Here is a 114027-nt window from a genome sequence, read left to right on the forward strand (position 1 = left end):
GTGCCCGCCGGCCTCGTGCCGTGCCCGCCGGCCTCGTGCCGTGCCCGCCGGCCTCGTGCCGTGCCCGCCGGGTCTTGTGCCGTGCCCGCCGGGTCTTGTGGCGTGCCGGCCGGGCCGGCGTGTCGTGCCCCTCGGCCTCGCCGTCTCCGCCTACCGGCTCGTACCGTCCCCGACGTCGCTGTCGGTGCGTGCGGACAACCAATCCGGCCAGGGGACCGGCGGGTTGGGGAGCGGGGTGATGTCGCGCTCGGCACACAGGCGTTCGAAGCCCGCGCGGTCGGCGGGGACGGCCCGGGGGTCGCCGCACATGATCTCGTACAGGGTCGCGCCCTCGGGGCCGGCGATCAGGGGGCCGAACGCGGCGCCCTGTTCGAGGGTGATGTGAGTGCCGGTGGGGCACGGCCGGTCGCCGATCAGGACCTCGCCGGCCACGACGAAGACGTAGTGCTCGGACATGTGGCCGTGCCGTTCGACCACGACACCCGCGTCGTAGCGGGCGTAGATGACCAACCGCTCGGGGGACCACTCCAGGAACTTCTCCCAGACCGACGTGCGCCGGCCGCCGTGCGACTGGGCCTTGACCTCGTGCCACGGGGCCTCGGAGATGTGGGTGATGCGCAGTTCGGGTTCTCGATCCGCCACGGGGTTGTCCTCCCAAGAAGTGACGATGCGTCAGATCGATCTTGACACAGAATCGCAGCTTGGGATTTGCCCGATATTTGGCGTATTTCTGGCTCTTGCGCACCAAATACTTACAGGGAATTTACCCCCGGTGCTCCGCCCGGCGGTGATCACGTGTTCCGGGGGCGCATAAAGTCGGTTGATACACCCAACCAAAAACCCTGTCGCGGCCCACCGTGTGTCTCCGTCGGTGGCCCGTATATGTAAGGAACCAGTCTTGAAGAGCGCGCAGCAGGCGCCGTCCGCCACTGTCCCGCCCGCCGCACCCGGAACCCCGATCACGACCGCGCCCGCAGGCGTGAGCCGGACCGGGTTCGTCCTGCTCGTCCTGATCATGGGTGCGCTGACCTACTCGTTGCTCCAGTCGATGCTGGCGCCGGCCCTCCCGCAGATCCAGACCGAGATCGGCGCGAGCGCCGACGCGACCTCGTGGCTGATGACCGGCTACCTGCTGTGCGCCTCGGTGACCACGCCCGTCCTCGGGCGGCTGGGCGACATGTACGGCAAGAAGCGCCTGTTCGTGTTCACCATCGGCATGCTCGCGGTCGGTTCGCTGGTCTGCGCGCTGGCCGACTCGGTCGGCCTGATGATCATCGGCCGGGTGATCCAGGGCTTCGGCGGCGCGGTCTTCCCGCTCTCCTTCGGCATCGTGCGCGACGAGTTCCCGCCGGAGCGCCGGGCCGGTGCGATCGGCCTGATGTCCGCGATCATGGGCATCGGCGGCGGCATAGGCATCGTGGTCACCGGCCCGATCATGGACCACCTGTCCTACCACTGGCTGTTCTGGATCCCGATGGTGACCTGCCTGGTCACCGCGATCGCGTCGTGGTTCCTGATCCCCGAATCGCCGGTCCGGGTCAAGGCACGGATCCACTGGCTCGGCGGCGCGCTGATGTCGCTCGGCCTGGTCGGCGTACTGCTCGCGCTGAGCAAGGGCGAGTCCTGGGGCTGGGGCTCGGTGAACACCGTCGGCCTGTTCGCGGTCGGCATCGTCTTCCTCGGCCTTTGGGTGCTCGCCGAATCGCGCGCGGACGAACCGCTCGTGGACATGCGGGTGATGCGGCTGCGCGGGGTGTGGGCGACCAACCTCGGCGGCCTGCTCGTCGGTTTCTCGATGATGGCGGGCATGCTGCTCGTGCCGCGCTTCCTCCAGATGCCGGAGAGCACCGGCTACGGCTTCGGCACCACGGTGACCGTGTCCGGTCTGTACGTGCTCCCGCAGGCCTTCGCGATGTTGCTGATCGGCCCGATGGCGGGCGTGATCGACAAGCGCTTCGGCTCGAAGATGGCGATGGTCGCCGGCTGCGTGCTGATGGCCGCCGGGTTCGCGTTCCTGGCCGTCCTGCACACCAGCGGCCGGCACATCCTGCTCGCGATGTTCGTCTTCGGCATCGGCATCGGGCTCGCCATGTCGGCGATGGCCAACCTCATCGTCGGCGCGGTCCCGGTCGAGCAGACCGGCATCGCCACCGGCATCAACACGATCGCCCGCACCGTCGGCATGTCCTGTGCGAGCGCGATCTCCACGACGCTGCTCACCGCCAACCCCGGCCCCGGCGGACTGCCCGCCGAACGCGGCTTCGTGCTGACCTTCATCTGCGCCGCCGCGGCCGCGCTCGTCGCACTCGGGGTCACCTTCGTGGTGCCCAGCCGGGCCAAGCCGGGCGCCCGCCCCGTCGCCTGAGCATGTCGGTGGTGGGGCGGGCCGCACCACCCGCGTCCCGACCCCCCGCCCGGGGGTGGGGTTGTCCCCACCCCCGATCCGCGTGGTCGCACCCTCGTGCCGAAGGGGCGCCGATCCGTAGCGTCGAACCTGTTGGTTTCGACAGGCGTTACGGGTCACAGGAGGCACCATGTTCGGGCGAGGCGGCCGCGGTACACGACAGGCGAAGCGGGATGCCGCGAACTCGCCGCGGTACGTGGCGCCCGCGTCGGTCGACTGCGCGGTCCGGCTGGACGCGGTGACCAAGGCGTACGGCAAGGGCGAGTCGGCCGTGCACGCGCTGCGCGGCATCGACATGGCGATTCCCCGGGGTACCTTCACCGCCGTGATGGGCCCGTCCGGGTCCGGCAAGAGCACCTTCCTGCACTGCGCCGCCGGTCTGGACCGGCCGGACGGCGGCCGGGTGCTCCTGGGCACCGACGACCTGACCGCGATGAAGGAGAACGAGCTCACCCGGCTGCGCCGGACCCGACTCGGCTTCGTCTTCCAGGCGTTCAACCTGCTGCCCTCGCTCACGGTCGAGAAGAACGTGCTGCTGCCGCTGCGGTTGGCGGGCGTACGCGCCGACCGGCGGCGGGCCGCCGAGGTGCTCGCCATGGTCGGCCTCGACCGGCACTCCGGCCGTCGGCCGGCGCAACTGTCCGGCGGCCAACAGCAGCGCGTGGCGATCGCCCGGGCCCTGGTCACCCGACCCGACGTGCTCTTCGCGGACGAACCCACCGGCGCGCTGGACACCACCACCGCCGCCGAGGTGCTCTCGCTGCTGCGCCGGGCCGTGGACGAGACCGGCGCCACCATCGTGATGGTCACCCACGACCCGGTCGCCGCCTCCTACGCGGACCGGGTGGTCTTCCTGGCCGAGGGCAACCTCGCGGGCGAGCTGTACCGGCCCACCCCGGAGGCGATCGCCGCCCGGATGGTCGACCTGTCCCAGGTGAACGCACGGCAGGGATGGGCCGCCTGATGTCGTTGTTTCGACCCAACGGTCTCGCACGCACCTCGGTGCGCTTTCGGCCCGCGTCCTTCGCGGGCTCGTTCGTGGCGCTGCTGTTCGCCGCGATGCTGGTCACGATGTGCGGCGTGTTCATGGAGAGCGGGATCCGCGCGCACGCCACCACCGAGCGCTATGCCGACACGCCGGTCCTGGTCAGCGGGCCCAACGACGTGAGCAAGCGGTTGGGCAAGGGGGAGGGTACATACACCGAGTCGGCCCCGCTGCCCGAGCGGACCCGGCTCGACGCCGGGCTCGCCGGGCGGATCGCGGCCGTGCCGGGGGTGGGCTCGGTGATCCCCGACCTGACCTTCCCGGCGCAGACCGAGCGGGCCGTGGTGGACGGGCACGGGTGGTCCTCGGCGCCGTTGGCCGGTACCCGCGAGGGCACCGCGCCGCGTGCCGGTGAGGTCGTGTTGACCACCGACGCCGCCGGTTCGGCCAAGGTCGGCGACAGCGTGCGGTTGACCACGCCCGGCGGTGAGGTCGCGCTGCGGGTGAGCGGCGTGCTGCCGGGTCGGGGTGCGCACCTGTACGTACCCGACGCGGACGCGCAGCGGTTGGCCGGGCATCCCGGCACGGTCACCGCGATCGGCGTGCTTCCGGCGGCCGGCGCGGACACCGGCAAGGTTGCCCAGGACGTGCGGGCCGCACTGACGGGCACCGGTGCCAAGGTGTCCACCGGGGACGACCGCGGGGCGGCCGAGTACACCGACTTCGGGAACACCAAGGAGATGTTCACCGCGATCGGCGGCACCCTGGGCGGCATCGTGCTCATGGTGGCGATCTTCGTGGTCGCGGGCGCCACCGCGCTGTCGGTGGGGCAGCGCCGGCGCGACATCGCGCTGCTGCGCGCGGTGGGCGCCACGCCGTGGCAGATCCGCCGGATGATCGCCACCGAGACCGGTCTGGTGTCCCTGGTGGCGGGCGTCGTCGGGGTGCTGCCCGGCACGCTGCTGGCCCGCTGGTGGTTCTCCGCCATGGACGACCGGGGCCTGGTCGCGCACGGCGTCACGCTGTCGGTGGGCTGGATCCCGATGGTCGTGGCCGTCGGGGCGGGGACGCTGACCGCGCTGGGCGCGGGACTGCTCGCGGCGCGGCGCAGTGCGAAGATCAAGCCGACCGAGGCCCTGGGCGACGCCGCTGTCGAGCGGGTCTTCGTCGGCTGGATCCGACTGGTGCTCGGTCTCGGTGCGCTCGGCGGCGGAATCGCGGTGACCCGGATCGCGCTGAACGCGACCGGTGACGACGCGATCGCCGCGGCCGGCGGCGTGATCATGCTGTTCATGCTCGCGATCGGACTGCTCGGCCCGATCCTGGCGCACGTGTGCGTCTCGGTGTTCGGGTGGGTCGGGAGCCTGTTCGGCACCACCGGACAACTCGCGTTCGACAACGCCCGGGCCAACTCGCGGCGACTCGCGTCGGCGATCACCCCGATCGCGCTGGCGGTCGCCTTCGCGGCCACGCTGAGCTTCATGTTCGCGGCCGAGGATCACCACGCGAGTGTGCAGTCCCGGGACGCGATCACCGCCGATCGGGTGCTGGCCGGGCCGGGCTTCATTCCGCAGACCACCGCCAAGGTGGCCGGCACACCCGGTGTCGCTTCGGTGACGTCGGTGCTGAACACCGCGGTCGTGGTGGTCCGGGACGGCGGCCTGCAGAAGCAGAGCGCGCAGGGCATCGGGGGCACCGCGCAGGATCTGGCGAGCACGCTGGATCTGGGTGTGCGCGAGGGCAGCACCGACGCGCTGCGACCCGGTGCGCCGCAACCGGCGGGCGGAGCGGTCGCGTTGGACCGCGAGGTGGCATCGGCGCTGCACGGCAAGGTCGGCGAGCCGGTCTCGATGTGGCTCGGGGACGGTACCGCGATCGACCCGATCGTGGTGGCGATCTACGATCGCGGCCTGGGCACCGCCGGCGTGACGCTGCCGCGGGCCGCGGTCGAGACACACGTGGAGACGGCGCTGGACAGCCGGCTGCTGGTGCGGTTCGCCCCCGGCGCGGACACGCGGGCCGCGGACGCGGCGCTGACCGGTCTGACGCAGCGTCACCCGGGAGCGTCGGTACAGGACCGCGCCGCCTACGCGACCCAGGTCGACAAGGACCGCGAGACCAACAAGTGGCTGAACTACATCATGCTGGTCATCCTCGCGGGCTTCGCGACGATCGCCGCGATCAACACGATGGCGGTCACCACGGCGGCCCGGAACCGGGAGTTGGGCCTGATGCGGATGATCGGCAGCACCCACGGCCAGGTTCGGGCGGTGCTGCGGCGCGAGGCGATCATGGTCGGTGCGATCGGACTGGGGCTGGGCATGTCGGTGGCGATGGCCACCCTGGTGCCGTTCAACAAGGGCTCGTTCGACACCTCGACCCCGTACGTCCCGCTGCCGCTGTGCCTGGCGATCAGTGCGGCCGCCCTCCTACTGGCCCCGCTGACGGTGGCCCCGGTGGCCCGCCGGCTGCTGCGGTTGGCTCCGATCGACGCGGTCGGCGCCAAGGAATAGCGCGGTCCGTGCACCGACGCGAGCGGCGGACGGGCCGGCCCGCCCGGCGCTCGCGTCGGTGCGGCGTCGATGCCCGTGTCGGGTGCCGGGGTTGGGGTCGGCGACTCGCGTCGGCCGGTCACGGGGAGGTGCGGCCCGGGGTGACCAGGCCGGTCTCGTAGGCGAAGACCACCAGTTGGGCCCGGTCGCGCACGGACAGCTTGGTCATCGCGCGGCTGACGTGGGTCTTCGCGGTGAGCGGACTGAGCACCAGGTGCTCGGCGATCTCGTCGTTGGACAGGCCGCGACCGACCAGCCCGACGATCTCCCGCTCGCGCTCGGTGAGCAGCGCCAGTTCGGCGGCCGGCGCGGCGGTCGGGCGCGAGGCGCCGGCCGCGTACTCCTCGATCAACCGGCGGGTCACGTTCGGCGACAACAAAGCGTCGCCCGCCGCGACCACCCTTACCCCGCGCAGGAGTTCGGCCGGTTCGGTGTCCTTGACCAGGAAGCCGCTCGCGCCGTTGCGCAGCGCCTCGAAGACGTACTCGTCCAGGTCGAACGTGGTCAGGATGATCACCCGGACGTCGGTCAGCGCCGGATCCGCCGCGATCACCCGGGCCGCCTCCAGACCGTCCATGCCCGGCATCCGGATGTCCATCAGCACGACGTCGGGGCGCAGTTCGCCGGTGAGTCGGACCGCCTCGCCGCCCTCGCCCGCCTCGCCCACGACCTCCATGTCCGGCTGCGCGGCCAGCAGGGCCCGAAAGCCCGCGCGCACCAGCGCCTGGTCGTCGGCCAGCACCAACCTGATCATGCGTCCCCCTCGATGGACTGCGCCGGACCGCCCGCGTTCGCCGCCGATCCGGTCGGCGGATGTCCACCGCCATCATGCCCGTCGGCGCGATCACCGTAGGGGAGGTGCGCCTGAACGCGGAAGCCGCGCCCGGGAACCGGCCCCGCGACACAACGGCCACCGAGCGCGGCGGCCCGCCGGCGCATGCCGTGCAGCCCGTTGCCGCCGGAGACCAGCGCATCGGCGGGAGCCGACCTCGACTCGGGCCGCACGCCTCGACCGTTGTCGCGGACCGACAGCTCCAACCCGCTCTCCCCATAGGTCACGCCCACCACGGCGTCGCTCGCCGCGGCGTGCCGCAGGGTGTTGGTCAACGCCTCCTGCACGATCCGATACGCCGCCAGGTCCACCGCCGAAGTCAACGGGCGCGCGGTGCCCGAGCGCTCGACCCGGACGGTCAGCCCGCCGGCGGACGTACGCGCGACCAGCTCGTCCAGCCGGTCCAGGCCCGCGGTGGGCGCGCGTGGGGCGCCGTCCGGACCCGAGCGGTCCACCGAGTCGCCCTTGAGGATGTCCAGCACCGAGCGCAGTTCGCCCAGCGCCTCGCGGCTCGCGTACTTGACCGCGGTCAGTGCCTCCCGGGCCTGCTCGGGCGACGAGTCCATCAACTCCAGGCCCACCGACGCCTGCACGTTCATCAGCGAGATGTGATGGGCGAGCACGTCGTGCAACTCGCGGGCGATCCGCAACCGTTCGTCGCCCGCCCGGCGCCGCTCGGCCTCGGCCAGGCCGAGCGACTGCACGCGGGCCCGCTGCGCCTCGGCGGCGTTGAAGGCGCGGCGCAGCCGAACCATCTCGCCGATGCCCGCGAGCACCAGCAGCCACGCGGCGATGCCCAGCGCGGGCGCGACGTCGGGCGTGGCCTCCGAGGTCAACAGCGGCGAGATCCACACGAAACCGGTGTAGCCCAGCACGAGGACCACATACGACAGGAGGCGTAGACCGGCGGCGAACGCGCTCCACAGCGCGATGATCATCGCCAGGAAGATCGGCCCGCGCGGATAGTCGAGCGACGTATAGAGCAGTGCCGAGCCGACCGCCACCAGGAGCACGCCCGCCGGGTGGCGGCGGCGCACGGCCAGGGCCAGCGGGCCGAGCGCGATCAGCAGCACGCCCCACACGTCAAGATCCCGCGGGGCGTCCGGCTGGCGGTGGGCCGCGAAGGCCGTCGCGGCCACTTGCACCACACACACCAGCAGCGCGAGCGCGACGTCGCGCACCACGCGGGGCACCGGACCGAGGAGGTGCTCGAGCCAGCGCGCGCCGGGGCGGGAAACCCGCGACCACGGTGATCCGGGCCGCGAGCCCGGGCGCCGGGTCGGGGGATTCGAGGGGCTCGTCATGTGATCAACGGTAGGGGGAGTGGGCGGCGTCGCGCGTCGGCTGCGCGTGGGCTTGTCGGCTGCTCCCGGGGGAGCAGACGAAGCGCTGTCGGCTGCTCCCCCGGGAGCAGGAAGACGCTGGTCGACGGGCCCTTCGACCTGCCCGGGCAGCAGGCCCGGTGCATCCCCGGGCCGGACGCCGGCCGGGGCGCGAATCGCGAGAGTTGACCTTGTCGACGAGGCCCCGGAACGAACCCGGTTTCCGCACCTCGCCGCCGCGGCCCGGGCCCTTCGCCCGACCTCGCGTCCGTGTCCCGCACCACTTCCAGGAGGTCACTGTGAACGCGTCCCCGACGACCGGGAACCGGCGCTTCCCGAGGTCCGTCCGCAGGGCGGTCAACTCCGGGCACGTCGTGTTCGCGGTCGGTCTCCTGGGTGTCGAGTGGGTCATGCTGCTGATCGGCATCGTGGCCCGGTCGACCGACGACCCGGCCCTGCGCCACGGCGCGTATCAACTCATGCGGATCTTCGCTTTGGCGGGCGGCATCCCGTTCGCCGTGTTGTCCCTGATCACCGGTGTGCTGCTGTGCCTGTACACGCCGTGGGGGCTGTGGCAACACCTGTGGATCAAGGTCAAGATCGTGCTGCTGGTCGCGGTGATCGTGACCGGCGCCGCCGTGGTGAGCCAGTTCGCGCACCGGCTGATCGCCGCCTCCGCGTCCGATGGGAACGCGGACGCGCTGCCGCCGCTGCAGACCTGGCACCTGGTCGTGGTGATCTTCCAGCTGGTCGCGCTGATCGTCTCGACGGCGCTGTCCGTGTTCAAGCCCTCGGGCGACCGCGGCCGAGGCCGGCCCCGGGCGCGCCGCCGCGCCGAGAACGCCCCGAGGGACCGCTCGACCGCGTCCGACCCGACCGGGGAGGTGGCCGGCGCTCGCGAATCCGTCGGCGTGGGCCGATCCACGCCTGGGCTCCGGTCCTCGGCGCCGGTTCGCAATCCGGTCGCATAGCACCGATCCGTACGGCCGCCCGGCTCCGGTTCGGAGCAACCGGCCCGGGGGCCGGTCCGACCGGTCCGCGATACCGGTCCGCGACAGCGGTTCGTAGTACCGATCCGCGGTCCCGGTCCACGGCACTCGTCCCGTCCCGCACGTCCGTTCTCTCTCCGACAAGGATCGTCATGACCACGAGCATCGACCCCAACTCCTACGCGGCGCGCGCCGAACGCGTCTCGCGGGTGCACGGCGACGGGGACACCACCGTGCGCGCCCTGGACGACGTCAGTATCGGCTTCCCACGCGGCCGGTTCACCGCCGTGATGGGTCCCTCCGGCTCCGGCAAGTCCACCCTGCTGCACTGCCTGGCCGGACTCGACGAGGTCAGCGACGGCGCCGTCTTCCTCGGTGACACCGAACTGGGTGCACTGACCGACCGGCAGCTCACCCGGCTGCGTCGGGACCGGATCGGGTTCGTCTTCCAGGCATTCAACCTGCTGCCCACGATGACCGCGCTGGAGAACATCGTGCTGCCCGCGTCGCTGGCCGGCCGCAAGGCGGACCAGGGCTGGCTGGACCGGGTGGTCGCGGCGGTCGAGTTGGACCGGCGACTGCACCACCGGCCCGGCGAGCTCTCCGGCGGGCAGCAGCAGCGGGTCGCGGTGGCCCGGGCACTGGTCGGCCGGCCGGAGATCGTGATGGCGGACGAGCCGACCGGCAACCTCGACTCGCGCTCGGGCGCCGAGGTGCTCACGCTGCTGCGCGACGCGGTGGACGAACTCGACCAGACCGTGCTGATGGTCACCCACGACCCGGTCGCCGCCGGCTACGCGGACAGCGTGGTCTTCCTGGCCGACGGCCGGATCGCGGACCACATGCAGGAGCCCACTCCGGATCGGGTGCTCGACCGGATGAAGGCGTTCGACCGCGTCGCCGCCGGTGCCGGCGCCCGAGGGGAGTGACCCGCGATGCTGATTCGTCTCTCGCTCGCCAACCTGTGGGCCCGCAAACGCCGGCTCGTGGGACTCGCCCTGGCGGTGCTGCTCGGCACGGCCTTCCTCTCCGGCGCGCTGGTGCTCGCCGACACGATGAACTCCTCCATCGGCGGGCTGATCCGGGACAGCGGCGCCGGTACCGACGTGGTGGTGCGCAACGCGACCTCGGTGACCGACGACCCGGGCACCCAGCGCGGCGGCATCGACGCGGCGCTGGTGGACCGGGTCCGGGCGGTGCCCGGCGTCGCGGGCGCCGAGCCGGTGATCCAGGGATACGGCCAGGTGGTCGGCAAGGACGGCAAGGCGCTCACCGGCAACGGTCCGCGGATGGCGGGCAACTGGGTGCCCGACCCGGCCCTGACGCCCTATCGTCTGGCCGCCGGCCGGGCGCCGGCGGCGCCCGACGAGGTGGTGATCGACCGGGCCACCGCCAAACAGGGGCACCTGGAGCCCGGCGACCGGGTCACCGTGCTGACCCCGGGACCGGTCCCGGTCACCATCGTGGGCGTCGCCACCTTCGGTGACCTGGACGCCTTCGGCGGCGGCTCCTACACGGCGTTCGACCTCGACGGCGCGCGGCAGCACGTGCTGCGCGATCCCGGCAAGGTCGGCACGATCGCGGTGCGCGCGGCGGCCGGCACCGACCAGAAGGAATTGGCCGCGCGGATCCAGCGGGCGCTGCCCGCCGACGTCCAGGCGGTGCCCGGCAGTGTGGCCACCGGCGAGGCGGTGTCCGCCGTGGAGGACGGCTTCCTGAGCGTCTTCCGTACCTTCCTGACCGTCTTCGCCGCGATCGCGCTGGTCGTCGCGGCCTTCTCGATCAATCACACGTTCTCCGTGGTCGCCGCGCAGCGCACCCGGGAGGTGGCGCTGATGCGGGCCCTGGGCGCGAGCCGCGGCCAGGTGTTGCGACAGGCGCTGATCGAGGCCGTCGTGATCGGTGTGGTGGCGTCCGCACTCGGCCTCGCGGCCGGGCTCGGGCTGGCCGCCGGACTCAAGGAGCTCTTCGCCGGGCTCGGCTTCGAACTGCCGGCCCGCGGGCTGACGTTCAAGGCGACCACCGCGTTGACGGTGTTGCCGGTGGGCATCGTGGTGACGGCGTTCGCGGCCCTGGTGCCGGCGGTGCGCGGCTCGCGGGTGGCGCCGGTGACCGCGCTGCGCGGAGCGGGCGCGGAGCGCGTCGAACTGCCTCGGCGCCGGTTGATCGCGGGCCTGGTGCTGCTGGCCGCCGGCCTCGGCGTGGGCATCGTCGGCGGCGGCCTGGTGGGTCTGGCGATCGCCGCCCCGGCGCTGCTCGCGGGTGTCCTGCTGGTTGCCCCGGCGGGCATTCGGGCGGCCGGTGGACCGCTCACCGCACTGCTGCCGCGACTGCGCGGCGCACCCGGTGCGTTGGCCCGGGGCAACCTGCTGCGCAGTCCGCGCCGGACCGCCGGCGCGGCCACCGCGATGTTGCTCGGGATCGCCATTGTCACGCTGTTCGCCGTATTCGCGGCCTCGCTCAAGGAGGGCGCCGGCGAGCAGACCCGGAAGGTGATCGCCGGCCAACTGGTGATCGGCGGATCCTCGCCGGGCGGTTGGGCCGGCGGCGGCCACAGTCCGGAACTCACCAGCAAGGCAGCCGAGTTGCCCGGAGTCGAGGCGGCGACCGGGATTCGCAACGCGGGCGCGCTCGTGGACGGGCACGGCCGGCAGTTGTTGGCCGTGGACTCGGCCCGGCTGGACCGGCTGTTCGATCTCGACGTGCGTGACGGTCGGGTGACCGGGCTCGGTGTGAACGGCATGGCGGTGTCCGAGGATGCCGCGAAGGACCGCGGTTGGCGGCTCGGTTCGACCGCGGAGGTCACCTTCCCGGACGGCGCGCGACAGACGTTCACGGTCACCGGGTTGTACGACCGCACGGCCGTGCTCGGCGACTACCTGATCGATCGTCTCGCCTGGGAGCCGCACGCGGACGCGGCGCTGGACGCGGCGACGGTGTTGCGGTTGGCGCCCGGTGCCTCGACCGACGCGGTCAAGGCCGAGGTGCGGCGGTTGGCGAAGGACTACGGCGCGCCGCCGGTGCGCGATCGTGAGGGGTTCGTGGCCGCGCGTGCCGCGATGTTGCAGACGCTGGTCGCGGTGGTCTACGTGCTGCTCGCGCTCGCGTTGGTGATCGCGCTCGGCGGGATCGCGAACACGCTGTCCCTCGCCGCCCACGAACGCACCCGTGAGCTCGGGTTGTTGCGGGCGATCGGAGCCGCGCGGGCGCAAGTGCGGTCGGCGCTGCGTTGGGAGTCCACGTTGGTTGCGGTGATCGGGGCGGTGGCCGGGCTCGTGGTGGGTCTGTTCCTGGGCTGGGTCGCGATTGGGGCGATCGGCGGGGCGAACACGGGGGCGGCGCTTCCCTTCTCGGTGCCCACGGTGCAATTGGCCGTGCTGGTGGGGGTTGGCACGATCGGTGGGTTGGCCGCCGGGGCGAGGCCCGCTGCGCGGGCTGCGCGGTTGCCGGTCTTGCGCTCGATTGCGACCGAGTAGGTTTCGCGTTTCGTCCTCGTCGGCGGTTGCTTGGTCGGCGCCTGGGGTTGGGTTGGCTGGGTTGGCCTCAAGCGCCGGCCGGGCTGGGTTGGCCTCAAGCGCCGGCCGGGCTGGGTTGGCCTCAAGCGCCGGCCGGGCTGGGATTGCTCGGGCGGCGTTTTGGGGTTGCCGTGCGTGGGAGTTGGCTCAGGTGGCCTCAAACGCCGGCCGGGCTGGGATGTTGCCCGGTCGGTGTTTTGGGGTTGCGGTGGGTGGGAGTTGGCTCTGGTGGCCTCAAACGCCGGCCGGGCTGGGTTGGCGTCGAGCGCCGGCCGGGCTGGGCTCGGGTGTGGGTTGGCCGTGGGTGGGTCAGGCTGCGTGTTGGGTTGTGCCGGTGAAGGCTGCCCATAGGGAGGCGTAGGGGCCTTGGCGGGTGAGGAGTTCGGTGTGGGTGCCGAGTTCCACCACTTGGCCTCGGTCGATGACGGCGATGCGGTCGGCGCGGGCGGCGGTGGTGAGGCGGTGGGCGACCACGAGCGTGGTGCGGCGGCCGGTGAGGGCCTCGGTGGCGCGGGTGACGGCGGCCTCGGTGGCCAGGTCGAGTGCGGCGGTAGCCTCGTCGAGCAGGAGGATGTCCGGGTCGACCAGGTAGGCCCGGGCCAGCGCGATCAACTGGCGCTGGCCCGCCGACAGGTTGCGGCCGCGCTCGCCGACGGCGTGGAGGTAGCCCCCGTTCAGCTCGGCGATGGCGGCGTGCGCGCCGACCGCGCGGGCGGCTGCCTCGACTTCGGCGTCGGTGGCCTGCGGGCGGCCGTACGCGATGGCGTCCCGCACGCTGCCGGGCGCCAGGTAGGCCTCCTGCGGGACGATGCCCAGGCGGTGCCGGTAGTCCGCGAGGTCGTAGTCGCGCACGTCCACCCCGTCCACCAGGACCGCGCCCGAGGTCACGTCGTAGAACCGGGCCACCAGCTTGACCAGGGTGGACTTGCCCGCGCCGGTCTCTCCGACCAGCGCGACCGTCTCGCCCGGCTCGATGTCCAGCGTGACGCCCGACAACACCTCGGGCGAACCCATCACCGCCGCCGCGCCCTCGCCCGACTCGTCGGTGTCCCCGAACGCGGGCGTGTTGTACGCGAACCGCACATCCCGGAAGCTGATCGCCCCCTTGAGCCCACTCGTGGGCACCGGAACCGGTACGGCCGGAGGCGGCGTCGTGGTGGGCGTGCGCAGCAGATCGCGAATCCGCCGCAGCCCCACCGCCGCCTGCTGGTAGCCGTCGAACACCTGCGAGAGTTGCTGGATCGGCGAGAAGAACATGTCGATGTAGAGCAGGTACGCGATCAACGCGCCCGCCGACAACGTCCCGCCGCCCACCCGATGCGCGCCGACGATCAGCGCGATGCCCGCCGCGAGGTTGGACAGGAACTGCCCGAACGGGAAGTACAGCGCGATGTAGCGCTGGGCCCGCAGCCGCGACGCGCGGTAGTCGTCGCTGCGTTCGGCGAACCGCTCCCGGTTGCGGCCCTCGCGGCGAAACGCCTGCGACACCCGCAACCCGGCGACGTTCTCCTGGAGATCGGCGTTGACCACGCTGACCTTCTCGCGCGCCTCCGTGTACGCCTTGGACGACTTGGACCGGAACACCACGGTGGCCGCGATCAGGATCGGCAGCACGCTCATCACGATCAGCCCGAGTTCCCAGTCCAGCACGAGCAGCGCGACCATGATCCCGAAGAAGGTCAGCACGCTGACCACCGCGCTGACCAGCCCGGTCTGCAGGAACGTGGACAGCGCGTCCACGTCGGTGGTCATCCGGGTCATGATCCGCCCGGACAACTCGCGTTCGTAGTAGTCCAGTCCCAGCCGTTGCAGGTGCGCGAAGGTCTTCACCCGCAGCGTGTACAACAACCGCTCGCCGGTGCGGCCCGCGATCAGGGCCTGGGCGACGTTGACGAACCAGTCGGCGATCACGATCACCACCGCGATCAGCGACACCGTCATGATCGCGCCGGTGGCCCCGTCGTCGATGCCCCGGTCGATCCCGTCCCGGATCAGCGCCGGCAGCGCGAGCTGGGCGCCGGTGTCCAGGATCACCAGGACCAGACCGAGCAACAGCACCCACCGGAACGGCCGCAGCAGCGAGCGCAGATCGAACGCCGAGTCCGAGCGGCGCGCCTGCGCGTCGTCCACACCGGGCCGATCGGTGGCGGGCGGGAGCTTGTCCACCTGGGCGAGCAACTCCGGCGTGGCCTGGAGCATCGCCGCCCACCCGCCCGGACCGCCGCGCGTCGCGCTCGCGGCGACCACGCCGGCCGGGTCCTCGGGCGCCGTGTCGGTCGTCGCCGAGCGGTCCCACAGCGCGGGCGTGACCCCGCTCGCGTCGGGCGGCGCGACCGACGCGGCGAGTGAGAGCGACTCGTGCGCGTCCACACCCTCGGCGTCCTCGCCCGGCCCGGACAGCAGCAGCCGGTACAGCGGGCAACGCGCGCTGAGTTCGTCGTGGCTGCCCACGTCCACCAGCCGGCCCCTGTCCAGGACGGCGATCCGGTCGGCCAGTTGTAGTGTCGAGCGGCGGTGCGCGACCAGGATCGTGGTGCGCCCGGCCATCACCCGGTGCAGCGTGGCGTGGATCTCCGCCTCGACCTTGGGGTCCACCGCCGACGTTGCGTCGTCCAGCAGCAGGATCCTCGGGTCGGTGAGCAACGCCCGTGCGAGCGATACCCGTTGCCGTTGCCCACCGGACAGGGTCAGCCCCTGTTCGCCGACCACCGTGTCGTAACCGGCCGGCAGTTCGCGGATGAACGCGTCGGCCTCGGCCGCCCGCGCCGCCGCGAGCACCTGCTCCTCGGTCGCGTCCGGCCGGCCGTACGCGATGTTGGCCCGCACGGTGTCCGAGAACAGGAAGCTGTCCTCCATCACCAGCCCGATCGCGGAACGCAGCGAGTCGAAGGTCAGGTCCCGGACGTCGTGCCCGTCCACCAGGATCGCGCCGGACTGCACGTCGTAGAACCGGGGCAACAACATCGACACGGTGGACTTGCCCGATCCGGACGTGCCCACCAGGGCCAGCGTCTCGCCCGGCTCCACCCGCAGCGACAGCCCGTCCAGGACCGGCCGCGAGGCGACATAGCCGAACCGCACGTCGGCCAACTCCACCGAGGCGGCCACCACCGGCAGCACCTCGGCGTCCGGTTTCTCGGTCACGATCGGCTGGGAGTCGATCACCTCGAAGATGCGCTCGACGCTGGCCCGCGCCTGTTGCCCGAAGGTCAACAGACTCGAGAGCATCCGCACCGGCCCGACCAACTGGCCCAGGTAGGTGGAGAAGGCGAGGAAGGTGCCCAGGGTGATCTCGCCCCGGACGGCCAACCAGCCGCCGAGCGCGAGTACGCCGACCTGGCCGAGTGCGGGGATCGCCGCAAGCGTCGGGGTGTACCGGCTGTTCAACCGGACCGAGCGCAACCGGGAGGCGAACAGCCTGCGTCCGGCCGTCTCCAGCCGATCCAGCTCCTGCTCCTCCTGCCCGAAGCCCTTGACCACGCGGACCCCGGTGACCGCGCTGTCCACGACGCCGGCCAGTGCGGCGGCGTCCTGCTGGGCCTGCCAGGTGGCCGGGAACAGTCGCTTCCGGGAGAGGTAGGCCACCGCGAACAATCCCGGCCCCACCGCCAGCGACACCAGCGTCAGCAACGGCGACAACCAGAACATCACGCCGAGCGAGATGACGAACAACAACACGTTGCCGGTCATCATCGGGATCATCGACAGGAAGCCTTGGACCATCGTCACATCGGAGATGCCCCGGCTGACGATCTGCCCGGTCTGCAGCTGGTCCTGTCGCGCGCCGTCCAGCCGGGACAGCGCGCCGAAGATGCGCGTGCGCAGGTCGTACTGCACGTCCAGGGACAACTTGCCGCCGACATAGCGCCGGGCGAACGCACAACCGAAGGTCACCGCGGCCGCGCCCAGCAGCAGCACCGACAGCGGCACCAGCCCGCCCAACTCGCCGGCGACCGCGTCGTCGACCACCTCGCGCTGCACCAGTGGGACCAGCGCGGTGACCGCCATGCCGACCAGGGAGGCGCCGAACGCGATCAGCACGCTGCTCCGATACCGCCACGAGGCGGCCATCAGTCGACGCAGCCAGCCGTGTTCGGGGCGGCCTGGCGCGGGTCCGGTTGTCATAGCCAACCATTGTAAATTGTTAACCGAGGAAACGATGTTCGGATGACCCGATCACACCCTGGACCGCGCGCACCGTCCGCGCCATCATGGGCCGCGATCCGACGCCCGACCGCAACCGCCCACCCGAGCCCCGGCGGACCGGCCCGCAGCGCCGGCGGACCGGCTCCGCAATGTCGGGCAGCCCTCGAACCCGCACACCCGACGACAACCCGACCGTGATCGCCGAGGGCGAGCCGGGCGCGCCGCTGCCGTTCTCGATGGTGGAGATCACCGGCGTGCCGCGTACCGCGTTCGACTGGCCGGTAGTGCCCGAATGATTGACCACGCTGCCGACCGGGCTCGGCGCGCTATGGCGACGCGTTGCCGCCGATCCGGATCACCGCGGAGGGGTGCTCGACCGCCGAGGGTCTCGACGACCCGGAACGCGTCGCGTTCCCGGATGGGCATATCGCCGCGGTGGGCGCGGCGGGCAAAGCCGGAATCGACATCCGCGGCTATTTCGTCGGGTCCCTGCCGGACGACTTCGAATGGGCCGAGGTCTATCACCAACGCTTCGGCTTGATCCATGTCGACTTCCCGACCGGGACCCGGACACCGTGAGCTTCCTATCACTGGTTGCGCGAGCGAATCGGTGTCGGGCGGCCCGGATAACGCCCGGCACCGGACATGGACACGCACGGGAGCGCGCAGGCGCACAATCCTCACCCTTCCGAGTGAAATTGCGTGTCCTGGGCCCTGGGCCAACCGATGACGTCACCCGGGAGGGCGAACGGCGTCTTTTCCTTTGCCGACAAAACCTTAGAGTTGCCGCGCCGCCATGAAATCCCCGGGCGGTGCGGCGGAGCCGTGTCCGGAATTCCGGTGCGCGGCGGGACGCCGACTCGTTTCCCCCGACGTCCCCGGTGAAGGGCAATTCCATGGTCAAGCACGGATTTCGCAAGGCGGCCGTGATCGTCACGGCGGTCATCTTCGGCTCGATGGCCTCGCTGTACATTCCCGCGGCGCGCGCCGCGCAGACGCCCCGCGAGCCGCTGACGCCGGACAGCTTCCTGCCCGCGCAGTTGCTGCTGCCCTTCCAGAGCGCGGTGTTCAACGTCCAGGGCGCGGTGGCCTTCGGCTGACCGCGCGCCGATCGCGCCGATCGCGCCGACCGCGCCGACCGCGTGTCGACCGCGCGCCGACCACCGCCGGGTTCGCGACCGGCCGATCCCGGAGCCGAGGGGCGACGGAGCGGCGCCTCGTCCCCTCGGCCCGGGGATCGACCCGGGTCCGCGATGTTCCCCGGCGGTCGGCCGCTCGAACGCTCGGTGGTTCGACGGCGGGCCCGCTCGAACACCAACGGCCCGAGCACCCAGGGCCCGAGCACCCAGGGCCTCGAACACCACCGCCTCGAACACCCACCGCCTCGAACACCCAGCGGCTCGACCGCTCGGCGGCCCGATCTCCGGGTCGCCCGACCGCTCGGCCGCGTCGGCTACTTCAGTTGACCGGCGATCGCCTTGAGGCCCTCGGCGGCGTACTTCTCGTCCAAGTCGCCGCCGGGAGCACCTGCCACCCCGATGCCCACGATCGGGGCGCCGTCCACGGCGACCGGCACCGCGCCGGCCAGGAACAGCGTGCCCGGGATGTCCCGCAGCGACGCGCCCGGCGCGGTGACCCGCTGGGCCAGCGTCGAGGTCGGGGCGTTCCAGGACACGGCGGTGTACGCCTTGCGCCGCGCCGACTCCTCCGACTGCGGGCCCGCGCCGTCGCCCTTGAGCACCACACGCGTGGAGCCGTCCCGGGCGACCACGACCACGGTGACCTTCTGGCCCTCCTTCTCGGCGGCGTCGAGCGCGGCCTGGGCCGCCTTGCTCGCGGCGTCCACGCCGAGCGTCTTGACCGACACCACGGCGGGCGCGGGGCGCTCGTCGTGCTTGGCCTCGGTCGTGCCGGGCACCTGGGCCGCCGCGACACCGGCGGTGACCGCGCCGACCGCCGCGAGCGAGAAGACCCCGGTCAGAACCCGACCACGCGTCGAGAAGTTGCTCATCGTCCGTACCTCTTTCACATTTCTGCGTCGTTCCCGGGCGGTTGCCCCGATGCCTCCACACTCCCGTCGATCCGCCCGTCCGCCATCGGCAAAGCCGCCGGTCCCGGCGCGCCGGTCGGGCGGTGCGAGGATCAACCGATCGGCTGATCCGGACCCGCGCGAGCGGGTCCACGGTGGAGGGGATCGTCGATGTGCGCGCGCCGCGCGTGATCGAGCCGAGCGGGACAGGGAACAGGTACGTCGTGCCCCGACAGCGAACAGAGCCATGGCCCGTGCGGCACGCCGGGCTGGTGATCCACGCGGGCTTCCTGCTGCTGCTGGCCGCGTCGATGGGGCGGTACACGGTCCGGCACGGCACCGACGGCCGCGCCCCGTGGGTGCTCGCCCTCGCGGTGCTGCTCGCCGTGCTCTACCTGGCCGGCCTGACCCTGCCCGAGGACCGTTCGCCCGCGCGGCCCGCCTGGCTGACCGCGGTCCTCGCCACCTGGCTGGCCCTGGTCACCGTCGCGCCGAGCTTCGCGTGGTGTGCGGTACCGCTGCTCTATACCGGCCTGCGGGTGTTGTCGACCAGAGCGGCGATCGGCACGGTGGTGCTGCTCACCACCGCCGTGGTGATCGCGCAGTATCGGCTCGCCGACACCATCGACCCCAGCCTTTTCCTCGGGCCGCCCGCGGTGGCCGCGATCGCCACCGCCGTGTTCACCCGGATGCGCAGCGACGAGCGACGGCTGCGCGAGACGGTCGCCGAACTGGCGGTCAGCGAGCGCCGGGCGGGGGTGCTGGCCGAGCGTGAGCGGTTGTCCCGGGAGATCCACGACACCATCGCGCAGGGCACTTCGAGCCTGCGGATGTTGCTCCAGGCCGCGGACCGCGGCTGGGACAACGATCCCGACGCGGCGCGGGCGCACGTGCGTCGGGCCGAGCGGGTGGCGGCGCTCGGCGTCGAGGAGATCCGCAGGTTCGTCCGCGACCTGGCCCCCGCCGAACTCGCCGACGATCCGGGCCTGCCCGGCGGTCTGGCCCGGGTGGTCGAGCGGTTTCGGAGCGAGGAGGGGCCGAGCGTCGCGCTCGCCGTGGACGGTCGGGTGCGCCCGCTGGCCGAGCCGGTGCAGGCCGCGCTCACCCGGACCGCGCAGGGCGCGCTGGCCAACGTGCGCGAACACGCCCGGGCCCGGGCCGTGCACGTAACTCTCACCTACCTGCCGGACCGGGTCGCGCTGGACATCCGCGACGACGGCGTCGGCTTCGACCCGGGCCTGACCCGGGCGGGTGACCTGCGCGGTTACGGCCTGCCCTCGCTCCGCCGCCGGCTCGCCGAGGTGGGTGGCGAACTCACCGTCGAGAGCGCCCCGGGTGAGGGCACCGCGCTGGCCGCGACCGTGCGGGACGCCTCTGGCGCGGCGGACCCCGAGCCGCCTCCGACGGCCGACCGGGACACGCCCTTCGAACCGGCACCGGGCACGACCCCGGCCGCCGGCACCGAGCCCACCTCCCGCCCGAGCCCAGGAGCCGCACCGTGAACCCGATCCGCCTGATCGTCTGCGACGACCACGCCGTCGTTCGGGCGGGTCTGCTCGCGCTGTTCGCCGGCGAGGACGGCATCGAGGTGGCGGGCGAGGCGGCGAGCGGCGAGGAGGCGGTCAGGCTGGCCGCCGCGCTGCGCCCGGACGTGGTGCTGATGGACCTGCAACTGGTCGGCGGGATCGACGGTGTCGAGGCCACCGAGCGACTGCTCGCGTTGCCCGAGCCGCCGCACGTGCTGGTGCTGACCATGTACGACACCGACGCCGACGTCTCGCGCGCGATCGAGGCGGGCGCGGCCGGCTATCTGCTCAAGGCGGGCAGCCCCGAGGACCTGTTCCGTGCGGTGCACGACGCCGCCGCGGGCCGCACCGTGCTGGCTCCGGAGGTGGCCGCGCGGCTGTTCAGTCGGATGCGCAGGCCGGACACCACGCTCACCACCCGCGAGGTGGAGATCCTGCACCTGCTCGCGCGTGGTGTGGGCAACGCGGAGATCGCCAGGGAACTGTTCATCTCGCAGGCCACGGTGAAGACCCACCTGGGCCACATCTACGCCAAGCTCGGCGTGGACACCCGCACCGCCGCGGTGAGCGTGGCCACCGAGCGGCGGCTGATCCGACTGACCTGACGATCCGTCACGCAAGCCGCGCCGCGGCCTTGCCATCCCGACACCCGCGCCCCATAGTGCTGAACACAGTCAAGCATCTACCCGGCGGAGTGTGCCATGCCATTCGGACCCGACAGCACCACCGACGAGGTTCTGGCCGACGTCGACCCGACCGGCCGCACGATCGTGATCACCGGCGGCACCTCCGGCCTGGGTCGGGAGAGCGCGCGGGCGCTCGCCGCGGCCGGCGCGCGCGTGGTGGTGACCGCCCGCGACGCGGACAAGGGCCGCGCGGCGGTCGCGGAGTTGCCGGGCCGGGTCGAGTACGCCGTCCTGGACCTGACCTCGCTCGCCTCGATCCGCGCGGGTGCCGCCGAACTGCGCGAGCGTTTCCCGTCGTTGGACGTGCTCGTCAACAACGCGGGAGTGATGGCGACCCCGTTCGGGCGTACCTCGGACGGCTTCGAGCTGCAGTTCGGCACCAATCACCTGGGCCACTTCCTGTGGACCACCCTGCTGGAGCCCGCGCTGGGCCCCGGCTCGCGGGTGGTCAACCTCAGCTCCGCCGGGCACGTGGCGTCAGGGATCCGCTGGGCGGACCCCAACTACGAGAAGGCGCCCGAGGAGTACCACCCCTGGCAGGCGTACGGCGCGTCCAAGACCGCGAACATCCTGTTCACCGTCGAGTTGGACCGCCGGCTGCGCGGACGCGGAGTGCGGGCCTACGCCGTGCACCCGGGCATGGTGGCGACCAATCTGGGGCGGTACATGACCCGCGACGCCGGGCGCGATCTGCAACGCAAGGTCACCGCCTCGAACATGCCGCCGATCAAGCAGGTCGCCAACGGCGCCGCGACCCAGGTCTGGGCCGCGACCGCGCCCGAACTCGCGGACGTCGGCGGTGTGTACCTCGCGGACTGCGCGATCACCGCCGAACACGCGGCGTGGGCACTGGACGAGGCGGACGCCGCGCGACTGTGGAGCCTGTCCGAGGAACTGGCCGGCGAAGAAACCACCCGATGAGGGTCTACACGGGGATGGACCCGCGGCTGCCGCTGCGCGAGGTGGCGGCGCACGCGCGCCGGGCCGAGGCGGCCGGGTTCGACGGCCTGCACGTGGCCGAGACGGTGCACGACGCGTTCGCCGCGGCGCTGCTCGCCCTCGAACACACCGAACGGCTCGTGGTGCGCACGTCGGTGACGCTTGCCTTCGTGCGCTCCCCGCTGCTCACCGCCTACGGCGCGTGGGACCTGGCGCGGTTCTCCGGCGGCCGGTTCCAACTCGGCCTGGGCAGTCAGGTGCGGCAGAACATCGAGGACCGGTACGGGATGCCGTGGTCGCCGCCGGTGGCCCGGATGCGCGACTACGTGGGCGCGGTCCGGGCCGCGTTCGAGGCGTTCCGGACCGGCGAGCCGCCCGCGTACGAGGGGTCGCACCACCGACTCACCCGGATGCAGCCGTACTTCAACCCCGGCCCGGACCCGGACACGGTCGCGCCTCGGATCCTGCTGGGCGGGGTCGGGCGGGCGATGTGCGCGCTCGCCGGCGAACTCGCGGACGGACTGGTCACCCATCCGACCAACTCCGGTCCGCGGTGGCTGGCGACGGTCGCCCGACCGGCGCTGGCCGAGGGCATCGCGCGCGCGGCGCATCCGCGCACGGTCGAACTCGTGGCCGGCACACAGGTGATCGCAGGTCCCGACCGGGCCGCGCTGGACGCGGAACGCGAGCGGCAGCGGCGGCTGTTCGCGTTCCTGTACTCGACGCCCGCGTATCGCGCCACGCTGGACCTGTATGGATGGGGCGAACTCCAGGACCGGTTGCGGGTGATGGTCCGCCGCGACGACTGGTCGCAGTTGGCCGGGCACGTCACCGACGAGGTGCTCGACACGCTGCTGCCGATGGCGGTGTACGAGGAACTGCCCGCGCTGATCACGGAGCGCTGGGGCGGGCTGGCGGACGCGGTCACGGTGCCGCTGCCGGTCGATCCGGCCGACGACGCGCGGATTCGCGACGTGGTGCTCGCGCTGCGCTGACGCGGGGTCCGACCGCCCCGATGCCGGGCCGGAGTGGGGCGACGGACCCGCGGGCGGGGGGAATGCCCGCGGGCCCGTCTTCCTCGGCGGCGCGCTGGGGGGAGGTGCACGCCGCCGGCCGCCCCGCCGGTACCGTCCCGGGCCCGGCGGGAGCCTGAGGCCACGATGCCGCCTCGGCACCCCTTCGCGCCGGAGGATCGCCATTTCCGATCCGCACCGTTCGCCGAACACAGTCCACCTCCCTGGAATTGGCCCTTTGTCGGCAGGCCAGTCGTGCCCAGAATGGAAACTGGCCTGGTCGATGTGCAGGCCGATTCCATTGCACCATCGGGAGTGTGCCGTGAACGCGTATGTCGCCTGGTCCCTGGTCCTGTTCCTCGTGGTGACCGCCGTGCTCGGCCCCCGATTCGGCGCCGACACGCGCGACGGCGCGGACTGGTCGCGGCCCCGGGGGCGGCCCGAGGTGTGGCCGGGCGGGCGTGTCGACGAGCCGGTGATCGAGGAGCCGGCACCGATCCGGGCGACGCCGGCGACCACAAAATCTGACGGATGGTCAGCTTTGCCGGGTCGCACCCGTACAGGCGGCCGGGACCAGCGAATTCCAACGGGTGATCTTCTCGCGGGGAGTACTCCCGGTCGCTCCCGGTGAGCGCTAGCATCCGCGCTGAGGAGCTGCCGGAAAAGCCGTGCGCGCGGAATCCGCCGACCCCGTGAACCGGGGATAGCGGTGGGCCGTCCGGTGCCGTCCGGTATCGAGAGCCGCAGCCCACCCGGGGGTCCATCTCCATGCACAGCGCCATCCGCCGTCGTATCCCGCGCCCTGGAGCACTCGGCGCGGGGCTGCTCGCGACGGTGTGCGCGCTCGCCGCGCTCGCGCCGGCGGCGGTCGCCGGCGCCGATCGCCCCGGCGCGGCTCGGACCCGGCCCGCCGCGCCGACCGCGCCGGGCGGCACGACCCAGGTGCAGACGGCGATCACCGGCACCGGCGACCACCGGGTGACCATCCCGGTCGGCGCGAGCGCGATGACCGCGACGGTGTACGGAAAGGCCGCCGGCGCCACCCAGGGCGGGTCGGTGGCCGGTTCGACCGCGGTCGCCGCGAACAGCCCGGCCCAGGCCGGCGCGACCCTGGTCGTGCGGATCGCCGACACCGGCACCACGCTGTTCTCCGCGACCGCCCCGCTGCCGTGGTTGTTCGCCCCGGCCGCCGGCGGTATCGGCCCGTACGCCGACCCGATCGTCTTCCCCGGCGCCCAGACCTCCGCGTCCGGCGGCGTCGGCGACGGCCACGCGCTGCTGTCCTTCACCGTGCCCGCCGCCCGGGTGGGCGAACTGCCGCCCACCGTCGACTTCGGCACGGCGCCGGTCGGCCGCAAGGCCACCCGCAATCTGCCGATCACCACCACCGGCGACGTGCCGTTCATGATCGCGTCCGCGACCGTCGAGGGACCGTTCGCGATCGACCCGGCCGGCACCACGTGCGCGACCGGCCCGGACACCAACGTGCCCGGCGGCTCCGCGTGCTCCTTCGCGGTCGTGTTCACCCCGACCAAGCGCGGAGCCGGCACCGGCAAACTCACCCTGACCGGCAATATCCCCGGCGGCAGCCGCACGGTCACCCTGTCCGGACTGGGCAACGGCAAGCCCGGCGCGCCCGGCGGCCTGGCCGCGACCGCGGGCCAGGGGCAGGCGGTGTTGTCCTGGATGCCGCCCGCGGACACCGGCGACAGCCCGATCACCGGCTACCTGATCCGCCGCTCCACCAACGGCGAACCCGGTTCGACCCCGCCCCTGGCCACCCTGGGCGCGGACATCCTCACCTACACCGACCAGGGCCTGGAGAACGGCACCACCTACTCGTACACGGTCGTCGCGACCAACGCGGTCGGCGAATCCGACCCGTCCGCACCCGTCGACGCGGTGCCCTCGGCCGCACTGGTGCTGCCCGCCGCCGCGCTGCCGCCCGCCGGCGTCGGGCAGCCCTACACCGCCAAACTCGCCGTCCAGGGCGGCACCGCCCCCTACCACTGGGTCGCCGACGACCCGCTGCCGGCGGGACTGGCCCTGGACCCGGACAGCGGTGTGATCACCGGCACCCCCACGGCCCCCGGCGAGACCGGATTCGGGATCACCGTCTCGGACAACGCGCCGACCCGGCACGAGGCCAAGGCCCGGTATGGGATCACCGTGGCGGCCCCGTCCGCACCACCCGGCGGCCCCGCGCAGGCCGCCCTGGCACCGGGCCGGACCGGCGGCGACGGCGGGTCGGACGGGACCGTGTGGCTATGGGCGATACTCGGCCTGGTGGGCCTGATCGGGGTGGTCGTCGCGCTGCGCCGACTGCGTGCCCGGCGCGCCTGAGCGGTCGCGCCGGCGGCGCTCGGGAGCGGGCGCCGGGCCCGCCGGGAGCGGACCCACCGGGCCCGGGCGTCGCGAAGACCGGCGCGGGTCCCGAATACTGTGTCCCTCGGGGGAGCACCCCCGACCCCAGCCGCAACCCCCGTGGGCGGATCGGCCCGCGGGGACGGCGCCGGCGACGCCATACGATCGTCGGCGCCTCGTCCACCGTGGGCGCAGACCTGTGTCACATCACAAGGAGCATCACTATGCCCGCGCCGGCAGGCGACCCCCAGGCCAAGGAACGCGAGCTCGCCGCGGAACAGGGCCATGTCGATCGCTCCTACACGCGCCTGGAACACATGCGCGACGAAGCCCAGGCGCTGCTCCAACAGGGCTACCGGCAGGCGCAGGTCGGCACGCGCGCGGCGCTGGTCGAGCGGGACGTCATGGTCTACCGCGCCGAACTGTGGGCCCGCTCCCTCGACGCCGCCGACGACGGACTCGTCTTCGGCCGCCTCGACCAGCTCGACGGCGAGATCCGGCACATCGGCCGGATCGGCATCCGCGACGAGGACAGCGAGGTGCTCGTCGTCGACTGGCGGGCGCCCGCCGCGGAGGCGTTCTACCGCGCCACCCCCGACGACCCGCGCGGTGTGGTCCGCCGCCGGGTGCTGCACTGCCGAGGCCGCTCGGTGGTCGACATCGAGGACGACCTGCTCGACCCGGACGCCGCCGACGACATGGTGATCGTCGGCGACGGCGCGTTCCTGGCCGCGCTCTCGCGCACCCGGGACGGCTCGATGCACGACATCGTGGCCACCATCCAGCGCGAGCAGGACGAGGCCATCCGGGCACCGATCGACGGTTCGGTGATCGTGCGCGGCGGCCCGGGCACCGGCAAGACCGCCGTCGCGCTGCACCGCGTCGCGTACCTGATGTTCCAATACCGCCGCCGCTTCGGTTCGCGCGGCGTGCTCGTGGTCGGCCCCAACCCGCGCTTCACCGCCTACATCGAACGTGTGCTGCCCTCGCTCGGCGAGGGCGGCGCGGTGCTGCGCTCGCTCGGCGACATGGTCGACGGCGTCGAGGCGGCCTACCACGACGACGCGGCGGCGGCGAAACTCAAGGGCGCCGCGGCGATGACACACCTGCTCCGCCGCGCGGTCGCCGACGTGCCGGCCGGCGCGCCGACCGAGTTCGCGATCTCGCACCGCGGCACCCGGATCGTGCTCGACCACAAGGCGCTGCGCCGGATCCGCCGCGAGGTGCTGGCCAAGACCCGCAACGGTCCCAACACCGCCCGGCTCCAGGTGGCCCGCCAACTGCTCACCGAGCTGTGGGGCCGACTGCTCTCGCGCGGCGCCGGCCGCGGCGAGAAGGACGCGTTCCACGAGGACGTGGCCGCGCGCGACGAGTTCGCCGCGTTCCTGCGCGCGTGGTGGCCGCTGCAGCGGCCGGTGGACGTGCTCGCCGGACTGGCCGACCCGGAGCGGCTGCGCCGCTACGAGCGCGACCTGACGCCCGCGCAGGTGTCCGTGCTGGCGAACTCGTGGGCGCGCACCGCGCGCACCGGCGAGGTCTCCTTCCACGACGTGGCGCTGATGGACGAGCTGACCGGCCTGCTCGGCCCGCTGCCGCGCAAGCGCACGGTCGCCTACGGCAACCCGGACGAGGACAACCCGTACGTGGTGGACGGCCGGGACATCTTCAGCGGCGAGACGGTGGGCCGCGACGTCCCGGACGAGATCACCGAGGTGACCACCTACGCGGACCGGATGGCCGGCGGGCGCGGCGCGCGCAGGCCGCGCGACGAGGACGAGGACGAGCCGGTCGAGTACGCGCACATCGTCATCGACGAGGCGCAGGACCTGACCCCGATGCAGTGGCGGATGCTCGGCCGACGCGGCATGCACGCCACCTGGACCATCGTCGAGGACCCCGCGCAGAGCGCCTGGGAGGACCCGGGCGCGTCGGCGACGGCGATGGCCGAGGCGCTGCGCGAGCGGCGTCGGTACGAGTTCGAGCTGACCACCAACTACCGCAACCCGGTGGAGGTGGCCGACGTGGCCGCGCGCGTGCTGGTGCGGGCCGTGCCCGGGGCCCGGCCGGCCCGGGCGGTGCGCAGCGGCGGCGAGCCGCCCAGGGTGCACGCCACGGCGGGCGAGCGGACCGGACCGGTGGTGCGCAAGCTGGTGCGCGAGCTGCTGGAGACGGTCGAGGGCACCATCGGCGTGGTCACCCCGGTCGGGGCCACCGAGGAACTGGCGGCCGAGTTGGAGGGCCTGGATCCGCGCGTGCAGCCGATGGACGCGCTGGACGCCAAGGGCCTGGAGTTCGACGTCGCGGTGATCGTCGACCCGCGCGGGATCGTCGAGCAGTCGCCCAACGGCATGCGCACGCTCTACGTCGCCCTGACCCGGGCCACCCGGTTGCTGGCCGTGGTCACGGCCGACCCGGACTGGACCGCGGAGTTGCTCGGGATCGAACCGAGCTGAGCGTCCCGGGGAACCGGGCGGGGGTCCGGCCCGAGCCGGACCCCCGCGCCGGCCCGGGCACGTCGGGCGGCCGAGACCCGCGGGGGAGGGTCAGCGGGCGATGCCGGCACACAGGTCGCGCAGCGGTTCGGTCACGCTGTCCGGGCGCTCGGTGAAGACCATGTGCCCGCAGTCGTGCTCCACCCGCAGGGTGGCGTCGGGGAGTTCGGCCGCGAGCGTCCGGCTGTGCGCGAGCGGGGTGAGCCGGTCGTGGGCGCCCACCACGATGTGCACCGGCACCCGCGCGAGCGCGGTCAGCGCGCCGGCCTTGTCGTGCGCGACCAGCGCCGGGAAGAACCCGCACACCGTGGCCATCGGCGTCGCGAACACCATCCGCGCGCAGTCGCGCACCACCGTCGGGTCGACCGCCGGGCCGAACAGGCCGCGCCGCACGATCCGCAGGTGACTCGGCCGGCCCGGGCCCGGCAGCAGGGTGCGCCCCCGGGTCACCAGCCGCGGGTACCGCCGTCCGAACGCGAAGAACCGGATCTGCGCGGCCGACCTGAACCGCACCGCGGCGGGCACGCCGCGTCCGGTGGGCACCAGGTCGCCCGCCGACGTGCCGACCAGGACCACGCCGGCCACCCGAGACCCGAACAACTCGGGCCGGGCCGCCGCCAGCGCCATGATCGTCATGCCGCCCATCGAGTGCCCGCACAACACCACCGGGCCGCTCGGCGCGACCGTGTCGAGCACGTCGGCGAGATCGTCGCCGAGCAGGTCGATCGTCCACGGCGCCGCGCGCCCCGCGGTGGATCGGCCGTGACCGCGATGGTCGTAGGTGATCGCCCGCACCCCGGCCTCCACCAGGGCCCCGACCTGGGTCCGCCAGACGTCGCCGTGCAGGGTCCAACCGTGCGCGAAGACCACCGTGACCGCCGCGTCCGGCGGCCCGGCCACGTTCACCCGCAGTTCCGCGCCGTCGCCGGTGCGTACCCTGAGGTCGTGTCCCACGAGTTCCGTGGTGCCCCTGGTGTCCGCCGTCATGCTCGCCTCCCGCTAGCGCTCTCCGTCTTTTCTACCCACCGGTAACGGGGTTCGAATACCCGTCCGGCGACAAAGTCGGGACCGGCTCGGGACCCTCCGTCCGCGCCGCGCGCGGGGCGGGCGCCAGGGTGGTGGGACCCGTGCGCTTGGACACCGCGCGCACGAGCGGCTCGAACACGGATCCCAGCAGGCGGGAGCCGACGTCGATCGCGGTCGCGTCCGCGCCGACGTACACCCGGGCCCGACCCCGCCGCACACCGCGCAGGATGAGCCGCGCGGCACGCTGGGCCGAGGTGCGCGACGCCGAGTCGTGCAGTGCCGTGACCTTGTCCCGGTCGTGCGCGCCCGAGGTCCGCGAGTTGCGCACGATGTTCGTCTTTATCCCGCCGGGATGCACGGTGGTCACCGCGACCCCGGAACCGGAGAGCCGCATCTCCTGGCGGACCGACTCGGTGAACCCCCGCACCGCGTACTTGGCCGCGCAGTACGCGCTCTGCGAGGGGACCCCGAAGAGCCCGAAGACCGAGGAGATGTTCACCAGATGCCCCTCGCGCGAGCGGCGCAGGTGCGGCAGGAAGGCCCTGGTGCCGTACGCGACGCCCCAGAAGTTGACGCCCATCAGCCATTCGAAGTCGTCCCAGGACATCTCCTCGACGTCCGCGGTCAGCGACACGCCGGCGTTGTTGACCACCAGGTCCACCCCGCCGAAACGCTCGGCGGTCGCGTCCGCCCAGGCCGAGACGGCCGCGCGGTCGGCGACGTCGAGGACCTCGGTGTGGATTTCGCGCGCGCCCAGTCGCGCCGCCCGCTCCCGGGTCTCGGCCAGTCCCGCCGCGTCGACGTCGGCCAGCGCGAGTCGCGCGCCGTGCGCCGCCAGCTCGTACGCGAGAGCGCGTCCGATGCCCGATCCCGCGCCGGTGACCACACACACCCGACCTGTGAATTCCCGGATCACACGCACTCCCTGTCCGTACCGCTCGAACCACCGGAACGTTCGCATCGCCCGAACCACCGGAACCACCGGCCCGGCCGACCCCGCCTGCCGGGGCCCGCCCCGCATCTCATCAGATTCCGGAGTCCGAATAAGTCTTACAATCCGATAACTGGCCTAAGCGATCCGATCCCACCGTCGGGCCCGATGACCCACCGGCGAGAATCGTCGGTTGATCCACCGGAACCGGGTCAGCGACCCCGGCCACAACGCGGTCACCCGGCCGCTGCGCTCGTCCATGTACCAGCTCGTGCAGCCACCGGTGGTCCACACCGTGCGGCGCATGCGCTCGTCGAGCCACGCGTTGTAGGCGTCCTGTGCCCGGGGGAGCACCTCGACGTCGGCGATGCCCTGGTCGTGCATGCGCCGGATCGCGTCCACCGCGTAGCGCACCTGCGCCTCGATCACCACGATCATCGACGAGTGGCCCAGCCCGGTGCCCGGCCCGATCACCAGGAACAGATTGGGGAAACCGGCCACCATCGCGCCCTGATGGGCCGCCATCCCGTCGCGCCACACCTCGGCGAGCGTGCGCCCGTCGCGCCCGGTCACCACGCGCGCGATCGGCGGCCGGGTGGCCTCGAACCCGGTGCCCAGGACGATCGTGTCGGCCTTGTGCTCGATCCCGTCGGCGGTGAGCAGCCCGCCGGGCCGTACCTCGGTGATCGGAGCGGTCACCAACTCGACGTTGGGTCGGGTCAGCGCCGGATAGTAGTCGTTCGACAACAACACCCGCTTGCACCCGAGCCGGTAGTCCGGGGTCAGCCGGGCGCGCAGCTCCGGATCCGGGACCTGCCGGCGCAGGTGTGCCAGCGCCTGCCTCGTGGCCAGCGCGGTGACCCGGTCGAGTGGTCCCAGGAAGGCGCCGAGTGTGGCCTCGCGCTGCCAGTACAGGCCCTGGCGAACCACCCGTTGCGCGGCCGGCAACCGCCGGTACAGGTACCGCTGCCAGTTCGGCAGCGGTCGGTCGTTGCGCGGCATGATCCACGGCGGGGTGCGCTGGTAGAGGTCCAGTCGGTGCACGAGCGGCTGGATTCGCGGGACGAACTGGATCGCGGAGGCGCCGGTGCCCACCACCGCGACGTGTTCGCCGCCCAGATCGTGCTCGTGGTCCCAGCGGGCGGAGTGGAACACGCGCCCGCCGAAGTCCGCCAGACCCGGCAGCGCGGGCATCGCCGGCTCGGTGAGCGGACCGGCTCCGGCGATCACCACGTCGGCGCTGTACGCGCCGCCGGAGGTGGTCAGCCGCCAGCACGCCCGGTCGTGGTCCCATCGCGCGGCGGTCACCTCGTGGCCGAACCGCAGATGCGGAACCAGCCCGAACTCGCGCGCACAGCGCCGCAGATACGCGTGGATCTCGTCGCCCGGCGAGAACGCGTGCGACCAGGTCGGGTTCGGCGCGAACGAGAAGCAGTACAGATTGGACGGCACGTCGCAGGCCGCGCCGGGATACGTGTTGTCCCGCCAGGTGCCACCGACGTCGTGCGCGCGCTCGAGGATGACGAAGTCCTCGATGCCGGCGTGTCGGCGAAGGCGATGGCCGGCGGCCAGGCCGGAGAAGCCCGCCCCGATCACGGCCACTCGAACGTGTGTGGTGTGCACTGCGGCCTCCGGTGCCGGATGGGGACGCTGTATCTGGAGGCTACTGACAAGTAGCCTCCAGGTGGAAGACCGGCGCGCCCCTTCCGCGTGCCGTCCTCGTCGGCGCCGCTTCCGCTGCCCGGGCACCGCTTCGCGGTGTATCCCGCCGCCGACGCGGCCTCGTCGGCGCGCGTGCCGGCTCGCGTGGTAGGGAAGGGGAGATCGATCGGGCTCGCGGAACACGTGACGCCCGCGGTGCTGCGACGAGGAGTACGACGATGGCCGGGATTCGCTACCAGGTGGTCCAGGACGGCGACGGGCGACCCACGGACGCGCCCTGTGCGCACCTGGACACGCTGCCGGAGACGGTGGCGCCGGGGTCGACGAAGGGATGCGAGGACTGCCTGCGGAACGGTACCCGGTGGGTGCACCTGCGGGAGTGCCTGACCTGCGGTCACATCGGCTGTTGCGACAGCTCGCCGAACCGGCACGCGACCGCGCACTGGCACGCCGCGGACCATCCGCTGGTGCGCTCGTTCGAGCCCGGCGAGGAGTGGGCGTGGTGCTACGCGGACGAGCTCGTCGCGGTTCCGGTGGACTGAGGCGCGGAGCACGTGCCCGTGTCGGTGCGGCTGCCTAGACTCCGATACGTGTCGAGACAGCCGGAAGCGGTGGGAGTACCCGATGAGTGATCTCGTGGCAACGGACGGCGCCGACGTCGTGGAGGTGCACTTCGAGCCGTTTCGGGTGGAGCTCACCGGCTACTGCTACCGGATGCTGGGCTCCGTCTTCGAGGCGGAGGACGCGGTCCAGGACACCATGGTGCGGGCCTGGAAGAGCTTCGAGCGGTTCGAGGGCCGCTCGTCGATCCGCTCCTGGCTGTACCGGATCGCCACCAACGTGTGTCTGGACAGCCTCAACGGGCGCGAGCGCCGGGCCCGGCCGATGGACCTGTCCTCGCCGGTGCCCGCCTCCTCGGCACTGACGCCGGCGCGGCCCGAGGCCACCTGGATCGAGCCGATCCCGGACGGCCGGGTCGTGCCGAGCGTGGCCGACCCGGCCGAGCTGGCGGTCGCGCGCGAGAGCGTACGGCTGGCCTTCGTGGCCGCGCTCCAGCACCTGCCGCCGCGCCAGCGCGCCGTGCTGATCCTGCGCGAGGTACTGGCCTGGAAGGCGAGCGAGGTGGCCGAACTGCTGGGCAGTTCGGTCGCGTCGGTCAACAGCGCGCTCCAGCGTGCCCGGGCCGCGCTCGCGGAGAACGAGGTCACCGCGACCGACCCGGTGCGGCCGATGGACGAGGAGCAGCAGTCGCTGCTCGCCCGCTACGTGGACGCGTTCGAGCGCTACGACCTGGACTCGCTCACCGCCCTGCTGCGCGAGGACGCGACCTTGTCGATGCCGCCGTTCGAGCTGTGGCTGCGCGGGCACGCGGACATCCGGGAGTGGTTCCTGGGCACCGGCAGCGGTTGCCGCGGTTCGCGGCTGGTGCCGATCGTGGCGAACGGCACCCCGGGCTTCGGCCAGTACCGTCCCAGCGGTCCCGGCGGCAGCTTCGAGCCGTGGGCGCTGCAGGTGATCGAGATGTCACAGGGGCAGATCATCGGCCTCAACGCGTTCCTCGACGTCCCGCACCTGTTCCCGCTGTTCGGCCTCCCGCCGACACTCGACGCCTAGGGGGCGCCCGCTGCCCGGACCGGTCGGGACGATGTCGTCCAGGCCGGTCAGGGTCAGCAGGTCGCGCAGCTCGCCGCTCGTGCCGTGCAGCCGGATCCGCCGGCCGACGCCGCGCGCGGTGAGCTGGAGCCGGGCCAGCGCCTCGATCGCGGCCAGGTCGGGGCGGGTGAGCGCGCTCACGTCGCACGGGAAGGGATCCGCCCGGTCCGCGTGCAGGAGGGCGAGCAGGCGTGCGCACAGGCCCGGGACGTCCGCGCGGGTGAGCGGCGCGTATACGGCCAGTACGGCCGGTGGCGGGGTGACTGTTTCGGACGGATCGACCATCGACGACCTCCTGTGACGACGCTGTACCCGGTTATGACCGTTCCGGCGGGCAAAACTCATCACCCGCGTTCACCCGGGGGTCGTCGAGGGTTTCCCGGTGGGTGCAAACCGTGGCAAGTCCCTTGTGGAACGGGCCGTTTGGCGTGCCGTAGGCTGACGCGGTACCGACTTCGAGGGGATGACACGTTGTCCGAGCAGGACTGGGCGCCCACCGGGATCGACGTCAGTCGTCCCCATCCCGCCCGGGTGTACGACTACCACATCGGCGGCAAGACCAACTACCCGGTCGATCGCGCCTTGGCGGAACGGTTCATCGCGGTCGCCCCGCAGACCTCGATCACCGCGCTGGACAACCGGGCCTTCCTCGCTCGCGCGGTGCGCTGGGCGGCGGAGCAGGGCATCGACCAGTTCCTCGACATCGGGACGGGGATCCCGGCGCCCGGCAACACCCACGAGGTCGCGCAGGAGGTCATCGCGTCGGCCCGGGTGGCCTACGTGGACAACGACCCGATCGTGCTCGCGCACGCCCGCGCGCTGATGCCCGCCACCGATCGGGGTCGGACCACCTTCACCATGGGCGACGTGCGCGAGCCGGAGAAGATCCTGGCCGCCCCCGAGGTGGGCGAGGTGATCGATTTCGATCGCCCGGTGGCGCTGCTGCTGGTGGCGATTCTGCACTACGTCGCGGACGCCGAGGACCCGGCGGGCATCGTGAACCGGCTGCTGGCGGCGGTGCCTTCGGGCAGTGTGCTGATCGCGTCGCACACCACGTCGGACTTCCTGCCGCCGGTCGCGGCGGAGCGGGTGTTGGAGATCAACGACGACGCCGAGTTCATGTTGCCGCGCCCGCACGCCGAGATCGCGTCCTTCCTGACCGGGGTGGAATTGGTCGAACCCGGCCTGGTCCAGGCGCCGTTGTGGCACCCGGGGGAGGACGCCGACCTGTCGCCGGAGCGGCTGGCACAGTCCTGGATCTATACCGCGGTCGGCCGGAAGGTCTGAGCGACGCCGCACGCGGCCGAGTCCGCGAGCACGACGCGAGCCCGGCGCCCGACCACCGATCCGGTGGCCGGGCCGGGCTCGACGGGTTTGATCACGGTGCGTGTTACGGAAGCGCGCTTTCGACGGCGGCGACCAACGCGCGCATCAGCGGCGTGTCGTCGATCCACGCGACCGCGTCGCCGCGCCGGCGCGGCTCGGCGTCGGCCCGGATCGCCGACGCGTTGCGCTGGAGCCAGGCGGCGGCGTTGGCGCAGTGGTAGGGGTGCATGTCGGCGATCTCCAGCACGTCGCCGCCTGCGGTGGTCCAGGTCAGTTCCTCGTGCAACAACCGCGCCCAGGCGCCCTTGCGGTGCGCGCCGCGCGCGATCAGCGCCTGCCGGCCGGCTCGGGTGATGCCCATGTTCCGCCCGCGCAGCGGTACTTCGGCGCCGAGTCGGACCAGTCGGCTGCGCTGGAGGGTGGCCAGCGTGCGCAGCGAGATGCCGGGCGCGCCGTCCCGCACGCCGTCCGGGTGGGTGCGCACGGTCTTGGTGTCGATCCGGGTCAGGGCCCGGCGCACGGTCGCGGGTTTCACGGGGGTCAGCCGGATCATGGTGTTGACAGTGGACATCGAGGGATCCTCCTCTGCGTCGAGCCGCGGCCGACCGACCGCGGTGGCGCTCAACCCATGCGTCAAGCATCCCATCCGGCACCGACACCGGGACCCGTGCGACCTGCGCCTTTGCCGATCAAGTCACCGTGTGGGTGCGGAAGTTGACGGTGGGTCGGATGGTTCGCCGGTGTCGGGTGGGGGAGTTCGCGCGGTGGGCCGGCGGGTGGGCCGGAGGGGTCAGGCGGTCCGCCACACCGGTTCGTCGGAGCCCCAGGGGGTCGGCGGACGGGTCCACGCGGCGGGCAGCCCGGGCAGCTCGAACGGCGGTGCCACGTGGGTGAGTCGGCCCAGGGCCGTGTCGGTCGTGGTCAGATACGGGGCCGGGTCGAACGGCGCGGCGACCTCCGGCTCTCCGGGCGCGTACGCGGCGGTCAGCCAGGTCGCGGTGCGGGCCAACGCGAGGTCGATCCTGCTGCCCCGGTGGTCGGCCAGGCGCAGCGTCAGGGCGCGCAGGACGGCCGCGGCGAGCAGGTATCCGGTGGCCCGGTCCAGTGCCTGGGTCGGCAGCGCGCCCGGTTCCACCCGACCGCCCGCCTCGATCCGGGCGATCCCGCAGGCGCCTTGGACCAGGCTGTCGAAGCCGCGTCGGTTCGCCCACGGCCCGGGGCCCCACGCGTTGAACGCGGCGGTGATCAGCCCGGGTCGGCGGGCGCCGAGCGTTTCGTGGTCCAGGCCCAGGGCGGCCATCGCGTCGCTGCGGTATCCGGTGATCAACACGTCGGCGTCGGCGAGCAGTTCCTCGAAGCGGGATCGGTCGGCCCGGTCGCGCAGGTCCAGCAGGGTGGAGCGTTTGCCGAACGCGTTGTCCCAGTACTCGCCCGGATTCTCCGGCAGGTGCGGGGAGTCCACGCGCAGGACGTCGGCGCCCAGGTGGGCGAGGGTGCGGGTGCCGGTGGGGCCGGCGAGCACCCGGGTCAGGTCCAGGATCCGCACACCGGCGGCGGGTGCGGGATCGGGTGCGGGGCACCACGGGTCGCCGGCGGCGGTGCGGGTGAGGTCGAGCGGCGGCAGGGCGGCGACACAGGCGCCCTGGGGGTGTGCGGCCCAGGCGTCGCCCTCGCGGACGGCGAAGCCCAACGCGCCGTGTGCGGCGAGCAGTTCCTCGATCTCGGTGCCGGTGAGCCGGGCCAGGGCCTCGATCGCGTCGTCCACCGTCTCGACGCGCAGTGCGGCGAACGCCGCGGCGCGGTGGTGCGGGTAGTTGCCGTGCAGGCGCACCCAGCCGTCGGCGCTGCGGTGGAAGCGGGAGAGCGGATGCATCGACACCAGCGGTTCGCCGGCCAGGCGCAGGTGCCGGTCGCTGCTCATCGCCATGGCCGCGGCCCGGCTGTCCAGCACCACCGGTGCCGGGACGGATCCCCCACGAGCGGCGCCGAGTTCGCGGGCGGCGAGCGCGACGGCGCCGATTGCGGCCTGGGCGATCGCGGTCACCGGGAGCGCGGAGGTCAGCGTGTGGTCGGGGCCGGTGAAGGCGATGTGCGCGCGGTCGGCGGGGTCGCCGCCGAGGGCGCGCCAGGCTTGGTCGAGGAGCCGCGCGGGGGTGGTACGCATCGAAGCCTCACAGTTCTCGGAACTCCGCAGCCGCCGGGATCACCTGTTCGAGATGGCCCGAGCGGAAAACTATCGGGTCGGCGGTCTCCCAGCGTGCCCGCGTCCGCACTGTGGGCGCCCGGGCAAACGATTGGTCACTCGTTTGTGTAGGGGTTGTGCGGTTTGCTCTGCCGGGCGCGATCGTGATCGAGACTGAGGCCATGAGGCGCATCTGGGGCGAGGACGGCGGGTCGGGGCTCGGACCCGACGACGCGCTCCTGAAGGACGCCCGGCTGAGTGTGCGGGCGCGCGGCCTCGCGGTGTATCTGCTGTTGTTGCCGGACGGTGCCCGGCCGGAGCCGCGGGCGCTGGGGTCGCGGCCGGGGGAGAGTCCGGAGTCGATCGCGGGCTACCTCGACGAGTTGGCGGCGGCGGGCTACCTGACTCGGGTCCAGGGGCGCGACGCGCACGGGAATCCGATCGAGGAGGTCCGGTTGGCGGCGAATCCGGGTGAGCACGCGGCCGAGGCGGGGCGGTTGTTCCGGTGGCCCGGGCCGGAGCCGATCGGCGGGTGAGCGCGGGGCGTTCACATGTCCCGCCAGGTGGGGGTTCGGCGTTCGCGGAAGGCGGCGGCGGCTTCGGCCATGTTGCCGGTGAAGGTGCCCAGTACCTGGGTGCGGTTCTCCAGTTCGATCTGCTGGCGCAGCGAGGTCGCGCCGATCCCGGACCACAGGCCCTTCTTGGTCATCCATACGCCGTATTCGCTGTTGGTGGCGATCGAGCGGGCCAGTTCCAGGGCGGCGGGCAGGTGTTCGCCGGCGGGTACGCGGGCGTTGAGCAGGCCCCAGGAGTACGCCTCGGCGGCGTCGAAGTGGCGTCCGGTGAGCATCAGTTCGGCCGCCCGGGTGGGGCCGACCAGGCGTGGGAGCAGGTAGCTGGTGCCCACGTCGGCGGAGGACAGGCCGACCTTGATGAACACCGAGCCGAAGCGCGCGCTCTCGTCCGCGACGCGCAGGTCGCAGGCCAGTGCGAGGGCCAGGCCGCCGCCGACGGCCGCGCCGTGCACGGCGGCGATCACCGGTTTCTCGCATTCGTGGACGGCCAGGATCAGTTCGGACAGGTGCTCCTGCGAGCGGTAGACGTGTCCGACCGGGCCGCGGCCCTCGGCGTCCGGCGCGTGGTCGGGGTCGCCGGAGAGGTCGGCGCCGGAGCAGAAGCCGCGTCCCTCGCCGGTCAGCACGATCGCCCGCAGGCCGCGCTCGCGGTGCAGCGTGGCGAAGGCGGCCTTGAGATCGCCCACCATGGTCGCGGAGAGCGCGTTGAGGCGGTCCGGCCGGTCCAGGCGGACGATCGCGACGTGGGGCTCGGGGCGCTCGATGCGCACGTATTTCATGTGACTCAGTCAAACAGATTCGCCGGGTGAAGGAAATGCCGGCGAGGTGGCGCCTCGAGGGAAGTTACCTGCCGGTAGCATCGCGGCCATGACTGAATCGACGACCGACTTCGACGCCGTCGCCGAGGGCCTGCGCGCCTCGGTGCCCTTCGTGCGCACGCTCGGCCTGGAGTTCGTGGAACTGGCCGCCGACCGCGCCGTGCTGCGCCTGCCGGACGAGCCCGCGCACCACAACCACATCGGTGGCCCGCACGCGGGCGCGATGTTCACGCTGGCCGAGTCCGCGTCCGGGGCGATCGTGATCGCCGCGTTCGGGGACCAACTCGCCCGCGCGACGCCGCTCGCGGTGGATGCCGCGATCCGCTACCGCAAGGTCGCCCTCGGCCCGGTGCTGGCCGAGGCCCGATTGACCCGTCCGGCCGTCGAGGTGGTCGCCGAACTCGACGCCGGCAAGCGCCCGGAATTCGTGGTCGAGATCACCATCCGTGACGAAGCGGGCACTACAACCGCGGAGATGACCGTCACCTGGACACTGCGCCCCAACCGCGCGTGATCGGCGCACACTGGCGCGGGTGACCGGCACACGTTTCCGGTCCCGGCTCCAGGGCAGGCAAGGGCCCGTGCCGGTCGGGAAGGTCCCGATCATGTTTTTGCTTCGGGTTGGTGATGATTTCCTATCCTGCTGGGATGACCGGGCAGATCGTGGTGGGCAAGGTCTCCCGCCGGCTCAAGGTACGCGCCGCGTGGCGGCGGTGGCGCCGCGTGGCACGGGCCCTGTTGACCGCGTTGGTGGCGTTGTCGATCACCGTGGTCACCGGGCTCGCGGTCGCGCGGGCCACCGTGCTCTCCGCCGACTGGTACGACGGCGTGCTGGAGCGCGAGCACGCCTACGACCGGCTCTACGACGAGGTACTGGTCGACCCCCGCATGGCGGGGGTCACCAACGACCTGCTGGGCCGGCTGCCGATACCGCCCAACCAGGTCACCGCCAACCTGCGCCTGGTGCTGCCGCCGTCCACCCTGCGCGGGATGGTGCGCGAGCAGATCGGGCACACCGTCGGCTACCTGCGCGGCGACGAGCGCGAACTGCGGCTGACCGTCGACCTCAAACCGGTGATCAACAACCTCGGCAAGGTCGCCGACGTCTTCGTCGGCGACCTCACCGGCGACGTGCCCCGGGTGACCGAGGACAACGCGCCCGCGCTGGTGGACGGCGTCTCCAAGGCCCTGGACGCGCTCGCCCAGGGCCGTCCGCCCGAGTCGCTGCCGGCGCTGAGCCTGGACCCGGCCGCGGCCCCGGAGGTGGCCGACCTGATCCTGGCCCGGCTGCCGGCGGAGTCCCGCGAGCCGATCCGCGGCCAGGTGGTCGCCTCGCTGCGCGCCGACGACCTCGGCGGGGTGCTGGTGGCGATCGTCCCGGTGATCTTCGGCGAGAAGGTCCGCCAGGCCCAGCTCGGACTGACCGGGCTCTCCGACGGCGGCACCTGGGACCTGACCCTGGACCTGCGGGCGAGCCAGGCCAACGAGAGCACCAAGCTGAAACTGGGCCAGCTCGAACAACTGCGCGCGATGACGGTGTTCGGCCTGGGCCGGCTGCTCGCGGTGGCGAGTGTGACCGCGCTGCTGGGTCTGGTGGTGCTGTGGCGCACCGGGTCCGCGCGCGGGGCGGCCCGGCTGCGACTGCCCGCGCTGGCCCTGGCGGGCGGCGGGCTGCTCGCGGGCGTGGGCTGCCTGGTCGCGTGGGGAGTGCTGCCGCACGTGGTCTCGGAGAACCGGGACGGCTGGGCGCCCTCGGTGGTCCGGCTCGCCGGCGACCTCCAGGAGGCCGCGGCGCGCGATGTGGTCGGGGTGTGGCTGGCCGCGTCCGCGGTGCCGCTGGTGTTCGGCGGGGTCACCTTCGGCGCGATCGTGCTGTGGGACAAGCACAAGCACCGACGGGCCGCGCCGGTGCGGCACACCACCCGTCAGGTGCTCACCTCCGGCGCCGCGGTGGTCGCCGCCGGGGCGATCGCGCTGACCATCTTCGTGCCGGTGCCCACCTCCGGCTCCGGCGCCGACGCCAAGCGCTGCAACGGGATGACCGAGCTGTGCAACCGGCGCTACGACCAGGTCGCCTACCTGGCCACGCACAACTCGATGTCCTCGACCGCGGCCCGCTTCCTCAGCCCGCTCCAGGACGCGGACATCGTCACCCAACTGGACGCGGGCGTGCGCGGCCTGCTGGTGGACTCGTACACGTGGGAGGCCCCCGAGGAGGTGGCCGGCCGGCTCGCCGAGTCGGACCTGGACCCCGAGTCGCGCAAGATCGTCGCCGGCGTGGTCAACGACGTCGCGCCGGCCCGGCCCGGGCTGTGGTTGTGCCACTCGGTGTGCCGGGGTGGCGCACTGCCGATGGTGGAGACGCTGCGCGCGGTGGGCCAGTGGATGGATCGCAACCCGCACGAGGTGGTCACCCTGATCGTGCAGGACGCGATCACCGCGCAGCAGACCGAGTGGGCGTTCCGCGAGGCCGGGCTGGAGCGACTGCTGTACACGCCCGCCGCCGACCCGGACGAGCCGTGGCCCACGCTCGGCACGATGATCGAGCACAACCGTCGCCTGGTGGTCTTCGCCGAGCGCGCCGACGGGCCCGTCCCGTGGTACCGCAACTTCTACAAGTACGGGATGGAGACGCCGTACGCGTACACGAGTCCGACCGAGATGAACTGCGCGCCCTATCGCGGCGACGTGGGCAAGCGGCTGTTCCTGTTGAACAACTTCATCACCTCCGCCGGCGGCAGTCGGCTCGACGCCGGAGTGGTCAACTCGCGGCCGTTCCTGCTGGATCGGGCCCGCCGCTGCGAACGCGAACGCGGTGCGCAGGTCAACTTCGTCGCGGTCGACTTCGCCACCATCGGCGACGCGAAGGGCGCCGTGGACGTGTTGAACATCACCCGGAAAACACACTGACAGTCCGTCAATTTATCGACAGCGAGGGTCAATAGGACAGTCCGTGGCCGGTTTCGAAGAGCGGCTCCGCGTCCGCGGGCAGGTCGCCGGCGAGCCGGCCGGCGGGTGCGTAGCGGCCGAACACGACGTCCAGCACACCCTCGTCGTCGGCGCCCCTGGTGCCCAGCAACGCGGCGCAATAGCCGACCAGATCGGCCACCGCGGCGGGCCGGTACAGGTCTATCACCGCGACCGTGGGCACCGACGCGGCGATGTCCACGATCCGGTCGAGTTCGGCGTCGCCGTGCTCCTCGGGCAGGCGCAGCAGGGCCACGTCGGCGTCGGCGAGGTCGCTCACCACGGTCGCGTACCGGGCCGCGACGTCGGTGTCGACGTGTTCGGTGTACACGCGCAGCGCGTCCCGCAGGGGTAGGGCCGGTCCGCCGCTCGTGCTGATGCGCGAGCTGATGCGGTTCGTGAGCAGCACGACGGCGTGCGGGTCCCGATCCGTCATGGGTGAGCCCTCCTCCTGGCCGCGGCAGGCGCCGCCCTGACCCCGGACCCTACGCGTCGGGGACGACGTCGCGGGCACCAGGTGGCCGGCGTATACCCCCGACTGCCGTGCTCAGCCCGGTGCGTCCAAGGCCGCGGCCGCGGTGCGGGCCAGTGCGATCAGCCGCTCGCGATCGACGGCCGGGATGATGATGTCGACGGAGGTGACCAGGTCGCCGCGCGCCCGGGCGAAGGCGAGGCCGTCGCCGCGCGCGGGATCGCGGTAGATCACCGCGGCGTCGGAGATGCCGGGTAGCGTCTCGCGCGGGCCCGGGCCGGTGGCGGTCGAACGTGCGGTGTCCAGCGGGCCGCCGACCATCGCCTGGGGCAACTGCCCAACGACGACGGTCAGTACCCGACGGTCGCCGGCGTCGAGGTACTCGCACGAGCGCCCGGCGTCCGCCGACCGGGTGTGCACGGGGCCGATCGCGAGCACCTCCTCGACCCGAGTGGTCGAGAGCAGTTCGCAACCGTCGGCCGGTGGTGCGTCGGCTGCGGGCGGGGAGGGGGTGGGTCGAGGCGGCGCGCCCGCCTTGTCGCCGGCCGCCGCGGTGGACACCGGCACGTGCCGCGGCGGTGTGTCCGGATCTTCGCAGCCGCCGAGCAGGCACGCCAGACCCACCACCCCCACCAGGGTGGCGGCGGGCCCGACGCGCCCGGTCACAGCCGGCCGATCATCGTCCGGGCGATGTTGGCGAGGACGTCGGGCGAGACGTCCTTGTCGCTGCGGTCGATGTAGATGTCCGCGTCCAGGTAGGTGTCTCCGACGAGCTTCGTCCAGACCACCCCGTTGGAGGTCGAGTCGTGGTAGGTGAAGGCCGCGTCGCCGACCCCGGGCAGCGCGGTGGGGTTGTCCCCCGAGTCGATGGTTCCCTTGGCGGCCTGCTCGGCGGTGCTGTACTTGGGATCGCTCTTGGACATCATCACCGTCATCATCGACAGGCCCCGGGCGTCCCGGTAGTCGCAGAACGAGCTGCTCGAACTCTTGAGCTTCTCGTCCACCTCAGCCTTGACCACCGGCAGACCGAGCAGCGTGGCCACCTCGGCCGCGGTGAAGAAGCGACAGGGATCGTTGATGTAGGCCGCGGTCGATCCGGTCGCGGGTGCCGAGGTACCGGTCGAGGAGGTGCTCGGCGAGGCGGTGGCCGACGCGGACGCCGACGTCCCGCCGGTGGGCGGCGCGGTGGTGCGGCGGGCCGGCGGGGTGGTGCCGGCCGAGCTCGTCGGTCGGCCGGTGGGCTCGCTCGTCGGCTTGTCCTTGCCGCTCTCCAAGGCGCGAACGGTGTCCAGCGGCGATCTGTCGTTGTTGCCGCAACCGGCGACCGCGGTGCCGACGGCCAACGCGACGAGTACCGCTGCCACGCCTGTGCGGACATTCGTGGTGCGCACTTTGCTGTTCCCCCCGGTGTTCGAAGTGCAGTCGTCCATGAGATGAACCTAGGGCCCAGCGCGTTCCCGAACGAGTGGTACCTCCCTTGGAAGTCGAGGGGGATCCGAGGGCGCGATAATGCGCCCATGACTTCCGCACCACATTCGACCACCCACTCGGGGGCTCGCGCGGTCACGCAGGCCGTGATCCTCGCCGGCGGGCAGGGTTCACGGCTGCGCCCCTACACCGACGATCGACCCAAGCCGATGGTGGAGATCCCCGGCACCGGCACCCCGATCATCGGACACCAACTGCGCTGGCTGGCCGCGGAGGGCGTGCGCGACGTCGTGGTCTCCTGCGGGCACCTCGCCGAGGTGCTCCAGGACTGGCTCAAGAGCGCCGATCTCCCGGTGCGCGTGGAGACCGTGGTGGAGACCGAACCGCTGGGCCGGGGCGGCGGGTTGAAGTTCGCCGCCGCCGCGCTGCCGCGCCCGGACGAGCCCTGGTACGCCACCAACGGCGACATCTGGACCCGGTTCTCGCTCACCGAGATGGCCGCCTTCCACCACGAGCGCACCGCGCTGGCCACGCTCGCGCTGGCGCGACCCCGGATTCCCTGGGGCGTGGTGGAGACCGACAAGTACGGCCACGTCCTGGACTTCATCGAGGCGCCGCCCTCGCCCTACCTGATCAATGCCGGCGTGTACGTGTTCGCGCCCGAGTTCACCGCGCTGCTGCCGGACGTCGGCGACCACGAGCGCACCACCTTCCCCGGGCTCGCCCGGGCCCAGCGGCTGGCCGGCTTCCCGATCCCGCAGGGCGCCTACTGGCGGGCGATCGACACCGCCAAGGACCTGTCCGAGGCGGCCCGGGAGCTGCGCGCGGACGGCTGAGCCGGGTCTCGCCTCGGCGCGCGGCGGCACACCGTTTCCGGTCGCCGAACAAGTCCAACGAATCCGCCCCCGGCCGCTCGGCGGCTGGGGGCGGATCGTTCTCCCGGGGTGGTGCCGGCTTCCTTCGTCGATGGGCGAGTCGTTCGGGGTCTTACGCGCGCTTCCCGTGACCCCCGCGGCCACGGGTTCGAGCGGGCGGGCTACTCGCTGTCGGTGGCCGCGGTCAGGACGAGATGCCCGCGCGGGCACCGGGGTTGGCGGTGTCGCGCACCACCCGTAGACCGTCCAGCAGCCCGGCGAGCTGACCGTCGGTCAGCGGGTCGATCAGCCAGGTCTGGAGCAGGTCGACGTGCCCGGGCAGGACACCGCCTATCCGGTCCGCGCCGTCGCGGGTGAGCACCGCGAACAGCGCGCGGCGGTCGGTGGGGCAGTTCTCCCGGGCGACCAGCCCTTCCTTCTCCAGGCGGTCCACCACGCGGGTCACCCCGGAGGTGGACAGCGACGTCTGCGCCGCGAGATCACTCATCCGCAGGCGCTGCTCGGCCGAGCGGGACAACCGGACCAGCACGTTGAAGTCCACCGTGGACAGGCCGTGCTCGGCCAACTGCGGGCTGAGCCGGTCCATCAGGCCGGTATAGACCTCCACGAGCAGTCCCATGGCGGTGATGCGTGGATCGTCGAAGGGAGTGGTAGTCGATGGGGCGGGGGATGCGGCTCTCGGGGGAGTGTGCATGTCCCTATCATAGCAAGTAGTTGACATGCGGAATATCTATGGGCAAGATATTGCTGAGGTCGATATCCGCAAGGCAACGATATCTCTCCCGAGGAGTGCGACATGACCGCCACCACCCCCCGCCGCGACTGGGAAGGGCTCACGATCCCGACGGCCGGCACCTACGCGCTCGATGTGGCCCACACCCGCGTCGGGTTCACGGCGCGGCACTTGATGGTGAGCAAGGTGCGTGGCCAGTTCACCGACTTCACCGGAGCGATCACCGTCGCCGAGGACCCGATGGACTCCACCGTCGAGGCGACGATCTCCACCGCGAGCATGACCACCGGTCAGCCGGACCGCGACGCCCACCTGGCCAGTGCGGACTTCATGGAGGTGGAGAAGTATCCGCAGATGACCTTCCGTACCCTGCGCCTGAGCGGCCACGACGGCAACCAGTTCACCCTGGCCGGCGAGCTGACCATCAAGGGCATCGCCCGCGAGGTCGAGCTCGCGGTCGAGCTGGAGGGCCTCGCGACCAGCCCGTGGGGGCAGGAGGTGCTCGCGTTCACCGCGACCACGGAGATCAACCGCGAGGACTACGGGATGACCTGGAACCAGGCGCTGGAGAGCGGCGGCGTGCTGGTCTCGAAGAAAATCAGGATCGAGATCGAGGGCGAGGCCGTCCGCCAGGACGGCTGATCGGCGCCGACGGTTCGTGGGCGAGGGCGGACAGGGGCCGGGCGGGACGCGCCCGGCCCCTTCGGCATGCGGTTTCTCGGTGGGCGGTCCGTCACGGTGCGCGGCCAGTGTGCGGCCCCTCCGGTGTGACGGACGCGAGTTCGGAGGCGGTCGGTCCGTCGTGCTCAGCGCGTCGCCAGGAAGGCGTCCACCTGCTCGTGGATGTAGGCCACATCCTCGGCGTCCATGCGATGGTTCATCGGCACGATCAGCGCGTGCTCCATCACCCGGTCGGCATTGGGGTAGCCGCCCGGGTCGGCGCGGTGCGCGATGTCCTTGAAGCCGGGCTGGCGCAGGATGTTGCCCGACCACACGGTCCGCGTGGACACCCCGCGCTCCTCCAGCCACGCCTGCATCTCGCCGCGAGTGAACGGCAGCCCCTCGTTCAGCAGGATGGGGAAGTTGAGCCACCCCGTCTCCAGGCCCTCGGTCTGGCGCGGTGCGGTGAACTCCGCGCGCGCGTCGAAGTACGCGTGATGCGCGGCGAAGTGCTCCCGACGGGTGGCCAGGAACCGGGGCAGCTTGGCGAGTTGGGCCAGCCCGAAGGCGGCGCCCAGCTCCGAGGGCTCGAAGTTCCAGCCGATCTCGTCGAAGATGAACAGGTTGTCGTACAACACGCCGTCGATCTCCTCGAAGAAGTCGCGGTTGCCCCGCTTGGAGCCGAAGAGCTGCAGTTCGCTGCGTCGGCCCCAGCGCCGCAACATCAGACCGCGGTCGCGCAGGTCCTCGTCGTCGGTGAGCACCATGCCGCCGTTGCCCGCGCAGGTGATGATGTGCGACATCGCGAAGCTGGTCACCGAGATGTCCGCGCGGGTGCCCGTCGGCGTGCCGCGCAGGGTCGCGCCGAGCGCGTCGCAGGAATCCTCGATCACCTTGAGGCCGTGCCGGTCCGCGATCGCCCGGATCACGTCCCAGTCCGGGGCGTTGCCCGCGAGGTTGGGGGTCAGGATCGCCCTGGTGCGCGGGCCGATCAGGGCCTCGATCCGGGTCGGGTCGATCTGGTAGGTATCCGGCTCGACGTCGGCGAGCACGGGCACCAGACCGGCCTTGACCATCGGTGCGATATCCGTGGAGAAGGTCAGCGTGGAGGTGATGATCTCGTCCCCGGGGGACAGACGCAGCAGTTCGATCGCGAGATACAGCGCGGAGGAACCCGAGTTGCACATCAGGCCGTTGCGCTTGCCGAACAGCTCCGCGACGCGCGTCTCCAGTTCCGCGACATTGCGTCCGATGCCCATCGCCGAGGGCGGCCCGTTCAGGACCGCCAGCATCGCGTCGATCTCGCTCTGGTCGTGCACGCTGCCGGCGTACGGGATCTTGCGCATGAGTGCCTACCCTCGTGGTGATGTCGGATCGCAGCACGGCTGACGAGGCGTCAGCTGACGATGTGTCATGGCTATCATGGCTATGATGGGTGAACAAGACGACGGGAGCTGAGCGTGCGCTACACCACCGTGGGCAAGTCGGGTCTGAAGGTCTCCGCGATCGGCCTCGGCTGCAACAACTTCGGGATGCGGATCGACCAGGACGGCGCCGACAAGGTGGTCGGCGCCGCGCTCGACGCCGGGGTGACCCTGTTCGACACCGCCGACATGTACGGCGGCGGGAAATCCGAGGTGCTGCTCGGCAAGGCACTCGGGAGCCGCCGCGAGGACGTGGTCGTGGCCACCAAGTTCGGCGCGAAGGTGGCCGAGGGGCCGTACGGCCGCGGCTCCTCGCGCCGGCACATCGTGCGGAGCTGCGAGAACAGCCTCCGGCGCCTGGGCACCGACCACATCGACCTGTACTACCAGCACTACGCCGACCCGGAGACCCCGATCGAGGAGACGCTGAGCGCGCTCGACGACCTGGTCCGGGCGGGCAAGGTGCGCTACGCGGGCACCTCCAACCTCGCCGCGTGGCAACTCGCCGACGCAGCACACCTCGCCGGCTCCACGCGGTTCGTGGCCGCGCAGATCGAGTGGAGCCTGCTGGAGCGCACCGTCGAGCGGGACATGGTGCCCGCGGCCCGGCACTTCGGCGTCGGCGTCATCCCGTACTTCCCGCTCGCGTCCGGCCTGCTCAGCGGCAAATACCGGCGCGGCGAGGAGTTCCCGCAGGACAGCCGGTTCGCGGCCATCCCGCGCTTCGCGCAGGCCGTGGCCACCGACGACAACTTCGCGATCGTCGAGCGGCTCACCGCCTACGCCGAGAGCCAGGGCCTGACCCTGCTCGCCCTCGCGCTGTCCTGGTTGGCCGCGCAACCCGAGGTGGCGTCGGTGCTGGTCGGCGCGACCCGTCCCGAGCAGGTCGCGGCCAACGCGGCCGCGATCGTGGACCTCACCGCGACCCAGGTCGCCGAGATCGCCGAACTCGCCGCGGCGGTACCGGCGTGAACCCCGCGGCGCAGCCGGTCCGATCCGGCACCGAGCGATCCCTGCGCAACGCCGGCATCGCGGACGAACTCGCCCGCCGGCTGCGTCGCCGGATCCTGGACGGTCCGCTGCGGGACGGCGACATGCTGCCCAAACAGGACGACCTGATCGCCGAGTTCGGCGTCGGCCGCACCACGCTGCGCCAGGCGTTCCGGATCCTGGAGACCGAGGGCCTGATCACGGTCAAGCGCGGCAACACCGGTGGCGCGGTGGTGCACGTCCCGCAACCGGCGGATGCGGCACACATGTTCGGCATGGTCATGCACGCGCGCCAGGTCCGCTTGGACGACCTCGCGCAGGCGCTGCGCCGGCTGGAACCGGTCTGCGCGGCGTTGTGCGCGGCGCGCCCGGACCGGGCCACCGAGGTGGTGCCCTGGTTGCGCGAGGTGCACGCGCGGATGGAGCGCGCGGTCGAGGACGGACCGGCCTACATCCGCGCCGGTCGCGACTTCCACGAGGCCCTGGTGCTGTTGTGCGGCAACGAGACCATGAAGATCCTGCTCGGCGCGGTCGAGGTGTTGTGGGCGCAACAGGAACGCGAATGGGCCCAGGAGGCTTTGGCCGACACGGGCGAACGCGTCCGCCGCGCCGGCCTGCGCGACCACGAGCGCCTGATCGCCCTGATCGAGGCCGGCGACGAATCCGAGGTCTACCGCGAATCGGTACGCCACCTCGAAGCCGCCCAGGACTACCCCTTGCGCGGCCGAGGAGGCGCCCCCATCACCTCCCCCTGACCCCAACCCCGAACGCCGCCCGGCCAACGCCACCCCGCGGCCCGGCCGGCGTTCGACCCCACCCGGCCGCCCCCGTCCAACGACCCGCAGCCCGTCCGGGCGGCCAAGCCCCAACCAGCCCGGCCGGCGCATGGGCCAAGGATCCGCAGCCCGTCCCGGCGGCGGCCTCGAATCCCAGCCCAGCCGGCGTTCGAGGCCAACCAGCCGCAGGCCGGACCGCGGAGCCCGACCACAGCCGTCCGGGCGGCCGACCCCAAATCCCAGCCCGGCCGGCGTTTGAGGCCAAGGATCCACGGCCCGGCTGGGCGGCCAGGTGCAGCCCCGGCCCGGCCGGCGTTTGACGCGGAGAGCCGCAGTTCGTCGGGGCAATCAGCCCCAAGTCCCAGCCCGGCCGGCGTTTGAGGCCAAGGATCCGCGGCCGTCCGCGCGGCCAGGTGCAACCCCGGCCCGGCTGGCATTTGACGCAGGGAGCCGCAGTTCGTCGGGGCAATCAGCCCCAAATCCCGGCCCGGCCGGCGTTTGATGCGGAGAGCCGCAGTTCGTCCGGGCAATCAGCCCCCAACTCAGCCCGGCCGGCGTTTGAGGCCAACCGGCCGCAGGCCGGCCAGGTGCAGCGCCATGCGGCGACGAGCTCAGCGCCCCCGCCACGCGGCAGAAAGCACGTCCCCGTTGAACCGCCCGATGACCCCCAGCGGAATGCCCTTCGGGCACACCGCGGTGCACTCGCCCGTGTTGGTGCAACCACCGAAGTCCGCGTCGTCGTGAGCGTGGATCATCGCCTCGACGCGCGTGTCCTGCTCCACCGCACCCTGCGGCAGCAAACCCAGGTGGGTGGCCTTGGCGGCGGTGAACAACATCGCCGACCCGTTCGGACACGCCGCCACGCACGCGCCGCAGCCGATGCAGGTCGCGGCCTCGAACGCGGCGTCCGCGTCGGCCTTGGGGATCGGCGTCGCGTGCGCCTCGGGGGCCGAGCCGGTGGGCGCGGTGACGTACCCGCCGGCCTCGATGATCCGGTCCAGGCCGGAGCGGTCCACCACCAGGTCCTTGACCACCGGGAAGGCCGCGGCACGCCACGGCTCGACGTCGATGGTCTGCCCGTCGCGGAAGTGCCGCAGGTGGAGCTGGCAGGTCGTGGTGGCCTTCTGCGGCCCGTGCGGCACCCCGTCGATGACCAGGCTGCACGCGCCGCAGATGCCCTCGCGGCAGTCGTGGTCGAAGGCGACGGGCTCGTCGCCGCGCTCGGTGAGCCGCTCGTTGAGCACGTCCAGCAGTTCCAGGAACGACATGTCGGCCGACGCGTCCGGCACGTCGTAGGCGACCATGCCGCCCCGATCCGCCGGGCCCTTCTGCCGCCAGATGCGCAGGGTGAGTTTCATGCGTAATTCCTCGTGGCCAGGGTGACGTTGTCGAAGGTGAGCCGTTCGCGGTGCAGTACGGGCGGGCCGTCCGTGTACTCCCACGCGGCGACGTAGGCGAACGCCTCGTCGTCCCGGGCGGCCTCGCCGCCGGCGCTCTGGTGTTCGGCGCGGAAGTGGCCGCCGCAGGACTCCTCGCGGTGCAGCGCGTCCAGGCACATCAGCTCGGCGAGTTCGAGGAAGTCGGCGACCCGACCGGCCTTCTCCAGCGACTGGTTCAGCCCCGCGCCGGTGCCCGGTACACGCAGCCGCGACCAGAACTGCTCGCGCAACCGCGGGATCCGCGCCAGCGCCTCGCGCAGCCCGGCCGCGTCGCGCTCCATGCCGCACTTCTCCCACATCAGCAGACCCAGCTCGCGATGGAAGTGGTCGGCGGACAGGTCGCCGTCGATCGCGAGCAGGCGCTTGACCCGGTCCTGGACGCCCTGTTCGGTGGCCACCACCTCCGGATCGTCCGCGTCCACCGGCCCGAACGGCCCGGCCGCGAGGTAGTGGGTGAGCGTGGTCGGCAGCACGAAGTAGCCGTCGGCCAGGCCCTGCATGAGCGCCGAGGCGCCCAGCCGGTTCGCGCCGTGGTCGGAGAAGTTCGCCTCGCCGATCACGAACAGGCCCGGGATGGTGGACTGGAGGTCGTAGTCGACCCACAGCCCGCCCATCGTGTAGTGCACCGCCGGGTAGATCCGCATCGGTACGGTGTACGGGTCCTCGCCGGTGATCCGCTCGTACATCGCGAAGAGGTTGCCGTACTTCTCCTCGACGGCCGGCGCGCCCAGCCGCTCGATCGCGTCCGCGAAGTCGAGGTAGACGCCGAGCCCGCCCGGTCCCACGCCGCGTCCCTCGTCGCAGACCCGCTTGGCCGCGCGCGAGGCGATGTCGCGCGGGACCAGGTTGCCGAAGGCCGGGTACATCCGCTCCAGGAAGTAGTCCCGCTCCGCCGCCGGGATGTCGCCGGGCGCGCGGGTGTCCCCGCCGGCGGTGGGCACCCACACCCGGCCGTCGTTGCGCAGCGACTCGCTCATCAGGGTGAGCTTGGACTGGTGCTCGCCGGAGACCGGGATGCAGGTCGGGTGGATCTGGGTGAAGCACGGGTTGGCGAACAGCGCGCCGCGCCGGTGCGCGCGCCAGACCGCGCTCGCGTTGCAGCCCATCGCGTTCGTGGACAGGAAGTAGGCGTTGCCGTAGCCGCCGGTGGCCAGGACGACCGCCTCGGCCAGGTGCGTGGTGACCTCGCCGGTGACCAGATCGCGCACCACCACGCCGCGGGCCCGGCCGTCCACCACGACCAGGTCGAGCATCTCGGTGCGCGCGTGCACGGTGACGTTGCCGGCCGCGACCTGGCGCGACATCGCCTGGTAGGCGCCGAGCAGGAGTTGCTGGCCGGTCTGGCCACGCGCGTAGAACGTCCGGGAGACCTGCGCGCCGCCGAACGAGCGGGTGTCGAGCAGACCCCCGTAGTCGCGGGCGAACGGCACGCCCTGCGCGACGCACTGGTCGATGATCTGGGTGCTCACCTCGGCCAGTCGGTGCACGTTGGACTCGCGGGCGCGGAAGTCGCCGCCCTTGATGGTGTCCTTGAACAGCCGGGCCACGCTGTCCCCGTCGCCGCGGTAGTTCTTGGCGGCGTTGATGCCGCCCTGCGCGGCGATGCTGTGCGCGCGGCGCGGCGAGTCCTGATAGCAGAACGAGGTGACGGGGTGGCCCAGTTCGGCCAGCGTTGCGGCGGCGGAGGCGCCCGCGAGACCGGTGCCGACGACGATGACCGGGAGCCGGCGCCGGTTGGCCGGGTTGATCAACCTGGCGGCCAGTCGGCGCTGTTCCCAACGCTCGGCCAGCTCACCGTCCGGAGCCGCTTCGTCGGCGATCTCGGCGCCGACGGTGTAGTGCACGTACTCGGTGTGCCCGGGTCGCCCGGCGCCCTCGCCGGATGCGAGGTGTCCGGTGTCTCGGGTTGTCTCGGTGTGTCGGTCCATCACGTTCACCCCACGATTCCGGCGGTCACGGCAAACGGCACGGAGAGGAATCCGACCGTCATGAACACGGCGTATCCGGTCGCGATCCGACCCATCAGCCGCTCGGTGCCGGGGCGTTGCCGGCCGAGCGAGCGGGTCATGCTCCACACGCCGTGGCGCAGGTGGAAGCCGACCGCGACGACCGCCACGGTGTAGATCGCGGTGATGTACCAGTGCTCGAAGTCGGCGGTGACGTTGGTGTACGGCTTGCCGGAGGCCCCGACCGGATTGGCCACCCCGACGGTGAGGTCGAGCAGGTGGTAGACCACGAACAGGGCGATGATCACACCGCCCCAGCGCATCGTGCGCGCGGCGTACGAACCCTGGACCGGCGGGCGGTGCACGTACTTGACCGGCCGCGCCCGGCGCGCGCGTCGGGTGAGCAGGATCGCCATCGCCATGTGCACGAGCACGGCCGCGGTCAGGCCCACCCGGATGATCCACAGGGTGCCCTCGTGCGGGACCAGCGGCTCGCCGATGGTGCGCAGCCAGTGTGCGTAGTGGTCGAAGCTCGACTCGCCGAAGAAGATCTTCAGATTGCCCAACATGTGGACGGTCAGATAGGCAAGGAGCACGGCACCGCTGAGCGCCATCGCGACTTTCATCATGACGGTCGAACGGTGCGACGCTCCCTGCCTGCGCTGCCCGGCGGCACCGGGTGCGCGGGTCAGGGTCGCCATGGGTTCGACGGTAGGCGGACCAAGGTCATGCCGTCCAAGATCGGAAATGCCTCGTTTCGATAGCCGTCGGCTATGCAAGGCTGAGGGTATGCAGTTCCAGCAGCTCGTCTACTTCGTCGCGGTCGCCGAGACCCGGCACTTCACCCGCGCGGCCGCGCGTACGCACGTCGCCCAGCCGTCGTTGTCCAAGCAGATCCGGGCCCTGGAGCACGAGTTGGGCGCCGAACTGTTCACCCGCGTACGCGGCAACATCGCGCTGACCCCGGCGGGGGAGCGGCTGCTGCCGATCGCGCGACGGATTCTGGCGGACGTGGACGTCGCGCACCTGGAGGTGGCCGAGCTGGTCGGGCTGCGCTCGGGCCGGGTCCGGATCGGCGCCACCCCGTCGTTGTCCGCCAGCCTGCTGGCCGAGGTGTTGCGCAGCTTCCAGGCCCGCTACGCGGGCATCCGGCTGCTGGTCGACGAGAACGGCTCGCGGGACCTGGTCCGGGCCCTGCTGCGCGGCGATCTGGACCTGGCGCTGATCGTGGTGCCGCCGCAGGGGGTCGGCGCGGCGCTGACCACCGAGCCGCTGCTGCGCGAGGATCTGGTGCTCGCGGGCACGCCGCCGGTGGCCGGTGCGACCGTGCCGATCGAGGCGCTGCGAGGGGTGCGGCTGGTGATGTTCCGGGACGGCTACGACCTGCGCGAGTCGACTCTGACCGCGTGTCACGAGGCGGGTTTCGAGCCGGAGTTCGCGATCGAGGGCGGTGAGATGGACGCGGTGTTGCGGTTCGTGGAGGTGGGCCTGGGGCCGGCCATCGTGCCGAGCATGGTGCTGGTCGGCCGACCGGGCCTGACCGCGACGCCGCTCACCCCGCCGGGCCTGTCCCGCACCATCGCCCTGGCCCACCGCAGCGACGCCGCGCTCACCCACGCCGCGCGCGCCTTCCGCGAGGAGCTGCGCGCCTTCCTGACCCCCGATCGCCTGCCGGCCGGTGTCGAGCGCATCGGCGAGCACGCGGTGTGATCCGCCGCCGGTCGGCCGGCGCCCGAGGCACCGCCCGACCGCCGGCGTCGCGGGTGTCACCCCAGCGGCATGATCAGGCAGGTCGTGGTCGCGGTGGCGAGCAGGCGGCCTTGGTGGTCGGTGAGTTCGGCCTCGGCGGTGCGGATCGTGCGACCGCGATGGATCACCCGGCCCTCGGCGCGCAGCTTGCTGCCGTCGAGCGGGCCCGGGCGCAGGTAGCGCACCGAGATGTCGAGCGAGGTGTACCCGGTCGCGGGCGGCAGGGTGGTGTGCACCGCGCAGGCCATCGCGGAGTCCAGCAGTGTGGCCGCGATGCCGCCGTGCATGGTGCCGATCGGGTTGGCGAACTCGGGCCGGGCGGACGCGCTGAACACGATCCGGCCGTCCTCGACCTCTTCCGGCTCCATGCCGATGAACGGGCCGATCCCCGTGGGCATGCCGTGGTCCCGCAGGGCCTGGAGCTGTTCCAGACCGGTCGGTCCCGCGGTCGACGACGTAGTGCTCATTCCGAACCCCTCACCTGAGTTGACGCTGTCAAGTTGACAGCGTCAAGTCGGTGGCTGTCAACTGGACGCGTGCCGCCCACCAGTCGATCCCGCGCCCGTACCCGTGCCCGTCCCGGGGACGGCGCGCTGCTGCGCGACGAGATTCTGCGCGCGGCGACCGCGCTGCTCGACGAGGCCGGCGACGAGTCCGCGCTCACGCTGCGCGCGGTCGCCGCGCGTGTGGGTGTGACGACGCCGTCGGTGTACCTGCACTTCGCGGACAAGGAGGCGCTGGTCGAGGCGGTGTGCCTCGCGGTGTGGGAGGACCTCGGGCGGCGGATGCGCGAGGTGGGCGACAGCATCGCGGATCCGTACCAGTCGATGCGTCGGCGCGGTGCCGCGTTCGTCCGCTTTGGGCTCGAACACCCGGTGCAGTACCGCCTGTTGATGATGCGGCCGCGATCGGGCTCGGCGGGCGGGTGGACCGCGGCGGACGCGTGCCTGGCCTACGTCGGCGAGGCGATCCAGCCGTGTCTGGACGCCGGTGTCCTGGTCGGCGACCCGACCCGGCTGACCCTGCAGATGCTCGCGGCGCTGCACGGCCTGGTGGCGCTCTACCTCGCGCGGCCCGACTATCCGTGGCCGGACGACGTGGAGACGATGGCCGACGAGGTGACCCGGATGGCCGGGTTGGGCTCCGCGCTCGCCGGCCGTCTGCGCGGTCCCGGCCCGGCGCCGAGCACGAGCGCGTTCGCGGCGGGATTCGACGCGCTCGCCGACCGGCTGCGGCGGCCGGAGCAGGGCGAACCGCCTGCGGGCCCGGCGCAGGACGCCGGGCCGACGCGCGGCGACCCCGAGGGCGGCGGGTCGCTCCCGTAGCGGCGGGCGGGGGAGACGGCCGCGCGCCCGGTGCCGTGCGGGTCAGTGACCCTTGCGCTTGTCCGCCTGCTTCTTCACCTTGTCCACGATGGACTTGACCTTGTCCGGGTTCTTCTTGGCGTAGTCGGTCGCCTTCTTGATCAGCTTGTCGAGACCGGCCATGACGCCCACTCCTTGTTTCGTTCGGGGCGATCGGATCGCCACCGCTCTGGTCGATGTCACTGTGCCGCGACCGCTGTGCCTGCCGGGGCGCTGCCCGGACGCGGTACCGCGGACCGGATGCGATGCCGCTCCGGTTCAGGATCAACCGCCGCCCGCCCGAAATCGTTCCCCCGGACCCGACGTCAGGGCCGCACCGAGGACGATGCGGCCCTGACGCACGTTCGTGCGGGGGGCGTGCGGCCGGGGCCGACCCCGGGGGAATCGGCTCAGATGTTGACGCCGAAGTCCTTCGCGATGCCGGCCAGACCCGAGGCGTAGCCCTGGCCGACCGCGCGGAACTTCCACTCGTTGCCGTTGCGGTACAGCTCACCGAAGACCATCGCGGTCTCGGTGGACGCGTCCTCGGTGAGGTCGTAGCGCGCGAGTTCGTTGTTGTCCGCGCGGTTGACCACCCGGATGTAGGCGTTGCGTACCTGGCCGAAGGACTGGTCCCGGGCCACCGCGTCGTGGATCGACACGGGGAAGACCACCCGCTGGACGTCGCCGGGCACGGACGCGAGGTCGACGTTGACGGTCTCGTCGTCGCCATCGCCCTCACCGGTGAGGTTGTCGCCGGTGTGCTGGACCGAGCCGTCGGGGCTGGTCAGGTTGTTGTAGAAGACGAAGTGCAGATCGGACAGCACCCGACCGTCGTTGCCGAGCAGCAGTGCGCTCGCGTCGAGGTCGAAGTCCGCACCGGTCGTGCTGCGCGCATCCCATCCGAGACCCACCGCGACGGCGGTGAGACCGGGCGCGGCCTTGGACAGGGATACGTTGCCGCCCTTGGCGAGACTGACTCCCATGGCAGTGCTTCCTTCCCTCGTGCATGTCTGGGTACAGGCGGATCGGGTGATCACGCGACGGCCGCCGATGGGTGAATCTACAGGACTGTAGAAGCCCGGCGTGCGCCGGCGCGACGTGTGCATGTCGTGTGACGTGCGATCGCCAATGCAGTGATACCCCATCCCACCATCGTGGGACGACAGCGGGCGGCCGAACTCTCGGGACGGATGCGTCGATTCGGCCGCGCCCGGAGCCCGGGCGGGTCGCGCGGGGGCGCGAACGGCGGGGTAAATGGGTTGATTTCCTTGGAGATTACCGCACATCGCCCAGACGTCTTCGGGGTAACTCCCCCTCCGCGCGCGGCAGGCGCGAAACGGCGCGGACGGGCGCGGTGGGGGCCGGCAGCGCGCGGGCTTCACTCGCGCACGAGCCCCGCGCGTACGTCTCCGGGTATGCGCGCACGCAGCCGGAACGCGTCGCCGACGACCCCGGCGGTGAGCGTGCCGCCGAGCGCCGCCAGGCGCCCGTCGAGGGACTTCAACCCCAGGCCCGCCCCGGTCGGCGCCGAGCCGGCGCCGGCACGTACGCCGTCGTTGGTCAGGAGCAGTACGACCGCGCCGTCCGGCTCGACCGACGCGATGATCGCGCACCGGGTCGCGGAGCTGTGCCGCAGTACGTTGGTGGCGCCCTCGCGCAGCACGGTCGCCAACACGGTGTCGATTCCCGCCGGCAACGCGCCCACGTCGACGGCGACCTCCACCGCCACCCCGGCCCCGGCCAGCACGTCCCGCGCGGTCCCCGCCTCGACCGCCAACGACATCCCGCGATACCCGCCCGAGACCGTGCCGACGTCCGCCAGCGCCTGCCGGGCCATGGCCAGCCCCTCGGCGAGCCGGCTCGCCGCCGACTCCGAGTCGCGATCGGCGAACCGCAGCGCCAGTTGGGTCTTGAGCACCAGCGCGGACAGACTGAAGCCGAGCAGGTCGTGCAGATCGTGTCCCAGCCGCAGCCGTTCGCGGGCGACCTGCCCGGCGGCCAACTCGACCCGGGCCGCGCCCAGCGCCCGCGCGAGGTCGGCCATCCGGACCAGACCGTAGACCAGCGCCGCGCGCTCCAGGATCCACACCACGTGGTAGACGCGATCCAGCAGGGTCGGACTCCAGGTGCCGAAGTACACGTCGTGCAACGCGAATCCGATCACCGCGAGCACGCGCCACGGCCCGCGCAGCAACACCAGGGCGAGCCCGGCCAGGAACAGCCCCACCGACCAGACCCGGGCGTCGAACACGACGAGCGGCACGTACGCGAGCGCGATCTGCGCCGCGAACGTGCACCGCCACCAGCGGGGCCGCCCACCGGAGGCGGGTGTGCAGTTGCGGATGTACAGCGCGACGAAGGCGCACAACAGGAGCCCGAACAGCGCCTGTCGGGCCGGGGAGTAGTCGCTCGCGGCGAGCACCCGCAGCGGCAGCGGCACGATCAGCAACACCAGGATCGCCACCCGCAGCACCGCGACCGCGCGCGGCGTCGGCTCGTCGGCGATCGCCGGCGGCGGGGTGTTCTCGACGCTCTTGTGCTCGTGCGCGAAGGCCCGGGCCCGGGCCATCGCCGCACGGGCCTCGGCCAGCGCCTCGGTCAGGGCCGGCCGGGTGCTCTCCGGGCGCTCGCGCAGTCCGACCACAAGCGCGTCGCCGCCGGCCAGGATCCGGGTCAGGCTCGCGCCGACGCCGTCGGTCAGGTGCCGGGCGAAGCGCAGGCGTTCCCGGGCGACCTCGGCCTCCGCGAGCGCGGTGCGGGTCGCGGTCAGCGCGGCGACCAGGTCGGCGAGCCCGGCGAGCGCGTACACCGCCAGCCCGACCAGGGCGGCCTGCCCCAGAACCAGGTACAGCGCCTCCACCACGGTCGGCCGGACCGCGAGACCGACCGGCACCTGTACGGCCAGCACCGCCACGAACCCCGCCCAGGCCGCCCACGCGGGCCGCAACAGCAGCAGCGCGGCGCCCGCGAGGAAGCCCGGATTGCCGTACCAGGTCTCGTGGAACCACGTCATCGGCAGATAGGTGAGCACGGCCTGCGCGCCGAGCGTCCACCGCCAACCCGCCGGCCGGGAGCCGTCCGCCGGGCGTACGCAGTTGCGCAGGTGCAGCGTCACCAGGGCGAGCAGCAGGCCCAGCGCGATCGCCTTGGCGCCGGTCGACAACCGGGTCGACTGGACCAGCCCGACGAAGCCGCCGAAGAAGAACCCGCAGGTGATCACCGCGGTCACGACCCGGGCGAGCAGCGGCGCGAAGGCGGCGTCCTCCCGAGGGCCGAAGGCGGCCCTCATCGCGTCGCGACCACTCGACGCCACCATCACCATCCCGTGCCGTTCCCCGGTGCCGCCGACGGCGGCGCTGTGCGAGCATGCCGGCCGCCCCGGGCGTCCCGGCGGAGCCCGGCTTTTCCCTCGGCGGCAGCCAAACGGTACCGACCGGACACCGGACCCTCGCGCCGGGGTCCACCGCGCGAAACGGGTCTCGGCGCGCGGGTGCCGGCGTGTCCCGCGCCGCCGGTGGGGCCGGTCACCCGCACGGATCACCCGGCTGGCGCGGCCTCTCGGCGCGTTCGACGGTGACGTGAGGCAGCCGTATCCGTCGAGTACGAAGCGAGGCGCCCATGTTCGCGGCCCTGGGCCGGTTTGTCGTACGCAGGCCCTGGTGGGTCATCCTGGCCTGGGTGATCGCGGCGGGTGTGGTGATCGGCCTCGCGCCGAAGCTGACCTCCTCCACCGACGAGAAGAGCTTCCTGCCCAAGTCCTACGAATCGGTGCGCGCGTCCGACCTGCGCAACCAGGACTTCCCGCAACAGGAGAACGTCGGCGCGGTGATCGTCTTCCAGCGCTCCGACGGCAAGCCGTTGACCCAGGCGGACAGCGAGCAGGTCGCCCGGATCTCGGCGTCGGTGCAGGCGCGGAAGATCGAGGACGTCCTCGCGGTGACCCCGGGGCAGGTCTCGCCGAACGGCCTCGTGCAGACCTCGACGGTCGCGATGCCGGAGATCACCGACCCCAACGACGAGACCCCGCAGGACGCGGTCGAGGAGATGCGCAAGGACGTCAAGGCGCAGGTGGCCGGCACCGCCCTGACGGCGGGCATCACCGGTCAGGCCGCGCAGGCGCTCGACGAACGGGACTCCTCGCAGAAGGCCGGCACGCTGGTCGCGGTCGGCACCATCGTGATCATCGTGTTGCTGCTCCTGATCATCTTCCGCAGCCCGATCATCGCGCTGCTGCCGGTGGTGATCATCGGGCTGATCGCGCCGATGGCCACCGGGCTGATCGCGTCGGCCAACAAGGTCTTCGACATGAAGGCGGACAGCTCGATCGAACAACTGCTCACCGTGGTGCTGTTCGGTGTCGGCACGGACTATGTGCTGTTCCTGCTCTTCCGCTACCGCGAGGTGCTGCGCGAGGGGGTCGACGCCAAGACCGGCATGGTGCACGCGGTGTCCAGGGTCGGCGAGGCGATCGCCTCCGCCGCGGCGGCGGTGATCGTCGCGTTCGCGGCGCTGACCCTGTCCACGCTCGGCATGCTGCGCTCCATGGGCCCGGCGCTTGCGATCGCGGTGTTCGTGACGCTGGTCGCGGGCCTGACGCTGGTGCCGGCCGTGGTCTCGCTGCTGGGTACCCGCGTGTTCTGGCCGTCCAAGTCCTGGCGGGTCGCGCCGCACGGCACCGGCTTCGCCCGACTCGGCCGGGGCATCGGGCGCCGACCGGCGGTGTTCGCGGTGCTGTCCGCGCTGGTGATGGGCGTACTCGCGATCGGCGCGCTGGGCTACAAGGCCAACTTCGACCTGGCCGGCTCGTCGCTGCCCTCGGACAAGGAGTCCGTGGTCGCGATGAAGAACCTGGAGAAGGGCTTCCCGCCCGGCACCACGGACCCCACCGAGGTGTATCTGACCTCGACCACCGGCCGGCCGCTCACGCCCGCGGAGCGGATCCCGTTCGAGGCGGCGCTGCAGCGGGTGCAGGGGGTCGGTTCGGTGACCGAGGCGGTGCTCAGCGCGGACCAACGAACCGCGTTCTACTCGGTGGTGCTCACCGACTCGCCCGCCACCGACGACGCCCTGTCGACGATCAAGGACCGGCTCCGGCCGACCATGCACGAGGCAGCACCGGCCGGGACCCGGGCGCTCGTGGGCGGGATCAGCGCCGTCTACGTGGACATCAACCGGGCTGTGGACCGGGACTACTCGGTGGTCTTCCCGGTCGCCGCGGTGTGCATCATGATCATCCTGGGCCTGCTGCTGCGCAGCCTGGTCGCGCCGTGGTACCTGATGGCCTCGGTCGCGCTCGGTTTCGGCGCCACGCTCGGCGCGACGTCGGTGCTGTTCCAGAAGATCGGCGACCAGCCCGGGCTGATGTTCATGCTCCCGGTGATCATGTACCTCTTCGTGGTCGCGCTCGGCACCGACTACAACATCCTGATGGTGTCGCGATTGCGTGAAGAGGCCCGAGAGGGCCACAACCCCCACGACGCGGCGGCCGTCGCGGTCAAGCACTCGGGTCCGACCATCGCGGCCGCGGGCGTGATCCTGGCGGGCACCTTCGCGACCCTGATGCTGGCGGGCAACTCGACGTTGTCCCAGATGGGCTTCGCGCTCTCCAGCGGCATCGCGATCGCGGCCTTCATCATGGCGCTGATCTTCACCCCGAGCCTGACCGCGCTGATCGGACACACCGCGTGGTGGCCGGGCCACGGCGACACCAAGCCGACCGGCGAGACGGAACGCGAGAGCGAACGGGTGGGGTGAGGCCGCGCCGATCCGCGGGCAGGACCCGCCTTCGGCGCGGCGGCGCGGCCGATCGAGAAAAGTTCGGCGCGGCCGATGAGTTCTTCCGCGGGGGACCGTCTACCGCTTCGGAAGCACCGAGACGTACGAGATGGGACGCATCATGGCCACGATGATCTTTGTGAACCTGCCGGTCAAGGACCTCGCGAAGGCGACCGAGTTCTACACCGCGCTCGGGTTCACCCAGAACGCGCAGTTCAGCGACCAGAACGCGAGCTCGTTCGCGATCAGCCACACGATCCACGTGATGCTGCTCGTCGAGCCGTTCTTCAAGACCTTCACGAGCAAGGAGATCGTCGACGCGACCAAGGCCACCGAGGCCATCGTCGCGCTGAGCGCGGAGAGCCGCGAGGGTGTCGACGAGCTGGTGGAGAAGGCGTTCGCGGCGGGCGCCAGGACGTCGAACGAGACGATGGACCAGGGATTCATGTACGGCCGCAGCTTCCAGGACCCGGACGGCCACCTGTGGGAGGTCGTGTACATGGACATGTCGGCGGTCCCGGACCAGCCCTGAGCCGGGGTACGACGCGGCCCGTCCGGCGGGGCGCCGCGCCCGCTGTCGTCAGAGGCCGGGTGGTTCGGGGCGTACCAGGCCGCTCTGGTAGGCGATGACGACGAGTTGGGCGCGGTCGCGGGCGCCGAGTTTGGTCATGGCTCGTTGGATGTGGGTGCGCACGGTCAGGACGCTCAGGACGAGTTCTCGGGCGATCCGGTCGTTGGATTTGCCGTGGGCCGCCAGGACGGTGACCTCTTGTTCACGGGGCGTGAGGTCGGCGAGGCGTTCGGCCGGGGCGAGGGGCGGTCCTGCGGCGGGGGTGGTGAGGAAGCGGGTGATCAGCGCTTGGGTGGCCCCCGGGGACAGGAGGGCTTCGCCCGCGGCGATGGTGCGGATGCCGTCCAGCAGCGTGTCCGTGGTGACGTACTTGCCGAGGAAGCCGCTGGCACCCACACGTAGTGCCTGGGCGACGTATTCCTCGGTCTCGAACATGGTCAGGATGAGGACGCGGGTGCCGGCCAGGCCGGGGTCCGCGCAGATGGTGCCGGTGGCGGCGAGGCCGTCGCCGTTGGGCATGCGGATGTCCATGAGGACGACGTCGGGCCGGTGCACGCGGGCGAGTTCCACCGCCTCCCGGCCGTCGGCGGCCTCGCCGACGACCTCCAGGTCGTCGCAGGAGTCGATCAGGAGCCGGAAGGTGCCGCGCAGCAGGGCCTGGTCGTCGGCGAGCAGGACGCGGATGGTCAACGGGTTTCCTCGGGTCGTCGTCCGGTCGGGGCGTCCGCCGGGGTGCGGGGCTCCGGGGTGCGGGGCTGGAAGGGGAGGGCGGCGGCGACTTCGAAGCCGCCTTCGGGTCGGGGGCCGGCGCGCAGGTCGCCACCGACGGAATGGGCACGTTCGCGCATGCCCATCAGTCCGTATCCGCCGCCGGGCATCGGCGGGACGGCCCCGCCGTGCATTGTGCCGTCGTTGGTGACGGTGATGAGCAGACGCGAGCCGTCGTAGCGCAGCCGGACTCGGGCCGCGTGGTCGGGCGCGTGTTTCGTGGCATTGGTCAGGGCCTCCTGGATGATCCGGTAGGCGGTCAGGTCCACTCCCGGGGACAGCGGCCGAGCCTCGCCCTCGATGTCGACGGTGACGGTCAGGCCGGCCGATGCGCAGGCCGCGACCAGTTCGGGCAGGCGGTCCAGCCCCGGGGTGGGTTCCAGCGGGGAGGCGTGCGGGTCGGCGGTCTGGCGCAGCACGCCCACCGTGGCGCGCAGTTCCAGGAGCGCGGAGGTGGTGGTGCCGACCAGGTCGGCGAGGATCTTGCGGGTCTGCTCCGGGTGCGTGTCGGCGAGATGGGCGGCGGTGCCGGCCTGGGCGTGGGCGACGGCCATGTGGTGGGCGACGGCGTCGTGGAGTTCGCGGGCGATGCGCATGCGTTCCTCGGCGACGCGGAGCCGGGCCTCCTCCTCGCGGGTGCGTTCGGCGTGCGCGGCGCGGGCCTGGACGGACTCGAGGTAGGCGCGCCGGAAGCGGCTCCTGCCGCCCAGGGACACCGGCAGCAGCAGCCACAGGACCGTGCCCACGGTGCGGAGGATGAAGTCGTCGCCGAGCGGCGCGCCGGCCAGCGAGGTGGCCACGAGCAGGGCCACGGTCGCCGAGCCGTAGACGCCGGTGGTCCGTGAATCGGTAAGCGCGGCCAGCCAGTACAGGGCGGTCATGACGGGCGCCAGCAGCAGGGGACTGGGCAGGTAGCCCAGGGCGGTCAACAGGGCGGCCGCGGCGGCGGTGACCGCGAGGGTGGCGCGCGGGCGGCTGCGGGCGGCCAGGACGGCCGCGCCGGAGACCACGAGGATCCAGGCGGGCCACAGGGCGTGCGGGGGCGAGGACTCGGACGTGCTGATCTGGGCCCCGAAGAGCGTGCAGACGCACAACGCCACCGCCGTCACCACGTCCGCGGTTCGGGCGTGGCGCTCCGCGTACCGTTCGAGGTAGCTGGTCATCGTGCTCTCCGCTGGGGGGCGTTGCAGGAATCCATGGTCGCCGACGACCACGGGGACGGGGCGTGCGGACCGCCCGAGACACGGGTCTCGGGCGGTCCTGGGTGGAGCCGGTCACACGCGGGCCTGGACCGGCCCTTCCGGGTCATGGTCGGGTCGTGCGTGGCCGAGCGCCCCGCCTTCCACGTCGACCCGGGGCAGGACGCGGCCCAGCCACCTCGGCAGCCACCAGGCACGGTCGCCGAGCAGGGCCAGGACGGCGGGCACGATCGCCATCCGGACCACGAATGCGTCGAAGAGCACCGCGGCGGCCAGGCCGAACCCGAGCATCTTGATCAGCCCCCCTTGTTCCCCGATGAACCCGGAGAAGACCGCGATCATGATCAGCGCGGCGGCCGTCACCACCCGGGCGCTGTGCCGGAACCCGGACACGATCGCCTGATCGGCGGCTTCCCCGTGGGTGTACGCCTCCCGCACCCGGGAGACCAGGAAGACCTCGTAGTCCATGGCCAGCCCGAAGACGATGCCCATCATGAAGATCGGCATCAGGCTCATGATCGGCCCGGTCTGCTCCACCCCGAACAGGTCCGCGGCGTGTCCCTCCTGGAAGACCAGCACCAACGCGCCCAGCGCCGCCAGCACCGAGAGGACGAAACCCAGGGCCGCCTTGACCGGCACCAGGACGGACCGGAAGACCAACAGCAGCAGCACCGCCGCCAAGCCGCCGACCACCGCCAGATAGGGCACCAGCGCGGACTGCACCTTCGCGGCGATGTCGATGTTCAGCGCGGTCGTGCCGGTGACCTCGAACGTCGCCGACGCCTGCTTCTGCACAGCCGCCCGGCCGCGGCGGATCGTCTCCACCAGGTCCTTGGTCTTCTCGTCCGTGGGGCTGGTCGAGGGGGTGGCCCGGAAGACCGCCGTGTCGCCGGCCTGGTTGAAGCGGGCCGGGGAGACCGACACGATGCCGTCCGTGTCGCCGATCCGGTCGCTGACGGCGCGCACCGCGGCCTGCGGGTCGGCTGCCCCCTTCGCGTCCACGACGATGGTCAGCGGCCCGTTGAAGCCCGGGCCGAAGCCCTCGGCGAGCGCGTCGTAGGCCCGCCGCTCGGTGGTGGCGGTGGACTTGGCCTCGTCACCCGGCATGCCCAACCGCAGCGACGCCATCGGCACGGCCAGGGCGGCCAGGCCGACCACGCCGAGAACCAGCACCGCCACAGGACGACGCAGCACGAAACGTGCCCAGCGCGTGCCCAGGTTGCCCCGCCCGCCGGCGGTGCGGTCGGCGGGCCCGGTGATGCCACGCGTGCCGGCCTTGCGCGCCCTGCGTGCCAGCACCGCGTCGGGCCAGAACCCGAGCAGCGCGGGGACGACCGTCAACGCGACGAGTACGGCGACCGCGACGGTCCCCGCGGCGGCCAGGCCCATCTTCGTCAGTGTCGGAATCCCGACCACCGACAGACCCGCCAGTGCGATCACCACGGTGAGCCCGGCGAACACGACCGCCGACCCGGCGGTACCCACCGCCACCCCGGCCGCCTCCTGCGGTGCCCGGCCGCGCCCGCGCTCCTCCCGATAGCGGGACACCACGAACAGGGCGTAGTCGATGCCCACCGCCAGGCCCAGCATCATCCCGAGGGTGATGGTGTCCGAGGACAGGCCCAACGGGCCCGCGAGCAGCAGGATTCCGAACAGGCTCACGGCGACACCCACGATCGCGGTCAGCAGCGGCAGGCCCGCGGCCGCCATCGACCCGAACGTGAACAGCAGCACGACCGCCGCCGCCGAGAGGCCGACGATCTCCGCGGTCCCGCCGGGTCCGCCGCCGCTGTCCATCGCCGACCCGCCGGTCTCCACCGTCAAGCCCGCCGCCCGCGCCCGCTCCGCCGCCTTGTCCACCGCCGCACGACTGGCGTCGGTGACGTCGGCGGACTCCACCTTGTAGGTGACGGTCGCGTACGCCGTCGAACCGTCCTCACTGACGGCCTTCGACTCGAACGGGTCCGCGACACCGGCCACCTGCGGGCCGAAGCCCAGCGAGCCCACCGCGTCCTCGACGGCCTTCCGCAGGTCGCCCGCGGTCACCTTCCGCCCGCCCGGGGCGACGAAGACGACCCGGGCGGTGGCGCCGTCCGCGGCCGTTCCGGGAAAACGCTCCTCCATGAGATCGAACGCCTTTTGCGACTCGATCCCCGGCATCGAGAACTCCTCGTCCGAGGGCCCCTGCGCCTGCGCAGCGCCCACCGCGACCGCGGCCAGCACCCCCAGCCACACCAGGAGGACCGCGCCGCGGCGCCGAAAGGCGCCGCGGCCGAGCCGATACAGAAAAGTCGCCACGTCAGGGTCTCCCTATCCACATGCGATGACCGCTCAAGGCTCGTCCGGCGGGGCCCCTCCGGTCGTCATGCGGCTACGGACACTGCGACCTACCGAAATGGGACGAGTGCCTACTGAAATCGCAGTAGGCGCCCTCCGGCGCCACTCGCTCGGGTTGGCTCGACACCGCCCACGCGGGCACTTGCCGACCGCCTTCGCCGGGGTACGGCGGAGCCGCGGGAGCACCGGCCGGTGACGGTCGGCGGATGCTGTGGGCCGGGCCGGTATGGCCGGTATGTGGGTGCGGGCTCGGGCCGGCACGGGGACGGGTCGGTGGTCTCGGACGGGGGGCTGAGACGGGGCGGGGGCGGTGCGGTCGGGGCGGGTCGGAGCGGGGCGGCGCGTTCCGGTTCCGAGTCGGGGGTGGGCACGACGGGTTCGGTCGGGTGGGGGCGGCCGGGTTGGTCGGGGCAGCCCGGCTCCGAGGCGGGGTGGGCACGATGGGGTCCGGTCGGGTGGGGCGGCTCGGTCGGGCGGCCCCGACCGGGTCAGGGCAGCAGCACCCGGAACGCGGCGCCGCGACCGGGTGCGGTGCGTACCTCGACCCGGCCGCCGTGTGCGTTGACCAGCGCGGCGACGATCGCCAGGCCCAGGCCCGAGCCGCCGCCGGCGGCCCGGCTGCGGGAGGAGTCGACGCGGTAGAAGCGTTCGAAGACGCGTTGTGCGTCGGCCGGTGCCAGACCGGGGCCGGCGTCGGTGACCTCCAGAGCCGCGCACGGGTCCGGTGCCGGGGTCCGGCCCACCGCGATCCGGATCGCGGTCCCGGCCGGGGTGTGTGTCAGCGCGTTGGAGACCAGGTTGGCCACCACCTGGCGCAGCCGCGACTCGTCGCCGGAGACGATCACCGGATGCGCCGCGCCGCCGTCCAGCCCGGTCAGCGTGACCGAGCGATCGGGCGCCAGCGTTTTGATGTCGTGCACCGCGTCGGCGGCCAGGATCCGCAGGTCCACCGGCTCGTTGCAGAGCGGGCGCTGTTCGTCCAGGCGGGCCAGTTGCAGCAGGTCCTCGACCAGGCCGCCCATCCGGATCGCCTCGTCCTCGATCCGGCGCATGGTCCGGGCCACCTCGGCGGGATCGGTGAGCGCCCCCATCCGGTACAACTCGGCGAAGCCGCGCACACTCGCCAGCGGGGTGCGCAATTCGTGTCCGGCGTCGGCGACGAACCGGCGCATCCGCGTCTCCGACTCGGCCCGGGCCGCGAACGCGGTCTCGATCTGGGCGAGCATGCCGTTGATCGATGTGGACAGTCGGCCGATCTCGGTCCCGGGCGCGGGTACCGGGACCCGATGCGAGAGGTCGCCGGCCGCGATCGCCGCCGCCGTCTCCTCGATCCGGCGCAGCGGGCGCAGGCCGCCGCGCAGCGCGAACCAGCCGGCCGCGGCGAGCACGGTCAGACAGCTCAGGCCGATCACCAGGCACACCGTGCGCATCCGGTCGACCGTCGCGCGCACGTCGTCCAGCGGCTGGGCCAGCACCACGCTGCCCTCGCCGCCCGCCACCGGCACCGCGAGCACCCGCCAACGCCCGTCGCCGCTCACCGAGTCGGTCTCGAACGCCCGTCGCTGCAAACCCAGCACCGTGTCGGTGTCCAGCTTCGGCAGTCGGGGTCCCAACTCGTCCTCGGCGCCCGGCGAGCGGATCCGCTGGCGGGCGGTGCCGTCGGGAAACAGGTACTCGGCCACGATCCGGCTCGGCAGCACACCGGGCGCCCGCCCGCGCGGCCCGCTCCGCGGCTCGCCCGACTCCGGCGCGCGGAACGCCATCCCGCGTGCGGCCTGGGCCAGTTGCCGGTCCACCTGGTCGGTGAGGTAGCCGCGCAGCGAACCCACCACGACCGTCTGACTGACCAACAGCGCGACGGCGACCAGGGCCATCGCGATGATCAGGACCCGGACACGCAGCGACGACCGACTCGGGTGCGGGAAGCGCAGCGGGGACCGGTTCGGGCGAGGCATACGCAGCGAGGATCGGTTCCGGTACGGGAAGCGCAGCGAGGACCGGCCCGGGCGAGGGGTACGCAGCGAGGACCGCCTCGGGTGCGGGAGGCGCATGGGGGCGCCGTCAGACCGTCGGCTGGGGGCGGCGCAGCACGTATCCGACACCGCGCACGGTGTGGATCAACTTGCCTCCGCCGACGTCGAGTTCGACCTTTCGGCGGAGATAGCTGATGTACGACTCGACGATGCTCAGGTCGCCGCCGAAGTCGTACTGCCAGACGTGGTCCAGGATTTGGGTCTTGGACACCACTCGGCCGGTGTTGAGCATCAGGTAGCGCAGCAGCTTGAACTCGGTCGGCGAGAGTTGCACGGGACGGCCGCCGCGCAGCACCTCGTGGCCCTCCGGGTCGAGTTCGAGGTCGGCGACCACGATCCGGTTCGACGGCGTCGGCAGGGCCGCGCCGCCGTCCACCCGGCGCAACACCGCGTGGATGCGGGCGATCAACTCCTCCAGGCTGAACGGCTTGGTGACGTAGTCGTCCCCGCCCAGGGTCAGTCCGGTGATCTTGTCCTTGGTGGTGTCCTTGGCGGTCAGGAACAGTACCGGCAGGTGGGTTCCGTCGGCGCGCAGCCGGCGGACCACCTCGAAGCCGTCCAGGTCCGGGAGCATCACGTCGAGGACGACCAGGTTCGGCCGACAGCGCGCGACCGCCGCGAGGGCGTCCGTGCCGTCCGCCGCCGAGTCGACGTCGAATCCGGCGAAGCGCAGGCTGGCGGAAAGGAGTTCGCGGATGTTGGGCTCGTCGTCGACGACCAGGAGGCGGGCGCGGGCGCCGGCTTCGGTGGGCGTGGTCACGTCAGCCGGTCCCGCCGGCGGTGGAGCCGGCTCCGCTCGTCCCGCCGGCCGTGGCGCTCGTGCCTGCCGATCCGCTCGGGCCTGCCGTTCCGTTCGCGCCGCCGGCGCTCGTGCCGGGGTTGCCGGCTCCCGGGCGAGCGGCCGTGGCGGTGCCCTCGGTGACCGAGGTGGCGGCCACCGAGCCGTCGGCGTCCGTGGCGCCACGCACCACGACGGCGTCGCCGGGCTTGAGGTCGACGGGTTTGCCGTCCCGGACGACCTGGATCTTGGTTGCGGCGTCGGTCTTCACCTTGACGATATTGCCGGCCGAATCTGAGACGTAGATGAAAGAGTCGTCCACAATCTTCACGGTCCCGGTGGTCAGGTCCGAGCCGGCGCCCGCTCCGGGGCCGGCCGCCGCGCCGCCGCCGGTACGCCCGGTGCCTTGTCCGCCGCCACCGGTCGAAGGCGCGCCGGCGGCGCGGGCGCCGTACGGGTTCGCGCCCTGCGCGGCGGCGGGTCCGGCGGCCTGATTCGTGCCCTCGCCCTGATCCTTCTGCACCTCGACGCCGGCCAGGAAGCCGACCGCCAGGAACACACCGGCGCCCAGAGTCAGCGTGAGCGCGGGGAGCCTGCGCCGGGGCGGGGCGGTGAGTTCGGCGGCCACGTCGCGAGCGGTCGGCGGCCGGCCGAGGATGTCCTCCGGGGACTCGTCGGGGTGGGAATCGTCGCGGTGGGATTCGTCGGCGGCTTCCGGTTCGGTACGGAAGCCGCCGACGAACCCGGTCTCGGCCGCCGCGTTCGCCGCCGGCCCGGGGTCGCCGGGCGCGGGGATGCGGGAACGGGGGCCGAGGGTCTCGGTGTCGGACGGCGTTGTGTCGGGGATGCGGGTCTGCGGCCGGGTGTCCTGTCGGTCCGGTGCCTCGGTATCGGGACGCGCTGTTTCGGGGACGGCGGTTTGTGGCCGAGTGTCGTGTCGGTCGAGAGTTTCGGTGTCGGGCCGTGCCGTGTCGGGGACGGCGGTCTGTGGTCGGGTGTCGTGTCGGTCGACGCGGTGCTTCGGCGTCATGGTCTCGGTCCTCCTGGGACGCTGGAACGGCGGTGGTCGGTCGGGCTATTCGTGCCGCAGCGCCTCGATCGGGCGCAGTGCCGCCGCGCGTGCGGCCGGGTAGCCGCCGAAGAACAGGCCGATGGCGACCGACACGGCGAACGAGCCGACCACCGAACTCGGCACCACGACGGGCGTGATCCCGACCACCTCGAAGCGCGCCGCGAACAGCCCGGCGGCCACGCCCAGTCCGCCGCCGAGGACGGACAGCAGGGTCGACTCGGCGAGGAACTGGCCCAGGATCGCTCCGCGCGGGGCGCCGATCGCCTTGCGGATGCCGATCTCCCGGGTCCGTTCGGCGACGGTCACCAGCATGATGTTGGTGATCCCGATCCCGCCGACCAGGAGCGAGATCGCCGCGACCGCCGCGAGCAGCACGGTGAAGGTCTTGTTGGTCTCGTCGTTGGCGCTCAACAGCGACTGCTGGTTGGTGATCCTGAAGTCGCTCTGCGTCGAACTCGTGATCCGGTGACGGTTGTTCAGAATCGAGGTGACCTCGTCCTGAGCGAGCGTGGTGTCCGCCGAGGAGGTGGCCCGGACCGCGATCGAGGAGAGCGAGCCGTAGCCGGTCAGGCTGTCGCGCATGGTGGTGACCGGCAACACGATCGTGTCGTCGGAGTCCGCCACGCCGTTGCCGCCCTTGGTCTTCAAAACGCCGGCGACGCGGAACGGTACGCCCCCGATCAGGATCTCCTTGTCGATCGGGTTCTCCGTACCGAACACGTTCTCGACCGTGGTGCTGCCCAGGACGGCGACCTTGCGGCGGGCGTTCACGTCCTCGGTGCCGAACAGCGCGCCTTGGCCCAGGTCGTGGTTGGTGGTGGCGAACCAGTCCGGTGTGGTGCCGACGACCTGGGACACGGTGACCGACTGGCCGGCGTAGGTGATGCTCTGCGACGCGGTCTGCACGGGCGCCGCCGACGCGACGTGCGGGGCCAGGGTCTTGTCGACCAGGGCCTGCGCGTCGTCCAGGGTCAGGTCCTTGAGCGCACCGCCCTGGCCGGCCGCGCCGAAGCGGCCGCCGCCGGCGGTGTGCGAGATGGTGAGCAGATTGGTGCCGAGTCGCTGGATCGAGGCCTGGACGGACTTGGACGAGCCGTTGCCCACGGCGACCAGCAGGATCACCGCGCCGACGCCGATCAGCACGCCGAGCATGGTCAGTGCGGTGCGGATCTTGTTCGCGGCCAGGCCCAGGACGGCGAAGCGGAGCACTTCGACGGGGTTCACCGGCGGGCTCCTTCGGTGGGAGCGCCGGTCGGCACGCGGACGGGTGCCGGGTTCGGGGTGGTCCGGGCCGGGGTGCGGCGGTGGTCCGTGACCACCAGGCCGTCGACCAGGCGCAGGATGCGCTGGGCGCGGGCGGCCACCTCGTCCTCGTGGGTGATGATCACGATCGTGCGTCCGGAGCCGTGCAGCCGGTCCAGGATTCCGAGCACCTCCGCGGTGCTGTGGCTGTCCAGGTTGCCGGTCGGCTCGTCGGCGAGCAGCAGGGCGGGCGTGGTGACCAACGCGCGGGCCAGCGCGACGCGTTGCTGCTGGCCGCCGGAGAGCTCGTTGGGCGCGTGGTCGGTACGGTCGGCCAGGCCGACCAGGTCGAGCGCGGCCAGCGCCCGACGTCGGCGCTCCTTGGCGCGTACCCCGGCGTAGGACAACGGGAGTTCGACCTGAGCGAGCGCGCTGGTGCGCGGGATCAGGTTGAACGACTGGAAAACGAACCCGATGCGCCGATTGCGGACCAGGGCGAGTTGGTGTTCGTCCAGCCGGCCGACGTCGAGGCCGTCGAGCAGGTAGCGGCCGGAGGTCGGCACGTCCAGGCAGCCCAGCACGTTCATCAGCGTCGACTTGCCCGAGCCCGAACTGCCCATGACGGCCACGTATTCGCCGACCTCGATGGTCAGGTCGACGCCGCGCAGCGCGTGCACCGAGGCGGCGCCGTGCCCGTACGACTTGGTCACCGCGCGCACGTCGATGACGGGCGCGGGTCGGTCCGCGTGCGATTCGCTCATCGTGCGCCGCCGCGCGGGAGGCCGCCGCCCGACGCGCCGGCCGAGGCGCCGCCGACCGCTCCGCCACCGGGGAAGTTGCCTATGCCCGGGGCGGGTTGCCCGCCGCCGGCCGTCGCGCCTCGGGTGGACTGGCCGGAGCGGCCCGATGTGGAGCCGGCGGAACCGGCCGCGGCGACGGTGCCGATCACGATCTCGTCGCCCTCGGCCAGGCCGGAGACGATCTGGGTGGTCTGGTCGCCGACCACGCCGGCGGTCACCGTACGGCGCTGCTCGGCGCCGTTGACCAGGATCCGTACCGAGGCCGTCGCGCCGGTGCCGGTGACGGCGGCGGAGGGCACCTGCAACGCGTTGTCGGCCTGCGCGACGACCACCGAGATGTTCGCGGTCTGTCCGGTCCGGAGCGTGGACACGTCGCCCTGCAGCGCGATCGTCGCGCCGTACTTGACCGAACCCGAGGTCGAACCGCCGTCCGGCAGCGGATTCACGCTGACCACCTTGGCGTTCAGCCGGATCGCGGAGTTCACGTTGAGCGTCACCGTGGCCGGCTGACCCGCCTTGACCTTGGCGGCGTCGGCCTCGGAGAAGGACACCCTGGTCTCCATGCCGGTCGGGTTGGCGATCACGACGAAGCCGGTGACGGTGGTGGTGGAGGTGGCGGAACCGCCTTGGCCGCCGCCGCTTGCGCCTCCTGCTCCGCCTGATGAGCCCGATCCGCTCGATCCGCTCGATCCGCCGGAGGAGGAGGTGGTGCTGGCGGAGACGGTGTCGCCGACCCTGCCGGAGACCGATGCCACGATGCCGGCGGAGGGCGCCTTGAGTACGCAGCCGTCCAGGGCGCGTTGGGCGTCGGCGAGCTTGTTGTTCGCCGCGATCAGGGCCGACTCGGCCTGGGTCACCGCCGCCGCGTCGACCGTCGTGCTCGGCGTCGGGGTGGCCGTCGGGGCTTTGGTGACGGTGACGGTGACGGTCGGGTGCGGCTGGGTGACGGGGGGTGTCGAGGTCCGGGGCGGCGCCGGCGTGGATGTGGACGTGGGGGCGGGCACATCGCCTGTGCCGCCGGTCCCGCCGGTGGTCGCGGTGCCGCCGGTTGTGGTCGCGCTGCCGGCGGTCGAGCCGCGCAGGACTGTGTTCTGGGCGTCCGTGCCCTGGTTGCCGCTGCCACCGCCGTTGCCGTTGCCGCCGTTCTGTTGGACCGGGGTGCCCGCCCGGGCCCTGGTCAGGTTCGCCTGGGCCACCGTGACGGCCGCCTTCGCCGCGTCCAGTGCCTCCTGCGCCTGGGTCGGGTCGACCTGCGCGAGGACCTGACCGGCGGTGACGGTGTCGCCGACCTTGACCCCGACGGCGGTGACGCGTCCGGCGGCGGTGAAGCCGACGCCGACGTCCGAGGGCGAGGTCAACGACCCCGACGCGGACACCGTGGCCTGCACCGTCCCCTTGGTCACCTTGCCGGTACGCGTGCGCGTCGCGCCGGCCGATTCACCGCCGTCGTCCACCGCCGCGTAGGCGAAGCCCACGCCGGTCACCATCGCGGTGGCCAGGGCCAGGTTGATCAGGACCGACTTCCGTCGTAGTCGTACACGCCTCATGGCGGCACAGCCTGGTCCGAACACGTCCCCGAACACTGGCCGTCGCCTGGGAGTTCACTGGGAGCACCGGCGCGCCCCGAAGCGCCTCGAAGCGCCTCGAGGCAGGCGGTGGCCGGCGCGGTACGCCGAAATCGGGCCCGATCACGACAAGCCACACGTCGGCCCGAGGGCGACGTGTGGCCCGTCTCGGCCGGGGCTCCCAGAGAACTCCCAGGCGGCGCGCGGGCTTTCACCATCCCGTCGTGCTTGAGTCCTGGGCGGATGGGCGGTGCGCCGTCCGGCGCCGACCCCGAAGCTCGTGGGAAGGACGTCATGACGAGGTACCCGGGTCGACCGGCGTGGACCACAACGGTGGCGCCGGCCGCCGCCTCGGCACTCGTGCTGCTGCTGGCCGGATGTGGGGGGGAGCAGCGGCAAGAGCACGAGTGCCTCGGCCCCGTCGAGCGCGGCGAACGGTGGTGGGGACGCGACCAAGGCGTACACCGAATGCCTGCGCGAAAACGGCGTCGCGGTGCCGACGGGACGACCGGACGGCGGCAACCGCCCATCCGGCGAGCCCCGCCCCTCCGGGGAGTCCCGCCCGTTCGGCGAGCCGCGCCCATCCGGCCGCCCGAGCCGCCCAGCCGGCGAGCGACCCACCGCCTTCCCGAGCGGGCGACCCAATCCCCGCGCGACGGACCCGGCGTACCGCAAGGCCGAGGAAGCCTGCGCGAAACTACGCCCCTCCCGGGGCCCGGCCGGCGGTGGCGGCGCCGGCGGCGGCACGGACGCCCCGAGACGCGGCGGCAACTCGGCAGGCCAGGCCTTCGCCGGCTGCCTCAAGGACCACCAGGTCGAACTCCCACCGGGCGGCGCACCCGCTCTGGACCGAAACGACCCCAAAACCGCCGAAGCCCTCAAGATATGCGAACCCCTGCTGCCTTCGACGCCGGGAACGGCAACGACGCCAACGCCTACGGCGCCGCCGGCCGGCGCGACGACATAGGGCGGGGGATCCCTGACGCGGTGTGGTGCGGTGCGGTGGAGTGCGGGTTGGGCGTGGCGGGTGGGAGGTGGGTTGGTCTTGGCCGGCTGGGCTGGGGGTGCTGGGTCGCCGGCTGGGGCTGGGGTGAGTGGGGGCTTGGCGGCGGTGGGTCGGTTTTGGCTGGGCCGGCATTCGCTGGGTCGGTCGGGGCTGGGATGAGCCGGGGCGGGGCGGGGCGGGGCGGGGCGCGTCGGGTCGGGGGTGGGTCGAGCTTTGCCGGCTGGGTGGGTAGGTGCTGGGTCGGCTGGTTCCGCGGTGGGCTGGGTTGGCGGAGCTGGTCGGCCGAGGGTGGGGCGCCTTGCCGGCTGGGTCGGTATGCACTGGGTCGGCTGGTTCCGAGGTGGGCTGGGTCGGTGGAACTGGTCCGCCGGGGTGGTGGGTTGAGCCGGGCTGGGGCGTGCCGGGTCGGCGGAGCTGGGTCGGGGGCTGGCTTGGGCCAGGTTGGGCTGAGGTGAGTTGGGCCGAGCCAGGTCGGGGCTGGGGTGCGCTGGGTCAGGTCAGGCTCGGCAGGGTCTAGCCGGATGGGGAAGGTCGGACTCAGGCGTTGATTGGGGCGGTTTGGGTCGGCCGCGCAGGGCGGGCTGGGGTTGGACGGCGGCGTCGACTGGGCCGGGTCGGACTGATGCGTTGACCGGCCGGGTCGGAGCCCGTCCTTGGTCGGGTCGACTCGGGCCGGGCCGAGGCGGTGGGTCACCCGGCACCGACCTGAGCCGGAAGAACCGATGCGATCAAGAGCATCCGATCGATTCGAGAGCACCCGTTGATATCAAGAGCAGTGCTCACACCGCGAATGACCGGCAAACATGTACGCGCCCAGCCCCAAATGCCCCTCGCCCACAGCAAGTCGAGCGGCTGGCAGAACCGCGAGCGGCTCTCCACAACGTGAACAGCGCCCCAGATCGAGAGCGCGAGTCCATACCGAGAGCACTGCTCACATCGGGGAGTGCGTCGGCGCCCGTGAGCACTGTTCACGTTGCGAGCGCGCGTCCAAATCGAGAGCGCCGCTCACATCCATGCTCGGCACTGCTGCTCGGGCTCGGTTCCGGAAGGGCCGAGGGGCCGAGGGCCGAGGGCCGAAGGGCCGGGATCCGGGACGGCGCCTCGGCCCGTTTTTCGCATCACGGACTTGCGCGAACTTTCAGGCACGTCGCGGGGTTCGGGGCATGTTGGGGGCGTGGTCTGGGGTTTTTGGGTGTTGGGGGGTGGGGCGGCGTGTGACGGTGGAGGGGACAGGGGTTCATGTGTGTCGTGGAGGAGGTTGTGGGTGGTGTTGTTGGTTGTGGCTGGGCAGGTGTTGGTGGGGCCGGCGGGGGAGCGGATCAAGGGTGGGGCCGCGTGATGTGGTGGAGGGTCTTGCCGGGCCGGGGGTCGAGCGGAGTGATCATCCGGGGGCCACGGTGTTGCCGGGGCTGATCAACTGTCATGTGCATCTGGCGTTCGATGCGGGGCCGGATCCGGTGGGTTCGTTGCGGGCGGCCGACGATGATGCGCTTGCGGTCGGGATGGCGGCGCGGGCCCGGGAGTTGCTCGCGGGTGGTGTCACGACGGCTCGGGACCTCGGCGATCGGGGCGCGTTGGCGGTGCCGTTGCGGGATGCGATTGCGGCCGGGGAGGTGCCGGGGCCGAGGTTGTTGGCCGCGACCGCGCCGTTGACGCGGCCGGGTGGGCACTGTTGGTTCCTCGGTGGAGAGGTGACCGACGCCGCGTCGATTCGGGACCGGATCGCGCGCAACGTCGCGGCCGGCGCGGACCTGATCAAGGTGATGGCGAGCGGCGGGCAGATGACGCCGGGTGGCGCGGCCATGTGGGAGTCGCAGTTCGACGCGGAACAATTGCGGATCATCGTGGCCGAGGCGCACGACGCGGGGCTGCGGGTGGCCGCGCACGCGCACGGGACCGCGTCGATCGTCGCCGCCGTGGACGCCGGTGTCGACTCGATCGAACACTGCACTTGGCTCACCGACGGCGTCCCGGACGAGCGGGACGACATCGCCGCGCGGATCGTGGACCAGGGCATTCACATCTGCTCGGCGATGTCGCCGAACTGGCGCGCCTTCATCGACCGGCTCGGCCCCGAGCGCGCCGAACGGTCCTTCGCCCGGCTGCGTTGGATGGACGACCTCGGTGTTCGGCTGGTCACCGGCACCGACGCGGGGCTGCCGTCGTCCGGCTTCGGCGACTTCGTGGGTGCCCTCGGGCTGTACGAGCACCTGGGGTTCCCGCTCGACCGCATCATCGAGATGGCCACCACGCGTGCGGCCGGCGCATTGGGTCTGGCCGAGGAGACCGGTCGATTGGCACCGGGGTACGCGGCCGACCTGATCGTTGTCCGAGGCGACCCGACCACCGACCTGAACGCACTCCGCGACCTCGAACTGGTCCTCGCCCGCGGACGCCGTCCGGCCGGCCCCTGACCGAATCCGACGCAGGACACCCCCAACCGACCGGCCGCCCACCGTTGCGCTCGCGTTGCTGTGTTCCGCGTGCCCCGCGTCCGGTGTCGCCGCGCCCAATGCGCCCCTCGCGCCCGCGCGTTGTGCCCGCCGGGCCCCGCCGTACCCGCCACGTCCGTGCCGTGTCCGACGGCCGCCCTGGTCGTATCCGGCCTGCTGGGTGCGCCGGGCCGAATCCGTCGCGCCCACGTTGGCGGTGCCTGTCGTGTCCGTCGCGCCCACGTTGGCTGTGCCTGTCGTGTCCGTCGCGCTCGCCGCGCCGGATATACCCGTTGCGCCCGCGCGGCTGTGCCCGTCCTGCCGGCCGCGCCCGGGTGCGCCAGGCGCCGGGGTGCCACGAAGGTTCCGGACAGGGACCCATTAGGGAGATCTACATCGGTGTGGAGGGTTGTGACGCGTCGTTCGCGCGGGTGATCGAGTTGGGCGCGGCCGAGTTGACGGCGCCGGACGACATCCCGGGCGTAGGTCGGATTGATTTCGATGGTGAACGACCCTTCGGGGCGCGTTTCGCGATGATCAAGGGCATTGCGCCGGCCAAGTGAGCGTGGGTGGAACCGCGGACCCGATCGGGTGGTGGGAGTCGCCCGGTCGGGTCGTTTTGGTCGGTAAGGGCGGCCGGCGCGTGTGAGGTTCGCGGGATGAGAGTCGAAGTCAGACACGGTCCCGCGTTCGCCGCCGCCCGTTGCACGCTCGATCCGGGCGAGGCGATGCGGGCCGAATCCGGCGCGATGATGGCGCACAGCGCGGGCGTGGAGATCACCGCCAAGGTCGAGGGCGGCATCATGCGCGGCCTCAAGCGCAGTGTGCTCGGCGGCGAGTCGTTCTTTCAGACCACGTTCACCGCGCCCGACCGGGGCGGCTGGGTCGACGTGGCCACCGCGCTGCCCGGCGACATCGCCAATGTCACGCTCACCCCCGAGGTGCCCGAGTTCCTGCTCACCCGGACCAGTTGGCTGGCCAACTCCGCCGGCGTACAGATCGACACCCGCTGGGGCGGACTGCGCAACCTGGTCGGCGGCGAGGGCGGCTTCCTGGTACACGCGTCCGGCCAAGGCGAGGTGATCATGGGCTGCTACGGCGCGCTGGACGTGTTGGACCTGGAGGCGGGGGAGCAGGTCGTGGTCGACACGGGCCACGTGGTCGCGTATTCGCCCGCCATCACGTTCTCCACCCGCCGGGCCGCACGTGGGCGGACCATCGCGTCGGTTACCTCCGGCGAGGGGCTGGTCTTCGACTTCACCGGCCCCGGCAGGGTGCTCATCCAGACCCGAAACCCCTCCGCGTTGGCCGATTTCATCACGGGTCTGCCCGGCGTACGCAACTGACCGACGGTGGGCAGAAGCAACCGACCGGCGACGGGTGCACGAACCGACCCGTGACGGGCGTGCGCGACCAACCGAGGCCCGGCGTACGGCAACCGACCGGCGACGGGCGTACGAACCGACCGAGGGCGGGCGTACGAACCGACCGGCACCCGGCGCACGCAACCGTCCGACTCGCGTGCGCAACCGACCAACGCCCGACGCCCACAACCGACCGACGATTCGAGTACGTGAATATCCGCCGCCGGCGCCCGGAGCAGGCAAGGGCCGCGTCGTCCCGGGTTTCCGCCGGCGGCGCGGCGACGACCACAGGTTCAGTCGATCGTGCGGTGCGCGCCCGGGGTGTGGCCGAACGCGCGTCGGAAGACGTCGATGAACGCGCTCGCCGAGGACCATCCGCAGCGGTGTGCGACGGTGGTCACCGGTACATCCTCGGCGAGCAGGCGCAGCGCGTGGTGCAGGCGCGACTGGGTGCGCCACTGCGGGAACGTCATGCCCAACTCGGCCGCGAACAGCCGGGTCAGCGTGCGTTCTCCCGCCCCGACGTCGGCGCCCAGGGCGGCGAGTGTGCGCTGGTCGGCGGGGTCGGCGAGGAGCAGTTCGCACACCGCGACCAGGCGCGGATCCCGGCCGGTGGGCAGGTGCAGCGCCTGTTGCGGGCTGTGTCGGAGCTGGTCGAGGAGCACCGCCAGGATCCGGGCGCCTTCGGCGGTGTCCGGGAGTTCGGGCCGGCTGTACGCGATGATCAGCTCGCGCAGCAGGGGGCCGACCGCGAGTACGGCGGGGCCGTCCAGGTTCAGTGGGTTGGTGTCGGCCGGGACGCCCACGGTGTGCAGCACGGTGCGGCCGTGTGCGCGGTGCCGGTGCATGGTGCCGGCCGGGATCCACAGTGCGCGGGTGGCGGGCGCGACCCAACTGCCGGCGTCGGTGGTCACCGTCAATACGCCGCGCCCGGCGTAGACGATCTGGTGCACGTCGTGTCGGTGTGCGGTCACGCCACCGCCCGCGGGCAGGTGGCGGGTGCTCGTGGTCAGCCCGCTCGCCGGCTCGACGTCGGGTCGGCTGGAGATCGGCATCACCTGGCAGATTATCGGAAGCCCGCCGAACCCGACGGCTCGGATCATCGACGGGTGACCGATCCCGCACCCACCGACCATCCGCTGCCCACCGACCATGCGCTGCCCACCGACCATGCGCTGCCCACCGACCATGCGCTGCCCACCAACCGTCCGCTGCCCACCGACCACCAGCCGCCCACCCGGCATCCCGATCCGCCCGGTCGACCGCTCGGCGCCGAGCGACCCGCCTCTTCCGCCCGACCTCCCGAGCGCCGCGCCATCCCGATGATGGCCATCGGCCATGCCACCGTGGACTTCTACCAGGGCGCGGTGCCCTGCCTGGTCCCGTTCCTGGTGGCCGAGCGGCATTACGGCTATGTCGCCGCGTCCGGCATCGTGCTGGCCGCGACCCTGCTGTCCTCGATCGTGCAGCCGCTGTTCGGTGCGCTCACCGACCGCTGGACCATGCCGTGGCTGATCCCGGTCAGTACGACCGGCGCGGGCCTGGGCATCGCGCTATCCGGTCCGGCCGACTCGTACGTGCTCACCTGGCTCGCCATCGCACTGTCCGGCATGGGCGTCGCCGCCTATCACCCGGAGTCGGCGCGCCTGGCCCGGGTGGCCTGCCGAGGCAGCCATGTCGCGATGGGCTGGTACTCGCTCGGCGGCAACATCGGCTTCGCGCTCGCCCCCATCGTCGCCTCGCCGATCCTGTCTGCCGGCGGCCTCGACGCGACCCCGTGGTTGTTGCTGCCGGCGGTCGCCGGAGTCCTGGTGACCGCGTCGGTGATCCGTCGCCTCGCTCGGCACGCGGCCACGGCCCGCGCCGCGGGCGGTCCGCTCCGCGCGGACGACTGGCCGAGGTTCGCCCGGCTGTCCGCCGTCATCGTGTGCCGCTCGATCGTCTTCGTCGGGCTGAGCACGTTCATCGCGCTGTACGCCGAGCAGCACACCGCGGGCGGCTCCACGGCCGGCTCCGTCGCGCTGTTCACCCTCTTCGCCGGCGGCGCGATCGGCACCGTGCTCGGCGGTCGGCTGGCCGCGCGCTGGGGCCGCACCCGCACCCTGCGCCGCGCGTACGCCGCCTCCGTCCCGGCCACGGCCGGCATCGTGCTGGCGCCCGGTCCGGGCCTGTACGTCTTCGCTGCGGCCGCCGCGACGGCGCTGTACATCCCGTTTTCACTGCACGTCACCCTCGGCCAGGACTACCTGCCGAACCGGGTCGGTACCGCGAGTGGCGTCACCCTGGGCCTGGCCGTGAGCATCGGCGGCGTGGCCACCCCCGCCATCGGCGCCCTCGCCGAGGCGACGACCCTGCGCGTCGCCCTCGCTCCGCTGATCGCCCTGTGCGCCCTCGCCTGGTTCCTCGGCCGCACCCTCACCGAACCCGACGACCGGGTCGCGCCCGCCACTCGATCCGAGCCTGCCACCCGGCCCGAGTCCGCCACCCGACCCGAGTCCACCACCCGACCGCAGCCCGACACCCGAGCCGCGCTCGACACCCGACCCCAGCCCGACACCCGATCCCAGCCCAACGATCGAGCCGTACCCACCGGCCGGGCCGCCGGGCCCGACGACCGTCCCACCCTCGACCCGACAACCCCGCGCGAAGCCCGCGCGCAGGACTGACCCGGCCCCGAATCGGGGACCCGCGTGAACATGAACCTACGTGCGCTGGCCCTCGACTTCGGCGACACCCTGGCGGTCCGCGGACCCAATCCGGACGGCCGCACCGTGCTCGACGTGCTCCGCCGGATGCCGGACACCGACGTCCCGGACACCTTCGTCGCCGCCTACGACCACGTGCATCGCATCACCCGCGAGGGGGACCGGGTCCGGGACACGCACACGCCCTTCGCCGACGAGATCCGGCACGCCTCGGCGCTGTGCGGGGCCCGCGTCCCGGACCCCGAGGCGGTCGCCGAACTCGTCTTCGAGCGGATCCCCGACTCGCGGGTGATCCGCCGGGCCGCCGACGCGCTGCTGCGCATCCGGGAACGCCGCGACCTGGTGTGCGTACTCGCCTGCGACACCCAGCGTCCCGAGTCGGTGCGCCGACGGACCCTGGCCGAGGCGGGCATCGAGGCGTGCTTCGACGCGATCGTGCTCTCCTGCGCGATCGGCCTGCGCAAGCCGCATCCGCGGTTCTACGCCGAGGTCGAGCGGGCCTGCGGGGTTCCGCGCGAGCAGATCATGTATGTCGGGAACTCCCCGGCCAAGGACGCCACCGCGCCGCACATGTACGGCATGCAGGCGGTGCTGATCGCCCCGACCGGGCGTCCGGCCGGGCTGGCCGACGCGATCGGGGTGATCGACCGCTTCGCCGACCTGCCCGACTACCTCGACCGCACCGTGCCCTGCCCGCTCGGCCCGGCCTGGTTCAGCCCCGGATCTCCGCCACCCGCTCGACGTTGAGCACGTCGGCGATCTCCTGGCTCGGGGCGGTCTCGAACCACGCGTCCAGGATCTCGATCAGTACCGGCCCGGAGGTCAGCCGCAGGCTCAGCGCGAGCACATTGGCGTGGTTCCAGCGCCGTGCGCCCGCCGCCGTGGCCGCGTCCGTGCACAGCGCCGCCCGGATCCCGTCCACCTTGTTCGCCGCGATCGAGGCGCCCGTACCGGTCCAGCAGCACACGACCGCCTGATCCGCGCGCCCCAGCCTCACCTCGCGCGCGGCGGCTTCGCTCACCGGCGCCCAGTCGTCGTCGAACTCCGGCTCGTGCGCCGGGTCGAAGGCGCCGAACGGCAGCACCTCGTGACCGCGCTTGCGCAGTTCGTCGGCGAGGTAGACGCCACAACCCTTGATCTGGTCGGCCGAGATCGCGATGCGCATCGGACACTCCTTGGTCGGTGCTTTGTCGGTGGCGGGTGTGAGACTGGGAAGCATGGTCCCCACGGACACTCTGCACGTGACCCGACACACCTCCGCGCTCGGGTCGATGGAGACCGTGTCCGCGCCCCCGCATCCCGCGCTCGCGCCGCTGATCCATCCCTACCTCGGGTACGACGAACGCACGCACGCGCCGTTGCGCCGCCGGGAGGTGGCGACCGGGTCGGTCACCGTGATCATCGGCTTCTCCGCCATCCGAGTGTGGTCCCCACGCGACGCCCGGTACGGACCGGGCAGCACCAGTTCGTTCGTGGCCGGCCTGCACGGCGGCCCGGCGATCGTCGAGCACGACGGCCGGCAGGCCGGCATCCAACTCGACCTCACCCCGCTCGGCGCGTACACGCTGCTGGGTCTGCCGCCGGTCGAGATCGCCGACCGGGTCGTGCATCTGGACGACCTGCCCGGGTGGGACGCGGGCGCGCTGGTGGACCGACTCCAGGACGCGCCGGACTGGTCCGCGCGGTTCGCCTTCCTGGACCGGGTCCTGCTCCGCCGGCGTGAACTGGGTCCCGAACCGCCGCCCGAGGTGGCTCGCTGCTGGGATCTGCTCGTGGCCGGCGCGGGCCGGATCGAGGTCGCCGCGCTCGCCCGCGAGACCGGCTGGAGCCGACGCCACCTCGGCGCGCGGTTTCGCGAGACGATCGGCCTGCCGCCCAAGACGGTGGCCCGGCTGCTGCGTTTTCGGCACGCCGTCGAGTTGCTCGAGGACCCGCTCCGGTCCTGGGCGGAGGTCGCGGCGGACGCGGGCTACTACGACCAGGCGCACTTCAATCGCGACTTCAAGGCGTTCGCCGGTTGCACCCCCGGTGCCTATCTGAGTTCCCGCCTGCCCGGGGGCGGTTTCGCGAGCTGAGCCGTCCCGGCGCGGCGAACCGGTGCACGTTCTTCGGCCGCGGTGCCGGCGTTCCCGTTTGTCCAATACCGCGAGGGGTCACTCGCCGGAAGCTGGAATCGATCACTCGGCGACATCCGGTTCCATCCCGGTTTCGGCGATGCCCGGTTCCCACCCCCGGTTCCCACCCCGGTTTCGTGCCCGGTTTCGACAGTCGGGTCGACGACCGGTCCCATATCCGGTTCAAGGAGTGCACCATGAGCGACAAGACCCTGATCTCCGACCTGGTACCGACGCTGCGCTACAACGACGCGACGGCGGCGATCGCGTTCCTGGGCGACGCGTTCGGCATGAAGGCGGTGCTCGTGGTCCCGGGCGACCACGACACCGTCGCGCACGCGGAGCTGACCTTCGGCAACAGCATGATCATGCTCGGCACCAACCTGCCTGAGGGCTCCGGCGATCAACTGCGGTGGCCGGTCGGCGGCTCGGCCGTGTACGGCATTGTCGACGGCGACGTGGACGCGCACTGCGCGCGGGCGGTGTCGGCGGGCGCGACCGTGGTGCGCGAGCCGAAGGACGAGGACTACGGCGGCCGCGGCTACACCGTGCGCGACCCGGAGGGGAACCTCTGGAGCTTCGGCACCTATCGCCCGCAGGTCTGACGGCCGCCCCCGTCCGCCCGCCGGAACCGTTCGCCCGACCAGCCCGACCCGCCGGTGGCGCGCGTCCCCGCCCGCCGCCGGCCGGGCCGCGCTCAGCCCTCGTGCGCCGCGAGGTAGCGGTCCACCTTGGCCCGCTCGTAGGCGTACACCGGCTCGATCGGGCCGACCGGGACGAAGGTGGCCGTCGCGCAGTCCTCGTACAGGTCGACCCGGGTGTAGCCGACGCCCGCCACGCCCTGATAGGTGCCCGCCGGCGGGAACACGTCGGCGCGGTAGGCGACGGCCGGGGCCGCCCACACCGGCACCCCGGCCAGTACGCCGCAGGTCGCGTGGTGGTTGTGGCCGGTCAGCACGATCCGCACGTCGCTCCCGGCGAGGGCCGCGCCCAGTCGGGTCGGCTCGCGCAGCGAGAGTCGCTCCAGGAACGCGAGCGGCGTGGGGATCGGCGGATGATGCAGGCCGAGCACCGTGCCACCGGCCGCCGGCGTGGCCAACTCGGCACGCAGCCACTGCAATTGATCATCCGTCAGGTCGCCGGAGTGGCTGCCCGGCGTGGTGCTGTCCAGCATGATCACCCGCACCTCGCCGGCCATGTGCACGAAGTCGTGCGGCTCGGTGGACGCGGGGACGTCGAGCAGCCCCTCGCGAAACGCCGCGCGGTCGTCGTGGTTGCCCATCCCGTACAGCGCGGGCGCGCCGATCCGCGGCCCGGCGTCGGCCAGCAGCGCCCGCAGTCGGCGATAGGCCCGCAGGTCGCCGGTGTCCGCGAGGTCGCCGGTGAACAGCAGCGCGGCGGGCTCCAGGTCCGCCGCCTCGACCGCCGCGAGCGCCTGACGCAGTTGTTCGGCGGTGTCCAGCCGGTCGAGCAGGAGTTCACCCTCGGGGACCAGATGCACGTCACTGAACTGGACCAGGGTGTGGCGTGGGATACGCACGGCAAATCCTCCTGCGGGCAGGGCAAGGCGACACGTGTCACCGGGTGGGGCACAGTCCACCGTCGATAGGCGACAAGGTCAAGCATTTCCCGGACCGAGCTGTGCCCGAGCCGCGGCCGAGTCTCCGCCGAGCCGTCGCCGACCTGCCGCCCATCGCGCCGAACACACGGGCTAGCGTTTTCCCGTGGAGATCAAGACTCTGGGGTACGACCACCCCGACGTGCGCAAGCTGGTCGCCGATGTGCAGCAGGAGTACGTGGAGCGCTACGGCGACCCCGACGAGACCGCGGTCGACCCGGCCGACTTCCGGCCGCCGGAGGGCCTGTTCTGCGTGGCCTACGAGAACGACGTTCCGGTGGCCAGCGGCGGTTGGCGAGCCCGCGGCGCCGCCGGCGACGACGACCCGAATATGCGCGAGGGCGACGCCGAACTCAAGCGCATGTACGTGGTGCCGCACGCGCGCGGGCGCGGCCTGTCCCGGGCGATGCTCGCGCACCTGGAGGAGACCGCTCGTGCCGCCGGCCGCGTGCGCCTGGTGCTGGAGACCGGGGACAAGCAGCACGAGGCGATCGCGCTGTACCGCTCCAGCGGCTACGAGCCCATACCGGGGTTCGGGTTCTACAAGGACTACGACAACAGCATGTGCTTCGCGAAGGCGCTCTGAAGCACCCGCGCGAGCCCCGCGCTCCGCGCCCTGTGCCTCGCGCCCCGCGCACGGTGGGAAGCCCGGCGGCCGGGCGGCGGGATCCCTCCCACCGCCCGCCCGCCGGCGTCAGTGTTCGACGTCCGACCCGGCCGTGCGCGCGCCGCGCAGCATGAACCAGGCCGCGACGGCCGCCGCGAGCAGTACCGCGGAGCCCGCGCCGGCCGCGATCCGCAGCCCTTCCAGGAACGCGTCGTTCGCCGAGTGGGTGAGGTCGGCCGCGACCTGTCCGTGCACCGTCCCGGCCGCCTCCGCCGCGCCCGCGAGCGATTCGCGCGCACTGCCGGCCGCGTCCGAGGACACACCGTCCGGAATCGTCACGTGGCCCCGGTACACCCCGGTGACCACCGAACCCAGCAGCGCGATGCCCAGCGCCGCGCCCAGTTCGTACGCGGTCTCCGAGACCGCCGAGGCGGCGCCCGCGTTCTCCTTCGGCGCGCTGCCCAGGATCAGGTCCGCGGTGACCGTGAAGGAGAAGCCCGCGCCGACGCCGACCAGGAGCAGCACACCGCCCAGGTAGAGGTACGGCGTGTCCTCGGTCAGCACGGTCAGCGCGCCGAGCGCGAGGCCGATCGCGGTCAGACCGCCGGTCACCACCACACGCGGAGTGAGCCGGCGTGCGGCCAGGCCGGCGAGCAGACCCGACACGATCGCGCCCACGGTGGCCGGCAGTTCGGCCAGGCCGGCCTGCAACGGGCTGCGGTCCTGGACCAGTTGGAGGTACTGGGAGAGGAAGAAGATCAGCCCGGACATGCCGAGCACGGTGAGCAGGTCGGCGAGTACCGAGCCGGAGAAGGCCCGGTTGCGGAACAGCCGCATGTCCAGCAGCGGCACCGGCAGCGACAACTGCCGGCGGCCGAACCAGCCCAGCGCGCCCACGCCGACGACCAGCGCGGCCCACACGTCCCAACGCAGCAGGCCGTGGGTGGCGGCCTCCTTGACCGCGTACACCGCGGCGATCATGCCGACCAGGGACAACGCCGCGCTGAGCATGTCCCACGGACCCGGATTCGGGTTGCGCGACTCCGGCAACATCTTGATGCCGACCACGATCAGCACCGCCATCACCGGCAGATTGATCAGGAAGACCGAGCCCCACCAGAAGTGTTCGAGCAGGAAGCCGCCGACCACCGGGCCGAACGCGGCGCCCGCCATCGACATCGCGCCCCAGACGCCGATCGCGAAACTGCGTTCGCGCGCGTCCGGGAAGATGTTGCGGACCAGGGCGAGCGTGGACGGCATCAGCGACGCGCCCGCGACACCCATCGCGACGCGGGCCGCGATCAGGGCTTCGGCGCTGGGTGCGTAGGCGGCCACCACGGACAGCGCGCCGAACGCGGCCGAGCCCCACAGCAGCAGCTTCTTGCGACCGATGCGGTCGCCGAGCGTACCGGCGGTGACCAGCAGGCCGGCGATGACGAACGAGTAGACGTCGCCGATCCACAACAACTGGGTGCCGGTCGGTTCGAGGTCCTCGCTGAGGAAGGGGATCGCCAGGCCGAGCACCGTGGCGTCGATCGCCACGAGCAGCACGGACAGGGTCAGTACGCCCAGCGCGATCCAGCGGCCCGGCGCGCCTTTGTCGGAGCCGCCGGTGCCGGTATGTATCGCAGTCGGGGAAGAGGTGCCAGTCGACATGATCAGGATTCCAAAAAACGAGGTGGATCGGCTGGACGGATCAGCCGGGGAGTCGCGGTAGCGGGGCGGATCGGCGGTTCGGCCTCGGTGCGGCGGCCGGACCGCGGTGGCGCCGAATCAGCACTGGGGGCGGCGGGCCGCGCCGCCGAGCAGGAGTTCGGCCACCGAGCGGGAGGCGTCGCGGCCGGCGAGTCGGCCCTCGTGGACCGCCCAGCCGGCGGCGGCGACGAAGGAGAACAGGGCCTCGGAGACCCACTGCGCGGTGAGGTCCACCCGCATCGAACCGTTTTCCTGGCCGCGCCGGACCGCGGCGGCGACCTGCTCGTCCATCACGCTCCAGGCCTGCTCCAGGTCCGGGTCGCCGACCAGTGAGCTCTCGCCGTACAGAAAGGCCAGGTATTCGGCGCAGGGCATGAGTCGGTCCACCAGGCCGCGCAGTACGGCCGGGACGTCGTCGCCGCTGGTCAGGTCGGCCGCGTCGATGGCGCGACCGATCTGCGCCGAGGCCTCCGCGCCGAGTGCGGCGATCAGTGCCGGGCGGCCGGGGAACATCCGGTGCAGCGTGGCCCGGCTGATCCCGGCGGCCCGGGCGATCTCGTCCATGGACGAGGCGGGCCGCCGCAGCAGCAGGGTGACGGCGGCGCGCAGCACGTGCTCGTTGTCGGTGGGCATGGATAGATGCTAGCTCAGATGAGACAAGTTTGTCTCATGAATTACGGCGCGGATTCAACTGGAACCCCGTGGCGTCAGTTGCAGCCCTGTGGTGTCAGCTCCGGGCGCGGTTCCTGCCAGGTCAGCACCTGGTCGCCGGGCCCGCCCTTGAGCGCCGCACCGGGGAACACCCGCAGCCGCCACGGCGACAGCCGCATCACCGCGAAGCCCGGCGACGAGGGCCGCTCCCACCCGGGCACCCCGATGGCGGCCGGGTCGTAGCCCAGCGGCTCGGGGGTGTCCCGGAACAGGTTCCACACCCGCTCGCGCACCTCCGGCTCGAAGAGCAGGTCCGCGCGACACTCGGCGGCGCACGTGTCGTGCGAGGGCGACCAGTAGTTGCAGGACACGAACGGGTTGCGGGCGATGTGCGCGCGCTTGGTCGCGGTGGGCGCGGTGGCCACCCAGCCGGTGAGCGTGCCGTGCTCCCACACCCAGTACGGGTGCAGGATCCGGGTCCGCGGCCGACCGGCGCTGTCCACCGTGGCTATCGAGGCCCACACGATCGAGTGCGCCATGGCGATGAAGGCCGGGGCCGCAGTTTCCAGATCGGTCATGGCGGCAACCCCTGTTTCGTTCCGTCGTCCCGGCACCCCACCCATACTGTCGTGAACGCGCGCGACCCTAAAGGCCCGGCGGGAAGTCGTACGAGGCCGGCGGCTTGATCCGTACCTTGTCGTCCTGGTACATCACCGAGATCTGGTCGTGCGGACGCAGCTCGATCCGGGCCGGATCTCCACCGACCAACTCGCCGTTCAGGTAGGTGCGGAAGGTGTGCGTGGCGTCGGGGGTGAGCGCGCCCAGGTGGGTCTCGTCGAAACGCACGTTCCACATGGCGAACAACTGGCCCAGTACGAACCGGGCGTTCGCGTCGTGGCTCTCCACGTGCAGCACCCCGCTGTCGTCGTGGGTGTGCAGATCCGCGAGCAGACCGGTCCTCTTGTCGATGCCCAGGTCCGGCGGCACCAGGACCCGGTCGAGGCCGACGAAGATGTCCAGATGCACGTGGAAGTGCTGCTTCGCGCCCTCCATCTTGTCCAGTTTCAGACCCGCGTCGGCGCCGCGCCGTGCGCTGTCCTGGGGAACCGGCCAGGGCGGCAACTCGGCGTTGGTCGCGGCCTCGGGCTCCGGAAGCGGACCCCGCGGCCCCGCGCCGGGCGTGAGCAACGTGGTCAGCCCGCCCCCGCCCCCGGGCTCGTGCGCGGACACGGGCGAGCCGGCGGCGAGCGAACAGGCGGTCAGGAGCGCGGCGGTGACGCCTACCCCGTTGCGGAGGTGACGGTTCATCAGGGGCCTTCCGATGATCAGGGGCCATCCGGTGCGGACGAGAGCAACAACCTGTCCGGTTCGGTGGTCCCGGCGAAAGCCGATCGGCCGCTTCACACGCGGACTTCACCCATACGGAGCACGCCCGTCGGCCCGCCCGAGGCCGCGGGCGCAAGGACTGAGTCCGGCTTCGCCGGGCAGACGTGAGGCGACCCACCCGTGGGTGGTCCGCGGGGTGTTCCCAGGGAGCCGGATCCAGTGATTCTTACCAGCCGCCATCGCCGGCACGTCGAGAACGAACGCCCGTGGTTCGCCAAGCAGCGGTCGGTCCTGCTCCTGCTCGTGGTCCTGCCACCGATCGGCGCGCTGCTGATGTGGATGGTCACCCGATGGACGCCGATGACCAAAGTCGTGCTCTCCGTGATCGCGGCACTCTGGTGCGGTGCCCTGGTGATCGGGTTGAGTACCAACCTGGAGACGCACGACAGGAGTCCCGACCCGGTCGCACCGATCGTCGACGACGGCCGAGGCCCGCAGTCGTCTCCGTGACCTGATCCCCGCCTCGGATGGAGTTGCCGGTCGATGCCCACCCCGCCGCACATCACGCCGTTTCGGATCGAGATACCCGAGGCCGACCTGACGGACCTGCGGGAGCGCCTGGCGCGCACCCGCTGGCCCGAGGCGGAGCCGGTGGCCGACTGGTCGCAGGGCGTGCCGCTCGCCTACACCAGGGAGTTGGCCGAACACTGGCGCACCACCTACGACTGGCGCAAGACCGAGGCCAGGCTGAACGGCCACGCGCACTTCAAGGCCCAACTCGACGGCCTGGGCATCCACTTCCTGCACGCGCCGTCGCCGCACCCGGACGCGCTGCCGCTGATCCTCACCCACGGCTGGCCCGGTTCGATCATCGAATTCCTGGAAGTGATCGGCCCGTTGACCGACCCGACGGCGCACGGCGGCGACGCGGCCGACGCGTTCCACGTGGTGCTGCCATCGCTGCCCGGCTACGGCTTCAGCGACCGGCCGGCCGAGACCGGGTGGGGGATCGACCGGATCGCCCGCGCCTGGGCCCGGCTGATGGCCGACCTGGGGTATCGGCGCTACGGCGCGCAGGGCGGCGACTGGGGGTCGATGGTCACCGCGTCGATCGGCCGGCAGGACCCGGAGCACGTGCTCGGCATCCACCTGAACATGCCGGTGGCGATGCCGGACGTGGAGGCGATGCGGGATCCGACGCCCCAGGAGCGGCAGGCACTCGCCGACCTGAGCTCGCACTCCGAGTGGGGGGCGGGGTACAGCAAGATCCAGTCCACCCGCCCGCAGACCCTGGGCTACGGCCTGGCCGACTCCCCGGTGGGCCAACTGGCTTGGATAGTGGAGAAGTTCCAGGAGTGGACCGACTGCGACGGGCATCCGGAGAACGCCCTCTCGCGCGAGCACATGCTGGACAACGTGACGCTGTACTGGCTCACCGACACCGCCGCGTCCTCGGCCCGGCTGTACTGGGAGAGCTATCGCAGCCCCGACCTGTCCGAGGTCGGCGTCCCGACCGGATGCTCGATCTTCCCGCACGAGATCATCCGCTCCTCGCGCCGCTGGGCCGCGAACCGCTTCACCGACCTGCGGTACTGGAACGAACTCGACCGCGGCGGCCACTTCGCCGCGTTCGAACAACCGGAGACCTTCGTCGAGGAGGTCCGCCGCTTCTTCCGCCTGGTCCGCGAGTAGGCCCGACGGCGCGGATGGGCCGGCCGTGTGGTCGGGAGGGACGCACGCCGGCGTTGCCGCCGCGGGCGCTCGCAACCCGTACGGCCCCTCGGAGGTGCCGAGCGCTCGAGGTCGCATCGAGGGGGTTGCCCGGACACCCCTCACCGGCATCCGGGCCATCGGACGAGCCTGCCGACGACACACGAGTGAGCGGGCCTTCGAGTGAATCGCCGGACAAGCGATCGGCGTGCCTCGCCCCGACCTGTGAGGTCGGGGCGAGGCACGCTCGCTGATGTGCGCTATGCCGCTCGGGCGCCCAGGACGCTGCCGAGGAGGTCGTCGAGGCCGACCAGACCCAGGAGCGTGCCGTCGGCGGCGTGGACCAGGGCCAGTGACGCGCGGCGTTCCTGGAGGGCGGCCACCGCGCGCTGGATCGGGGTGTCCACGCCGAGCGTGAGCACCGACGTGGCCAGCTCGCCGGCGGTGTTGCCGGAGGTCTGGGTGCGCGACGTGAGCACCTTGCGGATGTGCACGACGCCGAACAGCGTGCCGTCCTCACCACGCACCAGCAGCCGGTTGCGACCGTTGCGACGCGACATCGCGACGATCTCGTCCGGCCCCGCGCCGGCCGGCACCGAGTCGATCTCGGCGGTCGGCACGACCAGTCGGGCCAGCGGCTCGGTGTGCGTGCGCAGCGTGCCCGACAACACGTCGTGCGACGAGCTGTCGATCAGGCCGAGCCGGCGGGACTCGCCGACCAGGCGGCGCAGGCCCTCGGCGTCCTTGGGATGGGACAACTCGTCCTTGGGGTCGATCCGGGCCAGGCGCAGGATCGCGTTGCTGACCCCGTTCATCGCCAGCAACAACGGCCGCACCACCCGGGTGTAGCCGCGGAAGGACGGCGCGAGCACGAGGGCGACCTTCTCGGGGCCGGCGATCGCCCACGACTTGGGCGCCATCTCGCCCAGCACCATGTGCAGGATCACCACGACCACCAGCGCGATCGTGAACGCCACCGCGTGCCCCGCCGCGGCCGGCATGCCGACCGCGTCGAAGAGCGGGTCGAGCATGGTCGCGATCGCGGGTTCGGAGACGATGCCCAGGCCCAGCGAGCACATCGTGATGCCGAGCTGGGCGCCCGCGAGCATCAGCGACAGCTCGCGCACGCCGGCCAGGGCCGACTTGGCGCCGCGCCTGCGCTCGGCGACCAGCGCCTCCAGGCGGTGCCGGCGCGCGGCCACCATCGCGAACTCGGCGGCGACGAAGAACGCGTTGCCCACCAGCAGGGCGGTCGTGATGGCCAGTGCCGGCAGCAGGCCCAGCTCCAGCGAGCCCAGGCCGCCACCGGAGGCCAGGGTCGGGGTCATGCGGTCACCTCGGTGTTGCGACCGGAGCGCCGTTCGGCACCCCACTCGGATGTGTTTCGGGGGAACGAGGGGGCGGAGGTCAGCACGCGGACCCGGACCAGCGCCGGCACGTGCCGTTCGACCTCGAGCACCTCGATCTCGGTGTAGCGGATCGGTTCGTCGTCCTCGTCGGCCGGCCGCCCGGCGCGTACCTCGTCGGGGTCGGGCACCCTGATCCGGTCGCCCACCTCGGGCAGCCGGCCCAGGTGCGCGATGACCAGACCACCCAGCGTGTCGTACGGGCCGTCCGGCAGCTCGGCGCCGACGATCCGCTCGGTCTCGTCCACGCGCAGACCCGCGTCCAGCCGCCACCAGCCGTCCTCGGGCTCGGTGTCGACGGGGTCCTCGTGGTCGCTCTCGTCGGCGATCTCGCCGACCAGTTCCTCGGCCACGTCCTCGTAGGTGACGATCCCGGCCAGGCCGCCGTGCTCGTCCAGCACCACCGCGAACTCCTCGTGCGCGGCCCGGAGCTGTTCGAGCAGCGAGGCCAGCCCGGCGGTGTCCGGGACCAGCAGCGCGGGGCGCGCGATGGATCCGGCGCTCACGTGCGCGGCGTCCTCGGGCGCGACCTCCAGGAGGCAGGCCACCCCGACCACGCCCAGTACGTCGTCCACCCGCTCGCCGACCACCGGATAGTGCGAGTGTCCGCACTCGGCGACCAGGTCGATCAGCTCGGCGGCGGTGGTCTCGGCGCGCACCCGGACCACGTCCGGTCGCGGCACCATCACCTGGTCCACGGTCAGGTCGCCGAACGCGATCGCGCGGCGCAGGATCCCGGACAGGTCGGGGTCGAGGTCACCGTCGCGGCCGGCCTCGTCGACGATGTGCGCGAGTTCCTCGGTGGTGGCGCCACCGTGCAGTTCCTCGACCGGTTCGATGCCGATCGCGCGCACGATGCGGTTGGCCAGCGTGTCGAACAGGCGGATCAGCGGCCCGGCGACCTTCAGGTAGATCAGCGTGGGTCGCCCGAGCAGGATCGCCACCCGCTCGGGCTCGGCGATGCCCCAGTTCTTGGGGACCAGCTCGCCCAGCACCATCTGGATCGCGGTGGCCACCGCGAAGCCGAGGATCAGGGAGATCACCGGGACGGCGCCGCCGGGGACGGCGATCAGGTCCAGGAGGGGGGAGATCACCGCCGCGAGCGCGGGTTCGGCGATGAAGCCGACCAACAGGGCCGTCACGGTGATGCCGAGCTGGGCACCGGACAGCATGAACGAGAGCCGCCCCATCACGGTCATCGCCCGGGCCGCCGCCTTGTCGCCGGATTCGGCACGGCGGCGCAGCAGACTACGGTCGGCCGCGACGTAGGCGAACTCCTGGGCCACGAAGAAACCGGTACCGAGGGTCAGGACGACGATCGCGGCTATGCCAAGAGCCGCGGTCATGAGACCGCCTCCCGGACGTCGCGGCTTCGATCACAGTCTCGGGAGGGACCGGTACTAGGGGGGTCCGTCTCTTGGGCGGACACGCACGCTCCTTGCTCAACGGGTAATTCAGGGTCAAAACACTTACCAGGCCGAACGTATCATCGCGTGCGCTTGTTCCCCGGGCGCGGGCGGGGAAGCGCGCGCGGAGGGTCGGATTCGAACCGATAGCAAAAGATGCTTGGCTTTCCGCCCTCCGCCATGACAATCTGTGCTTCCTCGAACACCGTGTGGTGATCAGCCCTCGTCGAGTACGCACGACCCGCGTACTGCGGCGAGGGGAGTACGCGCTCGCCGCGCCTCCTGCCGCAGGTGTCGCGAAGTTCATCCGTACGGGGGAGCGACCCGCGCCTTCCCGTCCGGAAGATTGGTACCGGGAACCCGCACCGCCGCAATGACGTTGACAACATCAGACGGGGGCAGCGTGTACGACAGCAGCCCTGATCCGGCCGACGCCGGCTCGCCCGAGGTGCCCGCATCGGACCTCCCAGCGCGCGAGAAGGAGACCATGCCTCGCACACTCGACGACTACGCCGTGTCGCTCGCCGCGTTGAAGGCCTACGACATCACCGGCGTTCGTCCACGCGACCTCCGCCGATTCCGCGATTCGGGCGAACTGCCGGACGGCGTGCCCGAGGCCGTCGTACTGCGCGCCCAACGCATCGTCGAGGAGGAACGGGACCGGCTGTTGCGCTTGACCACCGGTTCGTGAGCACCCGCCCCAATGCGCCGTACGCTCGTGCGGGGTGAGAGCGATCCCACACGGCAGCCCCGGCCGCCCGTGGCCGCGTCCGGTCGCCGTCCTCGATCACGCCGGCGCGCAGGCCCCGTCGGAAGTTCAGCCGCTCCCGTTGAGGTAGGCCAGCACCGCGAGCACGCGCCGATTCGTCTCGTCCGACGTGTCGATCGACAACTTCGCGAAGATGTTCGTGGTGTGCTTGCTGACCGCCCCCTCCGAGACGAACAGCCGGCTCGCGATCGCCGCGTTCGAGCAGCCCTCCGCCATCAGCTCCAGCACCTCGCGCTCGCGCGGCGTCAGTTGGGCCAGCGGTTTGTCCCGCACGTTGCGGGCCAGCAGCTTCGAGATCACCTCGGGGTCCATCGCGGTACCTCCCGACGCGACCCGGCGTACCGCGTCCACGAACTCGTCGGTGTTGAACACGCGGTCCTTGAGCAGGTAGCCGACCGCGCCGGTGCCGTCCGCGAGCAACTCCCGCGCGTACAACTGCTCGACGTACTGCGACAACACCAGGATCGGCAGCCCCGGGACACGCCGACGGGCCTCCAGGGCGGCCTGGAGGCCCTCGTCGGTGAAGGTCGGTGGCAGCCGGACGTCGACCACCGCGACGTCCGGCTTGTGCTCCACCAGTGCCCGCAGCAGCTCCGGGCCGTTGTCCACGGCGGCGACGATCTCGAAACCGTGGGCCTGGAGCAGGCGGACCAGACCGTCCCTCAGGAGGGCGAGGTCTTCCGCGAGGACAAGTCGCACGGCAGCTCCATGATCACAGTCGTCGGGCCGCCCTCGGGGGAATGCAGGGCGAGCGTCCCGTCGAATGTATCGAGTCGGCGCTCGATGCCGCGCAGACCGGTGCCCTTCATCAGGTCGGCCCCGCCGACGCCGTCGTCGGTGACGGTGATCCGCAACTTGCCCTCGGTGTACGTCAGATCGATCTCGACGTGTTGTCCACCGGAGTGCTTGGCCGCGTTGGTGAGCACCTCGGTGACCGCGAAGTAGGCCGCGGACTCCAGTGGGAGCTCGGGCCGCGCGGGCAGCGAGACGCGGACGTTGACGTCGAGCGGACTCTCCAGCGCCACCGCGCGCACCGCGTCGCCCAGGCCCCGGTCGGAGAGCACCGGCGGGTGGATGCCCCGGACCAGATCGCGCAGTTCGTGCAGGGCCTTGGCGGAGGCCGCGCGGGTCTCGGCGAGCAGCACGCGGGCCGCCTCCGGATCGCTGTTCATCAGCGCCTCCGCGGCGCCCAGGTTCATGCCCATCGCGACCAGGCGGGCCTGTGCGCCGTCGTGCAGATCGCGCTCGATCCGGCGCAGCTCGGCCGCCGAGGCGTCCACGGCGTCGGTCCGGCTCTCGGTCAGGTGCTGCACCCGCAGAGCCAGCGCGGCCTCCTTGGTGGGGGCGAGCAGGGACCGGTTCCACAGCGCGTTGACCCGCGCGAACCACGGTGCCAGGGCGAGGCCGAGGCCCATTTGCACCAGGCCCCACGGCACCGACAGGCCGGCCCGCTGCGAGCTGTCCACCTTGATGAACGTGTACCACTGCGACTCGACGTGCCGGTAGGCCACCTCCCACAGGAAGGGCATCAGCACGCCGTGCAGACCGTTCATGATCAGCATCATCGGGAAGCACGCGAGCAGCAGGCTCGACGGCAGGTACAGCAGTGCCCAGAGCAGGTCCCGCCAGGTGGCCCCCTCGGTGATCGTGCGCCGGGTGCGCCGCCACAGCCCGGTCACGCCCCCACCCGCCGGCAGCTGCCGGTAGGGGGTCGCGATCGGGACGCCGGACCACGAGCCCATCGCGGTCCGGGTCAGGTTGGCGGTGGCGCGCAGCAGCAACATCAGCGGCAGGAAGAACAGCAGGCCGACGCCCAGCGGGATCAGTGTCATGAACACGACGCAGGTGATGAACAGCGCGAGGGTGGGAACGGAGAGGAAGACCAGGATGAAGCCGTGCCACGCCGACAGCAGGGCCCGACCGAGCCGCCAACCGGTCGCCGGTGGGTCGCCTCTGTGCGGCGTGAGCGTGCTCATGCGGGTTCCTCCCGTGGATGTGCCGTGCGCTGCTGGTGTCACCAGTGTCTCGGGCGACGACCGTGCAGGTCACTGGGGTGGCACCCCCGCGCGGGGTGGGCCTGGGCCCACCCCGCGGGTACGGGTCAGCCCGCGATCTCCGCGAGCAGTGCGGCCAGTTCCTCGGGGCGGGAGAACATCGGCCAGTGGCCGGTCGGCAGGCCGTGCACGCTCTTGACCTCGGCCGCCGCGAACTCCGCCATGAACGGGTGGCCCTGGGCGAGCATCGCCTCGACCTGCTCGGCCGGGAACATGCAGGTGATCATGTGCGCGGGCACCTTAAGCCGGGCCGCGTCGCCGACCTGCTGCGGACTGGCCGCGACCGCGTACGGCTGGGCCACCGCGTGCGTGCGCAGCGTCTCCAGGTCGGCCGGGGTGATCCCGTCGAGCATCGCGGGCTCGGCCGCCGGGTCCCAGGGGTAGGTGTAGCGGCCGTCGCCGCGCTCGGCCACCTCGGCCTCGATCCGGGCCCGCTCCTCGGGCTCGGTCAGGTCCAGGAGCGAGGTGCCCTCGGGCACCGGGCCCGCGTCCACGTAGACGATCCGGGCGATCCGGTCCGGGATCCGGCCCAGCGCCTCGTACCCGGTGAACGCGCCGCCGGAGTGGCAGACCAGGACCACGTCGCTCGACTCGCGCGCGGTGATCTCGGCGACCAGGGCGTCGGTCTGGGTGGCGAGGTCGATCCCGGTGGCGTCGGCGCCGTCGGCCGCCAGGCCCGGCAGGGTCACCGCGAGCACGTCGTGTCCGGCCGCGCGCAGCGGCTCGGCGACCCGGTCCCATGCCCACGCGCCGAGCCAGTAGCCGGGAACGAGAACGATGTTCGCCATGGTGGTGCTCCTCCAGTGGTGGTTCGGTGTGCGTTCGTGCGTGTCGCGTTCGTGCGTCCTTGCAAAAACGATCCTGGACCGCATACCTGACAGAACGCGACAGGTTTGTCGAAGGAGTCGTGACCGATGTCGGGTCCGGCGCGGTCAGAGCCAGTTGCGGCGCTTGAAGACGACGTAGAGGATCACGCAGACCAGAACCATCAGGCCGACCGCGAAGGGGTAGCCGAGGGTCCAGTGCAATTCGGGCATCTCGTCGAAGTTCATCCCGTACACGGTGCCGATCAGGGTCGGCGCGAACAGGATGGCGGCGTACGCGGAGATCTTCTTGACCTCCTCGTTCTGCGCGTTGCTGGCCGCCGTGAGTTGTCTCATCTCCTCGTTCTGGGCCTGGGTCACCACGATCGCGTTGACCCGCATGATGCCTTCGAGCAGCGACCGGAAGCCCGCCACCCGCTCCACGGCGATCGTCGCGTGGTCCTGGACGTCGCGCAGGTAGCGGCGGAGCTCCTGGTCCACGTGGTACTTGTCGAAGCCGGTGGACAGGTCGGTGAGCATGAGCAGGAGCGGTCGGGTCGCGCGCTGGAACTCGATCACCTCGCGGGAGAGTTCGTAGATGCGTCGGGAGACGTTCGGGGCGCCGAGGAAGGCCTCCGCCTCGATCTCGTCGATGTCGTTCTGCAGGCCGCCGACCACCGGGGCGTAGGCGTCCACGACGCTGTCCAGGATCGCGTACAGCACCGCCTCCGGGCCCTGGCGCAGGAGTTCGGGGCGGTCCTCGGCCCAGCGGCGGACGGCGGACAGGTCCGGTGATTCGGAGTGCCGGACGGTGACCACGAAGTTGCCGCCGAGGAAGACGTGCAGTTCGCCGAAATCGACCTCCTCGACGTCGTCGAGGTAGCGGGCCGCGCGCAGGACCACGAACAGCGTCTCGCCGTAGCGTTCCAGCTTGGGCCGCTGGTGGGCCACGATCGCGTCCTCGATGGCCAGCGCGTGCAGGTCGAACTCCTCGGCGGCGGAGAAGAGTTGGCTCTCGGAGGGGCGGTAGAGCCCGATCCAGGCCATGGCGCCGGGGCGGGCGTGCAGTTCGCGGTAGGTGTCGGCGAGGGTGGTCGGCGAGGCGACGCGGACGCCGGCCACGTAGATCGCCGCGTCGATCAGGCTGTGCTCGACCGGTGCCGGTTCGGGGACGTCCGCCGCGCGCGGGTCCATCGAGCGCTCGGGCGGCTCTTGCGATCCGGGCACACCGTGTCTGCGGGCGCGGAAGGGCAGACGCCGATCGGGCATGCGGGGCTCCGAGACACTGGGCGGCGATGGGCACGGACACGACGTCGGGCCGATCGCGCCAGGGAATCGCGATCGACCCGACCGTCGTATTGTCCATTTTTCCGCGCAGATATGACGTATTTATGCCATTTTGCGCCGTGCCACCGGGTGCGTCGGCGCCCGGGTCGCGCTCACGGCAGTTCGAACGGGCCCTTGCCCATCTGCTGCCGCACGGTGACCACCGGCGGGTTGACCAGGCCGCGGCGCTGCCAGTTGGCGCCGTCCACGACCAGCGTGTGGCCGGAGACGAAGCGGGCGTAGGGCGAGGCCAGGAAGGTCGCGGCCCAGCCCAGCTCGCGCGGCCGGCCGACCCGCATGGCGGGCTGGCAGGGGTCCTTGTCGTGGGTGCCGGCCAGATTCCCCTTGATGTCGGCGGTCATGTCCTCGTGCGGGAACAGGCCCGGGACCAGGCCGTTGACCTGGATCCCGTACGGACCCCACTCGACGGCGAGGGTCTCGACCATGTTCTTGACGCCCGCCTTGGCGGCGGCGCTGTGCGCGAAGCCGGGGCCGCCGGTCCAGGCGTAGGAGGCGCCGATGTTGACGATCGAGCCGGGCGTGCCGGCCGCCAGATGCCGGCGGGCGAACTCGCGGGCGCAGAAGTAGGTGCCGTTGAGCGTGATGTCCACGACGGTGCGCCACGCGTTGGGCGACATCTCCTCGGCGGGGACCGGGAAGTTGGCCGCCGCGTTGTTGATCAGGACGTCCGGCAGGCCGAACGTGTCGACGGCCGCGTCGAAGGCCGCCGCGATGTCGGCCGGCTCGCGGATGTCGCAGGCCACCGTGCGCACCCGTGCGCCGGTCTCGGCCAGCGCCTCGCGGGCGGCCTCGAGGTGGTCCTCCTTGCGGCTGGCCACCACCAGGTCGGCGCCCAGCCGGGCGAACTCGATCGCGATCGCCTTGCCCAGGCCGGTGCCGCCTCCGGTGACGAACACCGTGCGGCCCGTGTACGTACCGGCCGGCAGCGCGGCGGCGCCCGGGGCGGGTGGTTCGGGCAGGCCGATGATGCCGTCGGATGCCTCGGTCATGGGGGTCAGCTCCCGGTGTAGTGGGCGGGCCGGCGTTCGGCGCGGGCGGCGCGGAACTCGGCGTAGTCGTCCGACTTGTTGACGAAGGTCTGCGCGATCAGTTCCTCGGCCATCGAGGCGCGCACGGCGGGTTCGGCGAGATGGCCGAGCACGCGTCGGGCCATCTTGATGGTCACCGCCGGCGCGGCGGCGATCCGCTCGGCCATCTCGCGCACCGTGGCGTCCAGTTCGTCGGCGGGCACCACACGCGAGACGATGCCGTGCGCGTACGCCTCGGCGGCGTCCATCGGGCGTCCGGTGAGCACCAGGTCGGCGGTCACTCCCGGGCCGCAGATCTGGAACAGCCGACCCACGCCGCCGGTGTCCGGGATCACCCCGTGGGTGGTCTCCGGCAGCATGAACCGGGCACCCTCGGCGGCCACCCGGATGTCGCACAGCAGCGCGCGCTGGAAGGACGCGCCGATCGACCAGCCCTGGCAGGCCACCAGGACCGGCGCGGGCAACTCGAAGAGCTGCTGCACGCCGCGATGCCCGCGGGTCATCAGCTCGTGGTGTGTCAACTCCACCCGGTGCCCGCCGATCGAGGACACGTCCCGACCGGACGAGAAGGACTTGCCCACCGCGCGCCAGATCACCGCGCGCACCTCGGGCCGCTGCCGCAGCTCGCCGAGGATCTGCCACAACAACCGGTCCATGTCGTCGTCGAACGCGTTGTGCTTGTCCGGGTTGTTGTTGGTGATCGTCGCGATCGGGCCGTCGTAGTCGAGAAGCACCTTGTCCGCCATGACACCCTGGGATATCCCAACCCCGCGCAGGAATCGAGGGGCACGGCGCCCGCGGGGACCGCAAGCGGGCAAGATCACAGCCGGCGCCTCACCGGCCCGCGAACGGGCCGGGGCGGCGGCGTGGGCGGGTCAGGGGTTGCGCTGGGTCAATCCGTAGAAGTTGCCCTCGTTGTCGCGGAAGGTGGCCCACCAGCCCCATTCCTGCTGGGCGGGCTTGTCCGGGAAGTCGATGCCCTTGGCGACCAGTTCGCGGTACGTGCTTTGGATGTCGTCACAGGTGAACAGCACGTTGTTGAGCGAGCCGACCTTCTCCATGTCGAACCGGTGGCTGAACAGGATCAGCGTGATGGCGTCGCCCGGGGCACGGACCTCGATCCAGCGCGGGCTGCCGGCTTCGCCCATCGGCGTGTCCATGACCTCCTCGAAGCCCATCTTGTCGACCCAGAAGCGCTTCGCCGCGTCCTGGTCGTCGACATTCAGCGAGACCTTTCCGACCTGCACCATGTGCACTCCCTCGGCTGGCGCCACCGGCCCTCGGCGGCGCTACGGCCGGTGTTCGACCGGCTCGCCGAACAGTGCCTCCTGACTCACCGTCGCAAACAGCGCGCCCGACGCGTCGAAGAGCCGGCCGTGCACCGTGCCGTGCGCGGCGTGCAGCGTGGTGCCCTCCTGGTCGTACAACCACCAGCGGTCCGCGCGGAACGGGCGATGGAAGCGGATCGAGTGGTCCAGGCTGGCCCGCGGGATCCAGCGCCGGCCCAGGGCCTGCGCGTGCGGCAGCACCAGCGTGTCCAGGATGCTCAGGTCGGTCGCGTACGCGATCGCGCACGCGTGCAGCAGCGCGCGCTCCGGCAGATCGCCGTCGACACGACACCACAGCGCGTTGTGCGGCGGGCGCGCGGTGCATGTCTCGTCGGCCCAACTCGGCGGCTCGACGAAGCGCAGGTCCACCGGGTTGTAGCGGACCAGCCCGGGCCGGCGCAACGGGCCGTTCAGCGCCGCCAGCCGCTGCGCGAGGGTGGGCAGCGTGGTCGGGTCGGGCGCGGCGGGCGCGCTCGGGGCGTGCGCGAACGGCGTCTCGGGTCGGGTCACCCGGAAGGACGCGACCAGGTGTACGACCACCTTGTCCGCCTGGAGCACGTCGACCAGCCGATGGCTGAGCGTGCGGCCCTGGAGGGTGCGGGTGACCCGGTAGGTCAGCGGCAGCGTCGAGTCGGCCGGCCGCAGGAACGAGGTGTGCAGCGAGTGCGGCACACGATCGGCGTCGACGGTGGCCCCGGCGGCGGCCAGCGCCTGCGCGACGAGCCAGCCGCCGAAAACCCGAAAGGCGTCCGGATCAGGGCTTTTACCCTCGAATAGATCGGAGTTGAGTCGGGTCGGCTCAACTTCTTCGACGAATCGGGTGACGTCGCTGCTCATGACTGCTAGTACAGCAAGGTGAGCCGCGACATCGACGACGAGGGGCATGGTGGGCGCGTGGCGTGGGGTGCGGTAAAGGTGCTCGGGGACCGCAACGCGAGTCTGTACCTGAGCGGGGTGGTGGTCTCCGGCTTCGGCAGCAGCGCGATGTCGCTCGTCGCGGGAGTCTGGGCCAAGACGCTGACCGGCTCGGACAGTGTGGCCGCGTTGATGGCACTCGGGGTGTTCGCGCCGTCCCTGCTCGGGCCGTTGCTGGGCACGGTCGTCGATCGATGGCCGGCCAAACGGGTGCTCCTGGTCACCAACCTGGTGCTCGCGGTGTTGTTGACCACGACGCTGACCGTGCGCTCGGCCGATCAGGTGTGGATCCTGTTCGCGGTGATGTGTGGCTACGGGGTCGGCTTCGTGCTGCTGGACGCGGCCGAGTCGACCGCGCTCGCCGCCGGTGTCGCGCCGGGCATCCTGGGCGACCTGAACGGGATACGGCTCAGCGCCTCCGAGGGGATGAAGCTGATCGCGCCGTTGGCGGGCGCGGGTCTGTTCGCGTGGGCCGGTGGACACACCGTCGCGCTGCTGGACGCGGGCACGTTCGTGCTCGCGGCCGGCGTGTTCGCGCTGATGCGCTTCGACCGGCCGGTGCGGGTCGAGGTCGAGGAAAGCGGGTGGTGGAGCAGGACCACGGCGGGCGTGGGCTACCTGTGGGCGCACCGTCCGCTGCGCCGACTGGTGCTCTCCGGCGGCCTGGCGATGGTGGTGTCCGGGATCAGCGGTGGTGCCATCTACGCCGTGGTCGACCAGGGGCTCGGCCGCCCACCGGCGTTCGTGGGCGTGTTGTACGCGGCGCAGGGCGCCGGGTCGGTGGCGGTCGGGCTGTGCGCCGGCGCGCTGATCCGTCGGCTCGGCGCGCGCGGGTTCGCGGTACTGGGCCTGGCGCTGTTCGCGGTCGGGGTGGGGTTGCGCGCGGTGGAGTGGCTGCCGGTGGTGCTGGCCGGGAGCGTGGCGATCGGGTTCGGGCTGCCCGCGGTGCACGTGGCGGCGATGACCGTGCTGCAACGGGAGACGCCGGGGCATCTGGTGGGGCGGGTCGCGGCGACCGCCGGGACCCTGATGTTCGCGCCGACGGCGTTCGCCATCCTCGGCGTGGCGGGCCTGTTGGCGGTGGTGGACCACCGGGTGATCCTGCTCGCCACGGCGGTCCTGGGCGGCGTGGTCGCGCTGTACTGCGCGGCGGGTCGCGACGAGCGGGGGCCGGCCGGGGAGCAGGCGCAGACGGAGGAGGCGCGGGATTCGCGGCACGTGTGACGCACGCATGTCCTAGGTCGAGGGCGGCTTGCCACCTACGATGATCCGCATGTATGAACCGGCGGAAATCCCGGCTGAGCTGGTTGCCCTCCAGCGGGACCGCGACCACGCGGCCGACGTCGTCACGACGTTCGCGCGCGAGAACCCCGGGCGGCTCGACGCCGAACTGACCCGTCAGTGGTCGGCGGCCGTGCGGGCGGAACGCAACGCCATACACGCGCTGCACGCGCACCCGATGATGGTGCTGGGGCCGAACCGGTTCAAGATCATGCGGGCGCTGCGCGCCGCCGCCAAGCTCACCTGACGACGGCCCGACCGCGACAGGGGCAAGAGAGCGTCGGGCCGGACCGCCGAAGGACGAAGGTTACGCGCCCGCGCCGACAACCGCTCCGGAGAGCACGCACCGCGCCGTCTTGGACGCGTCTTCGATGCGTTTTCGATGTTTCTTGCTTGAAACGTCTTGCGTGCTTTGGTGAATCGATGCCTCGATGTGCATCGATATGTCGGCGTGCATTGACGCGTCGGTGTGTGCGGCGGTGTGTCGGTGTGTCCGCGCGGCGACGACACCGCGGGCGCGCGGGCGGCCGTCACGCGGTGGCGCTTCCCGGGCAGAAGGTGCGGCGGTAGTTCTGCGGAGTGGTGCCGCGACGGCGCAGGAAGTGGTGACGCAGCGTCGCGGCGCTGCCGAAGCCGGAGCGTTCGGCGACGGCGTCGATCGGCAGGTCGGTCTCCTCCAGCAGTTCCTGGGCCAGCAACACGCGCTGCGCGGTGAGCCACTCGTAGGGCGTGGTGCCGATCTCCTGCTGGAACCTGCGGGCGAAGGTACGCGGTGACATCAGCGCGTGTTCGGCCATCTGATCGACCGTCACGTCCCGGCCCAGGTGCCGCTCCATCCAGGTGAGCGTGGCCTGGAGTGGGCTGCCGGACCGCTCGGGCAGGGGACGGGAGATGTACTGCGCCTGGCCGCCCTCGCGGTGCGGCGGGACGACCATGCGCCGGGCGATCGCGTTGGCCACGCGGGTGCCGTCCTCCAGGCGGACCAGGTGCAGGCACGCGTCGATGCCGGCGGCCGTGCCTGCGCTGGTGATCACCCGGCGGTCCTCGACGTAGAGCACGTCCGGCTCGACGACGGCCCGGGGGAACATGCGGGCGAGACGGTCGGTGTACTTCCAGTGCGACGTGCAGCGGCGGCCGTCGAGCAGGCCGGCCCGGCCCAGCGTGAACGCGCCGGTGCACACGCTCATGATCCACGCGCCGCGCGCCTCCGCGGCGCGCAGCGCGTCCAGGAGCCGGGGATCGGGCAGCGCGTTCTCGTCGTGCTCGGCGGCCGCGGGGATCGCGATCAGGTCCGCGTGCGCGACCCGGTCGAGGCCGTGTTCGGCGAACAGGTCGTAACCGGCCTTGGTGCGGATCCGGCCGGGGGTGACCGCGCACACCGCGAAGTCGTAGACCGGGCAGCCCTCCTCGCTCCGGTCGATGCCGAATACCTCGCACAACACCCCGAGTTCGAAGGGTGCGACGCCGTCCTGAACGATCGCGACCACGTTGCGCAACATGCGTCCAGCATGCCGGCAGTCGACCCCAGATGGCAGGATATTGCGCCCATCAGGCAGTCCTGCCACTCGATGTATGCGCAAGCATCGGGCAGTCTTGGGGCATGACGATTTTGGCGGTTTTCCTGGTGATCACAGTGGTTCTCGGTGCCCTGTCGGCCGTGGGGCGGTCGGCCGATACACGCGATGCGGACAAGTACCGGTCGTGGCACCACTGAGCGTCGCGGAGGTGCCTCCGCCGCGACGGGAGCGAATGACCGCGCGCCCGGCCCAAGGGACATGGGCCGGGCGCGCGGTGTGTTCCGGAGCGACCGGGAGGGCCGATCGCTCGCGAGCGCCTGTCTCAGTTGCGGCGCTTGAGTGCCCGCCAGACGAAGAAGATGATGATCGCGACGATGATGATGCCGATGATCCCGAAGATGAACTTTCCGGCCTTCTTGAAGAAGCCCTTCTTCTTTTTCTTCGACTTCGACTTCTTGGTCGGGTGGTTCTGCTGCGCGGCGGCCCGATGCGACGTGGTCCGAGCCGAGGTGTCCGCGACCGTCTGCATGCCGGTCGTGGTGAGCCCCGTGGATACCGACGTGGACGAAACCTGGCGAACCTGCGCCTGAGCCGGCGCGGACGCGGCCTGGGCCGGTACGGCGGTCAAGACCGCCGCGAACACGGCGAGCAGAATCGGACCGGCGAGACGCCGAAGAACACGATGAACCATCTGACAAGCCCCCATTTCAACCCCGCGGAACACGCGCCTCGCGGAGCCGCTTCGACCCCGTGGTGGGCCGATAGCGGCGCGAATCTACCCGACACGCCAGTTCTCACGTGCCGGAAAGAGTCAAGATTTGGTTCGGACGCGACCCATGCGACACGTGTCAACGACGATTCCGGTACGCTGACGACTCATCAGGTTGTGGCAGCCCGGATGCCGGTGAGGGGTGTCCGGGCTTCCCAATCGACCTTTGCGGCGCGGGTGCCCTGCGCATCGCACTCACGGATGTCGTGTCTTCGCTCGCCTTGGCGGCCATCGCCCGGTGACAGGGGCTGCCCGGCGCGGGGTCCCTGCGGGCGGGCCTGAACGAGACGGTGCGGAGCGGCATCCCGAAGGTGTGGCCGCTCCGACGGATCACGGCCGATCACGGCTCGATGACTCAGGGTCGGATTCGCGCGCACGGCGACACGGTGGGCCGCACCCGTGGTCGTCCCGTCCCGGTGCCGCACGTGTGGCGGGAGGGGCTGTCGGGGGACCCGGCTCTGCCATGTGGGCTCTCGCCCGGGCCGGAAATTCCGTGGGCGGCTTCGGGGTTCGTGGCTAGGGTGATGATGTCCGGGTGCGCGGGCGGCGGTTACTTCTTCAAACCGAGTCCACCGTTGCCGCTTTGATCTCCGGATCTTTGGATTTCGACAATTTCATACGCACCTCCCGGTGCGCAGACGACGGTTCCTTCTGGATCTGATGGTCGCGGGTTCGAGTCCCGCTCGGCCGCCCGAGGGCGGCAGGTAGCTCAGATGGAAGAGCATCAGCTGTGTCCGTCGTCGCTTTCGATCTCGGGAGGACGACGTCGTGGGGTGCCCGGTGCGCAGTTCGGGATTTCTTCCAGTTCCGGGTTCGAATCCCGGTCGGCGGCCCTCGGGTCGTCGGTAGCTCAAGGGTAGAGCGCCCTGAAGCCCGGCCGCCCTGATCTCGGGCACCCTCGCGACGTTCGACCCTTCCCCCACCCTCCGGGGGCCACCTCATGTCTCGCTACAACACCCGTTCGGCGCGCCCGCGTGCCGCCGATCCGATCACCACCACCGGCCGCACCACGACCCACGAGGGTGGCGCCGCCTATACCCGCGACACACGCGGCGAGTTGCTCATGCTCGCGGTCGTGAACATGGTCGGCAACGACACGTTCTACGAGAGCGCCGGTGTCCGGGACGACCGCTTCACCGCGCTCGTGCGCACCGTCGCGGTGGAACACCCGGCCTGGATGGTCGAGTTCGTGCGGTGGCTGCGTGGCGAGGCGAACATGCGCAGCGCCGCCCTGGTCGCGGCGGCCGAGACGGTCAAGGCCCGCCTGGACGCGGGCGCGCCGGCCGTACCCGGGTACTCGCGCCTGGTCGTCGACGCCGCGCTACAGCGTGCGGACGAGCCGGGCGAGCTGATCGGCTACTGGACCTCGCACTACGGCCGCGCCATTCCCAAGCCGATCAAGCGCGGTGTCGCGGACGCCGTCCGCCGCCTGTACGGCGAACGCTCACTGCTCAAGTACGACACCGCGTCCAAGGGCTACCGGTTCGCCGACGTGCTGAACCTGGTCCACGCCGCGCCCGCGGCGGACAAGCCGTGGCAGGGCGAGTTGTTCGGCTACGCGCTCGATCGGCGCCACCACCCGGACGAGGCCGTGCCGTCCGCCGCCCTGCGCATGGTGACGGCCAACGCCGGGTTGCGCGCCGCCGCGGCCTCGGACCCGCGGGTGCTGCTGGACGCGGACGCGTTGGCGGCGGCCGGCATGACGTGGGAGGACGCGCTGTCGCTCGCGGGGGCGCGGGTGGACAGGGCGGAGCTGTGGTCGGCCCTAGTGCCGTCGATGGGTTACATGGCGCTGCTGCGCAATCTGCGCAACCTGGACGAGGCGGGGGTGCCGGACCACGTCGCGGCACAGGTCGCGGAGCGGCTGGCCGACCCCGAACAGGTGGCCCGGTCCCGGCAGTTCCCGTACCGGTTCCTGTCCGCCCACCGCGCGGCGCCGTCGCTGCGCTGGGGGCACGCGCTGGATGTGGCGCTGAACGCGTCGTGCGCGAACGTGCCCGCGCTGACCGGCCGCACGCTCGTCCTGGTCGACACGTCCGCCAGCATGACGTCGCCGGTCTCCGCGCGCTCGCAGGTCCGGCACGTCGACGTCGGTGCGCTGTTCGGCGCGGTGCTCGCGCGCCGGGGCAACGCGGTGGACCTGGTCGGTTACGCCGACGGACACTTCGAGCACAGGCTCACCCGGGGCGGATCCGTGCTGCGCGACATCGAGGCGTTCACCGCGCGGATCGGCGAGGTCGGACACGGCACCGAGACCGTCGCGGCGCTGCGGGCGGCCTACCGGGGGCACGAGCGGGTGGTGATCATCTCCGATATGCAGGCGTTCGCCCACCCCGGATACGGCGGCCGCTCGTCCGGCGGGACCGGGATCTCGGTGTCGGACGCGATACCCGCGACGGTGCCGATGTTCGGGGTCGACACCACCGGCTACGCCGCGACCTCGATCGAGGTCGCTACGCCGAACCGCCACGAGATCGGCGGATTCAGCGACCGGATGTTCACCATGCTCGACCTGATGGCGCGGGGACGCGACGCCGGTTGGCCGTGGGAGCACGCGCGCGACTGAGCGCGGCGGGGTCGGCGGAGCGTCGTTCGCTTCGCCGACCCCGGTGCTCAGCCGGCGACGACCGCGCGCAGGCTTTCCTTGAGGGAGCCCATCGTGGCCAGGACGGCGGTCGGCTCGTAGCCGCAGTGGGCCATGCAGTTGTCGCAGCGCGGGTCCTTGCCGCGGCCGTAGTTCTCCCACTCGGTGTCGGTGAGCAATTCCTTGTAGCTCTGCACGTAGCCGTCGCCCATCAGGTAGCACGGCTGCTGCCAGCCGAGCAGAGAGTAGGACGGGATGGCCCACGGCGTGCACTCGAAGTCGCGCTTGCCCTCGAGGAAGTCGAGGAAGAGCGCGGAGTGGTTGAGCCGCCACTTCTTGCGGTTGCCACCGGCGAAGGCGGAGGCGAACAACTTCCGGGTCTGCTCGACGCCCAGGAAGCGGTTCTGCACCGGGGCCTTCTCGTAGGCGTAGGCCGGGGAGATCTGGATCCGGTCGACCTTGAGGTCGTCGTTGAGGAAGTTGAGCACGTCCACGATGCTCTCGGGGGAGTCCGTGTTGAAGAACGTGCTGTTCGTGTAGACCTGGAATCCGGCGGCCTTGGCCATCTTGACCGCGGCCACGGCCTCGTCGAAGACGCCTTCCTTGTCCACCGCCTGGTCGTGCTTCTCGCGCAGGCCGTCGATGTGCACCATCCACGCGAAGTTCTTGTTCGGCTTGAACTTGTGCAGGTGCTTGGGCAGCAGCACGGCGTTGGTGCAGATGATCACGAACTTCTTGCGCTTGAGCAGTTCCTCGACGATCTGGTCGATCTGCTTGTGCATCAGCGGCTCGCCGCCGGCCAGCGACACCATCGGAGCGCCGCACTCCTCGACGGCCGCGACGGCCTGCTCGACCGACATGCGCTTGCGCAGCACATCGTGCGGTTGCTGGATCTTGCCGCAGCCGCCGCACTTGAGGTTGCAGGCGAACAGCGGCTCGACCTCCACGATCATCGCGAACTTGTCGACCCGCTTGATCTTCTGCTTGACCAGATGAGTGCCGATTTTCACAGCCAGGTTCAGCGGCAGGCCCATGACCGTCGCGTCCTCTCTATCCCCGAACCCGGGGGCGTCGGCGTCCGCTGAAACTCGACTCGGCGTGGCGTCGTTGCCCGGGTGTGCCCGATGATGACAACATCTTCAACATACAGGCTGTACGTCACGTGGGGGTTGTATGGCGGTCACGCGTCGGGCACAACATGTCGCGGACACCCGCGCGGCCCTGCTGGCAGCGGCACGTGAGTTGTTCGCGACCCAGGGATACGCGCAGACCGGCACCGAGGAGATCGTGGCCAGGGCCCGGGTCACCCGGGGCGCGCTGTACCACCACTTCAAGGACAAGGCCGATCTGTTCCGCGCGGTGATGGAGACCGTCGCGGCGGACGCGGCCCAGACGCTGGTCGCCCACGAGATGCGTCATGCCCAGGACCACCCCAGCGAACCGTGGGATCAGTTGCGACACGGATTCCAGTCGTTCCTGGACGTGTGCACGACCGGGGACTTCCAGCGGATCGTGCTGGTGGACGGGCCGGCGGTGCTCGGGCCGGGGTCCTGGGACGCGCTGGTGGACGAGCACGGACACGGGCTGCTCGCGGCGTGGCTGCGACAGGCGATGGACAACGGCGAGATCGACGAACTGCCGGTGCCGCCGCTGGCCCGGTTGTTGGCGTCGTTGATCTCCGAGGCGAGCATGTACACCGCGCGCGCCGCGGATCCGGCGCTCGCGCGGCGCGAGGTGGGACAGGTCATCGATCGAGTGCTGGCCGGGCTGCGCAAGGGCTGACCGCTCGGGTGTGCCGGCCGGACTGCCGGAGGAGCCGACCGATCGGTGCTCGCGCCCTGTGGTCTCGTGGTCACCGCGCGAGCACGGCGGACATCACCGCCTTCGCGATCGGGGCGGCGAGGCCGCCGCCGGTGATGTCGGCGCGGTCGGCCGCGCCGTCCTCGACCACGACGGCGACCGCGACGGCGGGTTTGGCGTCGGCGTCGGCCTTGGCGTACGCGATGAACCACGCGTAGGGCACGGCCCGGTTGCGTTCGCCGTGCTGGGCGGTGCCGGTCTTGCCGCCGACGATCGCGCCGTCGATCCGAGCGTTGCCGCCGGTGCCGTTGGTGACCACGTCCTGCATCATCTTCTGGAGTTGGCGTGCGACCGGCGGGGAGACCGCGCGGGCCAGGGTCTCGTGGTGGGTTGCCTGCACGGTGCTGCCGTCGCCGCGGGTGAGTCGTTCGACCAGATACGGCCGCATCACGTCGCCGTCGTTGGCGATGCCGGCGGCGACCATCGCCATCTGGAGCGGGGTGGCCCGTGTGTCGAACTGGCCGATCGAGGACAGCGCTGTTTGCGGGCGGTCGGGGCTCCTCGGGAACACGCTCTCGGTGACCGCGACCGGGATGCGCAGTTTCGGGTCGCCGAAGCCGAACGCTTTGGCCTGACGGCGCATCACCTCGGCGCCCATGTCGACCCCGAGCTTGGCGAACACGGTGTTGCAGGACACCGACAGGGCGTGCCGCAGCGACGCGTTGCGGCAGCCGTTGGCCTCGTTGCCCAGGCGCGTCTGCGTTTCGGGCAGGGGGTAGGGGTCGGGTGATTCGGTCGGTTCGTCGGGGTCGGCGACCGTGCCGGAGCCGAGCGCGGCGGCGGCGGTGACCACCTTGAAGGTGGAGCCCGGGGGATAGGTCTCGCGCAGGGCCCGGTTGAGCATCGGGCGGTCGGGGTCGGTGTCCAGCGCGGTCCACGCGGTACGGGTCGCCTTGTTCGCGGCGGCGAGCCTGCCCGGGTCGTAGGAGGGGGTGCTGACCAGCGCCAGGATCGCGCCGGTGGTGGGGTCGATCGCGACCGCGGCGCCCTTGTTGCCGGTGCTCGCGAGACCGGCGAACGCGGCCTGTTGGGCGGCGGGCAGGATCGTGGTGGCCACATTGCCGGCGGGGCTGCGCTTGCGGGTGACGGCGGTGATCACCGGCCACGCGCCCAGGCGCGGATCGGTGCCGGCGAGCAGGTCGTCCTCGACGCCTTCGAGCAGTGTGGTCCCGTAGAGCTGGGACGCGTAGCCGGTGACCGGCGCGTAGAGCGGGCCGTCGGTGTAGCTGCGGCCGTAGGCCAGGTCGGAGGAGGCGTCCATGTGCGGGGAACCGGTGATCGGCCGGTCGGCGACCAGGATGTCGCCGCGCGGCTCCTGGTAGCGGACGATCTGCGGGCGGCGGTTGCCCGTCATGTGGTCGTAGGCGTCGGCCTTGTGCGCCTGGAGCCAGGTCGCGTTGCCGAGCAGTGCCAGGAGCAGCAGCAGGCAGAATCCGGCGGCTCGTCGGGCGGTGACGATCACGCGGGCACCTCCTCGGGCAGCGGGGCCGGTTCGTCGATCGGCGCGAGTGGTCGGCGGCCGCGGTCGCTGACCTTCATCAGCAGCGCGATCAGTGCCCAGTTGGTCACCACGGACGAGCCGCCCTGGGCGAGGAAGGGCATGGTCATGCCGGTGAGCGGGATCAGCGCGGTCACCCCGCCCGCGACCACGAACACCTGGATCGCCAGGACGGCGGAGAGCCCGTACGCGAGCAGTGAGCCGAACGCGTCCGGCGCGGTCAGGCCGGCCCGGAAGCCGCGCGCGACCAGCAGCGCGTAGAGCACGAACAGCGCGGCGAGGCCGGTGAGTCCGAGTTCCTCGCCGACCGTGGCGAGGATGAAGTCGCTCTTGGCGGCGAAGCCGACCAGGATCGAGTGGCCGAGTCCGAGTCCGGCGCCGAGCAGGCCGCCGGCCGCGAAACAGAACAGCGACTGGGCGAGTTGGCCCGGCCCCAGCCCCGCGTGGATGCTCGCGAACGGGTCCAGCCAATTCTGCACGCGAAGGTGCACGTGAGGTTCCGCGGAACCGACGACGAACGCGCCGAGGGCGATCAGGATCAGGCCGACCAGGATCCAACCGATCCGGGCGGTCGCCACGTAGAGCATCACCACGAACGCGCCGAAGTAGAGCAGGGACGTGCCCAGATCGCGTTCCAGCACCAGGATGCCGACCGAGGCCAGCCACACCGCGACGACCGGACCCAGGTCGCGACCGCGGGGCAGGTTCACGCCGCAGAATCGGCGCCCGATCATCATCAGTGTCTCGCGCGTGGTGGCCAGGTAGGACGCGAAGAAGACGACCAGGATGATCTTGGCGAACTCGCCGGGCTGCAATGAGAACGGGCCGAGCCGGATCCACACCTTCGCGCCGTTGATGGCCGGGAAGAAGACCGGGACGATCATCAGGAACAGTGCCACGGTGGCCGCGAGGTAGGAGTATTTACCCAGGGCGCGGTGGTCGCGCACGGCGATCATCACCACCGCGAACAGGATCACCCCGATGGCCGACCACATCAGTTGCGAGGACGCGGCCTGCACCTTCGGCGTCTCCAGATCGAGCCGGTAGATCAGCACCAGGCCCAGGCCGTTGAGCAGCGCGGCGATCGGCAGCAGCACCGGATCGGCGTACGGCGCGAAGCGGCGCACCAGAAGGTGGGCGACCAGGACCAGGAAACCCAGCCCGAGGCCGTACTTCGCGGTGTCCTGGGGAATGGAGCCGTGTTTGGCCAGGCCGACGTTGGCATAGGCGCAGACGGGGACCAGGACCGCGAAGACGAGCAGCAGGAGTTCGGTGTTGCGGCGCGTGGGCGGCAGGGGTTCCCCTGCTGCCGCCTCGCGCCGCCGCCATCTGGACATGGGCTCTGGAATGCCCACAAGTGACCGTGGGTAATCGAAGGGTTGCGCTCGGGGTCAGGCGTCGCGCCGGCGCACCACGATCAGCGCGGTGGCCGCCGCGGCGATCGCCCACAGCGCCATCACCCCCAGGCCCGCCCACGGGTCGAGTTCGTAGGCGTTGAAGTCGCGCAGCCGCATGATGCGTTGCCCGGCCCGGTCCGGCAGGAATCTGGCCGCCTCGCGCACGCCGGGTATCGCGGTGAGCGCCGCGGTGCCCAGCAGGATCAGCGGTATCAGCAGACCCATCGAGGCCATCGGCGTGCGCAGCACGAAGGTGACGCCGGCGCAGATGACCGCCAGCAGCACCAGATAGGCCCCCTGGCCGAAGGCCGTGCGCCAGGTCTCCGCGGTGGTCAGCGAGATGTCGCCGGCGGGGAGGAACACCCGGGCCGCCAGCGTGCACGCAAGGCTGGAGACGACGCCCGTGACCAGTGCCACCGCGGTGATCACGGTCAACTTCGCGGCGGCGAACACGCGGCGATCGGGCACCGCCGCGAGCGAGGCGTGGATGGTGCCGCTGCCGTACTCGCCCGCCACGGCCAGCACCGCGAAGGCCACCAGTGCTATCTGGCCGAGGTTGACGCCGTAGTGCACGAGCGTGAAGGGGTCGTATTCCGTGCCGTCCTCGCGGCGTTGGCCCTCGGCGACGAACGCGTCGACCAGTGCGCCGACGCCGACGGTCAGCAGCACCACGACCACCGGCAACCACCGGGTCGAGGGCACTGTGCGGATCTTGGTCCACTCGGCGTGCAGCGCCGCCGGGAACGAGTCGCGCGCCTGTGTCGTTGCCGTGCTTGCCGTGCTCATGCGCGGCCACCTCCCACGAACTGTTCGTGTCCGGCGGTCAGCCGGAGATAGACGTCTTCCAAGGACTCGCCCTCGCCGACGAACTCGGTCATCGAGGTGTCGGCCAACAGGCGCCCGCCGGCGATCACCACGAGGTGTCCGGCGGTCAGCGCCATCTCGCTCATGAGGTGGCTGGAGAGGAACACCGTGCGTCCCTCGGCGGCCAGCGACCGGATCAGGTCGCGGATCCACCGGATGCCCTCCGGGTCGAGCCCGTTGACCGGTTCGTCGAAGATCAGCACCTGCGGATCGCCCAGCAGCGCGGCGGCGATGCCCAGGCGCTGGCGCATCCCGAGCGAGTAGGTGCCGGCCCGGCGCCGGGCCGCGTCGGTCAGGCCGACCCGGTCCAACACCTCGTCCACCCGGGAGTCCGGTATGCGATTGGACCGCGCGAGGTAGAGCAGGTGGTCGCGGCCCCGGCGGCGTCGGTGCACCGCTCCCGCGTCGAGCAGCGCTCCCACATGGCGCAGCGGCTCGCGCAGCTCGCCGTAGACCCGGCCGCCGACGGTGGCGGTTCCGGAGGTGGGCCGGTCCAGACCCAGCACCATCCGCAGGGTGGTGGACTTGCCCGCGCCGTTGGGCCCGAGGAAGCCGGTCACCGTGCCTGCGGCGACCTCGAAGTCGAGGTCGTCGACCGCGAGAACGTCGCCGTAACGCTTGGTCAGGTTCCGGATGCGGATCATCTGCGGTGCTCCCTCTGCTGCCTCGGAGTGGTCTCACCGCCCGGTTGCTGCGGTGCCTCAAGACTGCGATTCGGGAGCCCTGCGTCGGATCCCCCGACCGTGGGGACGGTCTCCCCCGGGTGGGGGAGGCCGCGCGCACGACGACCCGGCAGGATGGCGGCATGTCCCGGATCGCGCCGCTTCGCACCTCGCTCGCCCGCCTCGCCCACCCGCTCGTCGCGGGGAGCACCTACACGCGTGGCTTCCACCTGTTCACGGCGCTGGCGCTGGGCGTTGCGGTCGCTCTGGTGTATCCCGGCCTGGAGGACAACGGCGGGGTCGCCGACGGGCTCGCACTGCTGACCGCCCCGATTCCGATCCTGGTGGCGTTCGGGCTGCTCGCCGAGGCGCGCCGGTTCGAGGGCTTCCTGGCTCGGC

Annotated in this window: 100 protein-coding genes and 1 pseudogene (1 of these 101 only partly in view); 44 read left to right on the forward strand and 57 right to left on the reverse strand. The window is 71.9% G+C overall.

The features are described from left to right. Positions 1–150 precede the first annotated feature (150 nt). Positions 151–642 (reverse strand): hypothetical protein, encoded by a 492-nt coding sequence (locus tag ACIRL2_RS03830; RefSeq protein ID WP_395872288.1) that lies wholly within the window; start codon positions 640–642, stop codon positions 151–153. A 256-nt stretch (positions 643–898) separates the two neighbouring features. On the opposite strand from ACIRL2_RS03830, the gene ACIRL2_RS03835 reads away from it, so the two are divergent. From ACIRL2_RS03835 to ACIRL2_RS03845, 3 genes are all read left to right on the forward strand, one after another. Then, positions 899–2365 (forward strand): MFS transporter, encoded by a 1467-nt coding sequence (locus ACIRL2_RS03835; protein WP_402229950.1) that lies wholly within the window; start codon positions 899–901, stop codon positions 2363–2365. 169 nt (positions 2366–2534) lie between these two features. Beyond that, on the forward strand, positions 2535–3368 hold the full coding sequence (locus ACIRL2_RS03840; RefSeq protein WP_402229953.1) for an ABC transporter ATP-binding protein: 834 nt from the start codon (positions 2535–2537) through the stop codon (positions 3366–3368). Beyond that, positions 3368–5902, forward strand: a complete 2535-nt coding sequence (locus tag ACIRL2_RS03845) for an ABC transporter permease (RefSeq protein ID WP_402229955.1) — start codon at positions 3368–3370, stop codon at positions 5900–5902. Before ACIRL2_RS03840 ends, ACIRL2_RS03845 begins: the two co-directional genes overlap by 1 nt. Positions 5903–6020: 118 nt before the next feature. Here the strand turns inward: ACIRL2_RS03845 and ACIRL2_RS03850 are convergent, their stop codons facing one another. Then, positions 6021–6695, reverse strand: a complete 675-nt coding sequence (locus ACIRL2_RS03850; RefSeq protein ID WP_395872295.1) for a response regulator — start codon at positions 6693–6695, stop codon at positions 6021–6023. Next, positions 6692–7957, reverse strand: a complete 1266-nt coding sequence (locus ACIRL2_RS03855; protein WP_395872297.1) for a sensor histidine kinase — start codon at positions 7955–7957, stop codon at positions 6692–6694. Before ACIRL2_RS03855 ends, ACIRL2_RS03850 begins: the two co-directional genes overlap by 4 nt. A 437-nt stretch (positions 7958–8394) precedes the next feature. Here ACIRL2_RS03855 and ACIRL2_RS03860 point away from each other — a divergent pair, with 437 nt between their 5' ends. The 3 genes from ACIRL2_RS03860 to ACIRL2_RS03870 all read left to right on the forward strand — a co-directional run bounded on the left by ACIRL2_RS03860 (position 8395) and on the right by ACIRL2_RS03870 (position 12560). Beyond that, positions 8395–9066, forward strand: a complete 672-nt coding sequence (locus tag ACIRL2_RS03860; RefSeq protein ID WP_402229959.1) for a DUF2269 family protein — start codon at positions 8395–8397, stop codon at positions 9064–9066. A 170-nt stretch (positions 9067–9236) separates the two neighbouring features. Beyond that, entirely contained in the window at positions 9237–10013 is a 777-nt protein-coding gene (locus tag ACIRL2_RS03865) for an ABC transporter ATP-binding protein (protein WP_395872300.1), read from the forward strand. A gap of 6 nt (positions 10014–10019) precedes the next feature. Then, entirely contained in the window at positions 10020–12560 is a 2541-nt protein-coding gene (locus ACIRL2_RS03870; RefSeq protein ID WP_402229961.1) for an FtsX-like permease family protein, read from the forward strand. 348 nt (positions 12561–12908) lie between these two features. On the opposite strand, the gene ACIRL2_RS03875 is transcribed toward ACIRL2_RS03870, so the two are convergent. Further along, the gene (locus ACIRL2_RS03875) at positions 12909–16724 is read right to left on the reverse strand and encodes an ABC transporter ATP-binding protein (protein WP_395874284.1); all 3816 of its coding nucleotides are present in this window, start codon (positions 16722–16724) and stop codon (positions 12909–12911) included. Positions 16725–16963: 239 nt separating this feature from the next. On the opposite strand from ACIRL2_RS03875, the pseudogene ACIRL2_RS03880 reads away from it, so the two are divergent. Together ACIRL2_RS03880 and ACIRL2_RS03885 are read left to right on the forward strand one after the other, a co-directional pair. Further along, positions 16964–17324 (forward strand): annotated as a pseudogene (locus ACIRL2_RS03880) (family 1 glycosylhydrolase); the annotation flags it as partial. Positions 17325–17641: 317 nt separating this feature from the next. Next, complete coding sequence (locus ACIRL2_RS03885) at positions 17642–17845, forward strand: hypothetical protein (RefSeq protein WP_395874282.1); 204 nt, start codon at positions 17642–17644, stop codon at positions 17843–17845. A 353-nt stretch (positions 17846–18198) separates the two neighbouring features. Here ACIRL2_RS03885 and ACIRL2_RS03890 read toward each other — a convergent pair whose 3' ends face one another. Continuing rightward, positions 18199–18756: a heme-binding protein gene (locus ACIRL2_RS03890; RefSeq protein WP_395874280.1), complete on the reverse strand. Its 558-nt coding sequence runs from the start codon at positions 18754–18756 to the stop codon at positions 18199–18201. Between the two features lie 272 nt (positions 18757–19028). Here ACIRL2_RS03890 and ACIRL2_RS03895 point away from each other — a divergent pair, with 272 nt between their 5' ends. The 6 genes from ACIRL2_RS03895 to ACIRL2_RS03920 all read left to right on the forward strand — a co-directional run bounded on the left by ACIRL2_RS03895 (position 19029) and on the right by ACIRL2_RS03920 (position 27755). Next, positions 19029–20276 (forward strand): sensor histidine kinase, encoded by a 1248-nt coding sequence (locus tag ACIRL2_RS03895; RefSeq protein WP_402229965.1) that lies wholly within the window; start codon positions 19029–19031, stop codon positions 20274–20276. Further along, complete coding sequence (locus ACIRL2_RS03900) at positions 20273–20905, forward strand: response regulator (RefSeq protein WP_395874276.1); 633 nt, start codon at positions 20273–20275, stop codon at positions 20903–20905. Before ACIRL2_RS03895 ends, ACIRL2_RS03900 begins: the two co-directional genes overlap by 4 nt. Positions 20906–21001: 96 nt before the next feature. Then, positions 21002–21907, forward strand: coding sequence for an SDR family NAD(P)-dependent oxidoreductase (locus tag ACIRL2_RS03905; protein WP_402229968.1), 906 nt, complete (start codon positions 21002–21004; stop codon positions 21905–21907). After that, entirely contained in the window at positions 21904–22920 is a 1017-nt protein-coding gene (locus tag ACIRL2_RS03910) for a TIGR03617 family F420-dependent LLM class oxidoreductase (protein ID WP_402229971.1), read from the forward strand. The genes ACIRL2_RS03905 and ACIRL2_RS03910 overlap by 4 nt, the downstream gene beginning before the upstream one ends. 786 nt (positions 22921–23706) lie before the next feature. Further along, positions 23707–25281, forward strand: coding sequence for a putative Ig domain-containing protein (locus tag ACIRL2_RS03915; RefSeq protein WP_402229974.1), 1575 nt, complete (start codon positions 23707–23709; stop codon positions 25279–25281). Positions 25282–25526: 245 nt separating this feature from the next. Then, complete coding sequence (locus ACIRL2_RS03920; protein WP_395874268.1) at positions 25527–27755, forward strand: HelD family protein; 2229 nt, start codon at positions 25527–25529, stop codon at positions 27753–27755. Between the two features lie 90 nt (positions 27756–27845). Here ACIRL2_RS03920 and ACIRL2_RS03925 read toward each other — a convergent pair whose 3' ends face one another. The 3 genes from ACIRL2_RS03925 to ACIRL2_RS03935 form a co-directional block, all read right to left on the reverse strand. After that, on the reverse strand, positions 27846–28781 hold the full coding sequence (locus tag ACIRL2_RS03925; protein ID WP_402229977.1) for an alpha/beta fold hydrolase: 936 nt from the start codon (positions 28779–28781) through the stop codon (positions 27846–27848). Positions 28782–28812: 31 nt separating this feature from the next. Beyond that, positions 28813–29736, reverse strand: coding sequence for an SDR family NAD(P)-dependent oxidoreductase (locus ACIRL2_RS03930; protein WP_402229979.1), 924 nt, complete (start codon positions 29734–29736; stop codon positions 28813–28815). Between the two features lie 153 nt (positions 29737–29889). Continuing rightward, positions 29890–31353: a flavin-containing monooxygenase gene (locus ACIRL2_RS03935; protein ID WP_402229981.1), complete on the reverse strand. Its 1464-nt coding sequence runs from the start codon at positions 31351–31353 to the stop codon at positions 29890–29892. Positions 31354–31631: 278 nt separating this feature from the next. Here ACIRL2_RS03935 and ACIRL2_RS03940 point away from each other — a divergent pair, with 278 nt between their 5' ends. Then, positions 31632–31955, forward strand: a complete 324-nt coding sequence (locus tag ACIRL2_RS03940; RefSeq protein ID WP_395874260.1) for a ubiquitin carboxyl-terminal hydrolase 14 — start codon at positions 31632–31634, stop codon at positions 31953–31955. Between the two features lie 82 nt (positions 31956–32037). Further along, the gene (locus ACIRL2_RS03945; RefSeq protein WP_402229983.1) at positions 32038–33027 is read left to right on the forward strand and encodes a sigma-70 family RNA polymerase sigma factor; all 990 of its coding nucleotides are present in this window, start codon (positions 32038–32040) and stop codon (positions 33025–33027) included. Here the strand turns inward: ACIRL2_RS03945 and ACIRL2_RS03950 are convergent. Further along, on the reverse strand, positions 32938–33351 hold the full coding sequence (locus ACIRL2_RS03950; RefSeq protein WP_395874256.1) for a lipid asymmetry maintenance protein MlaB: 414 nt from the start codon (positions 33349–33351) through the stop codon (positions 32938–32940). The genes ACIRL2_RS03945 and ACIRL2_RS03950 overlap by 90 nt on opposite strands. Before the next feature lie 186 nt (positions 33352–33537). Here ACIRL2_RS03950 and ACIRL2_RS03955 point away from each other — a divergent pair, with 186 nt between their 5' ends. Next, positions 33538–34353 (forward strand): SAM-dependent methyltransferase, encoded by an 816-nt coding sequence (locus tag ACIRL2_RS03955; RefSeq protein ID WP_395874254.1) that lies wholly within the window; start codon positions 33538–33540, stop codon positions 34351–34353. A 103-nt stretch (positions 34354–34456) separates the two neighbouring features. Here ACIRL2_RS03955 and ACIRL2_RS03960 read toward each other — a convergent pair whose 3' ends face one another. Together ACIRL2_RS03960 and ACIRL2_RS03965 are read right to left on the reverse strand one after the other, a co-directional pair. Further along, complete coding sequence (locus tag ACIRL2_RS03960; protein ID WP_395874252.1) at positions 34457–34963, reverse strand: hypothetical protein; 507 nt, start codon at positions 34961–34963, stop codon at positions 34457–34459. A 219-nt stretch (positions 34964–35182) separates the two neighbouring features. Beyond that, complete coding sequence (locus ACIRL2_RS03965; protein WP_402229986.1) at positions 35183–36556, reverse strand: CoA transferase; 1374 nt, start codon at positions 36554–36556, stop codon at positions 35183–35185. Positions 36557–36756: 200 nt separating this feature from the next. On the opposite strand from ACIRL2_RS03965, the gene ACIRL2_RS03970 reads away from it, so the two are divergent. Continuing rightward, positions 36757–37110 carry a hypothetical protein gene (locus ACIRL2_RS03970; protein ID WP_395874248.1) on the forward strand — a complete coding sequence of 118 codons (354 nt, stop codon included), beginning with the start codon at positions 36757–36759 and terminating at the stop codon, positions 37108–37110. A gap of 11 nt (positions 37111–37121) precedes the next feature. Here ACIRL2_RS03970 and ACIRL2_RS03975 read toward each other — a convergent pair whose 3' ends face one another. Next, a complete protein-coding gene (locus tag ACIRL2_RS03975; RefSeq protein WP_402229988.1) occupies positions 37122–37928 on the reverse strand; it encodes an enoyl-CoA hydratase/isomerase family protein in 807 nt (268 codons plus the stop codon). 88 nt (positions 37929–38016) lie between these two features. Here ACIRL2_RS03975 and ACIRL2_RS03980 point away from each other — a divergent pair, with 88 nt between their 5' ends. Both ACIRL2_RS03980 and ACIRL2_RS03985 read left to right on the forward strand, forming a co-directional pair. Then, entirely contained in the window at positions 38017–38481 is a 465-nt protein-coding gene (locus ACIRL2_RS03980; RefSeq protein ID WP_395874244.1) for a DUF4442 domain-containing protein, read from the forward strand. 134 nt (positions 38482–38615) lie between these two features. Next, a complete protein-coding gene (locus ACIRL2_RS03985) occupies positions 38616–40877 on the forward strand; it encodes a hypothetical protein (RefSeq protein ID WP_395874242.1) in 2262 nt (753 codons plus the stop codon). A gap of 28 nt (positions 40878–40905) precedes the next feature. On the opposite strand, the gene ACIRL2_RS03990 is transcribed toward ACIRL2_RS03985, so the two are convergent. The 3 genes from ACIRL2_RS03990 to ACIRL2_RS04000 form a co-directional block, all read right to left on the reverse strand. Further along, complete coding sequence (locus ACIRL2_RS03990; protein ID WP_395874240.1) at positions 40906–41370, reverse strand: hypothetical protein; 465 nt, start codon at positions 41368–41370, stop codon at positions 40906–40908. Positions 41371–41481: 111 nt separating this feature from the next. Beyond that, complete coding sequence (locus ACIRL2_RS03995) at positions 41482–42072, reverse strand: hypothetical protein (protein WP_395874238.1); 591 nt, start codon at positions 42070–42072, stop codon at positions 41482–41484. Beyond that, on the reverse strand, positions 42069–42797 hold the full coding sequence (locus ACIRL2_RS04000) for a hypothetical protein (protein WP_395874236.1): 729 nt from the start codon (positions 42795–42797) through the stop codon (positions 42069–42071). Before ACIRL2_RS04000 ends, ACIRL2_RS03995 begins: the two co-directional genes overlap by 4 nt. A 126-nt stretch (positions 42798–42923) precedes the next feature. On the opposite strand from ACIRL2_RS04000, the gene ACIRL2_RS04005 reads away from it, so the two are divergent. After that, complete coding sequence (locus ACIRL2_RS04005; protein WP_395874234.1) at positions 42924–43670, forward strand: NDP-sugar synthase; 747 nt, start codon at positions 42924–42926, stop codon at positions 43668–43670. Between the two features lie 223 nt (positions 43671–43893). Here the strand turns inward: ACIRL2_RS04005 and ACIRL2_RS04010 are convergent, their stop codons facing one another. Further along, entirely contained in the window at positions 43894–44328 is a 435-nt protein-coding gene (locus ACIRL2_RS04010) for a MarR family winged helix-turn-helix transcriptional regulator (protein ID WP_395874232.1), read from the reverse strand. A gap of 177 nt (positions 44329–44505) precedes the next feature. Between ACIRL2_RS04010 and ACIRL2_RS04015 the strand changes: the two genes are divergently transcribed. Beyond that, positions 44506–45084, forward strand: coding sequence for a YceI family protein (locus tag ACIRL2_RS04015; protein ID WP_395874230.1), 579 nt, complete (start codon positions 44506–44508; stop codon positions 45082–45084). Positions 45085–45248: 164 nt separating this feature from the next. Here ACIRL2_RS04015 and ACIRL2_RS04020 read toward each other — a convergent pair whose 3' ends face one another. Beyond that, positions 45249–46448, reverse strand: coding sequence for a DegT/DnrJ/EryC1/StrS family aminotransferase (locus ACIRL2_RS04020; RefSeq protein ID WP_395874228.1), 1200 nt, complete (start codon positions 46446–46448; stop codon positions 45249–45251). A gap of 114 nt (positions 46449–46562) precedes the next feature. Between ACIRL2_RS04020 and ACIRL2_RS04025 the strand changes: the two genes are divergently transcribed. Together ACIRL2_RS04025 and ACIRL2_RS04030 are read left to right on the forward strand one after the other, a co-directional pair. Further along, the gene (locus tag ACIRL2_RS04025; RefSeq protein ID WP_402229994.1) at positions 46563–47498 is read left to right on the forward strand and encodes an aldo/keto reductase; all 936 of its coding nucleotides are present in this window, start codon (positions 46563–46565) and stop codon (positions 47496–47498) included. After that, positions 47495–48271, forward strand: coding sequence for a FadR/GntR family transcriptional regulator (locus ACIRL2_RS04030; protein ID WP_395874224.1), 777 nt, complete (start codon positions 47495–47497; stop codon positions 48269–48271). Before ACIRL2_RS04025 ends, ACIRL2_RS04030 begins: the two co-directional genes overlap by 4 nt. Positions 48272–48903: 632 nt before the next feature. Here ACIRL2_RS04030 and ACIRL2_RS04035 read toward each other — a convergent pair. Genes ACIRL2_RS04035 through ACIRL2_RS04045 form a run of 3 tightly spaced genes read right to left on the reverse strand, consistent with a single transcriptional unit; the run spans position 48904 to position 52378 of the window. Further along, positions 48904–49650: a succinate dehydrogenase/fumarate reductase iron-sulfur subunit gene (locus tag ACIRL2_RS04035; protein ID WP_395868427.1), complete on the reverse strand. Its 747-nt coding sequence runs from the start codon at positions 49648–49650 to the stop codon at positions 48904–48906. Then, positions 49647–51659 (reverse strand): fumarate reductase/succinate dehydrogenase flavoprotein subunit, encoded by a 2013-nt coding sequence (locus ACIRL2_RS04040; protein WP_402229996.1) that lies wholly within the window; start codon positions 51657–51659, stop codon positions 49647–49649. Before ACIRL2_RS04040 ends, ACIRL2_RS04035 begins: the two co-directional genes overlap by 4 nt. A 5-nt stretch (positions 51660–51664) precedes the next feature. Beyond that, positions 51665–52378: a succinate dehydrogenase cytochrome b subunit gene (locus ACIRL2_RS04045; RefSeq protein ID WP_402229998.1), complete on the reverse strand. Its 714-nt coding sequence runs from the start codon at positions 52376–52378 to the stop codon at positions 51665–51667. Between the two features lie 88 nt (positions 52379–52466). Between ACIRL2_RS04045 and ACIRL2_RS04050 the strand changes: the two genes are divergently transcribed. Continuing rightward, on the forward strand, positions 52467–53387 hold the full coding sequence (locus ACIRL2_RS04050; RefSeq protein ID WP_395868421.1) for a LysR family transcriptional regulator: 921 nt from the start codon (positions 52467–52469) through the stop codon (positions 53385–53387). 56 nt (positions 53388–53443) lie between these two features. Here the strand turns inward: ACIRL2_RS04050 and ACIRL2_RS04055 are convergent, their stop codons facing one another. Continuing rightward, on the reverse strand, positions 53444–53893 hold the full coding sequence (locus ACIRL2_RS04055) for a PaaI family thioesterase (protein WP_395868418.1): 450 nt from the start codon (positions 53891–53893) through the stop codon (positions 53444–53446). A 69-nt stretch (positions 53894–53962) separates the two neighbouring features. On the opposite strand from ACIRL2_RS04055, the gene ACIRL2_RS04060 reads away from it, so the two are divergent. Further along, positions 53963–54751: a TetR/AcrR family transcriptional regulator gene (locus tag ACIRL2_RS04060; RefSeq protein ID WP_402230001.1), complete on the forward strand. Its 789-nt coding sequence runs from the start codon at positions 53963–53965 to the stop codon at positions 54749–54751. A 42-nt stretch (positions 54752–54793) separates the two neighbouring features. Here the strand turns inward: ACIRL2_RS04060 and ACIRL2_RS04065 are convergent, their stop codons facing one another. From ACIRL2_RS04065 to ACIRL2_RS04075, 3 genes are all read right to left on the reverse strand, one after another. Beyond that, positions 54794–54913 (reverse strand): Rv0909 family putative TA system antitoxin, encoded by a 120-nt coding sequence (locus ACIRL2_RS04065; RefSeq protein ID WP_379989414.1) that lies wholly within the window; start codon positions 54911–54913, stop codon positions 54794–54796. A gap of 266 nt (positions 54914–55179) precedes the next feature. Then, a complete protein-coding gene (locus ACIRL2_RS04070) occupies positions 55180–55755 on the reverse strand; it encodes a TerD family protein (protein ID WP_395868414.1) in 576 nt (191 codons plus the stop codon). Between the two features lie 395 nt (positions 55756–56150). Beyond that, positions 56151–58061: a histidine kinase gene (locus tag ACIRL2_RS04075; protein ID WP_402230003.1), complete on the reverse strand. Its 1911-nt coding sequence runs from the start codon at positions 58059–58061 to the stop codon at positions 56151–56153. 329 nt (positions 58062–58390) lie between these two features. On the opposite strand from ACIRL2_RS04075, the gene ACIRL2_RS04080 reads away from it, so the two are divergent. Both ACIRL2_RS04080 and ACIRL2_RS04085 read left to right on the forward strand, forming a co-directional pair. Beyond that, on the forward strand, positions 58391–60526 hold the full coding sequence (locus ACIRL2_RS04080; protein WP_402230005.1) for an MMPL family transporter: 2136 nt from the start codon (positions 58391–58393) through the stop codon (positions 60524–60526). 142 nt (positions 60527–60668) lie between these two features. After that, the gene (locus tag ACIRL2_RS04085) at positions 60669–61079 is read left to right on the forward strand and encodes a VOC family protein (RefSeq protein WP_402230290.1); all 411 of its coding nucleotides are present in this window, start codon (positions 60669–60671) and stop codon (positions 61077–61079) included. A 48-nt stretch (positions 61080–61127) separates the two neighbouring features. On the opposite strand, the gene ACIRL2_RS04090 is transcribed toward ACIRL2_RS04085, so the two are convergent. From ACIRL2_RS04090 to ACIRL2_RS04130, 9 genes are all read right to left on the reverse strand, one after another. Beyond that, entirely contained in the window at positions 61128–61808 is a 681-nt protein-coding gene (locus ACIRL2_RS04090) for a response regulator (RefSeq protein WP_395868408.1), read from the reverse strand. Beyond that, a complete protein-coding gene (locus ACIRL2_RS04095) occupies positions 61805–63049 on the reverse strand; it encodes a sensor histidine kinase (protein WP_402230007.1) in 1245 nt (414 codons plus the stop codon). Before ACIRL2_RS04095 ends, ACIRL2_RS04090 begins: the two co-directional genes overlap by 4 nt. A gap of 111 nt (positions 63050–63160) precedes the next feature. Continuing rightward, on the reverse strand, positions 63161–65383 hold the full coding sequence (locus tag ACIRL2_RS04100; protein WP_402230010.1) for an MMPL family transporter: 2223 nt from the start codon (positions 65381–65383) through the stop codon (positions 63161–63163). A 527-nt stretch (positions 65384–65910) separates the two neighbouring features. Continuing rightward, a complete protein-coding gene (locus tag ACIRL2_RS04105) occupies positions 65911–67377 on the reverse strand; it encodes a sensor histidine kinase (RefSeq protein ID WP_402230012.1) in 1467 nt (488 codons plus the stop codon). Between the two features lie 106 nt (positions 67378–67483). Then, on the reverse strand, positions 67484–68215 hold the full coding sequence (locus ACIRL2_RS04110) for a response regulator transcription factor (protein ID WP_395868399.1): 732 nt from the start codon (positions 68213–68215) through the stop codon (positions 67484–67486). A gap of 1 nt (position 68216) precedes the next feature. Beyond that, positions 68217–69263, reverse strand: a complete 1047-nt coding sequence (locus ACIRL2_RS04115; RefSeq protein WP_402230014.1) for a hypothetical protein — start codon at positions 69261–69263, stop codon at positions 68217–68219. Positions 69264–69308: 45 nt separating this feature from the next. Further along, entirely contained in the window at positions 69309–70529 is a 1221-nt protein-coding gene (locus tag ACIRL2_RS04120) for an ABC transporter permease (RefSeq protein ID WP_402230016.1), read from the reverse strand. Further along, on the reverse strand, positions 70526–71308 hold the full coding sequence (locus ACIRL2_RS04125; protein WP_402230018.1) for an ABC transporter ATP-binding protein: 783 nt from the start codon (positions 71306–71308) through the stop codon (positions 70526–70528). Before ACIRL2_RS04125 ends, ACIRL2_RS04120 begins: the two co-directional genes overlap by 4 nt. Continuing rightward, positions 71305–72894 carry an efflux RND transporter periplasmic adaptor subunit gene (locus tag ACIRL2_RS04130; protein ID WP_402230021.1) on the reverse strand — a complete coding sequence of 530 codons (1590 nt, stop codon included), beginning with the start codon at positions 72892–72894 and terminating at the stop codon, positions 71305–71307. The genes ACIRL2_RS04125 and ACIRL2_RS04130 overlap by 4 nt, the downstream gene beginning before the upstream one ends. Before the next feature lie 2349 nt (positions 72895–75243). Between ACIRL2_RS04130 and ACIRL2_RS04135 the strand changes: the two genes are divergently transcribed. The 3 genes from ACIRL2_RS04135 to ACIRL2_RS04145 all read left to right on the forward strand — a co-directional run bounded on the left by ACIRL2_RS04135 (position 75244) and on the right by ACIRL2_RS04145 (position 77696). Beyond that, positions 75244–76332, forward strand: coding sequence for an amidohydrolase family protein (locus tag ACIRL2_RS04135; RefSeq protein WP_402230024.1), 1089 nt, complete (start codon positions 75244–75246; stop codon positions 76330–76332). Between the two features lie 449 nt (positions 76333–76781). Continuing rightward, positions 76782–76913, forward strand: coding sequence for a hypothetical protein (locus ACIRL2_RS04140; protein WP_395868385.1), 132 nt, complete (start codon positions 76782–76784; stop codon positions 76911–76913). Positions 76914–77009: 96 nt separating this feature from the next. After that, positions 77010–77696: a TIGR00266 family protein gene (locus ACIRL2_RS04145; protein WP_395868383.1), complete on the forward strand. Its 687-nt coding sequence runs from the start codon at positions 77010–77012 to the stop codon at positions 77694–77696. Positions 77697–78007: 311 nt separating this feature from the next. Here the strand turns inward: ACIRL2_RS04145 and ACIRL2_RS04150 are convergent, their stop codons facing one another. After that, entirely contained in the window at positions 78008–78769 is a 762-nt protein-coding gene (locus ACIRL2_RS04150; protein WP_395868381.1) for an AraC family transcriptional regulator, read from the reverse strand. A gap of 54 nt (positions 78770–78823) precedes the next feature. On the opposite strand from ACIRL2_RS04150, the gene ACIRL2_RS04155 reads away from it, so the two are divergent. Then, entirely contained in the window at positions 78824–80380 is a 1557-nt protein-coding gene (locus tag ACIRL2_RS04155; protein WP_402230028.1) for an MFS transporter, read from the forward strand. A 30-nt stretch (positions 80381–80410) separates the two neighbouring features. Then, positions 80411–81166, forward strand: coding sequence for an HAD family hydrolase (locus ACIRL2_RS04160; protein WP_402230030.1), 756 nt, complete (start codon positions 80411–80413; stop codon positions 81164–81166). On the opposite strand, the gene ACIRL2_RS04165 is transcribed toward ACIRL2_RS04160, so the two are convergent. Then, positions 81132–81584, reverse strand: coding sequence for an RpiB/LacA/LacB family sugar-phosphate isomerase (locus ACIRL2_RS04165; protein WP_395868375.1), 453 nt, complete (start codon positions 81582–81584; stop codon positions 81132–81134). The genes ACIRL2_RS04160 and ACIRL2_RS04165 overlap by 35 nt on opposite strands. Before the next feature lie 52 nt (positions 81585–81636). Here ACIRL2_RS04165 and ACIRL2_RS04170 point away from each other — a divergent pair, with 52 nt between their 5' ends. Beyond that, positions 81637–82494, forward strand: coding sequence for a helix-turn-helix domain-containing protein (locus tag ACIRL2_RS04170; RefSeq protein WP_395868373.1), 858 nt, complete (start codon positions 81637–81639; stop codon positions 82492–82494). 236 nt (positions 82495–82730) lie between these two features. Further along, on the forward strand, positions 82731–83138 hold the full coding sequence (locus tag ACIRL2_RS04175) for a VOC family protein (RefSeq protein ID WP_395868371.1): 408 nt from the start codon (positions 82731–82733) through the stop codon (positions 83136–83138). A gap of 92 nt (positions 83139–83230) precedes the next feature. Here the strand turns inward: ACIRL2_RS04175 and ACIRL2_RS04180 are convergent, their stop codons facing one another. Continuing rightward, positions 83231–84073 carry a metallophosphoesterase gene (locus ACIRL2_RS04180; RefSeq protein ID WP_395868370.1) on the reverse strand — a complete coding sequence of 281 codons (843 nt, stop codon included), beginning with the start codon at positions 84071–84073 and terminating at the stop codon, positions 83231–83233. A 184-nt stretch (positions 84074–84257) separates the two neighbouring features. On the opposite strand from ACIRL2_RS04180, the gene ACIRL2_RS04185 reads away from it, so the two are divergent. Beyond that, entirely contained in the window at positions 84258–84737 is a 480-nt protein-coding gene (locus tag ACIRL2_RS04185; RefSeq protein ID WP_402230034.1) for a GNAT family N-acetyltransferase, read from the forward strand. A gap of 108 nt (positions 84738–84845) precedes the next feature. On the opposite strand, the gene ACIRL2_RS04190 is transcribed toward ACIRL2_RS04185, so the two are convergent. The 4 genes from ACIRL2_RS04190 to ACIRL2_RS04205 all read right to left on the reverse strand — a co-directional run bounded on the left by ACIRL2_RS04190 (position 84846) and on the right by ACIRL2_RS04205 (position 88412). Then, the gene (locus ACIRL2_RS04190) at positions 84846–86414 is read right to left on the reverse strand and encodes an MFS transporter (RefSeq protein WP_395868365.1); all 1569 of its coding nucleotides are present in this window, start codon (positions 86412–86414) and stop codon (positions 84846–84848) included. 117 nt (positions 86415–86531) lie between these two features. Further along, positions 86532–87086: a TetR/AcrR family transcriptional regulator gene (locus ACIRL2_RS04195; RefSeq protein WP_395868363.1), complete on the reverse strand. Its 555-nt coding sequence runs from the start codon at positions 87084–87086 to the stop codon at positions 86532–86534. Between the two features lie 74 nt (positions 87087–87160). Next, positions 87161–87682: a pyridoxamine 5'-phosphate oxidase family protein gene (locus ACIRL2_RS04200; RefSeq protein WP_395868361.1), complete on the reverse strand. Its 522-nt coding sequence runs from the start codon at positions 87680–87682 to the stop codon at positions 87161–87163. A gap of 67 nt (positions 87683–87749) precedes the next feature. After that, positions 87750–88412 (reverse strand): hypothetical protein, encoded by a 663-nt coding sequence (locus ACIRL2_RS04205; protein ID WP_395868359.1) that lies wholly within the window; start codon positions 88410–88412, stop codon positions 87750–87752. Positions 88413–88649: 237 nt separating this feature from the next. On the opposite strand from ACIRL2_RS04205, the gene ACIRL2_RS04210 reads away from it, so the two are divergent. After that, the gene (locus ACIRL2_RS04210; protein ID WP_395868357.1) at positions 88650–88940 is read left to right on the forward strand and encodes a hypothetical protein; all 291 of its coding nucleotides are present in this window, start codon (positions 88650–88652) and stop codon (positions 88938–88940) included. A gap of 33 nt (positions 88941–88973) precedes the next feature. Continuing rightward, positions 88974–90122: an epoxide hydrolase family protein gene (locus tag ACIRL2_RS04215; protein ID WP_402230037.1), complete on the forward strand. Its 1149-nt coding sequence runs from the start codon at positions 88974–88976 to the stop codon at positions 90120–90122. Between the two features lie 278 nt (positions 90123–90400). On the opposite strand, the gene ACIRL2_RS04220 is transcribed toward ACIRL2_RS04215, so the two are convergent. Both ACIRL2_RS04220 and ACIRL2_RS04225 read right to left on the reverse strand, forming a co-directional pair. Further along, positions 90401–91468 (reverse strand): CNNM domain-containing protein, encoded by a 1068-nt coding sequence (locus ACIRL2_RS04220; RefSeq protein ID WP_395868353.1) that lies wholly within the window; start codon positions 91466–91468, stop codon positions 90401–90403. Further along, positions 91465–92892 (reverse strand): hemolysin family protein, encoded by a 1428-nt coding sequence (locus ACIRL2_RS04225; RefSeq protein WP_395868351.1) that lies wholly within the window; start codon positions 92890–92892, stop codon positions 91465–91467. Before ACIRL2_RS04225 ends, ACIRL2_RS04220 begins: the two co-directional genes overlap by 4 nt. Before the next feature lie 547 nt (positions 92893–93439). Between ACIRL2_RS04225 and ACIRL2_RS04230 the strand changes: the two genes are divergently transcribed. Beyond that, complete coding sequence (locus ACIRL2_RS04230) at positions 93440–93643, forward strand: hypothetical protein (RefSeq protein ID WP_395868349.1); 204 nt, start codon at positions 93440–93442, stop codon at positions 93641–93643. Positions 93644–93769: 126 nt separating this feature from the next. Here ACIRL2_RS04230 and ACIRL2_RS04235 read toward each other — a convergent pair whose 3' ends face one another. From ACIRL2_RS04235 to ACIRL2_RS04270, 8 genes are all read right to left on the reverse strand, one after another. Continuing rightward, positions 93770–94420, reverse strand: a complete 651-nt coding sequence (locus ACIRL2_RS04235; protein ID WP_395868347.1) for a LuxR C-terminal-related transcriptional regulator — start codon at positions 94418–94420, stop codon at positions 93770–93772. Beyond that, positions 94384–95697, reverse strand: a complete 1314-nt coding sequence (locus ACIRL2_RS04240; protein WP_395868345.1) for a sensor histidine kinase — start codon at positions 95695–95697, stop codon at positions 94384–94386. The genes ACIRL2_RS04235 and ACIRL2_RS04240 overlap by 37 nt, the downstream gene beginning before the upstream one ends. A gap of 125 nt (positions 95698–95822) precedes the next feature. After that, positions 95823–96563 carry an alpha/beta fold hydrolase gene (locus ACIRL2_RS04245; RefSeq protein ID WP_395868343.1) on the reverse strand — a complete coding sequence of 247 codons (741 nt, stop codon included), beginning with the start codon at positions 96561–96563 and terminating at the stop codon, positions 95823–95825. Between the two features lie 144 nt (positions 96564–96707). Then, positions 96708–97847, reverse strand: coding sequence for a magnesium and cobalt transport protein CorA (locus ACIRL2_RS04250; protein ID WP_402230042.1), 1140 nt, complete (start codon positions 97845–97847; stop codon positions 96708–96710). Positions 97848–98017: 170 nt separating this feature from the next. After that, positions 98018–98914, reverse strand: a complete 897-nt coding sequence (locus ACIRL2_RS04255) for an SDR family oxidoreductase (protein ID WP_395868339.1) — start codon at positions 98912–98914, stop codon at positions 98018–98020. A 5-nt stretch (positions 98915–98919) separates the two neighbouring features. Continuing rightward, the gene (locus tag ACIRL2_RS04260) at positions 98920–99699 is read right to left on the reverse strand and encodes an enoyl-CoA hydratase/isomerase family protein (RefSeq protein ID WP_395868336.1); all 780 of its coding nucleotides are present in this window, start codon (positions 99697–99699) and stop codon (positions 98920–98922) included. 129 nt (positions 99700–99828) lie between these two features. Further along, entirely contained in the window at positions 99829–100203 is a 375-nt protein-coding gene (locus tag ACIRL2_RS04265) for a VOC family protein (protein ID WP_395868334.1), read from the reverse strand. Positions 100204–100242: 39 nt separating this feature from the next. Continuing rightward, entirely contained in the window at positions 100243–101118 is an 876-nt protein-coding gene (locus ACIRL2_RS04270; protein ID WP_395868332.1) for an acyl-CoA thioesterase, read from the reverse strand. A gap of 18 nt (positions 101119–101136) precedes the next feature. Between ACIRL2_RS04270 and ACIRL2_RS04275 the strand changes: the two genes are divergently transcribed. Beyond that, entirely contained in the window at positions 101137–102420 is a 1284-nt protein-coding gene (locus ACIRL2_RS04275) for an MFS transporter (RefSeq protein ID WP_395868330.1), read from the forward strand. 49 nt (positions 102421–102469) lie between these two features. Further along, the gene (locus ACIRL2_RS04280) at positions 102470–102724 is read left to right on the forward strand and encodes a hypothetical protein (protein ID WP_158695782.1); all 255 of its coding nucleotides are present in this window, start codon (positions 102470–102472) and stop codon (positions 102722–102724) included. Between the two features lie 283 nt (positions 102725–103007). Here ACIRL2_RS04280 and ACIRL2_RS04285 read toward each other — a convergent pair whose 3' ends face one another. Together ACIRL2_RS04285 and ACIRL2_RS04290 are read right to left on the reverse strand one after the other, a co-directional pair. Beyond that, entirely contained in the window at positions 103008–103976 is a 969-nt protein-coding gene (locus ACIRL2_RS04285; protein WP_395868328.1) for a helix-turn-helix domain-containing protein, read from the reverse strand. 340 nt (positions 103977–104316) lie between these two features. Then, positions 104317–104637, reverse strand: a complete 321-nt coding sequence (locus ACIRL2_RS04290; protein WP_402230048.1) for a hypothetical protein — start codon at positions 104635–104637, stop codon at positions 104317–104319. Positions 104638–105703: 1066 nt separating this feature from the next. On the opposite strand from ACIRL2_RS04290, the gene ACIRL2_RS04295 reads away from it, so the two are divergent. After that, positions 105704–107329, forward strand: a complete 1626-nt coding sequence (locus ACIRL2_RS04295; RefSeq protein WP_402230050.1) for a TROVE domain-containing protein — start codon at positions 105704–105706, stop codon at positions 107327–107329. 47 nt (positions 107330–107376) lie between these two features. Here the strand turns inward: ACIRL2_RS04295 and hpnH are convergent, their stop codons facing one another. Next, positions 107377–108381 carry an adenosyl-hopene transferase HpnH gene (gene hpnH, locus ACIRL2_RS04300; RefSeq protein ID WP_395868322.1) on the reverse strand — a complete coding sequence of 335 codons (1005 nt, stop codon included), beginning with the start codon at positions 108379–108381 and terminating at the stop codon, positions 107377–107379. 139 nt (positions 108382–108520) lie between these two features. On the opposite strand from hpnH, the gene ACIRL2_RS04305 reads away from it, so the two are divergent. Next, positions 108521–109129, forward strand: coding sequence for a TetR/AcrR family transcriptional regulator (locus ACIRL2_RS04305; protein WP_395868320.1), 609 nt, complete (start codon positions 108521–108523; stop codon positions 109127–109129). A 70-nt stretch (positions 109130–109199) separates the two neighbouring features. Here ACIRL2_RS04305 and ACIRL2_RS04310 read toward each other — a convergent pair whose 3' ends face one another. Genes ACIRL2_RS04310 through ACIRL2_RS04325 form a run of 4 tightly spaced genes read right to left on the reverse strand, consistent with a single transcriptional unit; the run spans position 109200 to position 113610 of the window. Next, a complete protein-coding gene (locus tag ACIRL2_RS04310; RefSeq protein WP_395868318.1) occupies positions 109200–110669 on the reverse strand; it encodes a penicillin-binding transpeptidase domain-containing protein in 1470 nt (489 codons plus the stop codon). Continuing rightward, on the reverse strand, positions 110666–112042 hold the full coding sequence (locus ACIRL2_RS04315; RefSeq protein WP_402230053.1) for an FtsW/RodA/SpoVE family cell cycle protein: 1377 nt from the start codon (positions 112040–112042) through the stop codon (positions 110666–110668). Before ACIRL2_RS04315 ends, ACIRL2_RS04310 begins: the two co-directional genes overlap by 4 nt. Before the next feature lie 54 nt (positions 112043–112096). After that, the gene (locus ACIRL2_RS04320; protein WP_402230055.1) at positions 112097–112888 is read right to left on the reverse strand and encodes an ABC transporter permease; all 792 of its coding nucleotides are present in this window, start codon (positions 112886–112888) and stop codon (positions 112097–112099) included. Continuing rightward, positions 112885–113610 (reverse strand): ABC transporter ATP-binding protein, encoded by a 726-nt coding sequence (locus tag ACIRL2_RS04325; protein WP_402230057.1) that lies wholly within the window; start codon positions 113608–113610, stop codon positions 112885–112887. Before ACIRL2_RS04325 ends, ACIRL2_RS04320 begins: the two co-directional genes overlap by 4 nt. A gap of 161 nt (positions 113611–113771) precedes the next feature. Between ACIRL2_RS04325 and ACIRL2_RS04330 the strand changes: the two genes are divergently transcribed. Continuing rightward, on the forward strand, positions 113772–114027 hold the start of the coding sequence (locus tag ACIRL2_RS04330) for a sensor histidine kinase (protein ID WP_395868310.1). The gene runs 998 nt beyond the window's last position; the window shows 256 of its 1254 coding nt (coding positions 1–256); its start codon is at positions 113772–113774; its stop codon lies off the right edge, out of view.

This window comes from Embleya sp. NPDC127516 (assembly GCF_044765325.1).
Classification (GTDB): Bacteria; Actinomycetota; Actinomycetes; order Streptomycetales; family Streptomycetaceae; genus Embleya.

What these genes read in the sequence shown, in the direction of transcription:
- ACIRL2_RS04150 (WP_395868381.1), bottom strand. Translation starts at nt 78,769, where the DNA reads ATGCCGATCTCCAGCCGACCCGACGTCGAGCCGGCGAGCGGGCTGACC.
- ACIRL2_RS03905 (WP_402229968.1), top strand. Translation starts at nt 21,002, where the DNA reads ATGCCATTCGGACCCGACAGCACCACCGACGAGGTTCTGGCCGACGTC.
- ACIRL2_RS04245 (WP_395868343.1), bottom strand. Translation starts at nt 96,563, where the DNA reads ATGGCGAACATCGTTCTCGTTCCCGGCTACTGGCTCGGCGCGTGGGCA.
- ACIRL2_RS04255 (WP_395868339.1), bottom strand. Translation starts at nt 98,914, where the DNA reads ATGACCGAGGCATCCGACGGCATCATCGGCCTGCCCGAACCACCCGCC.
- ACIRL2_RS03970 (WP_395874248.1), top strand. Translation starts at nt 36,757, where the DNA reads ATGAGGCGCATCTGGGGCGAGGACGGCGGGTCGGGGCTCGGACCCGAC.
- ACIRL2_RS04070 (WP_395868414.1), bottom strand. Translation starts at nt 55,755, where the DNA reads ATGGGAGTCAGTCTCGCCAAGGGCGGCAACGTATCCCTGTCCAAGGCC.
- ACIRL2_RS04205 (WP_395868359.1), bottom strand. Translation starts at nt 88,412, where the DNA reads ATGAACCGTCACCTCCGCAACGGGGTAGGCGTCACCGCCGCGCTCCTG.
- ACIRL2_RS03965 (WP_402229986.1), bottom strand. Translation starts at nt 36,556, where the DNA reads ATGCGTACCACCCCCGCGCGGCTCCTCGACCAAGCCTGGCGCGCCCTC.
- hpnH (WP_395868322.1), bottom strand. Translation starts at nt 108,381, where the DNA reads ATGGGCCTGCCGCTGAACCTGGCTGTGAAAATCGGCACTCATCTGGTC.
- ACIRL2_RS04005 (WP_395874234.1), top strand. Translation starts at nt 42,924, where the DNA reads ATGACTTCCGCACCACATTCGACCACCCACTCGGGGGCTCGCGCGGTC.
- ACIRL2_RS04125 (WP_402230018.1), bottom strand. Translation starts at nt 71,308, where the DNA reads ATGAGCGAATCGCACGCGGACCGACCCGCGCCCGTCATCGACGTGCGC.
- ACIRL2_RS04160 (WP_402230030.1), top strand. Translation starts at nt 80,411, where the DNA reads ATGAACCTACGTGCGCTGGCCCTCGACTTCGGCGACACCCTGGCGGTC.
- ACIRL2_RS04285 (WP_395868328.1), bottom strand. Translation starts at nt 103,976, where the DNA reads ATGTTGCGCAACGTGGTCGCGATCGTTCAGGACGGCGTCGCACCCTTC.
- ACIRL2_RS04080 (WP_402230005.1), top strand. Translation starts at nt 58,391, where the DNA reads ATGTTCGCGGCCCTGGGCCGGTTTGTCGTACGCAGGCCCTGGTGGGTC.
- ACIRL2_RS03940 (WP_395874260.1), top strand. Translation starts at nt 31,632, where the DNA reads ATGGCCGGGATTCGCTACCAGGTGGTCCAGGACGGCGACGGGCGACCC.
- ACIRL2_RS04035 (WP_395868427.1), bottom strand. Translation starts at nt 49,650, where the DNA reads ATGAAACTCACCCTGCGCATCTGGCGGCAGAAGGGCCCGGCGGATCGG.
- ACIRL2_RS03920 (WP_395874268.1), top strand. Translation starts at nt 25,527, where the DNA reads ATGCCCGCGCCGGCAGGCGACCCCCAGGCCAAGGAACGCGAGCTCGCC.
- ACIRL2_RS04320 (WP_402230055.1), bottom strand. Translation starts at nt 112,888, where the DNA reads ATGAGCACGGCAAGCACGGCAACGACACAGGCGCGCGACTCGTTCCCG.
- ACIRL2_RS04215 (WP_402230037.1), top strand. Translation starts at nt 88,974, where the DNA reads ATGCCCACCCCGCCGCACATCACGCCGTTTCGGATCGAGATACCCGAG.
- ACIRL2_RS04040 (WP_402229996.1), bottom strand. Translation starts at nt 51,659, where the DNA reads ATGGACCGACACACCGAGACAACCCGAGACACCGGACACCTCGCATCC.
- ACIRL2_RS04115 (WP_402230014.1), bottom strand. Translation starts at nt 69,263, where the DNA reads ATGACGCCGAAGCACCGCGTCGACCGACACGACACCCGACCACAGACC.
- ACIRL2_RS04105 (WP_402230012.1), bottom strand. Translation starts at nt 67,377, where the DNA reads ATGCCTCGCCCGAACCGGTCCCCGCTGCGCTTCCCGCACCCGAGTCGG.
- ACIRL2_RS04225 (WP_395868351.1), bottom strand. Translation starts at nt 92,892, where the DNA reads ATGACCGCGGCTCTTGGCATAGCCGCGATCGTCGTCCTGACCCTCGGT.
- ACIRL2_RS04085 (WP_402230290.1), top strand. Translation starts at nt 60,669, where the DNA reads ATGGCCACGATGATCTTTGTGAACCTGCCGGTCAAGGACCTCGCGAAG.
- ACIRL2_RS03885 (WP_395874282.1), top strand. Translation starts at nt 17,642, where the DNA reads ATGGTCAAGCACGGATTTCGCAAGGCGGCCGTGATCGTCACGGCGGTC.
- ACIRL2_RS03850 (WP_395872295.1), bottom strand. Translation starts at nt 6,695, where the DNA reads ATGATCAGGTTGGTGCTGGCCGACGACCAGGCGCTGGTGCGCGCGGGC.
- ACIRL2_RS03910 (WP_402229971.1), top strand. Translation starts at nt 21,904, where the DNA reads ATGAGGGTCTACACGGGGATGGACCCGCGGCTGCCGCTGCGCGAGGTG.
- ACIRL2_RS04325 (WP_402230057.1), bottom strand. Translation starts at nt 113,610, where the DNA reads ATGATCCGCATCCGGAACCTGACCAAGCGTTACGGCGACGTTCTCGCG.
- ACIRL2_RS04190 (WP_395868365.1), bottom strand. Translation starts at nt 86,414, where the DNA reads ATGTCGACTGGCACCTCTTCCCCGACTGCGATACATACCGGCACCGGC.
- ACIRL2_RS04170 (WP_395868373.1), top strand. Translation starts at nt 81,637, where the DNA reads ATGGTCCCCACGGACACTCTGCACGTGACCCGACACACCTCCGCGCTC.
- ACIRL2_RS04050 (WP_395868421.1), top strand. Translation starts at nt 52,467, where the DNA reads ATGCAGTTCCAGCAGCTCGTCTACTTCGTCGCGGTCGCCGAGACCCGG.
- ACIRL2_RS03890 (WP_395874280.1), bottom strand. Translation starts at nt 18,756, where the DNA reads ATGAGCAACTTCTCGACGCGTGGTCGGGTTCTGACCGGGGTCTTCTCG.
- ACIRL2_RS03945 (WP_402229983.1), top strand. Translation starts at nt 32,038, where the DNA reads ATGAGTGATCTCGTGGCAACGGACGGCGCCGACGTCGTGGAGGTGCAC.
- ACIRL2_RS04270 (WP_395868332.1), bottom strand. Translation starts at nt 101,118, where the DNA reads ATGAGCAGCGACGTCACCCGATTCGTCGAAGAAGTTGAGCCGACCCGA.
- ACIRL2_RS04165 (WP_395868375.1), bottom strand. Translation starts at nt 81,584, where the DNA reads ATGCGCATCGCGATCTCGGCCGACCAGATCAAGGGTTGTGGCGTCTAC.
- ACIRL2_RS04095 (WP_402230007.1), bottom strand. Translation starts at nt 63,049, where the DNA reads ATGACCAGCTACCTCGAACGGTACGCGGAGCGCCACGCCCGAACCGCG.
- ACIRL2_RS03925 (WP_402229977.1), bottom strand. Translation starts at nt 28,781, where the DNA reads ATGACGGCGGACACCAGGGGCACCACGGAACTCGTGGGACACGACCTC.
- ACIRL2_RS03915 (WP_402229974.1), top strand. Translation starts at nt 23,707, where the DNA reads ATGCACAGCGCCATCCGCCGTCGTATCCCGCGCCCTGGAGCACTCGGC.
- ACIRL2_RS03870 (WP_402229961.1), top strand. Translation starts at nt 10,020, where the DNA reads ATGCTGATTCGTCTCTCGCTCGCCAACCTGTGGGCCCGCAAACGCCGG.
- ACIRL2_RS04020 (WP_395874228.1), bottom strand. Translation starts at nt 46,448, where the DNA reads ATGCGCAAGATCCCGTACGCCGGCAGCGTGCACGACCAGAGCGAGATC.
- ACIRL2_RS03840 (WP_402229953.1), top strand. Translation starts at nt 2,535, where the DNA reads ATGTTCGGGCGAGGCGGCCGCGGTACACGACAGGCGAAGCGGGATGCC.
- ACIRL2_RS04260 (WP_395868336.1), bottom strand. Translation starts at nt 99,699, where the DNA reads ATGGCGGACAAGGTGCTTCTCGACTACGACGGCCCGATCGCGACGATC.
- ACIRL2_RS04065 (WP_379989414.1), bottom strand. Translation starts at nt 54,913, where the DNA reads ATGGCCGGTCTCGACAAGCTGATCAAGAAGGCGACCGACTACGCCAAG.
- ACIRL2_RS03865 (WP_395872300.1), top strand. Translation starts at nt 9,237, where the DNA reads ATGACCACGAGCATCGACCCCAACTCCTACGCGGCGCGCGCCGAACGC.
- ACIRL2_RS04315 (WP_402230053.1), bottom strand. Translation starts at nt 112,042, where the DNA reads ATGTCCAGATGGCGGCGGCGCGAGGCGGCAGCAGGGGAACCCCTGCCG.
- ACIRL2_RS04250 (WP_402230042.1), bottom strand. Translation starts at nt 97,847, where the DNA reads ATGCCCGATCGGCGTCTGCCCTTCCGCGCCCGCAGACACGGTGTGCCC.
- ACIRL2_RS04295 (WP_402230050.1), top strand. Translation starts at nt 105,704, where the DNA reads ATGTCTCGCTACAACACCCGTTCGGCGCGCCCGCGTGCCGCCGATCCG.
- ACIRL2_RS04240 (WP_395868345.1), bottom strand. Translation starts at nt 95,697, where the DNA reads ATGAGCACGCTCACGCCGCACAGAGGCGACCCACCGGCGACCGGTTGG.
- ACIRL2_RS04145 (WP_395868383.1), top strand. Translation starts at nt 77,010, where the DNA reads ATGAGAGTCGAAGTCAGACACGGTCCCGCGTTCGCCGCCGCCCGTTGC.
- ACIRL2_RS03960 (WP_395874252.1), bottom strand. Translation starts at nt 34,963, where the DNA reads ATGTCCACTGTCAACACCATGATCCGGCTGACCCCCGTGAAACCCGCG.
- ACIRL2_RS04220 (WP_395868353.1), bottom strand. Translation starts at nt 91,468, where the DNA reads ATGACCCCGACCCTGGCCTCCGGTGGCGGCCTGGGCTCGCTGGAGCTG.
- ACIRL2_RS03950 (WP_395874256.1), bottom strand. Translation starts at nt 33,351, where the DNA reads ATGGTCGATCCGTCCGAAACAGTCACCCCGCCACCGGCCGTACTGGCC.
- ACIRL2_RS04045 (WP_402229998.1), bottom strand. Translation starts at nt 52,378, where the DNA reads ATGGCGACCCTGACCCGCGCACCCGGTGCCGCCGGGCAGCGCAGGCAG.
- ACIRL2_RS04200 (WP_395868361.1), bottom strand. Translation starts at nt 87,682, where the DNA reads ATGACCGATCTGGAAACTGCGGCCCCGGCCTTCATCGCCATGGCGCAC.
- ACIRL2_RS04015 (WP_395874230.1), top strand. Translation starts at nt 44,506, where the DNA reads ATGACCGCCACCACCCCCCGCCGCGACTGGGAAGGGCTCACGATCCCG.
- ACIRL2_RS04055 (WP_395868418.1), bottom strand. Translation starts at nt 53,893, where the DNA reads ATGAGCACTACGTCGTCGACCGCGGGACCGACCGGTCTGGAACAGCTC.
- ACIRL2_RS03985 (WP_395874242.1), top strand. Translation starts at nt 38,616, where the DNA reads ATGACCGGGCAGATCGTGGTGGGCAAGGTCTCCCGCCGGCTCAAGGTA.
- ACIRL2_RS03875 (WP_395874284.1), bottom strand. Translation starts at nt 16,724, where the DNA reads ATGACAACCGGACCCGCGCCAGGCCGCCCCGAACACGGCTGGCTGCGT.
- ACIRL2_RS04305 (WP_395868320.1), top strand. Translation starts at nt 108,521, where the DNA reads ATGGCGGTCACGCGTCGGGCACAACATGTCGCGGACACCCGCGCGGCC.
- ACIRL2_RS04195 (WP_395868363.1), bottom strand. Translation starts at nt 87,086, where the DNA reads ATGCCCACCGACAACGAGCACGTGCTGCGCGCCGCCGTCACCCTGCTG.
- ACIRL2_RS04280 (WP_158695782.1), top strand. Translation starts at nt 102,470, where the DNA reads ATGTATGAACCGGCGGAAATCCCGGCTGAGCTGGTTGCCCTCCAGCGG.
- ACIRL2_RS04230 (WP_395868349.1), top strand. Translation starts at nt 93,440, where the DNA reads ATGCCTCGCACACTCGACGACTACGCCGTGTCGCTCGCCGCGTTGAAG.
- ACIRL2_RS03990 (WP_395874240.1), bottom strand. Translation starts at nt 41,370, where the DNA reads ATGACGGATCGGGACCCGCACGCCGTCGTGCTGCTCACGAACCGCATC.
- ACIRL2_RS04010 (WP_395874232.1), bottom strand. Translation starts at nt 44,328, where the DNA reads ATGGGACTGCTCGTGGAGGTCTATACCGGCCTGATGGACCGGCTCAGC.
- ACIRL2_RS04265 (WP_395868334.1), bottom strand. Translation starts at nt 100,203, where the DNA reads ATGGTGCAGGTCGGAAAGGTCTCGCTGAATGTCGACGACCAGGACGCG.
- ACIRL2_RS04130 (WP_402230021.1), bottom strand. Translation starts at nt 72,894, where the DNA reads ATGAGGCGTGTACGACTACGACGGAAGTCGGTCCTGATCAACCTGGCC.
- ACIRL2_RS04075 (WP_402230003.1), bottom strand. Translation starts at nt 58,061, where the DNA reads ATGAGGGCCGCCTTCGGCCCTCGGGAGGACGCCGCCTTCGCGCCGCTG.
- ACIRL2_RS04175 (WP_395868371.1), top strand. Translation starts at nt 82,731, where the DNA reads ATGAGCGACAAGACCCTGATCTCCGACCTGGTACCGACGCTGCGCTAC.
- ACIRL2_RS03975 (WP_402229988.1), bottom strand. Translation starts at nt 37,928, where the DNA reads ATGAAATACGTGCGCATCGAGCGCCCCGAGCCCCACGTCGCGATCGTC.
- ACIRL2_RS03845 (WP_402229955.1), top strand. Translation starts at nt 3,368, where the DNA reads ATGTCGTTGTTTCGACCCAACGGTCTCGCACGCACCTCGGTGCGCTTT.
- ACIRL2_RS03980 (WP_395874244.1), top strand. Translation starts at nt 38,017, where the DNA reads ATGACTGAATCGACGACCGACTTCGACGCCGTCGCCGAGGGCCTGCGC.